At 72.8% G+C, this 111,776-nt stretch carries 108 protein-coding genes, 1 pseudogene and 1 riboswitch (2 of these 110 only partly in view); of the genes and pseudogenes, 34 read left to right on the forward strand and 75 right to left on the reverse strand.

All coding sequences use genetic code 11. From position 1 onward, the window contains the following. Positions 1 to 363 carry the beginning of a sensor histidine kinase gene (locus tag ACLJTM_RS02140; RefSeq protein ID WP_411101597.1) on the reverse strand. The gene continues 978 nt to the left of window position 1, outside the view, so the window shows 363 of its 1,341 coding nt (coding positions 1-363); it begins with the start codon at positions 361 to 363; its stop codon lies beyond the left edge, outside the window. A 252-nt stretch (positions 364 to 615) separates the two neighbouring features. Between ACLJTM_RS02140 and phoU the strand changes: the two genes are divergently transcribed. Then, positions 616 to 1,293, forward strand: coding sequence for a phosphate signaling complex protein PhoU (gene phoU / locus ACLJTM_RS02145; protein ID WP_053787880.1), 678 nt, complete (start codon positions 616 to 618; stop codon positions 1,291 to 1,293). A 124-nt stretch (positions 1,294 to 1,417) separates the two neighbouring features. Beyond that, positions 1,418 to 1,567 carry a hypothetical protein gene (locus ACLJTM_RS02150; protein WP_008743931.1) on the forward strand — a complete coding sequence of 50 codons (150 nt, stop codon included), beginning with the start codon at positions 1,418 to 1,420 and terminating at the stop codon, positions 1,565 to 1,567. 187 nt (positions 1,568 to 1,754) lie between these two features. Here the strand turns inward: ACLJTM_RS02150 and ACLJTM_RS02155 are convergent, their stop codons facing one another. Then, positions 1,755 to 2,516 carry a phosphoglyceromutase gene (locus ACLJTM_RS02155; RefSeq protein WP_411101598.1) on the reverse strand — a complete coding sequence of 254 codons (762 nt, stop codon included), beginning with the start codon at positions 2,514 to 2,516 and terminating at the stop codon, positions 1,755 to 1,757. A gap of 162 nt (positions 2,517 to 2,678) precedes the next feature. Between ACLJTM_RS02155 and ACLJTM_RS02160 the strand changes: the two genes are divergently transcribed. After that, a complete protein-coding gene (locus ACLJTM_RS02160; RefSeq protein ID WP_411101599.1) occupies positions 2,679 to 4,019 on the forward strand; it encodes an MDR family MFS transporter in 1,341 nt (446 codons plus the stop codon). Positions 4,020 to 4,136: 117 nt separating this feature from the next. Here the strand turns inward: ACLJTM_RS02160 and ACLJTM_RS02165 are convergent, their stop codons facing one another. Both ACLJTM_RS02165 and mshA read right to left on the reverse strand, forming a co-directional pair. Next, complete coding sequence (locus ACLJTM_RS02165; protein WP_411101600.1) at positions 4,137 to 4,640, reverse strand: YbjN domain-containing protein; 504 nt, start codon at positions 4,638 to 4,640, stop codon at positions 4,137 to 4,139. Further along, a complete protein-coding gene (gene mshA / locus ACLJTM_RS02170) occupies positions 4,633 to 6,015 on the reverse strand; it encodes a D-inositol-3-phosphate glycosyltransferase (protein ID WP_411101601.1) in 1,383 nt (460 codons plus the stop codon). Before mshA ends, ACLJTM_RS02165 begins: the two co-directional genes overlap by 8 nt. Positions 6,016 to 6,341: 326 nt before the next feature. Between mshA and ACLJTM_RS02175 the strand changes: the two genes are divergently transcribed. The 3 genes from ACLJTM_RS02175 (at position 6,342) to ACLJTM_RS02185 (ending at position 10,456) form a co-directional block, all read left to right on the forward strand. After that, the gene (locus tag ACLJTM_RS02175; RefSeq protein ID WP_411101602.1) at positions 6,342 to 7,160 is read left to right on the forward strand and encodes a class I SAM-dependent methyltransferase; all 819 of its coding nucleotides are present in this window, start codon (positions 6,342 to 6,344) and stop codon (positions 7,158 to 7,160) included. A 278-nt stretch (positions 7,161 to 7,438) separates the two neighbouring features. After that, positions 7,439 to 8,539 (forward strand): NlpC/P60 family protein, encoded by a 1,101-nt coding sequence (locus ACLJTM_RS02180; RefSeq protein ID WP_411101603.1) that lies wholly within the window; start codon positions 7,439 to 7,441, stop codon positions 8,537 to 8,539. A gap of 492 nt (positions 8,540 to 9,031) precedes the next feature. Beyond that, a complete protein-coding gene (locus ACLJTM_RS02185) occupies positions 9,032 to 10,456 on the forward strand; it encodes a PP2C family protein-serine/threonine phosphatase (RefSeq protein WP_411101604.1) in 1,425 nt (474 codons plus the stop codon). Between the two features lie 173 nt (positions 10,457 to 10,629). Here ACLJTM_RS02185 and ACLJTM_RS02190 read toward each other — a convergent pair whose 3' ends face one another. The 3 genes from ACLJTM_RS02190 to ACLJTM_RS02200 form a co-directional block, all read right to left on the reverse strand. Then, positions 10,630 to 10,968, reverse strand: a complete 339-nt coding sequence (locus ACLJTM_RS02190; protein WP_411101605.1) for a DUF2516 family protein — start codon at positions 10,966 to 10,968, stop codon at positions 10,630 to 10,632. 140 nt (positions 10,969 to 11,108) lie between these two features. Next, entirely contained in the window at positions 11,109 to 11,702 is a 594-nt protein-coding gene (locus ACLJTM_RS02195; RefSeq protein ID WP_411101606.1) for a hypothetical protein, read from the reverse strand. 23 nt (positions 11,703 to 11,725) lie between these two features. Then, positions 11,726 to 12,115 (reverse strand): helix-turn-helix domain-containing protein, encoded by a 390-nt coding sequence (locus tag ACLJTM_RS02200; RefSeq protein ID WP_411101607.1) that lies wholly within the window; start codon positions 12,113 to 12,115, stop codon positions 11,726 to 11,728. A 165-nt stretch (positions 12,116 to 12,280) separates the two neighbouring features. Between ACLJTM_RS02200 and ACLJTM_RS02205 the strand changes: the two genes are divergently transcribed. Both ACLJTM_RS02205 and ACLJTM_RS02210 read left to right on the forward strand, forming a co-directional pair. Continuing rightward, positions 12,281 to 13,267 (forward strand): GlxA family transcriptional regulator, encoded by a 987-nt coding sequence (locus ACLJTM_RS02205; protein WP_411101608.1) that lies wholly within the window; start codon positions 12,281 to 12,283, stop codon positions 13,265 to 13,267. 134 nt (positions 13,268 to 13,401) lie between these two features. Further along, complete coding sequence (locus tag ACLJTM_RS02210) at positions 13,402 to 14,064, forward strand: isochorismatase family protein (protein WP_411101609.1); 663 nt, start codon at positions 13,402 to 13,404, stop codon at positions 14,062 to 14,064. On the opposite strand, the gene ACLJTM_RS02215 is transcribed toward ACLJTM_RS02210, so the two are convergent. From ACLJTM_RS02215 to ACLJTM_RS02230, 4 genes are all read right to left on the reverse strand, one after another. Next, the gene (locus tag ACLJTM_RS02215) at positions 14,054 to 14,866 is read right to left on the reverse strand and encodes a putative protein N(5)-glutamine methyltransferase (protein WP_411101610.1); all 813 of its coding nucleotides are present in this window, start codon (positions 14,864 to 14,866) and stop codon (positions 14,054 to 14,056) included. The two genes, ACLJTM_RS02210 and ACLJTM_RS02215, sit on opposite strands and share 11 nt — an antisense overlap. Before the next feature lie 40 nt (positions 14,867 to 14,906). After that, positions 14,907 to 15,779, reverse strand: coding sequence for a sigma-70 family RNA polymerase sigma factor (locus tag ACLJTM_RS02220; RefSeq protein WP_411101611.1), 873 nt, complete (start codon positions 15,777 to 15,779; stop codon positions 14,907 to 14,909). Between the two features lie 133 nt (positions 15,780 to 15,912). After that, positions 15,913 to 17,160, reverse strand: coding sequence for a GNAT family N-acetyltransferase (locus ACLJTM_RS02225; RefSeq protein WP_411101612.1), 1,248 nt, complete (start codon positions 17,158 to 17,160; stop codon positions 15,913 to 15,915). A gap of 122 nt (positions 17,161 to 17,282) precedes the next feature. After that, entirely contained in the window at positions 17,283 to 17,858 is a 576-nt protein-coding gene (locus ACLJTM_RS02230; protein ID WP_411101613.1) for an AmfC protein, read from the reverse strand. Between the two features lie 136 nt (positions 17,859 to 17,994). On the opposite strand from ACLJTM_RS02230, the gene dtd reads away from it, so the two are divergent. Continuing rightward, positions 17,995 to 18,420 carry a D-aminoacyl-tRNA deacylase gene (gene dtd / locus ACLJTM_RS02235; RefSeq protein WP_411101614.1) on the forward strand — a complete coding sequence of 142 codons (426 nt, stop codon included), beginning with the start codon at positions 17,995 to 17,997 and terminating at the stop codon, positions 18,418 to 18,420. 9 nt (positions 18,421 to 18,429) lie between these two features. On the opposite strand, the gene ACLJTM_RS02240 is transcribed toward dtd, so the two are convergent. From ACLJTM_RS02240 to ACLJTM_RS02300, 13 genes are all read right to left on the reverse strand, one after another. After that, positions 18,430 to 19,395 carry a YgfZ/GcvT domain-containing protein gene (locus ACLJTM_RS02240; protein WP_411101615.1) on the reverse strand — a complete coding sequence of 322 codons (966 nt, stop codon included), beginning with the start codon at positions 19,393 to 19,395 and terminating at the stop codon, positions 18,430 to 18,432. 21 nt (positions 19,396 to 19,416) lie between these two features. Further along, positions 19,417 to 19,872: a Fur family transcriptional regulator gene (locus tag ACLJTM_RS02245; protein ID WP_411101616.1), complete on the reverse strand. Its 456-nt coding sequence runs from the start codon at positions 19,870 to 19,872 to the stop codon at positions 19,417 to 19,419. A gap of 109 nt (positions 19,873 to 19,981) precedes the next feature. Next, the gene (locus ACLJTM_RS02250; protein WP_411101617.1) at positions 19,982 to 20,554 is read right to left on the reverse strand and encodes an FABP family protein; all 573 of its coding nucleotides are present in this window, start codon (positions 20,552 to 20,554) and stop codon (positions 19,982 to 19,984) included. A 266-nt stretch (positions 20,555 to 20,820) separates the two neighbouring features. Further along, a complete protein-coding gene (locus tag ACLJTM_RS02255) occupies positions 20,821 to 21,636 on the reverse strand; it encodes a hypothetical protein (RefSeq protein WP_411101618.1) in 816 nt (271 codons plus the stop codon). Next, positions 21,633 to 22,565 (reverse strand): hypothetical protein, encoded by a 933-nt coding sequence (locus ACLJTM_RS02260; protein ID WP_411101619.1) that lies wholly within the window; start codon positions 22,563 to 22,565, stop codon positions 21,633 to 21,635. The genes ACLJTM_RS02255 and ACLJTM_RS02260 overlap by 4 nt, the downstream gene beginning before the upstream one ends. Next, positions 22,562 to 23,527: a hypothetical protein gene (locus ACLJTM_RS02265; protein WP_411101620.1), complete on the reverse strand. Its 966-nt coding sequence runs from the start codon at positions 23,525 to 23,527 to the stop codon at positions 22,562 to 22,564. Before ACLJTM_RS02265 ends, ACLJTM_RS02260 begins: the two co-directional genes overlap by 4 nt. A gap of 115 nt (positions 23,528 to 23,642) precedes the next feature. Then, positions 23,643 to 23,906: a DUF3099 domain-containing protein gene (locus ACLJTM_RS02270; RefSeq protein WP_411101621.1), complete on the reverse strand. Its 264-nt coding sequence runs from the start codon at positions 23,904 to 23,906 to the stop codon at positions 23,643 to 23,645. Positions 23,907 to 24,020: 114 nt separating this feature from the next. Next, positions 24,021 to 24,311: a DUF1416 domain-containing protein gene (locus ACLJTM_RS02275; protein ID WP_411101622.1), complete on the reverse strand. Its 291-nt coding sequence runs from the start codon at positions 24,309 to 24,311 to the stop codon at positions 24,021 to 24,023. Positions 24,312 to 24,380: 69 nt separating this feature from the next. Next, the gene (locus tag ACLJTM_RS02280) at positions 24,381 to 25,226 is read right to left on the reverse strand and encodes a sulfurtransferase (RefSeq protein WP_411101623.1); all 846 of its coding nucleotides are present in this window, start codon (positions 25,224 to 25,226) and stop codon (positions 24,381 to 24,383) included. Between the two features lie 197 nt (positions 25,227 to 25,423). After that, positions 25,424 to 25,507 (reverse strand): putative leader peptide, encoded by an 84-nt coding sequence (locus ACLJTM_RS02285; RefSeq protein WP_350206375.1) that lies wholly within the window; start codon positions 25,505 to 25,507, stop codon positions 25,424 to 25,426. Positions 25,508 to 25,668: 161 nt separating this feature from the next. After that, a complete protein-coding gene (locus tag ACLJTM_RS02290) occupies positions 25,669 to 26,385 on the reverse strand; it encodes a DUF2993 domain-containing protein (protein WP_411101624.1) in 717 nt (238 codons plus the stop codon). Between the two features lie 64 nt (positions 26,386 to 26,449). Beyond that, complete coding sequence (locus tag ACLJTM_RS02295; RefSeq protein ID WP_411101625.1) at positions 26,450 to 28,066, reverse strand: hypothetical protein; 1,617 nt, start codon at positions 28,064 to 28,066, stop codon at positions 26,450 to 26,452. 10 nt (positions 28,067 to 28,076) lie between these two features. After that, the gene (locus ACLJTM_RS02300) at positions 28,077 to 28,331 is read right to left on the reverse strand and encodes a MoaD/ThiS family protein (RefSeq protein WP_411101626.1); all 255 of its coding nucleotides are present in this window, start codon (positions 28,329 to 28,331) and stop codon (positions 28,077 to 28,079) included. A gap of 477 nt (positions 28,332 to 28,808) precedes the next feature. Between ACLJTM_RS02300 and ACLJTM_RS02305 the strand changes: the two genes are divergently transcribed. The 5 genes from ACLJTM_RS02305 (at position 28,809) to ACLJTM_RS02325 (ending at position 34,261) form a co-directional block, all read left to right on the forward strand. After that, positions 28,809 to 29,588, forward strand: coding sequence for a response regulator transcription factor (locus ACLJTM_RS02305; protein ID WP_411101627.1), 780 nt, complete (start codon positions 28,809 to 28,811; stop codon positions 29,586 to 29,588). 24 nt (positions 29,589 to 29,612) lie between these two features. Continuing rightward, on the forward strand, positions 29,613 to 30,635 hold the full coding sequence (locus ACLJTM_RS02310) for a LacI family DNA-binding transcriptional regulator (protein WP_411101628.1): 1,023 nt from the start codon (positions 29,613 to 29,615) through the stop codon (positions 30,633 to 30,635). A gap of 125 nt (positions 30,636 to 30,760) precedes the next feature. Beyond that, positions 30,761 to 31,966 carry a S1C family serine protease gene (locus ACLJTM_RS02315; RefSeq protein WP_411101629.1) on the forward strand — a complete coding sequence of 402 codons (1,206 nt, stop codon included), beginning with the start codon at positions 30,761 to 30,763 and terminating at the stop codon, positions 31,964 to 31,966. 124 nt (positions 31,967 to 32,090) lie between these two features. Next, positions 32,091 to 32,822, forward strand: coding sequence for a response regulator transcription factor (locus ACLJTM_RS02320; protein ID WP_411101630.1), 732 nt, complete (start codon positions 32,091 to 32,093; stop codon positions 32,820 to 32,822). Beyond that, on the forward strand, positions 32,819 to 34,261 hold the full coding sequence (locus ACLJTM_RS02325; RefSeq protein WP_411101631.1) for a sensor histidine kinase: 1,443 nt from the start codon (positions 32,819 to 32,821) through the stop codon (positions 34,259 to 34,261). Before ACLJTM_RS02320 ends, ACLJTM_RS02325 begins: the two co-directional genes overlap by 4 nt. Here the strand turns inward: ACLJTM_RS02325 and ACLJTM_RS02330 are convergent. Then, entirely contained in the window at positions 34,241 to 35,122 is an 882-nt protein-coding gene (locus ACLJTM_RS02330; RefSeq protein WP_411101632.1) for a phosphatidylinositol-specific phospholipase C, read from the reverse strand. The genes ACLJTM_RS02325 and ACLJTM_RS02330 overlap by 21 nt on opposite strands. 77 nt (positions 35,123 to 35,199) lie before the next feature. Next, positions 35,200 to 35,769, reverse strand: a complete 570-nt coding sequence (locus ACLJTM_RS02335; RefSeq protein ID WP_411101633.1) for a TetR/AcrR family transcriptional regulator — start codon at positions 35,767 to 35,769, stop codon at positions 35,200 to 35,202. A gap of 207 nt (positions 35,770 to 35,976) precedes the next feature. Between ACLJTM_RS02335 and ACLJTM_RS02340 the strand changes: the two genes are divergently transcribed. After that, positions 35,977 to 36,759 carry an alpha/beta fold hydrolase gene (locus tag ACLJTM_RS02340; RefSeq protein ID WP_411101634.1) on the forward strand — a complete coding sequence of 261 codons (783 nt, stop codon included), beginning with the start codon at positions 35,977 to 35,979 and terminating at the stop codon, positions 36,757 to 36,759. Positions 36,760 to 37,014: 255 nt separating this feature from the next. On the opposite strand, the gene ACLJTM_RS02345 is transcribed toward ACLJTM_RS02340, so the two are convergent. Next, positions 37,015 to 38,832 carry a bifunctional metallophosphatase/5'-nucleotidase gene (locus ACLJTM_RS02345; RefSeq protein WP_411101635.1) on the reverse strand — a complete coding sequence of 606 codons (1,818 nt, stop codon included), beginning with the start codon at positions 38,830 to 38,832 and terminating at the stop codon, positions 37,015 to 37,017. A gap of 169 nt (positions 38,833 to 39,001) precedes the next feature. On the opposite strand from ACLJTM_RS02345, the gene mshD reads away from it, so the two are divergent. Continuing rightward, complete coding sequence (gene mshD, locus ACLJTM_RS02350) at positions 39,002 to 39,928, forward strand: mycothiol synthase (RefSeq protein WP_411101636.1); 927 nt, start codon at positions 39,002 to 39,004, stop codon at positions 39,926 to 39,928. A gap of 826 nt (positions 39,929 to 40,754) precedes the next feature. Here mshD and ACLJTM_RS02355 read toward each other — a convergent pair. Together ACLJTM_RS02355 and ACLJTM_RS02360 are read right to left on the reverse strand one after the other, a co-directional pair. Further along, complete coding sequence (locus ACLJTM_RS02355; protein ID WP_411101637.1) at positions 40,755 to 42,335, reverse strand: PucR family transcriptional regulator; 1,581 nt, start codon at positions 42,333 to 42,335, stop codon at positions 40,755 to 40,757. A 128-nt stretch (positions 42,336 to 42,463) separates the two neighbouring features. After that, on the reverse strand, positions 42,464 to 44,866 hold the full coding sequence (locus ACLJTM_RS02360) for an ATP/GTP-binding protein (RefSeq protein WP_411101638.1): 2,403 nt from the start codon (positions 44,864 to 44,866) through the stop codon (positions 42,464 to 42,466). Between the two features lie 239 nt (positions 44,867 to 45,105). Here ACLJTM_RS02360 and gabT point away from each other — a divergent pair, with 239 nt between their 5' ends. Both gabT and ACLJTM_RS02370 read left to right on the forward strand, forming a co-directional pair. After that, positions 45,106 to 46,440, forward strand: coding sequence for a 4-aminobutyrate--2-oxoglutarate transaminase (gene gabT, locus ACLJTM_RS02365; protein WP_411101639.1), 1,335 nt, complete (start codon positions 45,106 to 45,108; stop codon positions 46,438 to 46,440). 679 nt (positions 46,441 to 47,119) lie between these two features. Beyond that, positions 47,120 to 47,581, forward strand: coding sequence for a phosphatase PAP2 family protein (locus ACLJTM_RS02370; protein ID WP_411101640.1), 462 nt, complete (start codon positions 47,120 to 47,122; stop codon positions 47,579 to 47,581). Here the strand turns inward: ACLJTM_RS02370 and ACLJTM_RS02375 are convergent. The 8 genes from ACLJTM_RS02375 to ACLJTM_RS02410 all read right to left on the reverse strand — a co-directional run bounded on the left by ACLJTM_RS02375 (position 47,550) and on the right by ACLJTM_RS02410 (position 57,352). After that, positions 47,550 to 49,358: a chitinase gene (locus tag ACLJTM_RS02375; protein WP_411101641.1), complete on the reverse strand. Its 1,809-nt coding sequence runs from the start codon at positions 49,356 to 49,358 to the stop codon at positions 47,550 to 47,552. The two genes, ACLJTM_RS02370 and ACLJTM_RS02375, sit on opposite strands and share 32 nt — an antisense overlap. A gap of 70 nt (positions 49,359 to 49,428) precedes the next feature. Next, positions 49,429 to 49,917, reverse strand: a complete 489-nt coding sequence (locus tag ACLJTM_RS02380) for a hypothetical protein (protein ID WP_411101642.1) — start codon at positions 49,915 to 49,917, stop codon at positions 49,429 to 49,431. Between the two features lie 162 nt (positions 49,918 to 50,079). Next, positions 50,080 to 51,498: an NAD(P)/FAD-dependent oxidoreductase gene (locus ACLJTM_RS02385; protein ID WP_411101643.1), complete on the reverse strand. Its 1,419-nt coding sequence runs from the start codon at positions 51,496 to 51,498 to the stop codon at positions 50,080 to 50,082. 25 nt (positions 51,499 to 51,523) lie between these two features. Next, positions 51,524 to 52,330 (reverse strand): ABC transporter permease, encoded by an 807-nt coding sequence (locus ACLJTM_RS02390; RefSeq protein WP_411101644.1) that lies wholly within the window; start codon positions 52,328 to 52,330, stop codon positions 51,524 to 51,526. Further along, positions 52,330 to 53,262, reverse strand: coding sequence for an ABC transporter permease (locus ACLJTM_RS02395; protein WP_411101645.1), 933 nt, complete (start codon positions 53,260 to 53,262; stop codon positions 52,330 to 52,332). Before ACLJTM_RS02395 ends, ACLJTM_RS02390 begins: the two co-directional genes overlap by 1 nt. Beyond that, positions 53,259 to 54,407, reverse strand: a complete 1,149-nt coding sequence (locus tag ACLJTM_RS02400) for an ABC transporter ATP-binding protein (protein WP_411101646.1) — start codon at positions 54,405 to 54,407, stop codon at positions 53,259 to 53,261. The genes ACLJTM_RS02395 and ACLJTM_RS02400 overlap by 4 nt, the downstream gene beginning before the upstream one ends. A gap of 116 nt (positions 54,408 to 54,523) precedes the next feature. Continuing rightward, positions 54,524 to 55,771 carry a spermidine/putrescine ABC transporter substrate-binding protein gene (locus tag ACLJTM_RS02405; protein ID WP_411101647.1) on the reverse strand — a complete coding sequence of 416 codons (1,248 nt, stop codon included), beginning with the start codon at positions 55,769 to 55,771 and terminating at the stop codon, positions 54,524 to 54,526. A 51-nt stretch (positions 55,772 to 55,822) separates the two neighbouring features. Next, on the reverse strand, positions 55,823 to 57,352 hold the full coding sequence (locus ACLJTM_RS02410) for a gamma-aminobutyraldehyde dehydrogenase (protein ID WP_411102254.1): 1,530 nt from the start codon (positions 57,350 to 57,352) through the stop codon (positions 55,823 to 55,825). Between the two features lie 194 nt (positions 57,353 to 57,546). Between ACLJTM_RS02410 and ACLJTM_RS02415 the strand changes: the two genes are divergently transcribed. After that, on the forward strand, positions 57,547 to 58,098 hold the full coding sequence (locus ACLJTM_RS02415; RefSeq protein WP_411101648.1) for an NADAR family protein: 552 nt from the start codon (positions 57,547 to 57,549) through the stop codon (positions 58,096 to 58,098). 163 nt (positions 58,099 to 58,261) lie between these two features. On the opposite strand, the gene ACLJTM_RS02420 is transcribed toward ACLJTM_RS02415, so the two are convergent. After that, positions 58,262 to 58,978: a DUF4190 domain-containing protein gene (locus ACLJTM_RS02420; protein ID WP_411101649.1), complete on the reverse strand. Its 717-nt coding sequence runs from the start codon at positions 58,976 to 58,978 to the stop codon at positions 58,262 to 58,264. Between the two features lie 107 nt (positions 58,979 to 59,085). On the opposite strand from ACLJTM_RS02420, the gene ACLJTM_RS02425 reads away from it, so the two are divergent. Both ACLJTM_RS02425 and ACLJTM_RS02430 read left to right on the forward strand, forming a co-directional pair. Continuing rightward, on the forward strand, positions 59,086 to 60,111 hold the full coding sequence (locus ACLJTM_RS02425) for an adenosine deaminase (RefSeq protein ID WP_411101650.1): 1,026 nt from the start codon (positions 59,086 to 59,088) through the stop codon (positions 60,109 to 60,111). 36 nt (positions 60,112 to 60,147) lie between these two features. Beyond that, positions 60,148 to 60,837, forward strand: coding sequence for a glycerophosphodiester phosphodiesterase (locus ACLJTM_RS02430; RefSeq protein WP_411101651.1), 690 nt, complete (start codon positions 60,148 to 60,150; stop codon positions 60,835 to 60,837). A 34-nt stretch (positions 60,838 to 60,871) separates the two neighbouring features. Here ACLJTM_RS02430 and ACLJTM_RS02435 read toward each other — a convergent pair whose 3' ends face one another. The 3 genes from ACLJTM_RS02435 to ACLJTM_RS02445 all read right to left on the reverse strand — a co-directional run bounded on the left by ACLJTM_RS02435 (position 60,872) and on the right by ACLJTM_RS02445 (position 64,187). Beyond that, a complete protein-coding gene (locus ACLJTM_RS02435; protein WP_411101652.1) occupies positions 60,872 to 61,399 on the reverse strand; it encodes a hypothetical protein in 528 nt (175 codons plus the stop codon). A gap of 77 nt (positions 61,400 to 61,476) precedes the next feature. Then, complete coding sequence (locus tag ACLJTM_RS02440; protein WP_411101653.1) at positions 61,477 to 62,655, reverse strand: ABC transporter substrate-binding protein; 1,179 nt, start codon at positions 62,653 to 62,655, stop codon at positions 61,477 to 61,479. Between the two features lie 92 nt (positions 62,656 to 62,747). Next, a complete protein-coding gene (locus ACLJTM_RS02445) occupies positions 62,748 to 64,187 on the reverse strand; it encodes a gamma-aminobutyraldehyde dehydrogenase (protein WP_411101654.1) in 1,440 nt (479 codons plus the stop codon). 169 nt (positions 64,188 to 64,356) lie between these two features. Here ACLJTM_RS02445 and ACLJTM_RS02450 point away from each other — a divergent pair, with 169 nt between their 5' ends. From ACLJTM_RS02450 to ACLJTM_RS02495, 10 genes and pseudogenes are all read left to right on the forward strand, one after another. Next, on the forward strand, positions 64,357 to 64,860 hold the full coding sequence (locus ACLJTM_RS02450; RefSeq protein WP_031144106.1) for an Lrp/AsnC family transcriptional regulator: 504 nt from the start codon (positions 64,357 to 64,359) through the stop codon (positions 64,858 to 64,860). Next, positions 64,845 to 66,224, forward strand: a complete 1,380-nt coding sequence (locus tag ACLJTM_RS02455) for an aspartate aminotransferase family protein (RefSeq protein ID WP_411101655.1) — start codon at positions 64,845 to 64,847, stop codon at positions 66,222 to 66,224. Before ACLJTM_RS02450 ends, ACLJTM_RS02455 begins: the two co-directional genes overlap by 16 nt. 299 nt (positions 66,225 to 66,523) lie before the next feature. Beyond that, positions 66,524 to 67,192 (forward strand): annotated as a pseudogene (locus ACLJTM_RS02460) (ABC transporter ATP-binding protein); the annotation flags it as partial. Continuing rightward, entirely contained in the window at positions 67,174 to 68,253 is a 1,080-nt protein-coding gene (locus tag ACLJTM_RS02465) for a hypothetical protein (RefSeq protein WP_411101656.1), read from the forward strand. The pseudogene ACLJTM_RS02460 and the gene ACLJTM_RS02465, both read left to right, overlap by 19 nt. Positions 68,254 to 68,279: 26 nt before the next feature. Beyond that, on the forward strand, positions 68,280 to 69,371 hold the full coding sequence (locus tag ACLJTM_RS02470) for an LOG family protein (RefSeq protein WP_411101657.1): 1,092 nt from the start codon (positions 68,280 to 68,282) through the stop codon (positions 69,369 to 69,371). Between the two features lie 81 nt (positions 69,372 to 69,452). After that, complete coding sequence (locus tag ACLJTM_RS02475) at positions 69,453 to 70,358, forward strand: hypothetical protein (protein WP_411101658.1); 906 nt, start codon at positions 69,453 to 69,455, stop codon at positions 70,356 to 70,358. A gap of 96 nt (positions 70,359 to 70,454) precedes the next feature. After that, positions 70,455 to 71,099, forward strand: a complete 645-nt coding sequence (locus tag ACLJTM_RS02480) for a hypothetical protein (protein ID WP_411101659.1) — start codon at positions 70,455 to 70,457, stop codon at positions 71,097 to 71,099. 131 nt (positions 71,100 to 71,230) lie between these two features. Beyond that, on the forward strand, positions 71,231 to 71,491 hold the full coding sequence (locus ACLJTM_RS02485; RefSeq protein ID WP_411101660.1) for a ferredoxin: 261 nt from the start codon (positions 71,231 to 71,233) through the stop codon (positions 71,489 to 71,491). Beyond that, entirely contained in the window at positions 71,488 to 72,894 is a 1,407-nt protein-coding gene (locus ACLJTM_RS02490; protein WP_411101661.1) for an NAD(P)/FAD-dependent oxidoreductase, read from the forward strand. The genes ACLJTM_RS02485 and ACLJTM_RS02490 overlap by 4 nt, the downstream gene beginning before the upstream one ends. A 57-nt stretch (positions 72,895 to 72,951) precedes the next feature. Next, positions 72,952 to 74,199 carry a cytochrome P450 gene (locus ACLJTM_RS02495; RefSeq protein ID WP_411101662.1) on the forward strand — a complete coding sequence of 416 codons (1,248 nt, stop codon included), beginning with the start codon at positions 72,952 to 72,954 and terminating at the stop codon, positions 74,197 to 74,199. A gap of 19 nt (positions 74,200 to 74,218) precedes the next feature. Here ACLJTM_RS02495 and ACLJTM_RS02500 read toward each other — a convergent pair whose 3' ends face one another. The 9 genes from ACLJTM_RS02500 to rpsB form a co-directional block, all read right to left on the reverse strand. Continuing rightward, a complete protein-coding gene (locus ACLJTM_RS02500) occupies positions 74,219 to 75,256 on the reverse strand; it encodes an ABC transporter ATP-binding protein (RefSeq protein WP_411101663.1) in 1,038 nt (345 codons plus the stop codon). After that, on the reverse strand, positions 75,256 to 76,872 hold the full coding sequence (locus tag ACLJTM_RS02505) for an ABC transporter permease (RefSeq protein ID WP_411102255.1): 1,617 nt from the start codon (positions 76,870 to 76,872) through the stop codon (positions 75,256 to 75,258). The genes ACLJTM_RS02500 and ACLJTM_RS02505 overlap by 1 nt, the downstream gene beginning before the upstream one ends. A 119-nt stretch (positions 76,873 to 76,991) precedes the next feature. After that, positions 76,992 to 78,101 (reverse strand): thiamine ABC transporter substrate binding subunit, encoded by a 1,110-nt coding sequence (locus ACLJTM_RS02510; protein WP_411101664.1) that lies wholly within the window; start codon positions 78,099 to 78,101, stop codon positions 76,992 to 76,994. An 86-nt stretch (positions 78,102 to 78,187) separates the two neighbouring features. Beyond that, positions 78,188 to 78,294: riboswitch (TPP riboswitch) on the reverse strand. Between the two features lie 51 nt (positions 78,295 to 78,345). After that, a complete protein-coding gene (gene rlmN / locus ACLJTM_RS02515) occupies positions 78,346 to 79,458 on the reverse strand; it encodes a 23S rRNA (adenine(2503)-C(2))-methyltransferase RlmN (protein ID WP_411101665.1) in 1,113 nt (370 codons plus the stop codon). Positions 79,459 to 79,580: 122 nt separating this feature from the next. Next, positions 79,581 to 80,657 (reverse strand): phosphatidate cytidylyltransferase, encoded by a 1,077-nt coding sequence (locus ACLJTM_RS02520; RefSeq protein ID WP_411101666.1) that lies wholly within the window; start codon positions 80,655 to 80,657, stop codon positions 79,581 to 79,583. Continuing rightward, complete coding sequence (gene frr / locus ACLJTM_RS02525) at positions 80,657 to 81,214, reverse strand: ribosome recycling factor (RefSeq protein ID WP_031144133.1); 558 nt, start codon at positions 81,212 to 81,214, stop codon at positions 80,657 to 80,659. The genes ACLJTM_RS02520 and frr overlap by 1 nt, the downstream gene beginning before the upstream one ends. 88 nt (positions 81,215 to 81,302) lie before the next feature. After that, positions 81,303 to 82,082 (reverse strand): UMP kinase, encoded by a 780-nt coding sequence (gene pyrH / locus ACLJTM_RS02530; protein ID WP_266940843.1) that lies wholly within the window; start codon positions 82,080 to 82,082, stop codon positions 81,303 to 81,305. A gap of 162 nt (positions 82,083 to 82,244) precedes the next feature. After that, positions 82,245 to 83,081: a translation elongation factor Ts gene (tsf, locus tag ACLJTM_RS02535; protein WP_411101667.1), complete on the reverse strand. Its 837-nt coding sequence runs from the start codon at positions 83,079 to 83,081 to the stop codon at positions 82,245 to 82,247. 135 nt (positions 83,082 to 83,216) lie between these two features. Beyond that, positions 83,217 to 84,140, reverse strand: coding sequence for a 30S ribosomal protein S2 (rpsB, locus tag ACLJTM_RS02540; protein ID WP_411101668.1), 924 nt, complete (start codon positions 84,138 to 84,140; stop codon positions 83,217 to 83,219). 250 nt (positions 84,141 to 84,390) lie between these two features. Between rpsB and ACLJTM_RS02545 the strand changes: the two genes are divergently transcribed. After that, the gene (locus ACLJTM_RS02545; protein WP_411101669.1) at positions 84,391 to 84,957 is read left to right on the forward strand and encodes a M23 family metallopeptidase; all 567 of its coding nucleotides are present in this window, start codon (positions 84,391 to 84,393) and stop codon (positions 84,955 to 84,957) included. 30 nt (positions 84,958 to 84,987) lie between these two features. Here ACLJTM_RS02545 and ACLJTM_RS02550 read toward each other — a convergent pair whose 3' ends face one another. From ACLJTM_RS02550 to proS, 18 genes are all read right to left on the reverse strand, one after another. Then, entirely contained in the window at positions 84,988 to 85,545 is a 558-nt protein-coding gene (locus ACLJTM_RS02550) for a TetR/AcrR family transcriptional regulator (protein WP_411102256.1), read from the reverse strand. 52 nt (positions 85,546 to 85,597) lie between these two features. Continuing rightward, positions 85,598 to 86,434, reverse strand: coding sequence for an RNA polymerase sigma factor WhiG (gene whiG, locus ACLJTM_RS02555; protein ID WP_411101670.1), 837 nt, complete (start codon positions 86,432 to 86,434; stop codon positions 85,598 to 85,600). A 209-nt stretch (positions 86,435 to 86,643) separates the two neighbouring features. Then, the gene (dprA, locus tag ACLJTM_RS02560; RefSeq protein WP_411101671.1) at positions 86,644 to 87,852 is read right to left on the reverse strand and encodes a DNA-processing protein DprA; all 1,209 of its coding nucleotides are present in this window, start codon (positions 87,850 to 87,852) and stop codon (positions 86,644 to 86,646) included. Further along, a complete protein-coding gene (locus ACLJTM_RS02565; RefSeq protein WP_411101672.1) occupies positions 87,849 to 89,471 on the reverse strand; it encodes a YifB family Mg chelatase-like AAA ATPase in 1,623 nt (540 codons plus the stop codon). The genes dprA and ACLJTM_RS02565 overlap by 4 nt, the downstream gene beginning before the upstream one ends. Next, a complete protein-coding gene (locus ACLJTM_RS02570; RefSeq protein WP_411101673.1) occupies positions 89,471 to 89,842 on the reverse strand; it encodes a YraN family protein in 372 nt (123 codons plus the stop codon). The genes ACLJTM_RS02565 and ACLJTM_RS02570 overlap by 1 nt, the downstream gene beginning before the upstream one ends. A 108-nt stretch (positions 89,843 to 89,950) precedes the next feature. Further along, complete coding sequence (locus tag ACLJTM_RS02575; RefSeq protein ID WP_005311352.1) at positions 89,951 to 90,259, reverse strand: DUF2469 domain-containing protein; 309 nt, start codon at positions 90,257 to 90,259, stop codon at positions 89,951 to 89,953. Between the two features lie 55 nt (positions 90,260 to 90,314). Continuing rightward, positions 90,315 to 90,812, reverse strand: coding sequence for an NUDIX hydrolase (locus ACLJTM_RS02580; protein WP_411101674.1), 498 nt, complete (start codon positions 90,810 to 90,812; stop codon positions 90,315 to 90,317). After that, positions 90,805 to 91,584: a signal peptidase I gene (lepB, locus tag ACLJTM_RS02585; RefSeq protein ID WP_411101675.1), complete on the reverse strand. Its 780-nt coding sequence runs from the start codon at positions 91,582 to 91,584 to the stop codon at positions 90,805 to 90,807. Before lepB (ACLJTM_RS02585) ends, ACLJTM_RS02580 begins: the two co-directional genes overlap by 8 nt. A 44-nt stretch (positions 91,585 to 91,628) precedes the next feature. Continuing rightward, positions 91,629 to 92,528, reverse strand: coding sequence for a signal peptidase I (gene lepB, locus ACLJTM_RS02590; RefSeq protein ID WP_411102257.1), 900 nt, complete (start codon positions 92,526 to 92,528; stop codon positions 91,629 to 91,631). A gap of 111 nt (positions 92,529 to 92,639) precedes the next feature. Then, on the reverse strand, positions 92,640 to 93,446 hold the full coding sequence (lepB, locus tag ACLJTM_RS02595; protein WP_411101676.1) for a signal peptidase I: 807 nt from the start codon (positions 93,444 to 93,446) through the stop codon (positions 92,640 to 92,642). A 67-nt stretch (positions 93,447 to 93,513) separates the two neighbouring features. Then, positions 93,514 to 94,314, reverse strand: a complete 801-nt coding sequence (gene lepB, locus ACLJTM_RS02600; protein WP_411101677.1) for a signal peptidase I — start codon at positions 94,312 to 94,314, stop codon at positions 93,514 to 93,516. Positions 94,315 to 94,358: 44 nt separating this feature from the next. After that, positions 94,359 to 94,709 carry a 50S ribosomal protein L19 gene (gene rplS / locus ACLJTM_RS02605; protein WP_073911044.1) on the reverse strand — a complete coding sequence of 117 codons (351 nt, stop codon included), beginning with the start codon at positions 94,707 to 94,709 and terminating at the stop codon, positions 94,359 to 94,361. A gap of 133 nt (positions 94,710 to 94,842) precedes the next feature. Further along, positions 94,843 to 95,664 carry a tRNA (guanosine(37)-N1)-methyltransferase TrmD gene (trmD, locus tag ACLJTM_RS02610; RefSeq protein ID WP_411101678.1) on the reverse strand — a complete coding sequence of 274 codons (822 nt, stop codon included), beginning with the start codon at positions 95,662 to 95,664 and terminating at the stop codon, positions 94,843 to 94,845. Next, positions 95,664 to 96,224 (reverse strand): ribosome maturation factor RimM, encoded by a 561-nt coding sequence (gene rimM / locus ACLJTM_RS02615; RefSeq protein WP_411101679.1) that lies wholly within the window; start codon positions 96,222 to 96,224, stop codon positions 95,664 to 95,666. Before rimM ends, trmD begins: the two co-directional genes overlap by 1 nt. A 159-nt stretch (positions 96,225 to 96,383) precedes the next feature. Further along, positions 96,384 to 96,623: an RNA-binding protein gene (locus tag ACLJTM_RS02620; RefSeq protein WP_007266827.1), complete on the reverse strand. Its 240-nt coding sequence runs from the start codon at positions 96,621 to 96,623 to the stop codon at positions 96,384 to 96,386. Between the two features lie 2 nt (positions 96,624 to 96,625). Further along, complete coding sequence (gene rpsP, locus ACLJTM_RS02625; RefSeq protein WP_411101680.1) at positions 96,626 to 97,063, reverse strand: 30S ribosomal protein S16; 438 nt, start codon at positions 97,061 to 97,063, stop codon at positions 96,626 to 96,628. A gap of 236 nt (positions 97,064 to 97,299) precedes the next feature. Beyond that, entirely contained in the window at positions 97,300 to 97,896 is a 597-nt protein-coding gene (locus tag ACLJTM_RS02630; protein WP_328927878.1) for a hypothetical protein, read from the reverse strand. 201 nt (positions 97,897 to 98,097) lie between these two features. After that, positions 98,098 to 99,510 carry a proline--tRNA ligase gene (gene proS / locus ACLJTM_RS02635; protein WP_411101681.1) on the reverse strand — a complete coding sequence of 471 codons (1,413 nt, stop codon included), beginning with the start codon at positions 99,508 to 99,510 and terminating at the stop codon, positions 98,098 to 98,100. 131 nt (positions 99,511 to 99,641) lie between these two features. Here proS and ACLJTM_RS02640 point away from each other — a divergent pair, with 131 nt between their 5' ends. After that, a complete protein-coding gene (locus ACLJTM_RS02640; RefSeq protein WP_411101682.1) occupies positions 99,642 to 100,364 on the forward strand; it encodes a methyltransferase type 11 in 723 nt (240 codons plus the stop codon). A 57-nt stretch (positions 100,365 to 100,421) separates the two neighbouring features. Here the strand turns inward: ACLJTM_RS02640 and ftsH are convergent, their stop codons facing one another. From ftsH to ACLJTM_RS02670, 6 genes are all read right to left on the reverse strand, one after another. Beyond that, positions 100,422 to 102,362, reverse strand: a complete 1,941-nt coding sequence (ftsH, locus tag ACLJTM_RS02645; RefSeq protein WP_411101683.1) for an ATP-dependent zinc metalloprotease FtsH — start codon at positions 102,360 to 102,362, stop codon at positions 100,422 to 100,424. 143 nt (positions 102,363 to 102,505) lie between these two features. Then, on the reverse strand, positions 102,506 to 104,080 hold the full coding sequence (gene ffh, locus ACLJTM_RS02650; protein WP_411101684.1) for a signal recognition particle protein: 1,575 nt from the start codon (positions 104,078 to 104,080) through the stop codon (positions 102,506 to 102,508). A gap of 167 nt (positions 104,081 to 104,247) precedes the next feature. Then, the gene (locus tag ACLJTM_RS02655; protein WP_411101685.1) at positions 104,248 to 106,674 is read right to left on the reverse strand and encodes a [protein-PII] uridylyltransferase; all 2,427 of its coding nucleotides are present in this window, start codon (positions 106,672 to 106,674) and stop codon (positions 104,248 to 104,250) included. A gap of 17 nt (positions 106,675 to 106,691) precedes the next feature. Beyond that, positions 106,692 to 107,030 (reverse strand): P-II family nitrogen regulator, encoded by a 339-nt coding sequence (locus ACLJTM_RS02660; RefSeq protein WP_411101686.1) that lies wholly within the window; start codon positions 107,028 to 107,030, stop codon positions 106,692 to 106,694. Then, positions 107,027 to 108,367 (reverse strand): ammonium transporter, encoded by a 1,341-nt coding sequence (locus tag ACLJTM_RS02665; protein ID WP_411101687.1) that lies wholly within the window; start codon positions 108,365 to 108,367, stop codon positions 107,027 to 107,029. Before ACLJTM_RS02665 ends, ACLJTM_RS02660 begins: the two co-directional genes overlap by 4 nt. 311 nt (positions 108,368 to 108,678) lie before the next feature. Next, entirely contained in the window at positions 108,679 to 110,169 is a 1,491-nt protein-coding gene (locus ACLJTM_RS02670) for a hypothetical protein (RefSeq protein WP_411101688.1), read from the reverse strand. Positions 110,170 to 110,577: 408 nt separating this feature from the next. On the opposite strand from ACLJTM_RS02670, the gene ACLJTM_RS02675 reads away from it, so the two are divergent. After that, positions 110,578 to 111,246, forward strand: coding sequence for a bifunctional DNA primase/polymerase (locus ACLJTM_RS02675; protein WP_411102258.1), 669 nt, complete (start codon positions 110,578 to 110,580; stop codon positions 111,244 to 111,246). A gap of 112 nt (positions 111,247 to 111,358) precedes the next feature. Here the strand turns inward: ACLJTM_RS02675 and ftsY are convergent, their stop codons facing one another. Then, positions 111,359 to 111,776: the final stretch of a signal recognition particle-docking protein FtsY gene (ftsY, locus tag ACLJTM_RS02680; protein WP_411101689.1), read on the reverse strand. 800 nt of this gene lie beyond the right edge of the window; the window shows 418 of its 1,218 coding nt (coding positions 801-1,218); its start codon lies beyond the right edge, outside the window; its stop codon occupies positions 111,359 to 111,361.

The raw sequence follows: 111,776 nt of genomic DNA on the forward strand, positions 1-111,776 counted from the left end.
GGTGCCGCGCCGGGGCAGGTCCAGCTCGACCTGCCGTATCTCCCCGTCCCGCCGGGTGTCGCGGGCCATGTGCAGCATGGGTTCCACGGCGAGCTTGCCGCCGCGGACCAGGCCGAGGGCGTACGCCGCCGAACTGGCCTTGACCACCGCGTCCCCCTCGTCCAGGACGACGGCGGAGGAGCGGAGCACGGAGAGGACGGTGTCCACGCCGGGCGGGAGCACCGCATTGATGTCGGGGCGCATGGAGCTCCGGGTGGGGCGGGCCTGGTCGCGCTCGCTCCAGCGGAACGCCAGCATCGCGATGACACCGGTGCAAAGACCGGCTATCGCTGCAGCTGCGGCGACCGCCGCGTTCACGTCCATGCATCCAGGTTAAGCAGGCGGAACGGCACTTCCACAGCCGTTCGGGTGGCAGCTCGAACAGTCGTCGCCCAGAGTTCACCCTGGCGACGGGGTTGATTCACTTGGGGTGCCGGAGTCGGACGCGTTTGCGGCCCACCGTGTCACCGTGGGGCCGCGGGCCACCCCGGCCGGGCCCCGGGCCGTACACACGGACAGCAGTCGGCAGTGCAGCACTGCAGCAGGCCGAAGCAGGTCAAGAGAGGGACACCAGACATGCGTGACGCGTACCACGAGGAACTGGACTCGATCGGAGAGGGCCTGGTCGAGATGGCACGGCTGGTCGGTTCCGCGATCGGGCGGGCCACGACGTCCATGCTCGACGCCGACCTGAAGCTCGCCGAGAGCGTCATCGCCGCGGACCAGAAGGTCGACGACCTCCAGCACGACCTGGAGGCCCGCGCCATCGCCCTGCTGGCCCGCCAGCAGCCGGTCGCCACCGACCTGCGCATCGTCGTGACCTCGCTGCGGATGAGCGCCGACCTGGAGCGCAGCGGCGACCTGGCCCAGCACGTGGCCAAGCTCGCCCGGCTGCGCTTCCCGGACACGGCCGTCCCGCGGGACCTGCACGCCACCATCCTGGAGATGGGGCAGCTGGCGCAGCGTCTGATGGCGAAGGCCGCCGAGGTCATCATCACGAAGGACGTCGACCTGGCCCTCCAACTGGAGCAGGACGACGACGAGATGGACCAGCTGCACCGCACGCTGTTCCAGCACCTGATGGACGACCGCTGGAAGCACGGCATCGAGACCGCGGTCGACGTGACCCTGCTGGGCCGCTACTACGAGCGCTTCGCGGACCACGCGGTGTCGGTGGCCAAGCGCGTGGTCTACCTGGTCACGGGCGAGCACGCGGACGAACTCCAGGCGCCCACCCAGGTCGACGGGGTCTGACCGCCCGCCGGCCGGACGGTACGAGCCCCAATGCGCCGTTGACGCGCCGGTGCGGCTGGGCATGAATGAGGCGAAGGCGGTCCGTCGTGCGACGGCCCGTACGCCGCCTGCCCGAGGAGGAACCATGCCCGATTCCCCCGTCCCCATCACCCCGGAACAGGAGCAGCAGCCCCGGCCGGAGCCGCTGCGCCTGCCGCTGCTCGCGGCCTGCGGCTGCGGCTCGGGCTGCGGCTGCGGCTGCCAGTCCGGTGCCCCCTGCCAGTGCGGCGGCTGACGCCGCCCACCCGGCCGAACGCACGGTCAGGGCCCCGGCCCGGAAACCCCCGGCCGGGGCCCTGCACATGCGCCCACCGCGCCCCCGCCACCCCCGCCGCGATGCCGCCCGGGGGACGTCCGGTACGACAACGCCTCCCCTCCGCACCGGTACCGGCGTGCAGCGGGGAGGCGCGGACGCGTGGAGGCTACTTCTTCTTGCCCTGGTTCTTGACCGCCTCGATCGCCGCCGCCGCCGCGTCCGGGTCGAGGTAGGTGCCGCCCGGCTTGAGGGGCTTGAAGTCGGCGTCCAGTTCGTAGGCCAGCGGGATGCCCGTCGGGATGTTCAGGCCGGCGATGTCGGCGTCGGAGATCCCGTCCAGGTGCTTGACCAGCGCGCGCAGGGAGTTGCCGTGCGCGGCGACCAGGACCGTGCGGCCGGCCAGCAGGTCCGGGACGATGCCGTCGTACCAGTACGGGAGCATGCGGACGACGACGTCCTTGAGGCACTCCGTCCTCGGGCGCAGCTCCGGCGGGATCGTCGCGTAGCGCGGGTCCTCGGACTGGGAGAACTCCGTACCGTCCTGGAGGGCCGGCGGCGGGGTGTCGTACGAGCGGCGCCACAGCATGAACTGCTCCTCGCCGAACTCGGCGAGGGTCTGGGCCTTGTCCTTGCCCTGCAGGGCGCCGTAGTGGCGCTCGTTCAGGCGCCAGGAGCGGTGGACGGGGATCCAGTGGCGGTCGGCTGCCTCCAGCGCCATCTGCGCGGTGCGGATCGCGCGCTTCTGGAGCGAGGTGTGCACGACGTCGGGGAGCAGGCCGGCGTCCTTGAGCAGCTCACCGCCGCGGACCGCCTCCTTCTCGCCCTTCTCGTTGAGGTTGACGTCCACCCAGCCGGTGAACAGGTTCTTCGCGTTCCACTCGCTCTCGCCGTGACGGAGGAGGATCAGCTTGTACGGTGCGTCGGCCATGCGTACGAGCCTAATGGACGGGCCGGGCCGCTCGCGCGCGGTACCAGGGGAGGCCGGGAGGGTCCCGATTGACGCCGGACGTCAATTGGGTGGCGCGCGGAAGCCCCCGCTCGTAACGTGCCAGGAGTTGTTGCGCCACTTACATCCCCGGGGGGATCCCTTATGTCCGTTGCCGCTGCCGTACGGGCTGTCCGGGAGAGCGTGTCGGGGCTGCCACGCGCGTTCTGGTGGTTGTGGGCGAGCACGCTCGTCAACCGGCTCGGGGCCTTCGTCGCCACCTTCATGACGATGTACCTCACCCTGGACCGGGGCTATTCGGCCTCGTTCGCGGGACTTGTGGTCGCCCTGCACGGCCTCGGCGGTGTGGTCTCCTCGCTCGTCGCGGGGGTGATGACCGACCGGCTGGGCCGGCGGCCGACGATGCTGGCGGCGAACGTCTCGACCGCCTTCTCGGTGGCCCTGCTCGGCTTCATGGAGCGCCCGGCGGCCATCGCGGCCGTGGCGGGGCTGGTCGGCATGACCTCGAACGCGTCCCGTCCGGCCGTCTCGGCGATGATGGCGGACATCGTGCGCCCCGAGGACCGCGTACGGGCCTTCGCGCTCAACTACTGGGCCATCAACCTCGGCTTCGCCGTCAGCGCGACCGCGGCCGGGCTGATCGCCGAGTACAGCTACCTGGCCGGCTTCCTCGGCGAGGCCGCGCTGACGCTGGTCTGCGCGGTGCTGGTGTACGCCAGGCTGCCGGAGTCCCGGCCCACCGCGGCGGCCCCCGCCGCGGGGGCGGCGGCCGGCCCGGGCGCCGGCCGGGGCGCGGGCAAGGACGCCGGTGCCGGGATCGGGCTCGGGACCGTGCTGCGGGACGGCCGGTTCATGGGGGTCGTCGGGCTGTCGTTCCTGATCTCGCTGATCTTCACCCAGGGCTCGGTGGGGCTGCCCGTCGCCATGGGCGCGGCCGGGTTCTCGCCCGCGGACTACGGGCTGGTCATCGCCGGGAACGGGCTGCTGATCGTGCTGCTCCAGATCCCGGTGACCCGGCTCATCGAGCACCGCGACCCGCAGCGGCTGCTGGTGGTGTCGGCGCTGCTGGCCGGGTACGGGTTCGCGCTGACGGCCTTCGCCGGCCCGCTGTGGGCGTACGCGCTGACGGTGTGCGTGTGGACGCTGGCCGAGATCGTGAACTCGCCGACGCAGATGGGCCTGGTCGTCCGGCTCTCCCCCGTGCACGGCCGCGGGCGCTACCAGGGGATGTACAACCTGTCCTGGTCGGTGGCCGCACTGGTCGCGCCGCTGATGGCGGGCCACCTGATCGACCGGTACGGGGCGAACTGGCTGTGGGCCGCCACCGGCGTCCTCGGTACGGTCGCGGCAGCCGGCTACTGGCTGCTGATGCGGCGGCTGCCCGCCGAGGTCCCGGCCCCGGTCGCCGGCACCGAGGCCACCGCGGCGGACGGGGCCGGGCCGCCCGTGCCCGCGCCGGTGCCGGCCGCCGTGGCCGAGGCGTAGGCCGCAGACCCCGCAGGGCTGGGGGCTGGCGGCCGGGGCCCGGTGGCGTCCGGGGCCTGGCGGCCGGGGCCCGGTGGCGTCCGGGGCCCGGTGGCCGGGGCCCGGCGTCTGCGGGCGTCAGGCGGGCCGGGTCAGGTGCTTGAAGGCGTCCAGGTTGCGCGTCGTCTCGCCGCGGGAGACGCGCCAGGCGTACTCACGGCGGATCGCGCTCGCGAAGCCCAGTTCCAGCAGGGTGTTGAAGGCCCCGTCCGCCGCCTCCAGGACCGTGCCCAGCAGGCGGTCCAGCTCCTGCGGGTTCACCACGGACAGCGGCAGGCGGCCGGTGACGTACACGTCCCCCAGGCGGTCCACGGCGTAGCTGAGCCCGTACAGCTTGAGGTTGCGCTCCAGGAGCCAGCGGTGGACGCCGGCCTCGTTCTCGTCGGGGTGGCGGATCACGAAGGCGTTCACCGACAGGGAGTGCCGGCCGATCCGCAGCGAGCAGGTCGTGGACAGCTTGCGGGTGCCGGGGAGCTGGACGACGTAGGAGCCCGGTTCGGGGCTCTCCCAGCTCAGTTCCGCCTCGGCCAGCGCGGCCTCGACGGTCTTCGACGGGTCGGCGGTGTCGTCGGTGTCAGCCATGGGGGGAGCGTACGCGACGGCGGTGATCGTGCATCGCTGCCGTGTACACGTCGGCCGTCCCGCTCGCCGCCGTGTCCCAGCCGAAGAACTGCGCGTGCCGCGCGGCCTCGGCGCCCATCCGGTCCGCGAGCCCGGGCTCGTCCACGAAGCGCCGCAGTTCCCGGGCGTAGTCCACCGGGTCGTGGCCGGGGACGAGAATCCCGGTGACCCCGTCGTCGACGGCGACCGGCAGCCCGCCGACCGCGGCGGCGAGCACCGGCGTCCCGGTGGCCTGGGCCTCGATCGCGACGAGCCCGAAGGACTCGTTGTACGAGGGCATGACCAGCACGGAGGCCGCCCGGAACCAGTCGGCGAGCCGGTCCTGCCCCACCGGCGGGTGGAAGTGCACGAGGTCGGCGATGCCCAGCTTCGCGGCGAGTTTCTGCAGCCCCTCCGGCTTGGCCAGACCACTGCCGCTGGGTCCGCCCACCACGGGCACGTGGAGCCGCGCGCGCAGCGACGGGTCGCGGTCGACCAGCTCGGCGACGGCGCGCAGCAGGATGTCGGGGGCCTTGAGCGGCTGGATCCGCCCGGCGAAGAGCGGGATCACGGCGTCCTGCGGGAGTCCGAGGCGGGCGCGGGCCGCGGCCCGCCCGTCGGCGGTGGTGAAGCGGTCGAGGTTCACACCGGGGTGGACCACGGCGACCTTGCCCGGGTCGGCGTCGTAGTGGCGGACGAGTTCGTCGGCCTCCTCGGCCGTGTTCGCGATGAGCCGGTTCGCGGCGGCCACGATCTGGGTCTCGCCGATGACGCGGGCGGCGGGCTCGGGGGTGTCGCCCTCGGCCAGCGCCGCGTTCTTGACCTTGGCCATCGTGTGCATGGCGTGGACGAGGGGGACGCCCCAGCGCTCGGCGGCGAGCCAGCCCACGTGGCCGGAGAGCCAGTAGTGGGAGTGGACGAGGTCGTAGTAGCCGGGGCGGTGGCCGGCCCAGGCCTGCATCACGCCGTGGGTGAAGGCGCACAGCTGGGCGGGCAGCTCCTCCTTGGCGAGGCCCTCGTACGGGCCCGCGTCCACGTGCCGTACGAGGACGCCGGGGGCCATCTCGACCACGGGGGCGAGGCCGCCCTGGGTGGCCCGGGTGAAGATCTCGACCTCGATGTTGATCGCGGCGAGGCGTCTGGCCAGCTCCACGATGTAGACGTTCATCCCGCCGGCGTCCCCGGTGCCGGGCTGGTGCAGCGGCGAGGTGTGCACGCTGAGCATGGCCACGCGACGGGGCTTGCGGTGGTATCCCACCGCCGGGAGGCGCAGCCGCGGCGGGTCGTGGCGGGTGCCGCGGGCGGAGGCGATCCGGCCGCTGATGCTGCCGCCGAGGCGGGACACGTACTGACTCAAGGAGCAGTCCTCTCGCTCGGCCGGCGTGGCGCGAAGAGCACACTCCGCGCCCTTCAAGGAGTGCAACCCGGACGGCGGTGCCGCGCATTCCGGGACCGGCGACTTTTTCCGCGCGCTGCCGGGATGCCGTGTGCTGCCGGGTTTTCCGTGCGTTGCCGGGATGCCGTGCGCAGCCGGGTTTTCCGTGCGTTGCCGGGATGCCGTGCGCAGCCGGGTTCTCCGTGCGCTGCCGGGATGCCGTGCGCAGCCGGGTTCTCCGTGCGCTGCCGGGATGCCGTGCGCTGCCGGCTTTTCTCCCGCATGCGCCCTCGGCTTAGGCTCGGCCCATGTCCTCGCGCAGTACCCCGCCCGCCAGCCGCCCCGGTCGTCCCGTGGGCACGGTGACCCGCGGGACGACGAACCCGAACCGGCTGCGCCGGATGGACCGCTGGATCGCGGCGGTGCACGGGCCCGCGCTGCGCCGCGCGCAGGCGCCGGTCGCGGTGGACCTCGGGTACGGGGCCGCCCCCTGGACCGCGGTGGAGCTGCTGGGCCGGCTGCAGGAGGCGGCTCCGCGGGTCCGGGTGGTCGGCATCGAGATCGATCCGGCGCGGGTGGCGGCGGCGAAGCCGTACGAGCGGGACGGGCTGGGCTTCCGGCACGGCGGTTTCGAGGTGCCCCTGGACGGCGGGGCGCGCCCGTCGCTGATCCGCGCCGCGAACGTGCTGCGCCAGTACGACGAGGACCAGGTCGCCGAGGTGTGGGCGCGGCTGTGCGCGCGGCTGGACCGGGACGGGCTGCTGGTGGAGGGGACCTGCGACGAGATCGGCCGGCGGCACGTGTGGGTGGCGCTGGGACCGGAGGGGGCGCGCACGGTGACCTTCGCGACCCGGCTGGGCTCCCTGGAGCGCCCCTCGGACCTGGCGGAGCGGCTGCCGAAGGCGCTGATCCACCGGAACGTGCCGGGCGAGCCGGTGCACGCCTTCCTGCGCGATGCCGACCGGGCGTGGGCGGCGGCGGCCCCGTACGCCTCGTACGGAGCCCGGCAGCGCTGGATCCGGACGGCGCGGGACCTGTCCGCCGACTGGCCGCTGGCGGACGGGCCCGGGCGGTGGCGGCAGGGGGAACTGACGGTGCGCTGGGAGGCGTTGCGCCCGGTGGGGTGACGGGCCGGCTCCGGGGAAGCGGAGCGCAGGGACGGGCGTCGAGCCGTCGGGGACGGGCGTCCAGCCGTCGGGGACGGGCGTAGAGCCGTCGGGGAGGTCGGGGCAGGCGGTGCAGGGCGGGGACCGGGGGCGGCTCCGACCGGGCGCTCAAGATCGCCACGTTGTCCACAAGGGTGTTGGAATTCCCCGGCACATGGCACCATCCCGAAGGCAGTAACAAGTTACTGATGAATAGTCAGATCTCCTGACGGGTCTGACTCCTGGTGCCTGGGGGAACCATGCGGAGCGTAGGGCGACGGCGGGGCGCGAGCGCCTTCACTCTGGTGTGTGCGCTGGCGGTACTGACGGCCCCGGGCCTCGCCGCGGGCACCTCGTACGCGGCGCCGGCTCCCGAGCCCTCGCCTTCCACCACTCCGGCACCGGCGCCGGCGCCGGCACCCGGCGCGAAGTCGCTGGAGCAGGTCCGCAAGGAGATAGAGGGCCTCTACCGCCAGGCGGGCACGGCCACCGACGCGTACAACCTCGCGGCGGGCGAGGCGAAGGCGCAGTCCGACAAGATCGTCGAGATCGCCCGTCAGGTCGTCTCCGGCCAGGAGCGGATCAAGACCCTGAAGGCCCGGGCGGGCGCCGCGGCCCGCGCCCAGTACCGCTCGGGCGGACTGCCCCCGGGTGCGCAGCTGGCACTGAGCGAGAGCCCAAGCAAGTACCTCGAAGGGGCGGACCGGCTGCGCCAGGGCGAGAAGGCCGCATCGGACCTGCTCTCCGAACTGGACCGCACGCAGAGCGACTTGGAGAAGTACGCGCAGGACGCGAGCACCGAGTGGGAGAAGCTGGAGGCCAACCGGCTGAAGCAGGAGGCCTCGAAGAAGGAGGTCGAGGCCAAGATCAAGGCCGCGGAGGAGCTGGAGAGCAAGCTGGAGGCCGAGGAGAAGGCCCGGCTGATCCAGCTGGAACAGGACGCCCAGTACAAGGCGCAGACCGCCTGGCTGTCGACGGGCGCGATGAAGGACGTGAACGGGCGGGCGACGGACGCGGGCAAGAGCGCCGTCCGGTACGCCACCGCGCAGATCGGCAAGCCGTACGTGTGGGGCGCCGAGGGCCCCGGCTCGTTCGACTGCTCGGGCCTGACCTCCCAGGCCTGGCGGGCGGCGGGCAAGGGCATTCCGCGGACCTCGCAGGAGCAGTTGCGGCTGCTGCCGAAGGTCGCACTGAAGGACATGCGCCCGGGCGACCTGATCATCTACTTCGACGACGCGAGCCACGTCGGGATGTACGTGGGCGACGGCGCGATGGTGCACGCCCCGCGCCCCGGCCGGAACGTGACCATGGCCGGTGCGGGCTCCATGCCCATCAAGGCCGTCGTCCGGCCGGACGCGTAACCGCGCCGCCGGTGACACCCGTGTCGGCCGTGGCACCCGTGTCGCCCGTTCCCGTGTCGGCCGTGGCAGCCGCGCCCGTGTCCCCGCCGTGGCACCCGCACCCGTGGCACTCGCACCCGTGTCGGCCGTCACCGCGGTGACCGCCGTCACGGCTGCGACGGTGGGGGCGGGAGTGACGGTTGTCATGGTGGTGACGGCAGTGACGGGTGGGCCTGCGGGGAAGCTGACGGACGAGGGCGCCAGGGATCGTCCCGGGGATTGCCCCGGGAATCGGTCGTCGGAGGCAACCGGGCGGCCCGTCCCGGCGTCTCGCTCACCGGGCCGCACCGCGGCCCCCGCCGTGACATTGGTCATCCGGTCAGGGCGTTTTTCCCCCGCGATAACGGCATATGCCGAACCCCGCGCCCGGATCGGCATTCCGCTCCCGGGGCAGGGACCGCTAGGGTCGCCCGGACGAGCGCACCCTCGGGGGGAGGGAAGGAACCGGAGACGATGCCCGCACCCGTACCGCGGCAGAGGGAGACCCCTGTCTCGGAGAGCGCTCAGGCCGTCCTGCAGACCGCCGAGCACCCCGCTGCCCACCCGCCTGCCCAGCAGACCGCCGCACACCCGTCCGAGCACCCGGCCGCCCCGCCGGTGGTGACCGACCGCCCGGGCGGACCGCCGCCCGCCCCCGCACTCCCGCGGGGCATCCCCCAGCCGACGGCGCATGCCACCCCGCTGACCCTGCTGGTCATCGCGGACGACCCCGCGGGCGACCTCACCGTCCCCGAGATACTCGACGCCGACGGCCACCGCATCCGGCTGCGCACCGCGCGCAACCTCACCGAGGCCGCCCGGCTGCTGACCCCCGACGTGCACTGCATCCTGCTGGACCTCTCGCTCCCGTACCCGGCCCCGCGGACGACGGGCTCGGCCACTCCCCCGGCCGGCACCCCGCTCGACCAGCTGGCCACCCTCCGCCAGGTCCTGCGCCTCGCGCCCCGCCACGCCGTGCTCGTCCTCGCCTGCGAGGCCGACGCCGAGCGCGCCGCCGAGGCCGTCCGGGTCGGTGCCCAGGACTTCCTCTTCCGGGACGAGCTGGACGGCCGGCTGCTCAGCCGCACCATCCGGTACGCGGTGGAGAGAAAACGGGCGGACATCGCCCAGTACAAGCTTGCAGAATCGAAACTGCGGGCCCAGGAGAACGCCCGGCTGGAACGCGGGCTGCTCCCCACCCCGCTGCTGGAGGGCTCGGACCTGCGCTTCGCCGCGCGCTACCGCCCGGGCCGCAGCCGCGCCCTGCTCGGCGGCGACTTCTACGACACCGTCCGCACCCCCGACGGCACCGTCCACGCCATGATCGGCGACGTCTGCGGCCACGGCCCCGACGAGGCGGCCCTGGGCGTCGAGCTCCGGATCGCCTGGCGCGCCCTGACGCTCGCCGGACTGTGCGGCGACGACCTGCTGGCCACCCTCCAGGAGGTCCTGGAGGTGGAGCGGCCCTGCGAGGAGATCTTCGCGACGCTATGCACGGTGGACATCTCCCCCGACGGCCGCCGGGCGGGCCTGTGCCTGGCCGGCCATCCCGCCCCGCTGATCTCCCGGCCGGGCGGCCCGGCGCGGCTGCTCCCGTACGAGAACAGCGGCCCGGCCCTCGGGCTCCTGCCGCGGGCCCGCTGGCCGCGCCGCCAGGTCGAACTCGGCGGCACCTGGAGCCTGATGCTCTACACCGACGGTCTGATCGAGGGCCGCATCGGCGAGGGCAAGGAGCGGCTCGGGCAGGACGGGATGGTGGAGATGATCAACCGCCACCTGGACCGGGGGCTGAGCGGGGAGAGCCTGCTGGAGGCCTCGGTGACCGAGGCCCGCCGCCTCAACGGCGGCGAACTCACCGACGACGTGGCCGTGGTCCTGCTCTCCCGCGCCGAGGGCTGAGGGCCACGGGCCGAGCGGCACCGGCCGGGGCGTAGCGGGCCCGAGCGCACAGGGCCCGAGCGCACGGGGCCGGAGCGTACGGGCCACGGGGAACGGGCCGACGGGAACGGGTCGACAGGGGCGGCGCAGGCGTACCGGCCGGGGGACGGGTGGGCCGCCACCGCCCGCCGGGGTCAGCGTCCGCCGTTGTACGGACCGTACGGCCCGTCGCTGCTGCTGCCGCCGCGGCGCCTGCCGCCGCCGGACACCTGCTTGAGGGCCGGGCGCACGTCGACGAAGAACACGATGGTGGCGACCAGTCCGGCGATCTGCAGGAAGAGCATCCCCAGGAAGAAGTCGACGAGGACGGTGATGCCGAGGATGACCAGCCAGAAGGTCTTCGTCTGCTTGCCCGCCGCCCGGTACGCGTCCTCGCGGGCCACGAGGGCGAGGACGAAGGCCACGAACGCGAGCGCCAGCATGGCGAGCCCGATCAGCGGGACCACCCCTCGATCGAATCCGTCCATCAACATCGCTTCGACCGCCTTCTCGTACTCCGCACGCCCGGGGCGTCTGACTCGCGTCCGACCCCACGCTACCGGCCCGGACCCCTTCGCGAACTACAACGGGCCGGACACCCCGCAGGTGCCCGGCCCCTCGCAGGTCATGCGGTTCAGCTCTCGTCGCCCGCGGTGACGGCGGCCTTCTTGGCCGGGGCCTTGCGCGCGGCGGTCCGGCGGGCTGCGGGCTTGTCCTCGTCGGCCGCCCCGCCGGCGGCCTCGGCGGCCGTCTGCGACTGCGGACCGGCCTGCGCCGGGGTCTTCGGCGCCGGCTCGGGCTCCACGGCCACGGCAATGTCGACGATCTCCTCGGAGACCTCGCCGCGCCAGCCGCGTACGGTCTGCTCGCCGTGCTCGGCGACCTTGTCGTAGGTCTCCTTGGCGCGCACGGCGTACTCGGCGGCCACGCCGACACCGCGCAGTGCCAGGTCCTGCGCAGCCTCCCCGAGCTTCTTCGGGTCGATCGCGCCCAGCACCTCGGCGACCTTGGCGGTGACCGCCTCCTGCGCCTCCTTGGCCTTGCCCTGCACGACCTTCGGGTCCGTGTTCTTCACGGCCTCGATGCGCGCGGGGGCCTCGGCGCGCAGCTGCTCGATGAGCCCCGGCACCTTCCGCGCCTGCTGCACGGCCAGGTCGGCCGTGCCCGCGGCGAAGTAGAGGGGAGTCGGGTCGGTGAGGGTCTTCTTCAGGTCATCGGCGATGGCCATGCGGTGGTCCTCCCGGATCAGGTTCAGTCGGTCTGCGGCGGCACCGCATCGGCGGTCGGGGGAGCGTCGAGCGCGTTCTCCTTGCGGAACGACTCGTAGATCTGGAGCAGCACCTGCTTCTGCCGCTCGTTGATGGACGGGTCGGCGAGGATGACGGCGCGCGTCTCCACTTCGTCCCGGTCCCGCTCGTCGAGCATTCCGGCCTGCACGTACAGCGTCTCCGCGGAGATGCGCAGTGCCTTGGCCAGCTGCTGCAGGATGTCCGCGGACGGCTTGCGCAGCCCGCGCTCGATCTGGCTCAGGTACGGATTCGACACCCCTGCCGCATCGGCGAGCTGCCGCAGCGAGAGCTGGGCCTGCCGCCGCTGCTCGCGGAGGTATTCGCCGAGGTTTCCGACGTTGAGCGATGCCATGCGCCGATCCTGCCGCACGCTGCTAACTTTTGCAAGCACACTGCTTGCAGCAGCTCCCATCGCCGTGTCGGCCGCGCCCGGGCCCGCGTATCGCCGCTCCCCGGTGGCCGGATGTGACACGGAGCCGTCATTGCCGTCACGGTGCGCGGCCGGGACCATGGACGCATGCCCCCTCCCCACCGCGTCGTCGTCGCGGTCTTCCCGGACGTCGACCTGCTCGACGTCACCGGCCCGGCCGAGGTCTTCGCCCTCGCCAACCGGGTGACCGGGGGCCGCGCGGGGTACGAGGTCCGGCTCGCCGGGCCCGGGAGGGAGCCGGTCGTCACCTCCGCCGGGGTGCGGCTGCTGCCGGACCTGTCCTTCGGCGAGGTGGGTGCCTCGGTGGACACCCTGCTGGTGCCCGGCGCCGTCGACATCGGGCCGGACGGGCCGGTGGCCCGGGTCGACCGCGAGGTCGTGGAGTGGGTGCGGGCCACGGCCCCGCACGCGCGCCGGATCGCCTCCGTGTGCGTGGGCGCGCACCTGCTCGCCGCCGCCGGGCTGCTGGACGGCCGGCGGGCGACCACCCACTGGTCGACCGCGGCCCAGCTCGCGGCCGAGCACCCGGAGGTACGGGTCGACGCCGATCCGATCTTCGTCCGCTCCGGCCGGGTGTGGACCGGGGCGGGCATCAGCACCTGCATGGACCTGGCGCTCGCCCTGGTCGCCGAGGACCACGGCGAGGCGGCGGCCCTGGCCGTGGCCCGGCAGCTGGTGATGTACCTGAGGCGGCAGGGCGGCCAGAGCCAGTTCAGCGTGCCGCTCAGCCGGCCGCCGGCCGCCCGCAGGGACATCGACGCCCTGCGCACCTTCATCACCGAGCACCTCGACGAGGACCTGTCGGCGGCGGCGCTCGCCGGGCGCATGTGCCTGAGCGAGCGCCACTTCGCCCGGGTCTTCCGCCAGGAGACCGGCACCAGTCCGGCCGCCTATGTGGAAGCCGCCCGCGTCGAGGCGGCCCGGAGGCTGCTGGAGACCACCGACGACCCGCTGGAGCAGGTCGCGGCGGCCGCCGGACTCGGCTCGGTGGAGACGCTGCACCGCGCCTTCCGCAAGCAGATCAACGCGACCCCGGCCTCCTACCGGCGCCGCTTCCGCACCGCCCTCGCCTGAACCGCACGTACCCGCACGTACCCGCGAGCCGTTCCCGTGCCCACCGCCGGGACGCCCTCCGCGCTGCCCTCGCACACCGGCCCACGGCCGTCCGCGCCCTGTGTCTCCCCGAACCAGAGAAGGAAGTCCCCGCCATGAACGCCTCCCCGAACACCCCCGTGCACCTCCCCACGGACACCCCTGCGAACGCCCCCGCGAACGCCTCCGCGAGCCTGCGCGAGGTCATCGGCCTCGACGGGACACTGCCCCGGCTCGCCGACAGCGCACTGGTCCTGATCGACTTCCAGAACACCTACCGCTCCGGCGTCATGGCCCTCGAAGGCGCCGAGCCCGCCCTCGCCGCGGGGGCCCGCCTGCTCGCCGCCGCCCGGGCGGCCGGCGCACCGGTCGTGCACGTGGTCAACGACGGGGGCGAGGGCAGCCCGTACGACATCCGAGCCGAGATCGGCGCGATCAGCCCCGAAGTGGCGCCCCTCGAAGGCGAACCCGTCGTGGTCAAGCAGTTCCCCGACGCCTTCCACGCCACCGGCCTGGAGAAGACCCTGCGCGACCTGGGCGCCGGACCGGACCTCGTGCTGGCCGGGTTCATGACCCACATGTGCGTCACCTTCACCGCCCAGGGGGCCTTCCGGCTCGGCTACCGGCCCACCGTCGTCGCCGAGGCGACCGCCACCCGCGCACTGGCCGCGCCCGACGGCACCGCCGTGCCCGCCGCCGTCCTGCAGACGGCGGCGCTGACCACGGTCACCGACCTGTTCGGCACCGTGGCCCCCACCGTCGGGCACCTCACCCGCTGACGCCCCCGGCGCCCCCGGCACTCCCCGCGCCCCCCCTGCCCCCCGCGTCCGCGACCACCACCGTCGCGTACTGCTCCGGGGAACTCAGCACCCGGACCGCGAAACCCGCCGAGGCCAGGGCCGAGGCGGTCACCGGGGACTGCCGGGCGCTCGTCTCGATCAGCAGGTGCCCGCCCGGCGCCAGCCAGCCGAGGGCGCCCGCCGCGACCCTGCGGTGGACGTCCAGGCCGTCCGCGCCGCCGTCCAGCGAGACCAGCGGCTCGTGGTCGCGGGCCTCCGCGGGCATGAGCCCGATCTCCCCGGTCGGCACGTACGGGGCGTTCACCACCAGGACGTCGACCCGGCCGCGCAGCGAAGCGGGAAGCGCCCCGTACAGGTCGCCCTGCCACACGGAGCCCCGGTACGGGGCCACGTTGCGCCGCGCGTACCCCAGCGCCACCGGGTCGATGTCCGCCGCGTGCAGCTCCACCCCGCCCGGCACCTGCGCCGCCACGGCCGCGCCCAGCGCGCCCACCCCGCAGCACAGGTCGAGCACCACCGCGCCGGGCCGGGCCAGCGCCGCCGCCTGCTCCACCAGGAACTCGGTGCGGCGGCGCGGCACGAAGGCGCCGGCGCCGACCTCCATGCGCAGCCCGCAGAACCCCGCCCAGCCCACGACGTGCTCCAGCGGCTCACCGGCCACCCGGCGGGCCAGCAGCTCCGCGAGGTGGCCGTCGTCGCGGGCGGCGCCGACCAGCAGGTCGGCCTCCTCCTCGGCGAACACGCAGCCTGCCGTGCGCAGGGATTCCACGAGTGATCTCAAACGGCTCAGTCCTCAGGATTCGGTCGTCGTCGCAGGTGTCTCAGTCCAGCACGGTGACGTCCACGCGCTCCAGACGCTCCGGATCCGCCAGGATGTCGATCGCGACGATACGGCCGCCGCTGACCGTGAAGCCCATGACCCCGACGGCCTTCCCGCCCGGGGTGATGGTGACGAGCCCGGGCGCCCCGTTGACCAGTGCCGGGCGGGCGTACGGCGCCAGCCGCTGGAAGGTGAGGGCCTGCCGGGCCACCGCGCCCGCGCCCAGGGCCATGTCGGACAGGTCCACGCGCAGCACCACCTCGGGGTCGAGGACCGCGATCAGCCCCTCGAAGCTGCCGCCCCGGGCCGCCGTGAGGAAGGCCCCGACGATCTCCTTCTGCCGGCCCGTGTCCGCGTCCGGGGTCGGCGCCCCGCCCTGCACCCGGCGGCGCGCCCGGCTCGCCAGCTGCCGCGCCGCCGCCGGGGTCCGCTCCACGATGGGCGCGATCTCGTCGAAGGGCACCCCGAACATGTCGTGCAGGACGAACGACAGCCGCTCCGCGGGCGCCAGTTGCTCCAGGACGACCAGCAGGGCGAGCCCGACCGAGTCCGCGAGGAGCACCTCCTGCTCCGGGTCCAGCCCGTCCGGCGGACTCAGGAGCGGCTCCGGGAAGCCCGCCGGGCCGTCAAGGGACTCCTCGCGGCGCGCCTTGCGCGAGCGCAGCTGGTCCAGGCAGACGCGGGCGACGACCGTGGTCAGCCAGCCGCCCAGGTTCTCGACGGCGCTGGTGTCCGAGCGGTCGAGCCGGAACCAGGCCTCCTGGACGGCGTCCTCCGCCTCGGACAGCGACCCGAGCATCCGGTACGCCACCGCCCGCAGGTGCCCGCGCTTCTCCTCGAACCGCGCCGCCAAGTATTCGCTGTCGCCGGTCATCCCGCGCTCCCCTCGTCCCGTCCGTACGCCGATCCTCCGCGGCGCCGATGCACCCGCAGCTCCACCTGCACCACCCTGACGCACCGGGGCCCGCCGATGTGACAGGAACCGGGACAGGAAGCACAGACGCAGGTCAGAAGACGTCCGGGCACCACGGCCGGCGCGCGGTGCGCAGGACGGCATCGGCCCGTGCAGCGGCCCCCGGCCGCTCCTCGGCCACCCGCCCGAGCGCGGCCAGCCGCACCGCGGACGCATCCCCGAGGTAGAGGGAACCCAGCGCGGCCACGTCCAGCCGGAGGTCCGGTGCCTGCGTGGTGCGCTCGCAGGCGCCGGCGCCCGCGTCCAGCCGGTACCGGCCCCCGGCCGGGCCCGCGGGATCGGCCACGTCCAGGACGAGCACCCCCGGCACGGCGTAGGTCCGGGCGCGCAGCGCCGCCGCCACGTCCAGCAGCCGCACCCACAGGAAGTCCGCGGCCGCCAGCGGCCTGGCGGAGCGCGGGTCGGGCAGCAGCCCGGTGACGAGGTCGTCGGGGGCGCGCAGGCCGGTGCGGACCTTCAGCACCCAGTCGATGGAGCACAGGAAGTGCCACAGGGCCCGCTGCGCGTCCGGGGTCACCGCGACCAGGTCCTTGACCTGCACGGTGTTCAGCGGGACCTTCGCGTCCGTCCAGTGGTCGTCGGCCACGTACGAGACCAGCCCGGCGACCTCGCCCGCCGCGGTCCGGTAGACGGCGTGGAACCTGTCCCGGTAGGGCCGGTACGAGACCTGCTCCAGCCCGGTCGCCAGCTCCCACCAGTGCGCGCCCCGGTCCACCGCCCCCGGCACGGCCGCCCGGAACCGCTCGTGCAGCCCCGGCCCGACCCGCCGCACCTCGGCCTCGTCGGCCATGTCGATCCGCCCGCCGTCCGCGGGCGCCGACCACCGCCGGCCCAGGCCGGTGCGCGGTACGTCGATCTCCCACTCGGCGGCGTGCGCGGCAGGCCCGAAGCCGTACCGTCCGTAGATCGGGTACTCGGCAGCGATCAGCGTCGACAGCACGTCCCCGCGGTCGCGGGCCGCGGCCAGTTCGGCGGCCATCATCCGTGTCAGCAGGCCCCGGCGGCGGTGGGTGGGAGCCACGGCGACGTTGGAGACGGCACTGGCGGGCACGGCTGCGCCGCCCGGCACGGTCAGCTGCTGGGCGAAGGAGCGGAAGGTGGCCACGCAGCGGCCGGTGTCCCGGTCGAAGCCGCCCTGGAGCCGGCTGAGGTCGCCGTACTCGGCGGCGCGCTGGGCGACGTCGGAGGGGGTGATCCCGGCCGGACTGAGGAACCCGGTGTTCAAGGCCCTCATCCAGTCGGCGAGTTCGGATGCGGCGATCGGCCGGACGTCAGCACTCATGACGGGCCACGCTAATCGGCGCGGCGGCCGCCGTCGCCCGGATTTTCACCCCGCCCACGCCCCCGCCCCGCCCATCCAACCGCGCCCGTCCCGCCCGTCCGCCGCGCTCAGGCCGGCAGGGCTCAGGCCAGCAGGTCGTCGACCTGCGCCTCGCCCTCGCGGTAGCGGCGGGTGATCTCCGCGCTGCACTCGTCGGCGGTGCGCTGGAGCTGCTGGCGGCGCCGCGAGACCTGCTGCTCGTACCGCACCAGCCGGGCCATGCCCTCGTACAGCTCGTCGTCGGTGCGGGCGCCCAGGTCCGACAGTTCCACGTCGGAGAGCATCTCCGCGGCCAGCACCCGGTACTCCTCGCTGTGCGGGGTACCGAGCGTGACGTGCCGGGCGGAGGCGCTGCGGCGGGAGGGGGCGTCCGCGAGGATCTCCGACAGCCGGTCCACCACCGGGGACTCGGGGTCGCTGCGCCGCGCGAGCTCGGCGCGCAGGATGTCGATGCGGCCCTGGAGCAGCCGCCGCACATAGCTCAGGTCGGCCTCGTCGCGCTGGGCGTCGCGGCGCAGCGCGCGCAGCTCCGGCAGGCCGAGGGCGCTGGTCGCCGGCCCCGGGTCCTGCGAACCGGGGGTGCGCTGCGCGGGCGGTCGTACCGCGGCCGTCGGCACGGAAGCGGGTGAAGCAGGTACGGAGGTACCAGAAGTATTCATGCGAACGAGTCCGTCCCCTCGACCGGTGCGGCGCACCCGCACCGCCTGCGTGCATGGTGCCACTCTCCGTGGGCACCGTGCAGTCCCCGTCCACCCGATCGGCCCCGGACGGGTGCACGCCTGGTACACAGGTGGTATGCGAGCAGTGGTGCAGAGGGTGGACGGCGCGGCCGTGGTCGTCGCGGGCGAGACGGTGGGCGAGATCACCGGCGAGGGACTGTGCGTCCTGGTGGGGGTGACCCATGACGACACCCCGGAGAAGGCGGCGGTCCTGGCGCGCAAGCTCTGGTCCGTGCGCATCCTGGAGGCGGAGAAGTCCTGCAGCGACGTGGACGCCCCACTGCTGGTGATCTCCCAGTTCACGCTCTACGGAGACGCCCGCAAGGGCCGCCGCCCCACGTGGAACGCGGCCGCGCCCGGCCCGGTCGCCGAGCCGCTGGTCGACGAGGTCGTGGCGCAGCTGCGGGCGCTGGGCGCGACGGTGGCGACGGGCCGGTTCGGCGCGGACATGCGGGTCTCGCTGACCAACCACGGCCCGTTCACCCTCGTCATCGACGTCTGACCGGCGGACCTACGGGGCCACCACGACCTCCTGCGCGGCGGCCGTGCCGCCGGCCAGCAGCGGCGCGTCCACCGGAACGTTCCTCTTGACCAGCGCCAGCGCGATCGGGCCCAGTTCGTGGTGGCGCACGGCCGTGGTCACGAAGCCGAGCTGGCGGCCCTCCTCGCCGTCCGCGGCGAGCCGCACCGGCGTCCCGTGCGCCGGGAGCAGCACCTCGGAGCCGTCCAGGTGCAGGAAGACCAGCCGGCGCGGGGGCTTCCCCAGGTTGTGGACGCGGGCCACCGTCTCCTGGCCGCGGTAGCAGCCCTTCTGGAGGTGAACTGCCGTGCCGATCCAGCCCAGTTCGTGCGGGATGGTGCGGTGGTCGGTCTCCAGGCCGAGGCGCGGCCGGTGCGCCTCGACGCGCAGGGCCTCGTACGCGAGGAGCCCCGCGGCCGGGCCGTGCGCGGCGGCGAAGGACTCCAGCTCGGTGCGGGGCAGGAAGACGTCCCGGCCGTACGCGGTCTCCCGTACGGCGTGCTTCCCGGCGACCTCGGCGATCGAGCCGGCCGGCAGGTGCACGACCGCGAACTCCCCGGTGCGGTCGGCGGTTTCGACGCGGTAAAAGAACTTCATGGACTCCAGGTAGGCGAGTAGCGCCTCCTGGGTACCGGGCTCCACGTGCGCCCAGGTGGTCTCGCCGTCGTCGACGAGGTAGAGCGCGTGCTCGATGTGGCCGTTGGCGGAGAGGATCAGCGCTTCGGTGGCCTGCCCGGCCGGCAGCTCCGTGAGGTGCTGGGTCAGCAGCAGGTGCAGCCAGCTCAGCCGCTCGGGGCCGGTGACGGTGACGACCCCGCGGTGCGAGAGGTCGACGAAACCGCGGCCGTCGGCGAGGGCGCGCTGTTCGCCGTACAGCTCTCCGTAGTGGGCGGCGACGCCCTCGTCGCGGCCTTCGGCCTGCACGGCGCCGGGGAGGTGGAGCAAAGGGCTGGTCATGGCACCCAGCCTACGACCCGGTCATGCCTGCCCGGCACGGTCCTTGGCGGCGCACTTCCGGCAGAGCCCGAAGATCGCGAAGTGCTTCATGTCGGTCTCGAAGCCGAAGGCGGCGCGGAGCTTCGCGGTGAACTCGGCGGCGACGTCCACGTCCGCCTCGATCACCTCGGAGCACGAGCGGCAGACCAGGTGGATGTGGTGGTGCCGGTCGGCGAGGTGGTAGGTGGGGGCGCCGTGCCCGAGGTGGGCGTGCGAGACGAGCCCGAGCTCCTCCAGGAGCTCCAGCGTCCGGTACACGGTGGAGATGTTGACCCCGGAGGCGGTCTTGCGCACGTGGACGAGGATCTCGTCCGGGGAGGCGTGCTCCAGCGCGTCCACTGCTTCCAGGACAAGCTGGCGCTGCGGAGTCAGCCGGTATCCGCGCTGCCGCAGGTCGGTCTTCCAGTCGGTTCCCTCGGTGCTGTCGGTGCTCACCACCCGGCCAGTGTAAGCGCGCGAAGGGGACCGCGGGCGGGCCCGCGGTCCCCTTCTTCCGTGCTGCTTCCTTCGTGCTGCCCTTGTGCCGGGCGGCGGCCTGCCGGGTCCGTCAGCGGAAGAAGGCGATGCCGTCGTCCGGCATGTCCGGGAGGTTGCGCGCCATCTCGGCGACCTCCTCGGGCGTGACGACCTTCTTCAGCTGGGCCGACATGTACGGGCGCAGCTCCACGTCCGGGGTGGCCTTCTCGCCGACCCACATCAGGTCGCTCTTCACGTACCCGTAGAGCCGCTTGCCGCCGCTGTACGGGCCGGAGGCCGCGGTCCGCGCGACCGCATCCGTCACCACGTCGATCTGGGGCTTCTGGTCGGCCAGCTCGCCGTACCAGACCTCGACGACGCCCTGGTCGCGGACCATGACGATCTCGACCTTGCGGTCCTTGTCGATGCGCCAGTAGCCCGACTCGGACTCCAGCGGCCGCACCTTATTGCCGTCGGCGTCGAGGACCCAGGTGTGGGAGGTGTATTCCAGGAAGTCCCGCCCGTCGTGGGTGAAGACGACTTCCTGGCCGAAGTTGCACTTTTCCTCACCCGGGAAGTCGAAGACGCCCGCGCCCTCCCAGTTGCCGAGGAGGAAGGCGAGGGGGACGAGGCCCGGGTTCAGGTCGGACGGGATCTGGATCATGAGTGGCTCAGGCGATCTGTGGGAGGGGTTCCGGGGCGGTCTGCCGAGCCGGGGCTCAGCGCTGACCCTGGTACAGCTTCTTGACGGCCAGGCCGGTGAAGGCCAGGACGCCGACGCAGACCAGGACCAGCAGGGAGGTGAAGACTGCCTCAAGCACGGGGTGCTCCTCGGAGGATTCGGTGCGGTGGACGGGCCGGTCCCCAAGCCTACTGGCCCGGGGAGCGGCCCACTCTTCGAGGTCGGCGGTACCGCGCCGCCCCCGCGGGTCAGTCCAGCAGCTGCTTCTGCAGGATCGCCGTCTGGTGCAGGGGGACGGAGGCCACCTTGCCCTTGCGGTGCTGGATGATCACGGCCTGGACATCACCGGACCGGATGCATCCGAGGGCGGTCTGCTCGTCCCCGACGGGGTCGCCCTCCTTGTAGAGCGAGATGCTGTCGCCCTCCATCGACTGGGAACTCCGGGCCTTCGTCCAGTCGACGTCCAGCGGCAGATTGTGGACACCGTTCAGACTGCGCTGCCCCGTGCAGAGGTTCGCGGCGGCCACGAATCCGGAAGAGGAGAAGCGCACCAGGTAGACACGGGTCACCGTGCCGTCCGGCATGGTCCAGCCGCGGGCCGCGATCTCGCGCGGGCCGTCGGTGAGGAAGTGCTTCTTGAGGGTCTCGCGCGCCTCGGCCTCGTACTCCTCCAGGAAGGTGTCCGCGGTCACCTTCGAGTCCTTCTCCAGCTTGAGCGCCGCATCGGGCTTCGAGCCCTCGGGCGCGGGCAGCAGCAGCTGGGTCAGGCCCGCGTAGTGGATGCCGCCCGGATTGTCCTCGGCGGAGGGCAGCGCCGCACCGGCCGGCAGGGCGGGCAGGGCCAGGGGCGGGTAGACCCAGCGGCCGTCGTCCTCGGTGGCCAGGCCCGGGATCTCGGTGCGCTCGGGCTGCGCGATCCCGTACGCGACGCCCGCGCCGGTCCCGGCGAAGACCACCAGGGCGGTGGTCCAGCGCAGGAGGGCGAACAGCTTGCGCCGGTCCTTGGGGGCGGTCGGGGCCGCGGGCGGCTCCGCGGAGGGCCCGCTGGTGTTCTGCTCGGTCACACGGACTCCCCGGGGGACTTCAGGTGGCTCAGCTGGTTCTTGAAGAAGGCGACGGCATCGGCCGGGGCGAAGCCGGGCTTGGGTCCGTACGCGCGGAAGTTGACCATCACGTCGCCCTCGACGGCCACGCAGTAAACGGAGTCGATCTTCTCCTTCTTCTCCTCGCCGACCGCCAGCAGCGAGCACTTGGCGTCCGGGAAGCCGTCCACCTTCGGAGCGTCGCGGCCGTCACCGGTGAGGCCTAGGAGCTTCTTGGAGACCTCCGAGAACGACCCGAGGGCCTGCGGGTCCGCCTGCATGACGCGGACCTCCGCGATCATCTCGCCGGAGACCTGGGCGTAACTCCGCCCCGCCAGGCCCTTGAGCTTGAGCTCGGCCAGCATGTCGTCGCGCTTCTTGCGCTCCGAGCGGGAAAGGCCGTTGCGGGCCTCCTTGAAGCCCTCGACCGCCTTCTCCCCCGACAGGTGGAAGTTGTTGCCGTCGGCGCCGAGGTCGGGGCCGTACACGTAGCCGCCGGGAAGCGGGAGCAGCCTGCCCGTGAGAGCGTTCGCCGGCACCTCCGCGGGATCGTCGGGCGTCTTGACGCGCTCGCCGACGGGGACCCAGTAGGCGGTCGGCGCGGTGCGGTCGGCGTCCTCCATGGCCGCGGCGGCCCAGATCCCGCCGCCGGCGAGGACGGCTGCGGCCACTCCCGCCGCGACGAGCGTGAGGGCCTTGCGGCGGGACCGGCGCGGAGGCTCCACCGGGGCCGGTGCCCCGGACCCGGTCCCGGTCCCGGTCGCCGCCACGGCTGCGGGCACGGATGCAGCGGGCGCGGCGGGCGCGGGCGCGGGCACGGATGCCGCGGGCGCGGCGGGCGCGGGTACGGGCGCGGCGGGCGCGGGCGCGGCGGGCGCCGCCGGGGTGTCGTGGTGCTGGGGCTCGGTCACAGTCGCTCCAGCTGCTTCGTGGCCAGATCGATGACGTCGCTCTCGGCGATCTTGCCGCGGTTGTCGTGGTAGAAGAGGTCCACGACGATGTCGCCGCGGCGGATGAGAGCCCGCGCTTCGCGGGTCGGGTAGTAGCCCGGCTCCTCGTCGAGTTCCGCATCCACCCACACGTGCCCGAGGGTGTCGGGTACGCCCGGTACGGCCACGCCGTCATTGCCCGCGAACTCCTTCTCGGGCATGTAGCCGGACTGCTCCCGCAGGTAGTCGTCCGCACCCTCGAAGTCGGCGAACTGCAGCAGACGGACCTCCACGACGACGCGGTCGTCCTGCGTCCACGTCGCCATTGCCATCCTCCGGAAGCCGCTCTTCGTCAGGCTCCGCAGGGCGAGGTCCGGGCGCTCGAAGGTGGTCGCGAGGGAGTCCGGGGTGTCGTACCCGACGCCCTGGAGCTTCGCCCCGCTCGGCGCCTCGATCAGGAGTCTGGTGAGGTCGTCGTCCGACTTGTGCCAGCGGTTGGCGTTGATCGTCCGGTGCGTCGTGGCGTCGTCCGGCGCGATCGGCTTCGGCGCCGCCACGTCCTGCTGGGCCAGGGGCGGCAGCGGGGTGGGGTCGCGGTCGTACTGGACCGCGTAACCGGTGACCGTACCGGCCAGGACGCCGAGTACGGCCGCGGCGGCGATCAGCAGCGGCGTCCGGGCCCGGCTGCGACGGCGGGCCGCGGGGGCAGGCACGTCGGCAGGCACATCGGCGGGCACGGCGGCGGGTTCGGCGGCGGGTTCGGCAGCGGGTGCTGCGGTGTCCGCATCGGCCGTCGCGGGCTCGGGGGCCGGGGGCTGCCCGGGCTCGGGCGTCGGTTCCGGGCCGGGTGCGGGCCCGGCAGCGGCGGGCAGGTCCGGAGTGTCCGAGTCCCGGCCGCTCTCCCCCTCTTTCCGCTGATCGGCGGTGGTCTGTTCGGGTTGCAAAGGAGGTCCCCCCACAGGACGTCAGGCGCGGGTTGGATTACCCGCGTGCATCCATGACCAGCCCTGGAGAGGAGCGGTTGTACGGAAGTCGATCACGTTTCCGCATCGAGGGGTTTCAGTCCTCGTGACGTCGTTTTCCGTCCAGTTCGTCCCACCACTCGTCGGACGTGCGGTCCCCCGAGGGATCGTCCCACCAGCGGTCCTCGGGGCCGCGCCGGTTCGCGATCATCGCCGCGACCGGGGGGATGACCATGGCGACCACGCACAGGGCCACGGCCGCCTCCACCGAGAAGAGGCGCACGAAGGACCAGGCGGAGACGAAGAGGACCAGGCATCCGCCCATGAGCAGGAAGTAGGCGCGCCGGCGCCGGGCGTACATGACTCCAGCGTAGGGCGGATCCGGACGGCGCGAAGGGCCGCACCTCGTTCCAGTGGCGTCCAACCCCCGGAGGTGCGGCCCTTCGGCCGGTCATCGGTGCACGGGCACGGTCGGTCAGACCGCGATCGCCACGTCCGTCACGCCGCCCGCCTCGGCGACCACGACGGCGCGCTCGCCCTGGGCACCGGGGACGAGCGCCCGCAGCGTCCAGGAGCCGGTGGCGGCGTAGAAGCGGAACTGGCCGGTCGCCGAGGTCGGGACCTCGGCGGTGAACTCACCGGTCGAGTCCAGCAGCCGGACGTAGCCGGACACCGGCTCGCCGTTCTTGGTCACCTGGCCCTGGATGGCGGTCTCACCGGGCTTCAGCGTCGCGAGGTCGGGCCCGCCGATCTGTGCTCCACACATGTTCTCTGTCCTGTCCTAGAGAGGTCGTACGTCCACGGGCCCTGCGTGCCCGGCAGGGTCGCCTTGTGCTTACTTGTTGGGGCCGAGCTCGATCGGCACGCCGACCAGCGAGCCGTACTCGGTCCACGAGCCGTCGTAGTTCTTGACGTTCTCCTGGCCCAGGAGCTCGTGCAGCACGAACCAGGTGAGCGCGGAGCGCTCACCGATGCGGCAGTAGGCGATGGTGTCCTTCGCCAGGTCGACCTGCTCGGCCTCGTAGAGGGCCGTCAGCTCTTCGTCCGACTTGAAGGTGCCGTCGTCGTTGGCGTTCTTCGACCACGGGATGTTGCGGGCGCTCGGCACGTGGCCGGGGCGCTGCGACTGCTCCTGCGGGAGGTGCGCCGGGGCGAGCAGCTTGCCGGAGAACTCGTCGGGCGAGCGCACGTCGACCAGGTTCAGGCTGCCGATCGCGGCCACGACGTCGTCGCGGAAGGCGCGGATCGAGGCGTCCTGCGGCTTGGCCTTGTAGGTGGTCGCCGGACGGTTGGGGACCTCCTTGCCGTCGACGAGGTCGCGGGAGTCGAGCTCCCACTTCTTGCGGCCGCCGTCGAGGAGCTTGACGTCCTGGTGGCCGTAGAGCTTGAAGTACCAGTAGGCGTACGAGGCGAACCAGTTGTTGTTGCCGCCGTAGAGGACGACCGTGTCGTCGTTGGCGATGCCCTTGGCGGAGAGGAGCTTCTCGAAGCCCTCCTGGTCCACGAAGTCGCGGCGCACCGGGTCCTGGAGGTCGCTCTTCCAGTCGATCCGGACGGCGTTGGTGATGTGGTTCTTGTCGTAGGCGGACGTGTCCTCGTCCACCTCGACGATGACGACCTTCGGGTCGTTCAGGTGGGCCTCGACCCAGTCGGCGTCTACGAGGACGTCGCTGCGGCTCATGGTGTTCTCCTCCGGGGCAGTGTGCGGCGGGGCGGTGCTGGTGAGGCTGCGGACCTGCTGGCTGCGGGTGCGGCGTGCGTGCGGCCGGGTGCGCCCGTGGGCCCTGCGCGGGGAGGCGGCAGGCAACCGTGGGCGGTGCGGTCACGCGGAAGGGGCGAAGGGGCTGTCGTCCGGCTGGTGGAGCGGATCGCTCAAGGTCACATGGATCGACAGAGCATGGCGGCGACGCGACACAGGTCTACTGCCCGCCGCTTCGTGAGGTCCGCCTGCTGATGCTTCATAGGGATGGATCGTAGGGACGAATCAGCCGCCCTGTCACCGGTGTGTCATATTTCGAGACAGGATCGTCCGCATACTGGGACGAGAAAGCCCCGGGCGGTCATCCGACCACTCCCGGGGCCTGTCCTGCGGTCCGTTCATCTGAGGATCGGACCGCGTCGTCTCACGATCCGGCCAGCGCCACGTCCGAGCCGCCCAGCGTGAGGTGCACACCCGCCTCGTCCGAGGTCAGAGCGGTCAGCCGCAGGCCCGCCGGCAGGCCGTCGTCCAGGCGGCGGTCGAAGTCGGTCTTCCTGCGGACCACCTTCTCGACCCCGGGGACGCCGTCGCCCGGCACGGAGTCCGCGCGCACCCGGACGATCTTCCCTTCCTTGCCGTCCCCGGCGTCCTGGAGGCTGATGGTCGACACCACGCTGTGCGTCAGGGACTTGCCGAGCACCTCGACGCTCGCGGTGACCTTGACCTTGTCGGGCGCGCCGCCGTAGCTGAGGGTCGCACCCGTCTGCGAGGCCGCGGTCAGGTCCGCCCAGGTGATGAGCGCCTCACCCTCGGCCCGCCTGGCGGTGCCCCCGGTGTAGTCCCCGTTGAGCTTGACGTCGTGGAAACGCGCGTCCAGCTCCGTCAGCCGCAGCTTGCGGCCGTCGGCGGTGGCGTCCACACCCTTGAGCGCGATGTCTACTCGCTCCAGGTCGTGGCTGAGCGCCTGGGTCAGGAACGGGAAGCCGTGGATGTCCACCGAGGTGCTCCCGGACAGGCCCTGGCGGGCCTGTATCCGATCGGCCAGCCGGCCCTCGGCATAGCCGACCGCCCACCGGTCCACCCCTGCGAGCAGCGCCCCCAGGACCACTGCGACGATCACCACGACACGCAGGAAACGCACGTGTCCACCCCCCTGCTTGTCGGTACGTGCGTTCTAGTTGACCATGGCCGCCGTCAAACGGCCGTCAGCCCACCACCCGCCCGATCAGGTAGACGGCCGGCGCGGCCGCCGCCAGCGGCAGCGCGACCCCGGCGGTCATGTGCACGAACTTGGACGGGTAGTCGTACGCCGCCACGCGCAGCCCGACCAGCGCGCACACGCCCGCCGCCAGGCCGAGCAGCGCCCCGCCGCCCGCTCCGACGGTCAGCCCGCCCACCGCGATGCCCACGCCGGCGGCCGAGGCCAGCGAGACGCCGACCGAGGGCCCGGCGGGCAGCGGCAGCGCCCGGGCGAAGACGGCCGCGGCGACGGCCGCGCCGCCGACGGTGACGGCCTCGGTGCCGGCCGCCAGATATCCCGTGCAGACGATGGCGAGGGCGGCCGAGGCCACCGAGGCCATCAGCCCGTACATCCGCTCGTCCGGGTCGGCGTGGCTGCGCAACTGGAGGACCAGCGTGAGCAGCACCCAGGCGCCGAGGGTGCCGACGATGGCGCCGGGGCCGTACGCGGGCTCCACCGCGAGCACGGCCGCGTCGGCGACCAGGGCGCCCAGGAAGGCGAGGGCGATGCCCTGGCGGGCCGGCCACATGCCGTTGAGCCGGAACCAGCCGGCCGCGGTGAGGCCCTGGAGGACGATCAGCGGCGCGAGCAGGGCGTACGGGCCGAGGGCGGCGGCTCCGGCCAGCAGGACGCCGAGGGCGGCCGTCAGCAGGGCCGGCTGCGGACCCGGGTCGATGATCGGCGACAGGCCCTCGGCGCGGGCCTGGGCCGGGTCGACGGCGCGCACGGTGTTCCCGCCGAGGGTGGGCGGGGAGTACGCGGGTGCCTCGCCCGGCGCCTCGCCCGGTGCCTCGCCCGGCGTCGCGGCGGCCTCCGGGCCGGGGCCGGGGTACGGGGGCAGGTAGGCGGTCTCCTCGGCCGGGACCTGGCGGGGGACCTGCTCCGGGTCCGCGGCCGCGGACCCGGGCGCCGGGTACCCGCCCGGCCCCGCCGCGGCGGTGTCCGGCCAGGGCGTCCCGCCGTGGGACCAGTCCTGGGCCGGGGGCTGCTGCGGCTGCTGCGCCGGGGCCTCGTCACGGAACCAGCCGTCCGGGGCAGCGCCCTGCTGCTGTGCGGGTGCGGGGTACGGCGCGGCGGGAGCCGGGTGCTCCTGGTAGGGCGGGAGGTAGGCCGTTTCGGGCTGCCGGGACCAGTCCGGGGCGGGGGCCTGCGGCTGCTGCGGCTGCTGCGGCTGCTGCCACTGCGCTGCGGGCTCCTCGCGGAACCAGCCGTCCGGGGCGGCGCCCTCCTGCTGTCCGGGGCCGGGGTAGGGCGGCAGGTACGCGGTCTCCTCGGCCGGTGCCGGAGTCGGGGCCGGGGCCTCGTCGCGGAACCAGCCCTCGGGCGCCACCGGCTGCCCCGGCACCGCGCCCAGCGGCGGGTGCTGCGGCTGGTAGCCGGTGTCCCAGGTGTCGGATTGCCAGGTCTGGGTCCCGTACGGATCGTGCTCCGGCTCCGGCTGCGGGTACGGCTGGTGCTGGTCCTGGTCCTGGTGCTGCGCCTGGTGTTGGTTCTGGTGCTGCTCCTGGTGCTCTTGCTGCTCCTGGTGCAGTTGCCGGCGGTACTGCTGCTGTCGCTGCTGCTGTTCCTCAGGGGTGCTCATCGGTTTCCGCTCACCCGCCCGCGAACGGCGGGAGCACCTCGACGGTGCCCCCCTCGGTCAGCTGGACGGCATCGTGCGGGCGCTTGCCCACGGGCTCTTCGTTCACGAGGAAGGAGCAGCGCAGCAGGACCCGGGTCAGCTCCCCGGGGTGGCGTTCCCGCACGGCGTCGAGCGCCTCGGCCAGCGTCTGCGCCGAGTACGGCTCCTCCGCCGTCTTGGCCGCGGCCTTGGCCGCCGCCCAGTAGCGGATGGTTCCGGTTGCCACTGCAGCTCCTATCGTCGGCTCTCTACCGTCGGCCTCCATGATGACCCCTCGCCGCCCCCGCCCCGGCGTGCACCCGCGCGCCCCGGGTGCGCCCGGCAGGCCCCCCGGGGGGCCGCCCATCCGGTGAAACCGGGACATACGCGGGCCGGGTGCGTGGCGGGCACCACAGAAGTGGAACCGTTCACGGCCTCGGCCCCGCAGCGGGAGGTGGGCTATTCTGCTGGCGAGAGGATCCGGGCAATGTTGCCCCCGGGTCCTTTTGTGCTTTCGGCACGTTGAACGACCCGGGAACAGTGGTGTCCGTCCGGCCTCAGGGCGCGGGACCGCACGGACGCCGTACGGGACGACGCACCACCGGGCACCACGACGCACCACGTACGAAGCAGCACGTCCTCGACGGGACCGAGGAGGAACCGACGTGATGGACCAGCGAAACGTGCCAGACCGACCGACCGGAACGGGACGGGGTGGTCGGGCATGAGCTCCCTGCTCCTCCTGACGAACGCCCTGCAGCCGTCCACCGAGGTACTGCCCGCCCTGGGCCTGCTCCTGCACACCGTCCGGGTCGCCCCGGCCGAGGGCCCCGCCCTCGTGGACACCCCCGGCGCCGACGTGATCCTCGTCGACGGACGCCGCGACCTGCCGCAGGTGCGGTCGCTGTGCCAGCTGCTGCGCTCCACCGGGCCGGGCTGCCCGCTGGTCCTCGTCGTCACCGAGGGCGGCCTGGCGGCCGTCACCGCGGACTGGGGCATCGACGACGTCCTCCTCGACACCGCCGGACCCGCCGAGGTCGAGGCCCGGCTGCGGCTGGCCACCGGCCGCCGGCAGCTGGGGGCCGACGACTCGCCGATGGAGATCCGCAACGGCGACCTCTCGGTGGACGAGGCCACGTACTCCGCCAAGCTCAAGGGGCGGGTGCTCGACCTCACCTTCAAGGAGTTCGAGCTGCTCAAGTACCTCGCGCAGCACCCCGGCCGGGTCTTCACCCGCGCCCAGCTGCTCCAGGAGGTGTGGGGCTACGACTACTTCGGCGGCACCCGGACGGTGGACGTGCACGTCCGGCGGCTGCGGGCGAAACTCGGCCCCGAGCACGAATCGCTGATCGGCACCGTCCGCAACGTCGGCTACCGCTTCGTCACGCCGGAGAAGGTCGAGCGGGCCGCCGCCGAGGCCGCCGCGCAGGCCGCCGCGGCCGTCACCCGGTCGGCGGAAGAGGCCGCCGGAATCCACTCCGCAGGACGCCCTGCCCAGAGGTAGGTCACCCCGCGTAGACTGCCGCGCGTGGCCAAGGTGACGCGGGATGACGTGGCGCGACTTGCGGGTACCTCTACCGCCGTCGTGAGCTACGTCATCAACAACGGACCCCGGCCGGTCGCCCCGGCCACGCGCGAGCGTGTCCTCGCCGCGATCAAGGACCTGGGCTACCGCCCGGACCGGGTCGCCCAGGCGATGGCGTCCCGGCGCACCGACCTCATAGGCATGATCGTCCCGGACGCCCGGCAGCCGTTCTTCGCGGAGATGGCGCACGCCGTGGAACAGGCCGCGGCCGAGCGCGGGAAGATGGTGCTGGTCGGCAACTCCGACTACCGCGACGAGCGCGAGGTCCACTACCTGCGGGCCTTCCTCGGCATGCGGGTCTCCGGTCTGATCCTGGTCAGCCAGGGCATGAGCGAGCGGGCCGCCTCCGAGATCGAGGCCTGGGACGCGCGGATCGTGCTGCTGCACGAGCGCCCCGAGGCCATCGACGACGTCGCGGTGATCACCGACGACATCGGCGGCGCACAGCTCGCCACCCGGCACCTGCTGGAGCACGGGCACGCGTACGTGGCCTGCATCGGCGGGGTCGAGAACACCCCGTCGGTCGGCGACCCGGTGGCGGACCACGTCGAGGGCTGGCGGCGGGCCATGCTGGAGGCCGGGCGCTCGGTGGAGGGCAGGCTCTTCGAGGCCCCGTACAACCGCTACGACGCCTACACCGTGGCCCTGGAGGTGCTGTCGGGGCCGGACCGGCCGCCGGCGATCTTCTGCGCCACGGACGACCAGGCCATCGGCGTCCTGCGGGCCGCGCGCGAGCTGCGGATCGACGTGCCCGGGGAGCTGGCGGTGGCCGGCTTCGACGACGTCAAGGAGGCGGCCCTCACGGACCCGCCGCTGACCACCATCGCCTCCGACCGGCCGGCCATGGCCCGCGCGGCGGTCGACCTCGTCCTGGACGACGGCCTGCGCATCGCCGGCTCGCGCCGCGAGCGCCTCAAACAGTTCCCGTCGGCCCTGGTGGTCCGCCGCAGCTGCGGCTGCCGCTAGTGCGGTGACCGGGCCGTCGCCCGGGACCGGGCCGGGCCCGGCCTTATTCCGGGCATACACGGTTCTGTCGGGCTTCTCAGCCCGGACTCAGGAAGCTCTCATCATCCGCGGCCACAGTCGTATCCATGACCGACAGCTTCCGCCGCGAAGGCGAGTACCCGCAGGAGAGCCCGAACCGGCCCGCGCCCTTCGGCGAGGGCCGGCAGCGGGGCGGTGAACGGCCGGCCCAGGACGTCGGCGCCGGCGCGTACCCGCCGCCGCCCGCGTACCCGCCCGCCGCACCCGGCTGGCACGAGGCGCACCAGCCCCCGGTCATCCGGGGCGAGACCCTCCCGGCCGGCGCGGGGAGCGGCGGGCCGGCCGGACCCGGCCCCGCCCACGCCGCGGCCCCCGCACCCCGCGCCAAGCGGCCGGTCGCGCTGCTGGCGGCGGTGGCCCTCGCGGCGGCCGTGGTCGGCGGCGGCACCGCAGCCGCCGTCCAGCAGTTCACCGGCACCCACCAGGCCGGCGGCGGGGGCGTCAGCGGCACCAACGTCTCCCAGTCCGGCCACGGCACCGTCTCCGGCGTCGCCGAGCAGGTCAGCCCCTCCGTGGTCCGCATCGACACCTCCACCTCGTCCGGGCAGGGCACCGGCTCCGGAATCGTGCTGAGCGCCGACGGCGAGATCGTCACCAACAACCACGTCGTGGACGGGGCCTCCCGGATCCAGGTGACCCTGAGCGACGGCAAGAAGTACCCGGCCAAGACCGTCGGCACCGACCCCGACAAGGACCTCGCCCTGATCAGGCTCCAGGGGGCGAGCGGCCTGCGGCCCGCCACGCTCGGGGACTCCGGCAGCGTGAAGGTCGGCGACGAAGTCGTCGCCATCGGCTCCCCCGACCGCCTCACCGGCACGGTCACCAGCGGCATCGTCTCCGCCCTGGAGCGCGAGGTGAGCGTACCGAAGTCGGAACAGCAGTCCCCGCAGAGCGGGCAGCAGGACGGCAGCGGCTGGCCGTTCTCGTACGGGGGCCGGCAGTTCAACGGGAACACCGGCTCGGACACCACCTCGTACAAGGCCATCCAGACGGACGCCTCCCTGAACCCCGGCAACTCCGGCGGCGCCCTCGTCAACCTCAACGGCGAGATCATCGGGATGCCCTCGGCGATCTACTCCCCCTCCAGCAACGGCTCCACCGCCGGCAGCGTCGGCCTCGGCTTCGCCATCCCCGTCGACACGATCAAGGCCGATCTGGACTCCCTGCGCAAGGGCGGCCCCGGCGGCGCCGGCAGCGGCTCCTCGGCCGAGGACGGCCGCTCGGGCGGCAACGGCCTCACCACCGGCTTCTGACACAGGCCCCGGCTCCGCCCGGTCCGGCGCCGCCCGCGTGCGACGCTGGGAGGACTCCGCGGGAGGCGCCCGGCGCCCCGCGGCACACGGCCCGGACGATCACCACCACCCTGGGGGAGCACCCATGAACGCCGAAGGCGACCAGCAGCGCGTACTCGTCGTCGACGACGAGCCGGCCGTGCGCGAGGCCCTGCGCCGCAGCCTCGCCTTCGAGGGGTATGCCGTCGAGACCGCCGTGGACGGGCTCGACGCCCTCGACAAGGCCGACGCGTACGGCCCCGACCTGCTGGTCCTGGACATCCAGATGCCCCGCATGGACGGACTGACGGCAGCCCGCAGACTGCGCGCCACCGGCAGCGTCACCCCGATCCTGATGCTCACCGCCCGCGACACCGTCGGCGACCGCGTCACCGGCCTCGACGCGGGCGCCGACGACTACCTCGTCAAGCCCTTCGAGCTGGACGAGCTCTTCGCCCGCGTCCGCGCCCTGCTGCGCCGCAGCGCGTATGCCGCCCCCCAGCCCGGCCGGGAGGGGCCGCAGGACGTCCTGGCCTTCGGCGACCTGCGGATGGACCTCGCCACGCGCGAGGTCACCCGGTCCGGACGGCCGGTGGAGCTGACCCGGACCGAGTTCACGCTGCTGGAGATGTTCCTCGCGCACCCCCGCCAGGTCCTGACCCGCGAGCAGATCCTCAAGACCGTGTGGGGCTTCGACTTCGAGCCCAGCTCCAACTCCCTGGACGTGTACGTGATGTACCTGCGCCGCAAGACCGAGGCGGGCGGCGAGCCCCGGCTCGTCCACACCGTGCGCGGAGTGGGCTACGTCCTGCGGGCCGGCGAGAGCGGGCCCGAGTGAGTCCCGCCGCCAGATTCCGCGCGCTGCCGCTGCGCTCCCGCCTGGCCCTGCTCGTCACGGTCGCGGTGGCGCTCGCCGTGGCGGCCGTGGCCGCGGTGTCCTGGGTGATGGTGCGCACCCAGCTCCGCGACCAGCTGGACAGCTCCCTCATGGCGACCAACCCGAACCCGCAGGTGGGCCGGGTGCTGGACGGCCGCCAGTGCGCGACGCGGCCGCCCGAGGGGCAGCAGGACATCGCCGGGAAGCTGAACGCGTCGGTGCAGATCGTCACCGCGCAGGGCGAGCACTGCTGGGTGAGCGGGTCGGCGACGCTGCCCGTCACCTCCGTGGACAAGGAGATCGCCGCCGGCAAGCGCGGGGCCGCCCTCCAGGACGTGACGACGGCCGACGGCACCGACATGCGCGTCTACACGATGCCGGCGCAGGCGGTGCCCGGCGGACCCGTCTTCGGCATCTCCATCGCCAAACCCCTCGCAGACATCGACAAGCCGCTGTCGACCCTGGCCTGGGTGCTGCTCCTGGTCAGCGGCGTCGGCGTGGTGGGCGCGGGCGCGGCCGGCCTGTGGGTGGCCCGGGCCGGACTGCGGCCGGTGGACGAACTCACCGGCGCCGTCGAGCACATCGCCCGCACCGAGGACCTGACCGTGCGGATCCCCGACCGGGGCGACGACGAGATCGCCCGCCTGTCGCGGTCCTTCAACTCGATGACCGCCGCCCTGGCCTCCTCCCAGGAGCGGCAGGCCCAGCTGATCGCGGACGCCGGCCACGAGCTGCGCACCCCGCTCACCTCACTGCGCACCAACATCGAGCTGCTGGCCCGCAGCGAGGACACCGGCCGGGCCATCCCGGCGAAGGACCGCAGGGAGCTGCTGGACTCGGTCACGGCGCAGATGACGGAGCTGGCCTCGCTGATCGGAGACCTCCAGGAGCTGTCCCGGCCGGACGCCTCCCCGCACGGGCCGCTCGGGGTGGTCGCCCTGCACGAGATCACCGGGACCGCACTGTCCCGGGCCCGGCTGCGCGGTCCGGAGCTGCGCTTCACCTGCGACCTGCAGCCCTGGTACGTACGGGGCGAGGCGGCGGCGCTGGAGCGGGCCGTGGTCAACGTGCTCGACAACGCGGTGAAGTTCAGCCCGCCGGACGGCGAGGTCGAGGTGACGCTGCGGGCCGGCGAGCTGACCGTACGGGACCACGGGCCCGGCATCCCGGCGGAGGACCTGCCGCACGTCTTCGAGCGGTTCTGGCGGTCCTCCTCGGCCCGCGCCCTGCCCGGCAGCGGGCTGGGCCTGTCGATCGTGGCGCGTACGGCGGCCCGGTCCGGCGGCAGCGCCGAGCTGCGGCCGGCGGCGGGCGGCGGCCCGGGCACGGAGGCGGTGCTCCGCATCCCGGGAGCGCCGGCCCCGCCGCCGGCCGGCCCGTCAGTTGTGCCGGATCAGTGAGGCGACCAGCCCGGAGCGGGTGTTCGGGAAGTCCATCGGGACGATGCCGAGGCCGGTCCGGCCGGCCAGCTCCCCGCCGTCGACGAAGGAGTGCACCTGCGGGTTGAGGCGGTCGGAGTTCCAGCGGGGCGGCATGTAGGCCGCGGTGCTGACGTAGTTGACGAACAGCTTGCCGGGCTGCTGGACGGCCTTGCGGAAGTGGTTCTCGATCCGGCCGCGCTTGGCGAACGGCTCGGTGTTGTAGTCGTCCTGGATGTCGAAGACGGTGCCGTCGCCGTAGCGCAGTCCGGGCAGGCCGCCGTTGTCGGCGAGGAGCACCACCTTGCCGCGGGCCTGCCCGAGGGAGGGCAGGGTGTCGGCGATGCGGAAGAGCGGGCGCCAGCCGCGCTGGTCGAGGTAGTCGTCGAAGACCGCGCGGAACGCGGCGTCGCTCTCGCCGGAGTACTCCTGCTTGACCCGCATCAGGACGGTCTCCGAGGGGTGCGCGGCGAGGAAGTTCCCGCAGGCGACGAGGACGTCACCGAACATCAGGTCCTGGAAGAAGGCCGCGTGGTGGATGGCGAACGAGCCGCCCGTGACCCGGCAGCGGACGTCGAGGAAGCGGATGCCCGAGTCGAGCTGCTGGGCGATCGAGGTGTTCTGGCAGGCGACGTAGAGGCCGCCCTTGGTGGCGCCGGAGTCGTGGGTGCCCGGGATGGTCATCCGCTGGAGGGCGGTGGAGTCGGCCAGGCCCGCCATCCAGTCCTGGGTGCCGAGCGCCCGGGCCGCTGCCGGGGCGGCTGCGCCCAGCCCGACGGCGGCCGTCGCCGCCAGTGCCCCCGCCCCCGTGAGGAACGCCCTCCGGTCCAGTGCCATGCCCATGCCCGCCCCTTCGCCGACCCAGTGGTGGGACCGGATTATGGCGTGCGGGACCCGCGTTTACTACCCGTCGGTAGGTCCTACTTCTCCAGCAACTCGGCGAGCCCGCGCAGCCCTTGGGCGATCTCGTGACCGGTGGGCGCATGGTCGGGGTCGGTCAGCACCTGCACCATCACCCCGCTCAGCAGGGCGATGTGCACCGAGCCGAGGGACCGTACGTCCTCCTGCGCCACGTCCTCCTCCGCCTCCCCGCGCAGCTGGGCCGCCACCATCCGCCGGGACTGGCGCTGCCCTTCGGCCAGGACCGCCAGCAGCTCGGGCGAGGACTGGGCGTGCACGAAGGCCTCCACGGAGGCGGTCCACAGCCAGCGCATCTCGGCGAAGTCCCGGATCTTGCGGTCCCAGGTGTCGGCGAACCGCTCCGCGGCCGAAGCGCCCTGCCCGGCGAGCCGGCCGGACCCGGCGGCCCACTCGTCCATGGCGGCGAACAGCGCCTGGTTCAGCAGGGCCTCGCGCGAGCCGAAGTGGTAGCCGATCGCGGCCATGCTCACCTGCGCCGCGGAGGCGATGTCGCGCACGGTGGTGCGCAGGTACCCCTTCTCCTCCAGGCAGCGACGCGCCCCGGCCAGCAGGTCCTCACGATTTCCCATGCCGGGATGGTAGCCCCGGCCGTTTTGCGCAACCGCCCAAGACAAACGTATTGCGCGCCCGCCCAACTGATGGCAGGCTGAGGACACGGGAAACACCGCACGGACACCCCGCAAGGGGACCACCGCACGGCACCCGCACGGGGCAACACCGCACGGACACCCGGCGGACACCCGCACGGGCACCACTACACGGGGGAGACCAGCACCATGCGCCACGACATGACCATCGACGGCCGCGTCCTGTCCTACCTGGACTTCGGGGGCCCCGGCCGCCCGCTGCTCGCCCTGCACGGCGGCCTCTCCGAAGGCGCCCACTACGCCGGACTGGCCACCGCCCTCGGCGACGACTGGCGGGTCATCGCCCCCGACCAGCGCGGCCACGGCGACTCCGACCGCGCCGCCGAGTACAGCCGCGAGGGCTACGTCGGCGACCTCGTCGCCCTGCTCGACCACCTCGGCCGGCAGGACCCGCTGCCCGTCCTCGGCTTCTCCCTCGGCGGACTCAACGCCTACCACCTGGCCGCGGCCCGCCCCGACCTCGTCTCCGCGCTGATCAACGTCGACGGCCCGGTCGAACGCCCCTCCGGCAAGGGCCCCAACCTCTTCGACTTCGTCGCCCGCCTCCCCTACACCGCCCCCACCCGCGAGGAACTCCTCGCGGCGTGCGGCCCCATGGGCGAGGGCTTGGCAGCCGGCCTGCGGCCGCTTCCCGACGGCAGCGGCTGGCGGCTGCCCTTCCACCCGCAGGACACCCTGGCCACCGTCGACTCCGGCTCCGGCGAGCACTGGGACGTCTGGACCGCGAGCCGCTGCCCCGCCCTGCTGATCCACGGCCTGCGCAGCCAGGCCCTGCCGCAGCGGCAGGCCGACGCGATGGTCGCCCGGCGACCCGGGACCTCGTACGTCGGCCTGGACACCGAGCACTACGTCCCCTTCCAGGACCCGAAGGGCTTCCACGACGCCGTGGCCGCCTTCCTCCAGACCCTCTGAGCGCCCTGCCGGGGGCCCGTCGCCGGGGGGGCGCACGCGCCGGGGGTGCTCCGGGGAGGGGTGCTACGGGGGGGGCACGCGCCCGGTGGGGCCGCGGGGGGCGGGGGTGCCCGCGCCGGAGGGGCGGGGGGCACGCGCCCGGTGGGGCCACAGGGGGCACGCGCCGGAGGGGCGGGGGGCCACCCGGCCCCCCGCCCCTCCGCCCCTCCGCCCCTCCGGGCACCTACCGCGCGGGGACCGGCGCCCCCGCCCGCGTCACTTGACGACGGTGATGCGGTTCGCCGCCGGCACCGCGATCGGCGCCTGCTCCGAGGAGTTGTTCGTCAGGTAGGCGTTGAAGCAGTCCAGGTCGGACGCGCCCACCAGCTTGTTCTTGTGCTCCTTCAGGACGGTGAACCCGTCGCCGCCGCCCGCGAGGAACTCGTTCATCGCGACCCGGTAGGTCTTCGCCGGGTCGATGGCCACACCGCCCAGCCGCACCGAGTCCACGACGACGCGCTCCGCGCCGCTCCTCGTCATGTCCAGGGTGTACGTGAAGCCCTTCGACACCTGGAGGATCTTCGGGTTCGTCCCGTTGACCGGCCCGCTGACCTGCTGCTGGAGCGCCGTCACCAGCTGCGCGCCGGTCAGGTCCACGATGTTCATCATGTTGGTGAAGGGCTGGACCGTGAAGGACTCGCCGTACGTCACCACCCCGTCGCCTTCCGCACCCGAGGCCTTGTAGGCGAGGTCCGAGCGGATGCCGCCCGGGTTCATCAGGGCCAGCTGCGCGCCGCCCTTGTCGGCCGGGGCCAGCGCCTCCAGCTGCGCGTCGGCGATCAGGTCGCCCAGCGGCTTCTCCAGCGCCTCGGAGCCGCGGCCGGGGATGTCGGCGGCGATGAAGCCCTGCGGACGGTTGGCGATCGGGGCCGCCAGGGCGTTCCAGCGCTGGATCAGACCGGTCATGTCCGCGGCCTTGGGCTGGTCACGGGTCACGACCTTGTTCACCGGCTTCGGCGAGGCCACCGGCGTCCGCACGATGTCCTTGGTCTGCCGGTCGTAGGTGAGCGTGGTGTCCGTGTACAGGCGGCCGATCGACGCGGCCGAGGTGACCGTGCGCGGGTTGCCCGCCGGGTCCGGGATGGTGCACGCGTACGCCTGGTGCGTGTGGCCCGTCACCAGCGCGTCGACCTTGGCGTCCACGTTCTTGGCGATGTCCACGATGGCACCGGAGATGCCGGCCCCCGCACCCGGGGCGTCGCAGTCGTAGTTGTACGCGCCGTTCGCGGGCAGACCGCCCTCGTGGATCAGCGCGACGATCGACTTGACGCCCTGCTTGTTCAGCTCGGCGGCGTACTTGTTGATCGTCTCGACCTCGTCGCCGAACTTCAGGCCCTTGACGCCCTCGGCGGTGACGACGTCCGGAGTGCCCTCCAGGGTGACGCCGATGAAACCGATCTTCACGTCCCCCTTCTTCCAGATGAAGGTGGGCGACATCATCGGACGCTTGGTCTTCTCGTCCGTGACGTTCGCGGCCAGGTACGGGAACTCGGCGCCCGTGAAGGTCTTGCCGTACTCGAAGCAGCCCTCCACGGGGTGGCAGCCGCCGTACGCCATGCGGCGCAGCTCGGTGCGGCCCTCGTCGAACTCGTGGTTGCCGACACTGGAGACGTCCAGGTCCAGGTTGTTCAGCGCCTCGATGGTCGGCTCGTCGTGGAAGAGCCCCGACAGCATCGGGCTGCCGCCGATCATGTCGCCGGCGGCCGCCGTGACGGAGAACTCGTGGCCCTTGCGGGCCTCGCGCAGGCTGGTCGCGAGGTACTCGACCCCGCCCGCCGGTATGGCCTTGGTGGTGCCGTCCGCCTGACGCTCGGTCACGGAGCCCGAGGAGCCCTGCGGGGGTTCGAGGGTGCCGTGCAAGTCGTTGAACGACAGCATCTGCACATCGACGGTGCGGCTCTTGCCGGCACCGCCGCCACTCGCGGCCCCGGCCGGCAGTGCGGCGGCGACCATCGCCCCGGCTCCGGTCGTGACGGCGAGGGCGGCGAGGGTCAACCGGCGGGCTCGGCGGTGCCGTTGTGGCGTCGCTGACATTTAATCCCCTTTGTGGACAGCGATACAGCGTGGGAGGTCCGCCGCAGCCTATGGTCAACGCGCGTAGCACGACAGGGGGTAACGGGTATCGAGGTGGTTACGTGCAGAAGACGGACCGACGCCGGTCCCGCACTCCGCCCCGCGCCCGCCGCGGTCGTACGCTCGTCCCATGACTGACGCAGCAGCGGCCCCGGAGCCGGGACGCCGGATCGACACCCTTGACGAACTGACCGAGGACCAGGCCGCGGCCGTCCTCACCCTGATCGGGGAGGCGGCGCGTACGGACGGCACCACCGCCGTGTCCGAGCAGGGACGGCTCCAGCTGCGGGGCGGACCGCGTGAGGGAATCCGGCACTTCCTGCTCACCGTCGGCGACCGGCTCGTGGGATACGGGCAACTGGAGGACACCGACCCGGTGGAGGCCCCCGCCGCCGAGTTCGTCGTCCACCCGGCGCTGCGCGGACGCGGCCACGGGCGGGCCCTGGGCACCGCCCTGCTGGCCGCCTCCGGCAAGCGGATCCGGGTATGGGCCCACGGCGGCAAATCGGCCGCCCGACACCTCGCCCAGGTCCTCGGCCTCGCCCTCTTCCGCGAGCTGCGGCAGCTGCGCCGCCCGCTGGCCGCCGGGGACCCGCTGCCCGAGCCGGCGCTGCCGGCCGGAGTGACCGTACGGACCTTCGTGCCCGGCACCGACGACGCCGGCTGGCTCGCGGCGAACGCGGCCGCCTTCGCCCACCACCCCGAACAGGGCTCGCTGACCCAGCGCGACCTGGACGACCGGATCGCCCAACCGTGGTTCGACGCCAAGGGCTTCTTCCTCGCCGAGCGGGACGGGGAGATCGTCGGCTTCCACTGGACCAAGGTCCACGCGGAGCAGGCGCTCGGCGAGGTGTACGTGGTCGGCGTACGGCCCGGCGCCCAGGGCGGCGGCCTCGGCAAGGCCCTCACCGCCATCGGGCTGCGCCACCTGGCGGCGCAGGGCCTGCCCCACGCGATGCTCTACGTCGACGCCGACAACCCGGCGGCCCTCGCCGTCTACGAAGCCCTCGGCTTCACCACCCACGAGGTGGACCTGATGTACCGCACGGAAAGCTGACCCCACCCGCAGGGGCTCCGCCGAAGCCGAGGCGGCCGCGGCGGCCGAGCCTGTGCCTTGGCGGCCGTGCCTGGGCCTTGGCAGCCGTGCCTGGGCCTTGGCGGCCGGGCCTGGGCCTTGGCGGCCGGGCCTGGGCTGCGCCCGGGCTCTCGCCTCAAACGCCGGCTGGGCTTGGTGCGTCGGCCGTGGCCTTGGCGGCCGTGCCTGGGCTGCGCCCGGGCTGTCGCCTCAAGCGCCGGCTGGGCTGATGGGGGCTGGGCGGGGGCTTCGGATTTTTGGGGTTGGGGTGGTGGGGGTTGGTCGGTGGGGGTCGGGGTGCGGCGCCCCTCCGGGGTGTCCTCCTCGGCTCGCGCACTGAGCCTGACCCCACGCCGTCAGGGCGGTTGCGCGCTCGTCCTGCGGGAACACCCCTGCACGGCTCCACACCCCTGGCCCGTCAACGCCCGAGCGGTGGGGTGGGGACGTGCAGGAGGGTTCCCGCAGGACGAGCGCGCAACCCCGGACCAACCCCTCGCAGCCAGAGCTCAGTGCGCGAGCCGAGGAGGACCCTCCGGAGGGGCACCGCCCCACCACCCCCGACCCGGCCCCCCAAGCCCCGCCGGCGCTTGAGGCGAAAGCCCCGGGCGCAGCCAGGCCCGAACAGGCAGGACGCCGCCCCGCAAAACCAGCCTCGCCGGCGCTTGAGGCGAAAGGCTGGGGCACAGCCAGGCCCGAGCGGGCAGGGCCCCGGGCAGCCACGTCAGCCCCGCCGGCGTTTGAGGCGAAGAGCCCCGGCGGAGCCCGGGCTGCGGCCCCGGCGGCGGCGTCCCGGCGGCGGGCCGGAGGGTCAGGGCGGGGTGGGGGTGGTTTTCAGGGCGAGCCAAAGCTCCATGCGGACGTCCGGGTCGTCGAGGGAGCGGCCCAGGATCTCCTCGACCCGCTTCATCCGGTAGCGCAGGGTGTGCCGGTGCACCCCCAGGTCGGCGGCAGCCGCATCCCACTGCCCGTGGCGCGACAGCCAGGCCTGGAGGGACGCCACCAGGTCGCCCCGCCCCACCGCGTCGTGCTCGCGCAGCGCCCGCAGGGTCCCGTCCGCGAAGGCCCGTACGGCCTCGTCGGCCAGCAGCGGCAGCACCGAGCCGGCCGCCATCTCCTCGTGCTCCACCAGCGCCCGGCCCCGGCGCCGGGCCACGGCCAGCGCCTGGTCGGCCTGTTTCATGGCCGCCGCCACGCCCGCCGGCCCGGCGGGGGCCGACAGCCCGACGACCAGTTCGTCCGGTTCCGGCCCGGCCGCCTCCCGCCCCCGGCGGGACTCCAGCGCCTCCGCGTGGTCCGCGCAGGCGTGCACGGCGGAGCCCCCGTCGGCGGCCAGCACCAGCAGCCGGCCCTCCTCGGGCACCACCAGCAGCGCCTCACCGGTGCGGGCGGCCGCGGACTCCACCGCGTCGGCCAGCAGCGCCAGCCCCTCGGGCCGGGCGGTGCCCGGCAGCGCCGGTTCGGCCGCGATCAGCCGGAAGGGGGCCTCCAGCAGGGCCCCGTACAGGTCGCCGGCCACGGTCCGGGCGTGCTCGGCCTCCCCGGCCAGCAGCATGCGCAGCACGGCCGCGCCCAGCCGGGACTCGGCGTCGTTGAGGGAGCGGGAGCGTTCGGTGGTGAGGGTGAGCAGCGCCACCGCGGAGTGCACGGCGTACCGCTCGGCGGTGCCCAGCGGTGCTGCGGTGCCGACGGCGAGCGCGCCCCGCGCCCGGCGGCCGGTGCCCAGGGACTGGAGTTCGACCCGGTCGTCGGATCCGCCGACCACGGCGCTCGCGGGGGCGGGCCGCTCCCGCAGCCGCTCCACGTCGGGGGTCAGCCGCGCGGCGCGCCGCGCGGCCCAGTCGGGGGCTGCGGCGACGACGGCGCCGGAGGTGTCGTAGAGGGCGGCCCAGCCGTGGACGTGGGCGGCCAGCCGGGCCAGCAGTTCGGCGGGCCCGTCGGCGGACAGGGCGGCCCGGGTCAGGTCCCGCTGTGCCTCGAACCCGGCGGTGACCGCCCGGTACTGGTCGGCGGCGAGTGCCGCGGAGACGGCCTTGCTGATCGCGAGGAAGGGGGTCCGGCGCGGCACTTCCAGCAGCGGCAGGTCCTCGGCCCGTGCGGCGTCGACGAGGGCTTCGGGTACGGCCTCGTAGTTGACGCCGACTGCGAAGCCGATGCCGACGACTCCCGCGGCGGCGAGGCGGCGTACGTAGCGGCCCATCTCCTCGGGGTCCTCGGCGTCCAGCTTCATGGCGGTGACCAGGAGGAGTTCGCCGCCCTCCATGTACGGGACGGGGTCGGCGAGCTCGCTGACGTGGGCCCAGCGCACGGGGGTGTCGAGGCGGCCTTCCCCCGCCCGGACGCTGAGTTTGAGCGCCGAGTGCTGGACGAGTGAGGCGAGGGTGAGCGGCATCGGTTACCAGGGGCCTTCGCGGGAGGGGGCGGCGGGAGCAACGGCGTGCGCATTGTGCCGTGTCGTATGAATGGCTTCCTTGATTCTGCCACCCCGTACGGGTCCCGGCCGCCGGGGTCCGCTGCCGATCAGGCCGCCCCGGTGAGCCTGACCAGCAGCGGAGCGGCCCGTTCCCCGCGTACGGAGGTCAGCGAGAGCACCGCGTACCCGGGCGGTACGGCGTGCGCGAGGTCGGAGGCGGACCAGCGCTCGCGCTCCACCTGCCGCACGGTCACCGCGTCGGTGGTCACCGCCTTGCCCGTGACGAGCTTGCGGAAGGCGTGGATCGCGCGGGTCAGCGGCTGGTCGGCGAAGACGGTCCGGTGGGTGACGTCCCGGGTCTCCACCCATTCGGTTCCCCAGGCCTCGGCGAAGCGCTTGCCGTCCCAGGTGGTGACGCCCGAGAAGGCCATCCGGCAGCCGACGGCCCCGAGGAGCGGGGTGCGCAGCGCCTCCGGTACGTCGTCCAGGGTGCGCAGCGTCAGCAGGACGCCGGCGTTGGCCGAGCGCAGCCGCTGGACGCCGCGGACGGTCTCGGGCGTGAGGGTGTGGGAGGCGTCGTCGAGGGCGAGCAGCGCGAAGAGGGAGCGGTCGGTGCGGGCCGCGGCGGCGGCGTTGAACTGGGCGAGGAGCAGCCGGGCCAGCATCCGGGAGGCGTCGGCGTGGCCGCGTTCGGGGAGGTCGATGCGGACCCGGATGGGGTGTTCCAGGGCGCGCAGCGAGAAGGGCCTGCCCTGGCCGGTGGTGTCGAAGAACCCGGCGAAGGCGGGCCGGTCGAGCAGGGCCACCCGGTCGGCGAGGGCCGGGCCCGGGTCGGCGGGGGCGCCGTGCTGGCGTTCGCGGGCGTCGAGTTCGCGGAGCATGGGGAGCTGTCCGGCGTCCTCCAGGGCGCTGCGCAGCGCGGCGAGGGCGGGCGGCACCTGGTCGAGCAGTTCGCGCAGCTCGGGCACGGCGGGGAACCGGCCGTACGCGGTCCGGAACGGTCCGAGCAGCTGCGCGAGGGCGGTTGCGGCCCGGCGGACGTCGAGGCCGGGGACGTCGCCGACGAAGGCCTCGGCGAGCAGGGTGGCGGCCTCGTCGGGGTCGGTGGCGCCGCCGTAGAGGTCGAGATCGTAGACGGAGGCGGGGTCGCCGACGCGGACCACGACGTCGTACGCCGCGTCGGGTCCGAGCGGGGCCCCGGCCGCGCCGACGGCGACGACGGCGGCCTGTCCGGCGAGGGCCTGGAGCGCCAGCGACTCGACCACGGGCCGCACCAGTCGGTGGGTCTTGCCGCTGCCGGAGGGGCCGACGGCCAGCAGGGAGGTGCCGAGGACGCCGGGGTCGAGGGCGAGGGCGGTGCCGCGGCGGGCGTACGGGTTCTGCACGCCGTCCTCGACGGTGCCCAGCAGCACCTGCCGGGCCAGCAGGTCGTGCCGGGCGGCCCGTGCGGGGAGGTTCCGGGCCCCGGAGGGGTGCCCGCAGGCGGCGGCGCCCTTGTCGCGGACGGCGTCGGCGAAGGCCCGGGCGCGGGAGGGGTCGGCCTGTACGGACTCCCAGGCGCGGCGGATGCGGGCGTAGTCCACGTCGTTCATCCGCCCGGCGGCTGCCTCCCCCTCCAACCGCGCGGCAGCCTCCCCCAACCCGGCCTCCCGCACCTGCGGCCACCGCACGGGGTCGTCGGGTGCGACCTCGGGGGTCCGCTGCGGACGGCCTGTTCCGGCCGCGGTCGACGGCCTGTCGGGCGTCGGCGCCGCGGCGGCGGGCAAGGACGTCGGCCGCAGCCGCCGCAGCAGCCGGCTGGCGCCGCCCAGCCATGCAAACGCCGCCACGAGAACGGCGTCGATCACGGTCCGGGCCGTGGTCATGAGCTCGCGGTTGGCTTTCGCATCGCCCCCCGGGCCGAGGTCGAAGTCGAGGAATGCCTCGACCAATTGCCTGAGGGGCAACTGGTAGTTGTGGACGAGCAGCAGCGTGACGTAGGCGAGCGGCACGACCGCGAGGGCCTGCACCAAGGGGCCCCGGGCCACGACCAGGCGGCTCCAGGCGGTCTTCCAGCTGCCGAGCCGGCCGAATCCGTAGAGAAGAGCAGCGACGAACAGCAGCTCGTAGATCGGTTTGGCCTGCACTCCGCCGGTGTCTCGGACCGGTTCACCGTTCCCGGACCACCAGCTGTGCGGGGTGAAGAGCTTGAGGGGCGCGTCCCAGAACGGGATGTACGTATTGCGCATCAAGGACCAGACCAGGACACAGGCCAGGAACGAGATGACGGCGCCGCTGGCGAGGGCCCGGTCCGGGGTCTGTGGGGCCTCCACCTGGGCGCGTGGAGTGTGCCCGAACCTCCAGACACCCGGTTCGGCCTCCGGCCTGGGGGTTCGGGCCCAAGCTGACAGTGCGCCCCCCTCACCCGGTGCGTGGGCGGGTTTCGGGGGGATCGGGGGGTGGGGGGGTGGGGTGGGGTTCGGGATGCGGCCCCGGGTGGTGCGGCCGTCGTGCGTGCCCTCGGTGTCCATGAAACCCCTGCCCCCTGACCGTGCCGTGCGCTGCGGCGCTCAATCTAGTGCCCGGTACCCGGCCCGTGGCACGTACCGCGGCACTGTCCACAAGACACGCGCCCGCTGCCTCCTATGGCCGTCACGGACAAGGACACGCGGGCACCACTCCCGAACGGAGCATGCAGGACCACCGCCCCCGGGCCTAGCCTGCGGACAAAGACACAAGTGCGTCCGAAAACACCCCCCAGGAGCCCCCTATGACCGCTGTCCCGCAGGAGCGCCGCATCGTCACCGCGATCCCCGGCCCCAAGTCGCAGGAGCTGCAGGCCCGCCGTCTGTCGACGGTCGCCGGCGGCGTGGGCTCCGTGCTCCCCGTCTTCACGGCCCGTGCGGGCGGCGGCATCATCGAGGACGTCGACGGCAACCGCCTGATCGACTTCGGTTCCGGCATCGCCGTGACCTCGGTCGGCGCCTCCGCCGAGGCCGTCGTGCGCCGCGCCTCCGCGCAGCTCGCCGACTTCACCCACACCTGTTTCATGGTCACCCCGTACGAGGGCTACGTGGAGGTCTGCGAGGCCCTCGCCGAGCTGACCCCGGGTGACCACGCCAAGAAGTCGGCCCTGTTCAACTCGGGCGCCGAGGCCGTCGAGAACGCCGTCAAGATCGCCCGTTCGTACACCAAGCGTCAGGCCGTCGTCGTCTTCGACCACGGCTACCACGGCCGTACGAACCTGACCATGGCGCTGACCTCGAAGAACATGCCGTACAAGCAGGGCTTCGGTCCGTTCGCCCCCGAGGTCTACCGCGTCCCGGTCGCCTACGGCTACCGCTGGCCCACCGGCGCCGAGAACTGCGGTCCCGAGGCCGCCGCCCAGGCGATCGACCAGATCAGCAAGCAGATCGGCGCCGAGAACGTCGCCGCGATCATCATCGAGCCGGTCCTCGGCGAGGGCGGCTTCATCGAGCCGGCCAAGGGCTTCCTCCCGGCGCTGGTGAAGTTCGCCAACGACAACGGCATCGTCTTCGTCGCGGACGAGATCCAGTCCGGCTTCTGCCGCACCGGTCAGTGGTTCGCGTGTGAGGACGAGGGCATCGTCCCCGACCTGATCACCACCGCCAAGGGCATCGCGGGCGGTCTGCCGCTCGCCGCGGTGACCGGTCGCGCCGAGATGATGGACGCGGTCCACGGCGGCGGCCTGGGCGGCACCTACGGCGGCAACCCGGTGGCGTGCGCCGGTGCGCTCGGCTCCATCGAGACCATGAAGGAGCTCGACCTCAACGCCGCGGCGAAGAAGATCGAGTCCGTCATGAAGACCCGCCTGACGGCCATGCAGGAGAAGTACGACATCATCGGCGACATCCGCGGCCGCGGTGCCATGATCGCGATCGAGCTGGTCAAGGACCCGGTCTCCAAGACCCCGTTCCCGGAGGCGGCGGGCGCCCTGGCGAAGGCCTGCCACGCCGAGGGCGTGCTCGTCCTCACCTGCGGCACCTACGGCAACGTGCTCCGCTTCCTGCCGCCGATCGTGATCGGCGAGGACCTGCTGAACGAGGGCTTGGACGTCATCGAGGCCGCGTTCGCGGCCCTCTGATCGCCTCGTTCGCGGCACTCCGATCGCCTCGTTCGCGGCTCTACGGTCGCCGGATTCGCGGCCCTCTGATCGCTTCGTTCACGGCTCTACGGTCGCCGAATTCGCGGCTCTCCGATCGCCGTGTTCACGGTCTCCGATCGCCGCGTTCGCGGCCCTCTGATCGCCGTGTTCGCGGCCCCCTGATCGTCGCGTTCACGGCCGTCTGATCGAACGGCGCGAACATCCGCACGCCGACGCGCGCCCGGTACCGCCGGTAACCGTCGGGCACTGTGAAGAAGGTGTGGGGGGCCGATGGCGGGAGAGCGATCCTGCTGTCGGTCCCCCGTTCGCTGCCGTACGGTTTCTGCAGATGAGTGAGACACCCCGCTCCCGGGTGACCGGGGGCGATTCCAGTACCGGGCTTCCCCAGCGCCGCACTGGGCATGCGTTCGCGCACACTCCTCACCGATCGGACGGTCGTCGGCCCCAAACCCCCCGGGGCGGACGGCGACCCGATCCGGGCGGCCGTCCCGGAACCATCCCCCCTGTTCCGGGACGGCCGGCCACTGTCCTGCGGGCGACTGTCCTGCGGGCCGCCCTCCTGCCGGCGCTGTGCGCGCTCCTCCTCGCGCTGGCCACCTGGCAGGTCCTCGTCTCGGGACCCCTGCTGGCGCCCGACGAGCGGCTGAGCCGCGCGCTGGTGCGCACGGTCCCCGACGCCGTCACCGAGCGCCTCGCCGACCTCGGCAACATCCCGGTCGCCGTGCCGGTGCTGCTCCTGTGCGCGCTGTACGCGGCCCGGCGCGGGAACCGGCGGGGCGCCCTGGCCGCGGTCTCGGCGATGGCCGTGGTGCCGGCCCTGGTCGTCCCGCTCAAGGAGTGGACCGCCCGGCCGGGCCCGCTGGAGCCCTGGGCTGCCGGCTACTACCCGTCGGGGCACACGGCGACCGCGGCCGTCGCCTATGTCGGTGCGGCCCTGCTCCTCTCCCCGTACACCCGCCGCGGCTGGCCGATGGCCGCCGCCCTCCTGCTGGTGGGGGCGACGGCCGCCGGTCTCGTCCTGCGGGGTTTCCACTGGCCGCTGGACGTGGTGGCCAGCCTGCTGCTGTGCGCGCCGCTGCTGCTGGCGGTCAGCCGAAATACGCGTCGAAGTTCCGGCTGAACTCCCAGCCTCCGAAGCGGTCCCAGTTGATGGACCAGGTCATCAGGCCGCGCAGCGCGGGCCAGGTGCCGTGGGTCTGGTAGCTGCCGCAGTTCGTCTTCCTGGTGAGGCAGTCCAGGGCTTTGCCGACCTCGGCGGGCGGGGTGTGGCCGTTGCCCGCGTTGGCCGTGGCGGGGAGGCCGACGGCGACCTGGTCGGGGCGCAGCGGCGGGAAGACGCGGGCGGTGTTGCCGGCGACGGGGAAGCCGGTGAGCAGCATGTCGGTCATGGCGATGTGGAAGTCGGCGCCGCCCATGGAGTGGTACTGGTTGTCCAGGCCCATGATCGGGCCGGAGTTGTAGTCCTGGACGTGCAGCAGGGTGAGGTCGTCGCGCAGGGCGTGGATGACCGGCAGGTAGGCGCCGGCCCGCGGGTCCTGGCCGCCCCAGGGGCCGGAGCCGTAGAACTGGTAGCCGAGCTGGACGAAGAAGGTCTCCGGGGCCATGGTCAGGACGAAGTCCGGCCCGTACTTGGCCTTCAGGGTCTTCACGGCCGCGATCAGGTTGACGACCACGGGGGTGGTGGGGGCGCGGAAGTCGGTGTCCCCGGTCGCCAGGGAGAGGGAGTGGCCCTCGAAGTCGATGTCCAGGCCGTTGAGCCCGTACTCGTCGATGATCTTGCTGACGGACGAGACGAAGGTGTCGCGGGCGGCCGTGGTGGCCAGCTGGACCTGGCCGTTCTGGCCGCCGATCGAGATCAGCACCTTCTTGCCGGCGGCCTGTTTGGCCTTGATCGCCGCCTTGAACTCGGCCGGGGTCTCGACCCCGGGGCATTCGGCGACCGGGCACAGCTGGAAGCGGATGTCGCCGGAGGTCACGGACGTCGGTTCGCCGAAGGCCAGGTTGACGACGTCCCAGGAGGCGGGCACGTCGGCCATCCGGAGGTAGCCGGAGCCGTTGGCGAAGCTGGCGTGGAGGTAGCCGACCAGGGCGTGCGCGGGCAGGCCGCCGCCGGGGTTGCCGGGGTCGCCCCCGCCGGTGGTGGTCGCGGACACCGCTGCGCTCTTCGGGGACTCGCCCGCCGCGTTCACCGCGCTGACCTGGAAGGCGTACGTGGTGGCGGCGGCGAGGCCGGTGACCGTGGCCGAGGTGCCGGTGACGGCCAGGGGCGCGGCGCCGGCGCGGTGGACCTTGTACGAGGTGGCGCCCGCGGCCGCCGCCCAGGACAGGTTGACGCTGCCGGCCGTGGCGCCGGAGGCGGTCAGGCCGGTGGGGGCGGCCGGGGGCTGGGGCTGGCCGGGGCCGCCGGGGTCGGGGCCGACGAGGGTGAGGTCGTCGGTGAAGTGGGCGGGCTGCCCGTACCAGCCGTGGGTGTAGACGGTCACCGAGGTGGTGGCGGGACCGGTGCGGAAACCGGTCGTCAGCTGCTTCCAGGCGCCGGGGGTCTGGGTCCACGTCGACACGTCGGTGGTGCCGGTGCCGGAGGCGCCGAGGTAGACGTAGGCGCCCTGGACCCAGGCGGCGAGGGTGTAGGCGGAGTCCGGCTTGACCGTGACGTTCTGGGAGCAGCGGGCGTGGTCCTGGCCGGCCGGGGTGGCCTTGAGAGCGGAACTGCCGCCGTGGACGGGGGTGGTGACGGTGGTGGCGCCGACGCCCGAGCAGGTCCAGCCGTCGAGGCCGGTTTCGAAGCCGCCGTTGCGGACGAGGTCGGCGTCCGCCGCGGCCGCGGGCGGGCCCGCGGCGAGGAATCCGGCCGCCGCGAGGGCGGCGGCCGTAAGGAGGGACCAGGCTCTGCGCACAACTGCCTCCGGGGCATGGGGGGATGGAGGGGGTCAGCGGCGCCCAAGATGGTCCAGACCAATGCCCTTGTCAAGGCTTCCGGCCTTCCTCGGCCAGCACCCGCGCGGCCGCCTCGTGCATCGCGAGCTCCAGCACGGCCGGGTCGGTGAGCGTTCCCGCACCGTCCGGGAGCACCAGCCAGCGCACCCCGCCGGTGGCCCGCCCGGGGTACGGGACCACGATCCAGGTCCCGCGCCCGGCCCCCCGTACGCCCGTGCCGATCCAGCGGGAGGCCGTGCCCGGGGGTACGAAGAAGCCCAGCCGGCCGAACACGGTGCGGCTCCGCCGCCTGACGCCGAAGTCGGCGAGCACCGGGCCGGGCCGGTCGACGAGCAGGTGCAGTACCTCCAGGGCGGCCTGGCCCAGCTCCCCGGGCAGGATCAGCACGTCCCAGCGCCGGCCGGCGGGCAGCAGGGCGACCCCGAGGGGGTTGTGCTCCCATGCGCGCCGGCAGGCCCCGGGGTCCGGTGCCGCCGATACCAGCCATTCCACTGCCGCTTTGGCCTCCGGGTCGGTCATCGCCCGGCCTCCGTTCGTCTCGTGCGGTGAGGGTCCTCACCGGGAGAGAGCGGGGCCGGGCGCGACCATGACGCGGGTTCGGCTCATCCGTGGTGGTGAAACGGGTCACACGGCGGTCCCCGGTGCGCCGGGCGCACGGACCGCGATCAGCGGATGAACCGATCAGCTGTCGAAGCCGAGTCCGAGGCGGTCCAGCGTGCGGAGCCACAGGTTGCGGTGCCCGCCGCTGCGGTCGGCGCGGGCCAGCGACCACTTGGTGAGGGTGATCCCGGTCCAGGCGAACGGCTCGGGCGGGAAGGGCATCGGCTTGGAGCGCACCATCTCCAGCCGGGTGCGCTCGGTGTCGAGCCCGTCGAGCAGGTCCAGCATCACCTCCGCGCCGAAGCGGGTGGCGCCCACGCCGAGGCCGGTGTAGCCGGCCGCATAGGCCGTCCTCCCGGCGTGCGCGGTGCCGAAGAAGGCCGAGAACCGCGAGCAGGTGTCGATCGCGCCGCCCCAGGCGTGGCTGAACTTCACGCCTTCCAGCTGCGGGAACGCGGTGAAGAAGTGCTCCGCGAGCGTGAGGTAGGTCTCGGGGCGGTGGTCGTACTCGGAGTCGAGCCGGCCCCGGTAGGGGTAGATCGCGTCGTAGCCGCCCCACAGGATGCGGTGGTCGGGGGTGATCCGGAAGTAGTGGAACTGATTGGCGCTGTCGCCGAGGCCCTGCCGGTTCTTCCAGCCGATCGCGGCGCGCTGCTCCGCGGTCAGCGGCTCGGTCATCAGCGCGTAGTCGTAGACCGGCACGGTCAACGGGCGGATGCGGCGCACCAGCGAGGGGAAGATGTTGGTGCCCAGCGCGACCCGCCGGGCGAAGACCGTGCCGTACGGGGTCCGGACGGCCATCCCGTCGCCCGCCCGGGCCAGCTTCAGCCCGCGGGTGTTCTCGTAGATCCGCACCCCGAGGTCCAGGCAGGCCTGCTTGAGGCCCCAGGCCAGCTTCGCCGGGTTGAGCATGGCGACGCCCTCGCGGTCCCACAGGCCCGCCAGGAAGGTCGGCGAGTCGACCTCGGCGCGCACCGCCTCGCCGTCCAGCCACTCCGAGCCGTCGGCGAGGCCCAGGCGCAGTGCCTCCTCGTGCAGTGCGCGCAGTTCCTCGACCTGGTGGGGTTCGGTGGCGACGTCGATCTCACCGGTGCGTTCGAAGTCGCAGTCGATCCCGTAGCGGGCGACGGCCTCCTCGATGGCGTCGAGGTTGCGGGCGCCCATCTCCTCCAGCCGGGCGAGCTCCTGCGGCCAGCGGGCCAGTCCGTTGGCCAGCCCGTGGGTGAGGGAGGCGGCGCAGAAGCCGCCGTTGCGGCCGGAGGCGGCCCAGCCCGCCTCCTTGCCCTCGATCAGTACGACGTCCCGCCCGGGGTCGCGCTCCTTGGCGAGGAGCGCGGTCCACAGTCCGCTGTAGCCGGCGCCGACGACCAGCAGGTCGCACCGCTCGTCGGTGGTGAGCGCCGGCTGCGCGGCGGGCCGGCCGGGGTCGTCCAGCCAGTACGGGACCGGCTTCGCCTCGGAAAGGGATCGTGCGGCACTACGCATGGCGACTGGGGCCATGTCTTCCAACTCCCTACGGAACTGACTACTTCGGCTGTGCCTTCTTGCGGCGGTTGCCGACCGTCTGGCCGGCGAGGACCACCAGCACCGCGATGACGAACATCGCCGTGCCGATGACGTTGATCTGGACGGGCGTGCCGCGCTGCGCCGAACCCCACACGAACATGGGGAAGGTGACGGTGTTGCCCGAGTTGAAGTTGGTGATGATGAAGTCGTCGAACGAGAGCGCGAAGGAGAGCAGCGCTCCCGCCGCGATGCCCGGGGCCGCGATCGGCAGGGTGACGCGCAGGAAGGTCTGCACCGGTCCGGCGTAGAGGTCGCGGGCAGCCTCCTCCAGCCGCGGGTCCATGGACAGGACCCGCGCCTTGACGGCGGCGACGACGAAGCTGAGGCAGAACATGACGTGGGCGATGAGGATCGTCCAGAAGCCCAGCCGGACGCCCATGTTGAGGAAGAGCGCGAGCAGTGAGGCGGCCATCACGATCTCGGGCATGGCCATGGGCAGGAAGATCAGCGAGTTGACGGTCCCGCGGCCCCGGAAGCGGTAGCGGACCATCGCGAAGGCCATGGCGGTGCCGAGGACGGTCGCGGCCAGGGTGGCCCACAGGGCGATCTGGAGGGAGAGCGACAGCGAGCCGCACAGGTCGGCGACTCCGCAGGGGTCCTTCCAGGCGTCCAGCGAGAACTCCTGCCAGGCGTAGTTGAAGCGCCCGGTGGGGTTGTTGAAGGAGAAGACGGTCACGACGACGTTCGGCAGGATCATGTAGGCGAGCGTGCCGAGGCCCGCGATGACGACCAGATTGCGCCGGAGCCAGGTGAGGGGTGTGCGCATCAGACCAGGTCCTCCGTCCCCGCTCGGCGGATGTAGATGGTCACCATGATCAGCACGATGGCCATGAGGATGAAGGACAGCGCGGCCGCTGTCGGGTAGTCGAGGATCCGCAGGTACTGCGACTGGATGACGTTGCCGATCATCCGGGTGTCCGTGGAGCCCAGCAGTTCGGCGTTCACGTAGTCGCCGCTGGCCGGGATGAAGGTGAGCAGGGTCCCGGAGACCACGCCCGGCATCGACAGCGGGAAGGTGACCTTCCGGAACACCGTGGCGGGGCGGGCGTACAGGTCCCCGGCCGCCTCGTGCAGGCGGGTGTCGATGCGCTCCAGCGAGGAGTACAGCGGCAGGATCATGAAGGGCAGGAAGTTGTACGTCAGGCCGCAGACGACCGCGAGCGGCGTGGCCAGCACCCGGTCGCCCTGGGTCATGCCCAGCCAGCTCGTGACGTCGAGGAAGCCGATGCTGTTGAGGGCCCCGACCACCGGCCCGCCGTCCGCCAGGATCGTCTTCCAGGCGAGCGTGCGGATCAGGAAGCTGGTGAAGAACGGTGCGATCACCAGGACGAGCAGCAGGTTGCGCCAGCGGCCCGCCTTGAAGGCGATCAGGTAGGCCAGCGGGTACCCCAGGAGCAGGCACAGCGCGGTGGCGGTGCCCGCGTACAGCAGGGAGCGCAGGAACTGCGGGTAGTACTCGGTGAAGGCGTCCCAGTAGGTCTGGACGTGCCAGGTGACCCGGAAGCCCTCTTCCAGGGACCCGGTCTGCACCGAGGTGGAGGCCTGGTAGACCATCGGCAGGACGAAGAAGACCAGCAGCCACAGGATGCCGGGCAGCAGCAGCCAGTACGGGACGAGCCGCTTGCGCAGGGCCGGGCGGTGCGCCACGGGTTCGGCGGCGGGGGCGGGCGCCCGGTGCGGCGCGGTGGTCGCGCTCACGCGGACTCCTCGACCGTCTCCAGGCCCGCGTCGATGGCCTGGGCGGCGTCCAGTCCGAAGCTGTGCTCCGGATTCCAGTGCAGGACCACCTCGGCGCCGGGCACCAGCCGGGTGTCCCGCTCGATGTTCTGCGCGTACACCTCCAGGCCGGGGCCGACCGGGCTGTCGACGACGTACTGGGTGGAGACGCCGATGAAGGAGGAGGCGGCGATCCGGCCCGCGACCTTGTTGCGGCCCGGTGCGACGGTGTGCACCTCGTCGGCGTGGACCAGCGAGATCTTCTCGGGGCGCACCCCGACCAGCAGCTTCCCGCCGGTGGAGGGCGTGGTGGCACAGCGGGCCGCGGGCAGCCGCAGCGTCGTGCCGGAGGCGGAGACCGCCACCTCGGGGCCGGCGGACTCCACCGTGGCCTCGATGAGGTTGGAGGTGCCGAGGAAGTTCGCGACGAAGGTGGTGCCCGGGTTCTCGTACAGCTCGGCGGGGGCGCCCAGCTGCTCGACGCGGCCGCCGTTCATCACGGCGACCGTGTCGGCCATGGTCATGGCCTCCTCCTGGTCGTGCGTGACGTGCACGAAGGTGATGCCGACCTCGGTCTGGATCCGCTTGAGTTCCAGCTGCATCTGGCGGCGCAGCTTGAGGTCGAGGGCGCCGAGCGGCTCGTCGAGGAGGAGTACCTGGGGGTGGTTGATCAGGGCGCGGGCGACGGCCACGCGCTGCTGCTGGCCGCCGGAGAGCTGGTGCGGCTTGCGCTGGGCGAACTGCCCGAGCTGGACCAGCTCCAGCATGTCGTCGACCTGCTTCTTGACGGATTTTATGCCTCGGCGGCGCAGCCCGAAGGCGACGTTCTCGTAGATGTTCAGGTGCGGGAAGAGGGCGTAGCTCTGGAAGACCGTGTTGACCGGGCGCTTGTACGGCGGCAGGTCGGTGACCTCCCGGTCGCCGAGGTGGACCGTGCCGGTGGAGGGCTCCTCCAGGCCGGCGATCATGCGCAGGGTGGTGGTCTTCCCACAGCCCGAGGCGCCGAGCAGGGCGAAGAAGGAGCCCTGGGGAATGGTCAGGTCCAGCGGGTGCACCGCGGTGAAGGTGCCGTAGTGCTTGCTGATCCCGGCGAGGCGGACGTCGCCGCCCGCGGTCTTGTCAGTCATGGGTGGGTCCCGGGGTTGGTTGGGGGGAGGGGTCGGGGACTCGCCTCGGCCGGCCGCGGGGCGGGAGCCGCCGGGCGGGGGGCCGGCTGGCGCGGTGGACCTTTCCGGTCACCGCACTAGGCGCCGATGAGCTTGGCGAACTTCTCCTCGTACGCCGTCTCTTCCTCGCTGCTCAGCGAGCGGAAGGCGCGGGCCTTGGCGGCCATGGCCTTGTCCGGGACGATCAGCGGGTTGTCGGCCAGCTCGGGGTCGATCTTCGCCAGCTCCTCCTTGACGCCGTCCACCGGGCACACGTAGCTGATGAAGGCGGCCAGTCGGGCCGCGACCGCGGGCTCGTAGTAGTAGTCGACGAGCTTCTCCGCGTTGGCCTTGTGCCGGGCGTTGACGGGGACCAGCAGGTTGTCGCTGGAGGTGATGTAGCCGGCTGCCGGAATGGCGTACTGGATGTCCGGGTTGCCGGCCTGGAGCTGGATGACGTCGCCCGCCCAGGCGAGGCACGCGGCGAGGTCGCCCTTGTCGAGGTCCGCCGTGTAGTCGTTGCCGGTGAAGCGGCGGATCTGCCGGGTGTCGACGCCCTTCTGGAGCCGGCCGATGGCGCCGTCGAAGTCCGCGGTGGTGAACTTCGCCGGGTCCTTGCCCTGGTCGAGCAGGGTCATGCCGACGCTGTCGCGCATCTCGGTGAGGAAGCCGACCCGGCCCTTGAGGGTGGGGTCGTCGAGCATCTGGGTGACCGAGTCGACCTTCTTCCCGCCGGTGGCCTTGGTGTTGTAGGCGATGACGGTGTCGATGCCGGTCCAGGGGTAGCTGTACGAGCGGCCCGGGTCCCAGTCGGGGGTGCGGAACTGCGGGATCAGGTTGGCGTAGGCGTGCGGCAGCTGCGAGGGGTCCAACTTCTGCGCCCAGCCGAGGCGGATGATCCGGGCGGCGAGCCAGTCGGTGACGACGATCAGGTCGCGGCCGGTGTCCTGGCCGGCCGCGAGCTGCGGGCGGATCTTGCCGAAGAACTCGACGTTGTCGTTGATGTCCTCCGTGTACGTGACCTTGATGCCGGTCCGCCGGGTGAACTCCTCCAGCGTGGGCCGGGACTTCTCGTCCTCACCGGTGTCCATGTACTCGGTCCAGTTCGAGAAGTTGATCTCCTTCTCCTGGTCCGAGTGGTCGTCGGAGGCCGCCGCTGCCTGCTCCCGCTTGGCGGGCGGGATCCCGCAGGCGGTGAGGGAGTACAGGCCCCCGACGGTGAGCGCTCCGACTCCGGAGGCGCGCAGCAGCGACCGGCGCGTGAGGGCGCCGCGTCCGCCGGTGAGGCTGCGCCGTATCGCGGCGGCTTGCGCCGCCGAGAGGCGGTCGGGCTCGAACTGCTCCATGCGCGTTGCCCTTTCGGGATGGGTGCGTGCCGCTGGTCCGGCGGCTGGTGGCTATCTGTCCCCGAAGACGGTGCGGTGCCAGTCCTTGGCGGCGACCGCGGTGTTGTCGTACATCACGTGCTTGACCTGCGTGTACTCCTCGAAGGAGTAGGCGCTCATGTCCTTTCCGAAGCCACTGGCCTTGTAGCCGCCGTGCGGCATCTCACTGATGATCGGGATGTGGTCGTTGACCCAGACGCAGCCCGCCTTGATCTCGCGGGTGGCGCGGCCCGCCCGGTAGACGTCGCGGCTCCAGGCCGATGCGGCGAGTCCGTAGGGGGTGTCGTTGGCCAGGGCGATGCCCTCGTCGTCGGTGTCGAAGGGCAGCACGACGAGGACCGGGCCGAAGATCTCGGACTGGACGACCTCGCTGTCCTGGGCGGCTCCGGTGATGAGGGTGGGCCGGTAGTACGCGCCGCCGGCGAGGCCCTCCTCGCCCTCCCCGTCGCCCGGCGCCCCGCCGCCGGTGACCACGGTGGCGTAACCGCGGGCGCGCTCGACGAAGCCGGCGACCCGGTCGCGCTGGGCGTGGGAGACGAGCGGGCCGAGGTCCGTGGCGGGGGCGAACGGGTCGCCCAGGCGCACGGTCTCCATCAGTTCGGCGACCCGGGCGACGAAGGCGTCGTGCAGGGGGCGCTGGACGTAGGCACGGGTCGCGGCGGTGCAGTCCTGACCGGTGTTGATCAGTGAGCCGGCCACGGCGCCGTGCGCGGCGGCCTCCAGGTCGGCGTCGTCGAAGACCAGGAAGGGTGCCTTTCCGCCGAGCTCCAGGTGGAGGCGCTTGACGGTGGCGGTGGCGATCTCGGCGACCCGCTTGCCGACGGCGGTGGAGCCCGTGAAGGAGGTCATGACCACGTCCGGGTGGCCGACCAGGTGCTCGCCCGCCTCGCGGCCCGCACCGTTCACGATGTTGATCACGCCGTCGGGCAGGCCCGCCTCCTTGGCCGCCTGGGCGAACATCAGGGAGGTCAGCGGGGTCGGCTCGGCGGGCTTGAGGACGATGGTGTTGCCCGCGGCGATGGCCGGGAGGATCTTCCAGGCGGCCATCTGGAGGGGGTAGTTCCAGGGGGCGATGGAGCCGACGACCCCGAGGGCCTCGCGGCGTACGTAGGAGGTGTGGTCGCCGGAGTACTCGCCGGCGGCCTGCCCCTGGAGGTGACGCGCGGCCCCCGCGAAGAAGGCGGTGTTGTCGATGGTGCCCGGTACGTCGAATTCGGTGGTCAGCTTCAGCGGCTTGCCGCACTGGAGGGACTCGGCGTACGCGAAGTCCTCCGCCTGCTCGGCCAGTACCTCGGCCAGCCGGTGCAGGGCGTCCGATCGCTCGCCGGGGGTGGCGCCGGACCAGCCGGGGAAGGCCCGGGCGGCGGCCGCGACGGCCTCGTCCACGTCGGCGGTGCTCGCGAGTCGGTAGGTGAGCACCTCGTCGCCGGTGGCCGGGTCGACCACGGTGTGTGACCGCCCGGAGGTGCCGGGCCGCAGCTGCCCGTCGATGTACTGTGCGCCGCCCGCGAAGCGGTCCTTGACCTGGAAGCGGTTGCCCATCACGCTCTCACGCTCTCCGTAGCTACAGTTCGAGCTACAGCTCGAATTGAGTGCCGATCCTGACAGAGGAGGTGCCCTCGGCCAAGTGATTCCGTTGTTGCCTTTTGATTACGCGACGGAATCGGTCGACCATGTGTCGAGGCGCGCCCGAAATCCCGTACGAAGTGTCTGTGGCGACTGCCAGACTCGCGTGCATGGAGACGATCGATGAGCTGATCAAGCAGGTCAGCAGCGGTGAACGGGTGAAGTACCTGCCGTTCTGGGGCCACCGTCCGAGGCCCGACGGCACGCTCGGACCGAGCTGCCTGAGCCAGTGGTGGCCGTCCGAGTTCACCGTGGGTGACGTCCGGTACGCCACCGCGGAGCACTGGATGATGGCCGGGAAGGCCCGCCTCTTCAGGGACCCGGAGGCCGAGCGCACCGTCCTCGCGGCCACCACGCCGGCGGCCGCCAAGAAGGCCGGGCGGCTGGTGCGCGGCTTCGACGACGCGACCTGGGAGCGGGAGCGGTTCGCCCTGGTCGTCGAGGGCAGCGTGCACAAGTTCGGCTCGGATCCGGCCCTGCGCTCGTACCTGCTGTCCACCGGGGACCGGGTGCTGGTGGAGGCCAGTCCCATGGACCGCATCTGGGGCATCGGGCTGGCCGCGGACGACGAGCGCGCCCTGGACCCGGCCCGCTGGCGCGGGCTGAACCTGCTGGGCTTCGCGCTGATGGAGGCCCGGCAGCGGCTGCGCGCCGCGGGGTGACCCCCGGCTTCGGCAGCGCCTGCACCGCGCGGGCGGCGCGGGTGCGCGCCGCGGGCACGGCCGGGCCCTGACCGTCCGCGGCGGGCGGGCGGACCACCGCCGCCGGGGCGGTGGTCCGCGCGTTCCGTCCGGGGCCGGTCAGGGCGCCGGAGCCCGGGAGGGGTCAGACCCGTTCGTGGACCTGGGAGTTGGAGTACGGGTCGTCCTCGAACCCGGGGTCGTCGTACACCCCGTCCAGCCAGATCCCGGTCACCATGAGCGTCGTCATCACGGCGCCCAGCAGGATGCCCACCGAACCGGTGATCAGACCGGCCAGCGCCATCCCGCCGTTGTCGGCCTCGCCGCGGCTCGCCCTGCCCCGGCCGAGCACGCCGTAGACGACGGCCCCGATGCCGAGCGGGATCGCCAGGAACGCCGTGAAGCAGCCGAAGACGACGACCACGGCGAGGATGCCCAGGACCAGGGCGGTGATCCCGAAGCCGTTGTTCATCGGGCGGCCGCCGTAGGGGTACCCGGTGGGACCCGCATATCCGGGGTAGCCCGCGTACCCCGGGTGGCCGGGCCGGCCCGGGCCGCCGGGGTGCCCCGCGTCACCGGGGTAGCCCGCGTCACCGGGGTAGCCGTACCCCGCCTGGGCGGGCGGCGGGCCGGGGTACCCGTAGCCTCCGGGGTCCGGCTGGGCCGGGTATCCGTAGGCGGGCGGCGGGCCCGGTATCCGCGGCCCCGCGGGATCCTCCCCGGGTATCCCGGCGAGGGTCGGGTGGTCGTGCACGGACGGCGGACCCGACACGCCCGGCGTGCCCCCCGCCTTGCCCGGGTTCACCGCGGGACTCCCGGGCGGTGCCCACGGGTCTCGCGACTCGGGACTGTTGTCGGTCATGCGGCCCCCTCTCGTCCAGCCATGCTAAGCGCTGGCACCGACGGCCCCGGGGCTGCCTACGATGAGGCCGGACCAACCGCACCTGCACCACCTCGGAGGCACCCCCCATGACCGACCTGCACCCCTTCATCGCGGGGCTGCCCAAGGCGGAACTGCACGTCCACCACGTCGGCTCCGCCTCCCCCCGGATCGTCGCCGAACTCGCCTCCCGGCACCCCGACTCGAAGGTCCCCACCGACCCCGAGGCACTGGCCGACTACTTCACCTTCACCGACTTCGCCCACTTCATCGAGCTCTACCTCTCGGTCGTGGACCTGGTCCGCACCCCCGAGGACGTCCGCCACCTCACCTTCGAGGTCGCCCGGGACATGGCCCGGCAGAACATCCGCTACGCCGAGCTGACCGTCACCCCGTACTCCTCCACCCGCCGCGGCATCGACGAGAACGCCTTCATGGCCGCCATCGAGGACGCCCGCAAGGCGGCCGAGAGCGAGTTCGGCGTCATCCTGCGCTGGTGCTTCGACATCCCCGGCGAGGCCGGCCTGGAGGCCGCCGAGGAGACCACCCGCCTCGCGGTCGAGCTGCGCCCCGAGGGCCTGGTCTCCTTCGGTCTCGGCGGCCCCGAGATCGGCGTGCCCCGCCCGCAGTTCAAGCCGTACTTCGACCGGGCACGCGCCGCCGGACTGCACAGCGTGCCGCACGCCGGCGAGACCACCGGCCCGGAGACCGTGTGGGACTCCATCCGCGAGCTGGGCGCCGAGCGCATCGGCCACGGCACCAGCTCCCCGCAGGACCCGGAACTCCTCGCCTACCTGGCCGAGCACCGCATCGCGCTGGAGGTCTGCCCGACCTCCAACATCGCCACGCGCGCGGTGGCCGACCTCGACCTGCACCCGCTCAAGGAGATGTACGACGCGGGCGTGCTCGTCACCATCAACAGCGACGACCCGCCGATGTTCGGCTCCGACCTCAACAACGAGTACGCGGTGGCGGCCCGACTGCTGGACCTCGACGAACTCGGCCTCGCCCGGCTCGCCAAGAACGCCGTCGAGGCCTCCTTCCTCGACGACACCGGCAAGGCCAGGCTCGCCGCGGAGATCGACGCGTACACCGCCGAATGGCTCTCGCGCTGACCTCCCGCCGGACCGCGTGCCCCTGAGAATGGGGGCATGCGCACTCTGACTGCCGTCGGCCACCGCGGCGATCCCTACCGTGTCCGCGAGAACACCCTGCCCTCGATCCGCTCCGCGTTCGCCCGCGGGGCGGACGCGGTCGAGATCGACGTACGGCTGACCCGCGACGGGGTGCCGGTCCTGCTCCACGACGCGACGCTCCAGCGGCTGTGGGGCCACGACGTGCGGCTCGACGAGATGTCGGCCGCGCAGCTCAAGGAGCTGACGCAGGGCGCCGTCCCGACCCTGCGGGACGCCCTGCTCACGGCGGGGGCGGGCCGGCTGATGCTGGACCTGCCCGGCGCCACGGCGGAGGCGGTGCGGACCGTGGTCGGGCAGGTCCGTGAATGCGGGGCCCGGGAGCGGACCTACTACTGCGCCGGTCCGCGCACCATGCTGGCGGTGCGCGCCGCCGACCCGGGTGCGGAGATCGCGCTGACCTGGACCACGCTGTCGCCGCCGCGCCGGGTGCTGATCGACGCCGTGGCGCCGCGCTGGCTCAACTACCGCTTCGGGCTGGTCGACCGGGAGCTGGCGGACGCCCTGCACCGGGACGGTCTGCTGGTGTCGGCCTGGACGGCGGACACCCGGCGCACGATGCGCAGGCTGGTGCGGGCCGGGGTCGACTCGGTCACCACGAACCGGGTGGACGCGCTGACCGCCGTACGGGCCGAACTCGGACGGTGACACCGGACCCGGCCGCACTGCCGCCGGGCGGCGGTCAGGCGGCGGCTGCGGGCCGGGGTCCGGTGACCGGGCCGGCGCCGGTCCCGCTCCCGGCCTCCGGCTCGGGCAGGGCCTCCAGGCGTTTGACCATGCGGCGCAGGACCAGCAGCGGGATGACCCCGAAGACGCCGAACGCCATGTCGATGAGGCTCCAGCCGAAGGGGATCCCGCGGATCGGGCCGCAGATCAGGGCCAGCGGGACGATGCCCGCGCAGGCGATCATGCCGGCTTCGACGATCCAGATGTTGCGGACGGGGTCGCGGTACACCCCGAGGAAGAAGACGGCGATGCAGAGGTGCGCGAAGGCGAGCCAGTCGGTGCCGTAGAGGAGGAAGGGGTACTGGGCGTCGGCTTGGTCCAGGCCGTCCCCGACCCGGCGCAGCCATCCGTTGTCGATGACGGAATTGGCCCAGTGAATTTCGCTGACCAGCGGAAAGGCGGTGAGTCCGCTGATCACGAGGCAGACGAGGAACAGGACCAGCCAGGCACGGATCCGCCGCTGAAGGGCGCTTCTCTCGCTCATGGCAGCAGCGTACGCTCATTTCTGAACACGTTCAGCCAATTTCCTGAACGAGTTCAATTCTGCCGACCGGGGCGTGCTCAGAGCCCGACGATCGCGTTCCACCGCCGGGCCAGGGAGCGGCGCTCCGCGGCGGAGACGTCCCGCGCCACGGCGAGGCGTGCGCGCATGGCACCGTCGGGGAACACCAGCGGGTGCTCCGCCAGTTCGGCCCGCTCCCGGACGCCGGATCCGGCCAGCACCTCGCGGGCGGCCGGGACCGGGCAGACGTAGTTGACGGCAACCGCCAGCTCCGCGGCCACCTCCGGCCGGTAGTAGTGGTCGACCAGCGCCTCGGCATTGGCCTTGTGCCGGGCCAGGTTGGGCACGAGCAGGCTCTCCGACCAGAGTTCGGCCCCCTCCTCCGGGACGACGAACTCGATGTCCGGGTTGTCGGCCTGGAGTTGGACGGCGTCGCCCGAATAGGCCTGGCAGGCCAGTACGTCGCCCTTGCTCAGGTCGGAGGTGTAGTCGTTGCCGGTGAAGCGGCGGATGTGCCGGCGGCGCACCGCCTCCTCGACCTGGTCGCACATCCGGTGGAAGTCGGACTCCGTCCAGCGGGTGACGTCCACGCCGTTGCCCTGCATCAGCAGGGCGAAGGACTCGTCGAGCCCGGAGAAGAGCGTGACCCTGCCCGCGAGTTCGGGCCGCCACAGGTCCGCAACCGACCTGATCTCCCGGCCCAGGGCCCGGCGGTTGTACGCGATGCCGGTGATCCCGGACTGCCAGGGGACGGTGTGCAGCCGGCCCTCGTCGAAGGCGGGCGAGCGCAGTTGCGGATCCAGGTGGCGGCTCACGTGGGACTGCGCCGAGCGGTCCATCTTCTGCGCCCAGCCCAGGTGGACGAAGCGGGCGGCCATCCAGTCGCTGACCACGACCAGGTCGTGGCCCGTCTCCTGGCGGTTCATCAGGGCCGGGCTGATCTTGCCGAAGAACTCGTCGTTGTCGTTGATCTCCTCGGTGTACCGGACCTCGATGCCGGTCTGCTCCGAGAAGGACTCCAGCGTCGGACGGCGCTCCTCGTCGTCCTCGCCGGTGTCGATGTACAGCGGCCAGTTGGAGAAGGTGACGGTCCGGTCCTGCTCGGACCTGTCGGCCCCCGCGCGCCGTTCCTCGGGGACGTGGGCTGCGGGCACCCCGCAGCCGGCGAGGGCGGCCGACAGGCCCGCGGCACCGAGGCCGCGCAGTGCGGCGCGACGGGAGAAGGCGAGTTCAGGCATGCGCTCAGCCTCGGGGAACGCGAAGGGGCGGGCAATAGACATGGTGTCTACTGCCCGCCCCGTCAACGCTGTGCTGTGACCGGTGCGGACGGTCAGCCGTCGAGCGAGGTCATCACGTGCTTGATGCGCGTGTAGTCCTCGAAGCCGTACGCGGAGAGGTCCTTGCCGTAACCGGACTTCTTGAACCCGCCGTGCGGCATCTCGGCGACGAGCGGGATGTGGGTGTTGATCCACACGCAGCCGAAGTCGAGGTTCTTGGACATCCGCATCGCGCGGCCGTGGTCCTTGGTCCACACGGAGGAGGCGAGGGCGAACTCGACGCCGTTCGCGTACTCCAGGGCCTGGGCCTCGTCCGTGAAGGACTGGACGGTGATGACCGGGCCGAAGACCTCGTTCTGGATGATCTCGTCGTCCTGCCGGAGGCCGGAGACCACGGTCGGGGCGTAGAAGTAGCCCTTCTCGCCGACCTGGTGGCCGCCCGCTTCGACCTTGGCGTGTGCGGGGAGCCGCTCGATGAAGCCCGCGACCTGCTTGAGCTGGTTCGGGTTGTTCAGCGGGCCGTAGAGCACGTCCTCGTCGTCCGGCCGGCCCGTCTTCGTCTCGGCGGCGGCCTTGGCGAGGGCGGAGACGAACTCGTCGTGGACCGACTCGTGGACCAGGACGCGGGTCGCGGCGGTGCAGTCCTGGCCGGCGTTGAAGTAGCCGGCGACCGCGATGTCCTCGACGGCCTTGGCGAGGTCGGCGTCCTGGAAGACCACGACCGGGGCCTTGCCGCCGAGCTCCAGGTGGACGCGCTTGACGTCCTTGGAGGCGCTCTCGGCGACCTGCATGCCCGCCCGCACCGAGCCGGTGATGGAGGCCATGGCCGGGGTGGAGTGCTCCACCATGGCCCTGCCGGTCTCGCGGTCGCCGCAGACGACGTTGAAGACGCCCTTGGGCAGCACCGAGTCGATGATCTCCGCCATCAGGACGGTGGAGGCGGGGGTGGTGTCCGAGGGCTTGAGCACCACGGTGTTGCCCGCGGCGATGGCCGGGGCGAACTTCCACACGGCCATCATCATCGGGTAGTTCCACGGCGCGACCTGGGCACAGACGCCGACCGGCTCGCGGCGGACGATCGAGGTCATCCCCTCCATGTACTCGCCGGCCGAGCGGCCTTCGAGCAGGCGGGCGGCGCCCGCGAAGAAGCGGATCTGGTCCACCATCGGCGGCAGCTCCTCGCTGGCCGTGAGGCCCAGCGGCTTGCCGGTGTTCTCCGACTCGGCGGCGACCAGCTCCTCCGCGCGCGACTCGAAGGCGTCCGCGATCTTCAGCAGGGCCTTCTGGCGCTCCGCGGGGGTGGTGTCGCGCCAGCCCGGGAAGGCGGCCGCGGCCGCGGCCATGGCGGCGTCGACATCGGCCTGGCCCGAGAGCGGGGCCGTGGCGTACGCCTCGCCGGTGGCGGGGTTGACCACCTCGGTGGTGCGCCCGTCAGCGGCGTCCTTGAACTCCCCGCCGATGTAGTTGCGCAGACGACGCAGTTCGGTGGTCACTCCAGCCACACTCCTGATCACATGTCCAATGGTTGAGACGACTCCCCAGCCTAGCTCGTTCGCGGACGCTTTCGACAGGGCCGACAGCCACGAACTACGAAATCAGTGAGATCGGAGGTCCCAAACAACGAATTTCATCGCTTCCGTCTTGCGGAACAGACGACTCCTCGTGCACAGTGAGGTCGTGGTCAGTCGAAGCGCAGATTCCAGGAACAGACAACCGTCCCCTTCGGTCGATGCTGTGTCCCTGGCGATCATCGAGCAACTGCAGGAGGACGGACGCCGTCCCTACGCAGCGATCGGCAAGGCGGTCGGCCTGTCGGAAGCCGCCGTGCGCCAGCGCGTGCAGAAGCTGCTCGACCAGGGCGTCATGCAGATCGTCGCCGTCACCGACCCCCTCACCGTGGGCCTGCGACGCCAGGCCATGGTCGGGATCAACGTCGAGGGAGACCTCGACCCGGTGGCGGACGCACTCACCGCCATGGCCGAGTGCGAGTACGTGGTGATGACCGCCGGATCGTTCGACCTGATGGTGGAGATCGTCTGCGAGGACGACGACCACCTGCTCGAGACGATCAACAAGAAGATCCGCACGCTCCCCGGCGTGCGATCAACCGAAAGCTTCGTTTACCTGAAGCTGAAGAAGCAGACCTACATGTGGGGAACCAGATAACCGTGAGCCAGGACCTCTCCAAGACCGCGTACGACCACCTGTGGATGCACTTCACCCGCATGTCGTCCTACGAGAACTCCCCCGTCCCCACCATCGTCCGGGGCGAGGGCACCTACATCTGGGACGACAAGGGCAAGCGCTACCTGGACGGCCTCGCGGGCCTGTTCGTGGTCAACGCCGGTCACGGCCGCAAGGAACTGGCCGAGGTCGCCTACAAGCAGGCGCAGGAACTCGCGTTCTTCCCCATCTGGTCGTACGCGCACCCCAAGGCCGTCGAGCTCGCCGAGCGCCTCGCCCACTACGCCCCCGGCGACCTGAACAAGGTCTTCTTCACCACCGGCGGCGGCGAGGCGGTCGAGACCGCCTGGAAGCTCGCGAAGCAGTACTTCAAGCTGCAGGGCAAGCACACCAAGTACAAGGTCATCTCGCGTGCGGTCGCCTACCACGGCACCCCGCAGGGCGCGCTGTCCATCACGGGCCTGCCGGCCCTCAAGGCCCCCTTCGAGCCGCTGGTCCCCGGCGCGCACAAGGTGCCGAACACCAACATCTACCGCGCCCCGATCTACGGCGACGACCCCGAGGCCTACGGCCGCTGGTGCGCCGACCAGATCGAGCAGGAGATCCTCTTCGAGGGCGCCGACACCGTCGCGGCCGTCTTCCTGGAGCCGGTGCAGAACGCCGGCGGCTGCTTCCCGCCGCCGCCCGGGTACTTCCAGCGCGTCCGCGAGATCTGCGACGAGTACGACGTGCTCCTCGTCTCCGACGAGACGATCTGCGCGTTCGGCCGCCTCGGCACGATGTTCGCCTGTGACAAGTTCGACTACGTGCCGGACATGATCACCTGTGCCAAGGGCATGACCTCGGGCTACTCCCCGATCGGTGCCTGCATCATCTCGGACCGCCTGGCGGAGCCCTTCTACAAGGGCGACAACACCTTCCTGCACGGCTACACCTTCGGCGGGCACCCGGTGTCCTCCGCGGTGGCGCTGGCCAACCTCGACATCTTCGACAAGGAAGGCCTGAACCAGCACGTGCTGGACCAGGAGGGCAACTTCTTCACCACCCTGAAGAAGCTGCACGACCTGCCGATCGTCGGCGACGTCCGCGGCAACGGTTTCTTCTACGGCATCGAGCTCGTCAAGGACAAGGCCACCAAGGAGTCCTTCACGGACGAGGAGACGGAGCGCGTGCTCTACGGCTTCCTCTCCAAGGCGCTGTTCGAGAACGGCCTGTACTGCCGCGCCGACGACCGTGGTGACCCGGTCATCCAGCTGGCCCCGCCGCTGATCGCGGACCAGGGCACCTTCGACGAGATCGAAGGCATCCTGCGCTCGGTGCTCACCGAGGCGTGGACCAAGCTCTAAAGAGCCCCGGACCAGGCTGCACCAGGTCCGACCACACGGCCCGGATCCCCCGTTCGAGTGAGAACGCGGGGTCCGGGCCGCGTGCTGTCGGCATTCAAGCGGTTCATCTCTTTACATCTCATTGCGGCGCCAGTGACCGAACCGGTTCCGCTTCGTTCCCCCGGACGGAGGTGTACGCCATGGTGGCTCCCCCTGACAGCCCGCCCGACAGCGACGTCCTGTGGGCCCGGTCGCTGCACTACTCCCACGGGGTGTCCCCCCGGACGAAGTCCGGAGTGACCCCCGGCCTCATCGGGGTCTCCGTCGGAGTCCGCCAGGGCGAGATCCTGGCGGTGACCGGCCCGCGCGGCAGCGGCAAGACCACCTTGCTGCGCTGCCTGTCCGGACAGCTCACCCCCGAGCAGGGCGAGGTCTGGTTCAACAGCGTCCCCGTGCACACCATGGGCGCCGCCGCCCGCGAGGGGCTGCGCCGGGACCGGTTCGGCTGGATCGGCCCCGAGCCGCAGCTGCTGCCCGAACTGAAGGTGTGGGAGAACGCCGCCCTCCCGCTGCTGGTCTCCGGCGCCTCCCACCGCGCCGCCAAGCAGGCCGCCTGCGCCTGGTTGGACCGCCTGGACATCGGCGCCCTCGCCCGCAAGCGGCCCGCCGCCCTGAACCGGGCCGAGTGCCAGCGCGTGGCTCTGGCCCGGGCCCTGGTCAGCACCCCCGCGGTGGTCTTCGCCGACGAGCCCACGGCCCCGCTGCACCGCGCCGAGCGCGCCCGGCTGCTGCGCACGCTGACCACCGCGGCCCGCTCCCACTCCATCACCGTGGTGCTGGCCACCCACGACGAGGAGAGCGCCGCCGCGGCAGACCGCCACCTGGCGCTGCTCGACGGCAGACCCGCCGCGGCGGCCGCCGCGGTGGACCCGGGGCCCGCCGGGCCCGAGACCACGGAGGACCAGGACGCGTGCTCGCTCTCCGCCTAGCCCGCGGCTCCCGCCCGCTGGTCCAGCTGCGCCGCCTCCTCGTGGCCGCCGCCTCGGCCGGCACGGGATTCCTGCTGCTGTACGTGCTCGCGGACGCCCTGGACCGGCCCGCCGGATCGTTCCCCCGGCTGCTGTGGGCCCTGGTCCCGCTGGCCGCCACCGTGCACTTCGCCGTCGTCGTGGCCCGGACCGACCCGGCCACCCGGCCCCGGGAGGGCCTGGACGCCGTCGGGCTGGGACCGGTGCGCCTCACCCTGGCCGCGACCCTCTCCACCGCCGTCGCCTGCACCCTGGGCAGCGCCCTGGCCCTGGCCGTCTTCCTGCACCTGCGCGGGGACCTGGCCGGGCTGCCCTTCGACGCCGCCGGTGCCCGCCTGCTCCATGCCGAGCTGCCGCTGCCCCTGGCCGCCGCGCTCACCCTGCTGGCGCTGGTCCCGCTGGCCGCCTCGGCCGCCACCGCGCTGGCGCTGCGGCCGGGCGAGCGCAGCCCGCTCCCCCCGCAGACCGCGCTGCCCTGGGGCATCGCCCTGACCGCTTGCGGGCTGGCCGTCGAGGCCTACTCCGGCCGGGACGGCGCCGGCATCCTGACCGGCTGGGCCCTGACCGCGGTCGGCCTCGCCCTGGCCGGCCCGGGCCTGGCCTACGCCTGCGGGACGCTGGTCCAGGCCGTGCGCCCCGGGGCCCTGCGGCTGCTCGCCGGACGGGCCCTCCAGCAGGAGGCGCCCCGGCTGGGCCCACCGCTGGGCGTGCTGTGCGCGATCGGCGCCGGCGCGCTGAGCGCCCTGCTGCTGCGCGACCGGGGCGGGCTGCCGGTGCCCCTGGGTCCGCTGTCCGGGCCGGCCCTCGCGCTGGTCGCGGGGTGCGCCGCCGCGACCCTTCTCACATCCGCGGCGGCGTCCCGCCAGTCCCGGGCCGCCGAGCGGACGGCTCTGCTGGACCTCGGCGCACCCGCCAAGGTCCTGCGGTCCGCGGCGAGTTTGCGGGCCTCGGCACTGATCGCCGTGTGCGTGCCCGTCAGCTGGGGTGTGGCGCAGCTGACGTCCCTGGCTCTGACCCGCTGACCCGGACAGCCCTTAGTGTGGGCCGAATGGTCAACGCAGACATCGAGATCGAGACGCTCGCCGAGTTCGACCGGGTCGCGGCCCGCGGCTCGCTGAGCGGCTACCGGATCCAGTCGGTCAACCTGCTGGAGCGGACCTTCGCGCTGCTGTCCGCCGATACGTCGGCGGCGGTCTTCCTGGGCTGCGCGATGGAGCCCGACGCCTCGGTGAAGGTCCGCGCGGACGGCGCCCTGGTCTTCCCGCCGGTGCCGGACCTGCCCTTCAACCCGTACCGCGGTCTGCTCTACACCCCCGAGGAGCTCTTCTCCGGGCTGCCCGACGGGTACGAGGCCACCCCGGACGCCCTGGCGTACGCCTGGTTCCAGGAGACCGGGTCCGACGGTGACGTCTTCTCCTCGATGCTGCGCTCCGTCCACGACGACGCCGTCTCCGACGCCCTCGACGAGCACCTGGCGGGTGCCCGGGTCGTGGGCGTGATGGGCGGCCACGCCATGTCCCGCGGCGGCGCGGACTACCACGGGGCGGCCGAGCTGGGCCGGACCCTGGCCCGGTCCGGGCTGACGGTGGCCACCGGCGGCGGACCCGGCGCGATGGAGGCCGCGAACCTCGGCGCCTACCTGGCCCCCGCGCCGGACGAGGCCCTCCCCGAGGCGCTGGAACTGCTCGCCAAGGCCCCCTCCTTCCTGCCGTCCGTCTCCGACTGGGCGCGGGCCGCCTTCGCCGTCCGGGAGCGCTGGCCCGCCGGCGGGGAGTCGGTGGGCATCCCGACCTGGTTCTACGGCCACGAGCCGCCCAACGCCTTCGCCTCGCACATCGCCAAGTACTTCGCCAACGCCACCCGGGAGGACGGCCTGCTGGCCCGGTCCACCGCGGGCGTGGTCTTCCTGCCGGGGGCCGCGGGCACGGTGCAGGAGGTCTTCGACAACGCGACCCCCAACTACTACGGGTCGCGCGGCCAGGCGACGCCGATGGTGCTCGTCGACCGGACCCACTGGACCGAGCACCTGCCGGTGTGGCCGCTGCTGCAGGCATTGGCCCGCGGCCGTGCGATGGAGTCCCGGATCGCGCTCGTCGACTCGGTCGAGGAGGTTCCGGCGGTCCTCGCCGAAATGCGTTGACCCCGGGAGGCAACTTCCCCGGCGATTCCCACGTCTGCCAGAGGTACCGCACACCCTGCTCGGACGTGAACGGAGCCCCCCGTGCTCATAGGCCTGCTGACCGCTGTCGCGGCGTCCATCTGCTACGGCACGGGATCCGTCCTGCAAGCCGTGGGATCGCGCCGCGCGGCCCGGATGTCCCCGGCGTCCGCCGGGGTGACCGCCCACGGCGGCCCCAATCTGTCGTCCACCGCGAAAGCGGCGATGACCTGGGAATTCATCGTCGGGACGATCCTGGACTTCGTGGGCTTCGGCCTGGGCGCGCTCGCCGCGCGGATGCTCCCCCTCTTCCTCTCGCAGACCGTGATCAGCGCCAACCTGGTGATCACGGCGGTGCTGAGCGTGCGGATGCTCGGCATCCGCCTCACCCGCAAGGAGTGGGCCTCCATCGGGGTGGTCTGCACGGCGCTGGTGCTGCTGGCGACCGCCGCGGGCCACGAGGGCGGCCACCACGCGCCGATGGCCACGCACTGGTGGCTGTTCGCGGTGACCCTGCTGATCATCGTGGGCGGCACCGTCGCCGTACGCCTCCTCGGCGGCCGCGCCGCGATCCTGGCGGGTCTGCTGTCCGGCCTGGCCTTCGGTGCGCTGGGGGTAGGGGTGCGCATCCTGAACGGGATCGAGCCCTTCGACCTGGGCGCCCTGCTCGCCGACCCGGCGCTCTACGCGATCCTGCTGGCGGGCTTCGGCGGCATGTACCTGCACACCGTCGCCCTGCAGATCGGCTCGGTGAACGGCGCCACCGCGGCCCTGGTGGTCGGTGAGACCGTGCTCCCCGGTGCGATCGGCGTCCTGTGGCTCGGCGACGCGTCCCGGCCGGGCCTGGCCTGGCTGGCCGTGCTCGGCTTCGTCCTGGCGGTGGCCGGGGCGGTGGCCGTCGCCTGGTTCGGCAACCACGAGGGCGCCGAGGAGGAGACCGCGGCGGCGGTCCCGGCGCCCGTGGGGTGAGGCCCCGGCCGGCCGGGGCCTCACCCGGTCGGCCGTCCCCGGTGGTGGCGCGGGCGCGGCTGCCGCTTGCTGGAGCGGGGGAGAGAGCGAGGGGCCATGGAGCCCACGACCGACCGGATGAAGACGCCCCGCGCCGCCGGAATGGCCGGGATCGCCTTCGCCGTGCTGCTCGGGGCGGCGATCGTCCTCATGCGGATCGCCGTACCGGCGGGTGACGCCGCGGACGCCCCCGTCGCTGCGGACCACCGCTGGGCGGTGCAGGTGGCCCTGGAGATCGTGCCGTTCGCCGGCATCTTCTTCCTCTGGTTCATGGGGGCCCTGCGCGCCCACACGGGCGAGGCCGAGGACCGCTTCGTCGCCACCGTGTTTCTCGGCAGCGGCTTCGCCTTCGTGGCCACCCTGTTCGCCGCCGCGGCGGCGGCCGGGACCGTACTGGACGAGGGCACGCCCTCCGACTTCGGGCGCCACTACGCGTACACCCTGCTCGCGACCTATGCCATGCGCATGGCCGCCGTCTTCGTGCTGGCGACCTCCACCATCGGGCGGATGCTCGGGGTCTTCCCCCGGCCGCTGGCCGTGCTGGGGACCCTGATCGGCCTGGTCCTGATCGTCGTGGGCTCGGGCGTGCCCTGGTCCGAACTGCTCTTCCCGCTCTGGGCCCTGGTCGTCAGCCTGTACATCCTGCGTGCCCGGCGCGGCACCGCGCGAACCGGCCGCCCCGACCGGCCGGACCCACTCTGAGCTGCGCGTTCACGGTCCGGCAGGCGGCCGCCCGGCCTCGCGTGCATGCTGGTGGAACGGGAGGGCCCGGGTGTTTCCGGGGGTTGTCCGGGGGTGACGGGGATACCGGCCGAGGGAAGGGCAGATCCGTCATGAGGCTTGTCGTCGACCTCAACCGCTGTCAGGGATATGCCCAGTGCGCGTTCCTCGCCCCCGACGTGTTCGCCATGCACGGCGACGAGTCGTTGCTCTACAACCCGCAGGCCGATCCCGAGCAGCGCGAGAACGTCCTGCGCGCCGTGGCCGCCTGTCCCGTCGGCGCCATCCTGCTGGAACTCACCGACGCCGACATGGCTGCGGCCCCCCGGCCGTCCGCGACGGGCGCCGGCGCCGCCTCCGGAGGCGCGCCGTGACCGGTGAAGGTGCACGTGACGGCAGTCTGGAACAGCTCAAGCGCGACGGCCGCATCGTCGTCGTCGGGGCGTCTCTGGCCGGCCTGCGGGCCGCCGAGACCCTGCGTGCGAAGGGCTTCGCCGGTTCGCTCACGATGATCGGCGACGAGCCGTACGAACCGTACGACCGGCCTCCGCTGTCCAAGCAGGTCCTGCTCGGCAAGGCGGTCGCCGACCACACGGCGCTCCCCCGCCGCCGGGCCATCGACGCCGACTGGCGCCTCGGCGTGCCGGCCACCGGCCTGGACATGGCCGCCCGCCGGGTCCGGCTCGGCAACGGGGACGAGGTCGGGTACGACCGGCTGCTGATCGCGACCGGGGTCCGCGCGCGGCCGTGGCCGCACGAGGACGAGGCCGCCCTCGAAGGCGTCTTCGTCCTGCGCACCCGCGACGACGGCGAAGGGCTGCAGCGGGCCCTGGCCGCCGGACCGCGCCGGGTGCTCGTCATCGGGGCCGGTTTCACCGGCTCCGAGATCGCCTCGGCCTGCCGGGAACGCGGCCTGGACGTCACCGTCGCCGAACGGGGCGACGCCCCGCTGGTCGGGGCGCTGGGCGGGGTCATCGGCGAGGTCGCCGCGGAGATGCACCGGGAGCACGGGGTGGACCTGCGCACCGGGGTGATGGTGACCGGGCTGGAGGGCGACTCCTCCGGGCGGGTCCGCGCCGCCCACCTCTCCGACGGGTCCACCGTCGAGGCCGACGTGGTGGTCGTCTCCCTGGGTGCCCAGCGCAACACCGAGTGGCTCGCCGGGTCGGGCCTGGGCGCCGGCCCCCGGGGCATCGCCTGCGACGCGGGCTGCCGGGCCTTCGACGTACGGGGCATCGTCACCGACGACATCTACGTCGCGGGGGACGTGGCCCGTTCCCCGCACGCCCTGTTCGGCTACCAGTTCCTTTCGCTGGAGCACTGGGGCAATGCCGTCGCCCAGGCCGACACCGCGGCGCACAACATGCTCAGCGAGAGCTCGGAGCGCCGCCCCCACCTGTGGGTCCCGGCCTTCTGGTCCTCCCAGTTCGGAGTGAACATCAAGTCGGTCGGCGTGCCGCCGATGGGCACCGAGGTCCTCATCACGCAGGGCTCGCGCGCCGAGCGCCGGTTCGCGGCCGTGTACGGGTACCAGGGACGGGTGATCGCCGCCGTCACCTTCGACCAGTGCCGGTGGCTGCCGTTCTACGAGCAGCAGATCGAGACGACCGCGCCGTTCCCGCCGCCGTTCTCCACGGTGGACCGCAGGCCGGAGGGGAACAAGCCGCTGCCGGCTGACTTCCCCGACCCCTCGGTGCCGACCCACGGGCCGACCATCACGCTCAGCGGCTACTCGCCGGCCGACCGGAAGATGACCTTCACCCCCGCGCGCCACTGACCGCGCCGCGGCCCCTCGCGAGCGCACCGCGCCCTGCCCGGACCACGAGGACCCGTCATGACACCAGACATCCTGCGGGAGATCATCGACTACGCGAACCGCGCCGACCCCTACCCGCTGTACGAGGAGCTCCGCAAGACCCCGGTCTTCCACGACGGGAACGGCGGCCCGTACGTCGTCAGCACGTACTACGAGATCCAGAGCCTGCTGCACGACCCCCGGATCAGCTCCGACGCCCGGAACCTGAAGTCGACCTCGCAGGACCCGCTCGGGCAGTCCGAGGAGGAGGGCACCGCGCTGCCCCCGTCGTTCCTGAAGCTCGACCCTCCCGACCACGACCGGCTGCGGCGGATGACGAACCGCCCGTTCGGCCCCCCGCACGCCCCGCACCGGGTGCACGACATGCTGGGCGAGCTCACCGGCCTGGTCGGCGAACTCGTCGACGGCATCGCGCGCACCGGGAACCTGGACCGGATCGACCTGGTCGACCAGTTCGCGTACCCCTTCCCCGTCACGGTCATCTGCCGGCTGCTCGGGGTGCCCCACGAGGACGAGCCGCGCTTCCACCTCTGGGCGGAGAAGCTCGCCGCCAGCCTGGACCCGGACCCCGACGCCGACCCCGCGCTGCACGGCAAGGGCGCCATGGACGCGCGCATGGAGCTGGGCATGTACCTGGCCGGGCTGATCGAGCAGCGCCGCAAGGACCCCGGCGACGACATGCTGTCCCAGCTGGCGACGGCGGACGGCCCGGACGGCTCGATGACCACCATGGAGGTGCTCAGCACGGCCGCGCTGCTGCTGATCGCGGGGCACGAGACCACGGTCAACCTGATCACCAACGGCATGCTGACCCTGCTGCGCCACCCGGACGTCCTGGGGCGGCTGCGCGAGGACCCGGAGCTGTCCGTGCCGATCGTGGAGGAGCTGCTGCGGTACGAGCCGCCGGTGCAGCTGCTGCCGCAGCGCAGCACCCTCTCCGACATCGAGGTCGCCGGTGTCACCATCCCCAAGGGCGCCTCCCTGTGGCTGATGCTGGCCTCCGGGAACCGGGATCCGAACCGCTTCGAGAACCCGGAGCGCTTCGACCCGGACCGCGGGGACATCCAGCACCTGGGCCTCGGCAGCGGCATCCACAGCTGCTTCGGCGCCCCGCTGGCCCGGCAGGAGGCGCAGCTGGCCCTCAGCGAGCTGGCCCGCCGCCTGGAGAACCCGCGGCTGCTAAAGGACCCGCCCGAGTACCGCAAGAACGCGGTCCTGCGCGGCCCCCGCCACCTGCTGGTCTCCTGCGAGGGCATCCGCTCCTAGTGCGGTGACCGGAAGAGGTTCACCGGCCGGCCGCGGGCTCCGCCGGCAGGACGACCACCTCGGCCGGTTCGAAGGCCACCGCGACCCGGTCGCCCGGGGACGGCGCCCCGGCCAGGGCGCACTCCGCCTCCAGCTGCGGCCCCGCCTCGGGCCGCAGCCGGAGCGCGACGTGCGTACCGCGGAAGGTGCGCGACTCCACGACGCAGCGCAGCCCGTCCCCGGCGAGCAGCACCCCGGCGGGGCGGACCAGCAGGGTGCGCGGCCCGTCCGGAACCGAGCCGGGGACCGGGACCATGCCCCACGGGGTGTCCGCGGAGCCGCCCGACACCATGGCCGGGACCACGTTGTCGAAGCCGAGGAAGCGGGCCACGAACTCCGAAGCCGGGCGCTGCCAGACCTCCAGCGGGCTGCCGGCCTGCGCGATGCGGCCGTCCCGCATGACCACCACCCGGTCGGCCAGCGCGAAGGCCTCCCCCTGGTCGTGGGTGACGGCCAGCACGGTGGTGCCCAGCCGGGAGAAGAGTGCGCGCAGCTCCACCACGAGCCGCTCCCGCAGCCCGCGGTCCAACTGGCCCAGCGGCTCGTCCAGCATCAGGACGCGGGGCGAGGGCGCCAGCGCCCGGGCCAGGGCCACCCGCTGCTGCTCGCCGCCCGACAGCGAGGCCACCGCCCGGCCCTGGGCTCCGGGCAGGCCGACCAGGTCGAGCAGGCCGGCGACCTGCGCCTCGTACGAGGCCCGGCGGGCGCCCCGCATGCGCAGCCCGAAGGAGACGTTCGCGCCGACGTCCCGGTGCGGGAACAGCTGGTGGTCCTGGAACATCAAGCCGACGCCCCTGCGGTGCACGGGCACCCCGGCCTGGTCGGCGCCGCCCAGCAGGACCCGGCCGCCGGACACCTGCTGGAGCCCGGCGACCACGCGCAGCAGCGTCGACTTGCCGCTGCCGCTCGGCCCGAGCACGCACACCGTCTCGTGCTCGGCCACCGCGAGGTCGACGGCGTCCACGACGGCGCGCTCACCGAAGCGGACCGACACCCCTTCCAACTGGAGCAGGGTCATCAGAACTCTCCGGAGGTCTTGTCGGGGCGCAGCCGCTCCAGTGCCAGCAGGGACACCGCGCAGACCAGCATCAGGATCGTGCTCAGGGCCATCGCCTGCCCGTAGTTCAGCTCGCCGGCCCGGCCCAGCAGCCGCGCCACCGCCACGGGCAGCGTCGGCCGGTCGGGCCGGGCGATGAAGACGGTCGCCCCGAACTCGCCCAGCGAGACCGCGAAGGCGAATCCGGCGGCGATCAGCAGGGCCCGCCGCACGAGCGGCAGGTCCACCTCGCGCCAGGCCCGCAGCGGGGACGCGCCGAGTACGGCGGCCGCCTCCCGCAGCCGCCCGTCCACGGCCCGCAGCACCGGCAGCATGGTCCGTACGACGAAGGGCACCCCCACCAGGGCCTGCGCCAGCGGCACCAGGATCCACGAGGTCCGCAGGTCCAGCGGCGGCTCGTCGAGGGTGATCAGGAAGCCGAAGCCGACCGTCACGGCGGACACCCCGAGCGGGAGCATCAGCAGCGCGTCGAAGCCGCGTACGAAGCGGCCGCCGCGCCGGGTCAGCGCCGCGGCGGCGAGCCCGCCGATGACGAGCGCGATCGCGGTGGCGGCCAGGGCGTACTGCAGGGAGTTCCAGACGGCCTCCAGCGGGGGCACCAGGAAGGTGCCGCCGCCGGCCCCGGCGTCCTGGAGGGCCCGGTAGAAGCCGAGGCCGTATCCGCCGGGAGCGTCGAAGGACCGTTCCACGAGGACGGCCAGCGGCGCCACGATCAGCAGCGCCACGGTCAGCAGCACCCCGCCGAGCAGGAGGTGCTGCCCCCGGCCGCGGGGCGGGTGCGCGGTGCGGGCGGGGTCCGTCAGCCGCAGCGCCGTCTCCCGCTTGCGCACGGTCCAGGCGTGCACGGCGAGGACCCCGCCGACGGCCGCGAACTGCACCATCGTCAGGACGGCCGCGGTGGGCAGGTCCAGGAGCTGCGCGGTCTGGCGGTAGACCTCCACCTCAAGCGTGGAGTACGCGGGCCCGCCGAGGATCTGGACGACGCCGAAGGAGGTGAAGGTGAACAGGAACACCATCAGCGAGGCGGCGGCCACCGCCGGCCCCAGGGCGGGCAGCGTCACCCGCCGCCAGGCGGCGAACCGCCCCGCGCCCAGTACCCGGGCGGCTTCCTCCTGGCGGGGGTCCAGCTGCGCCCAGAGGCCGCCGACGGTACGGACGACGACCGCGTAGTTGAAGAAGACGTGGGCGAGCAGGATCGCCCAGACGGTGGTGTCCAGGCGGACGCCCCACCGTTCGTCCAGCAGGCCGCCCCGGCCGACCAGTGCGAGGAAGGCGCTGCCGACGACCACGGTCGGCAGCACGAAGGGCACGGTGACCAGGGCGCGCAGGAACTGCTTGCCGGGGAACTCCAGGCGCGCGAAGGCGTACGCGGCGGGCAGCGCGACGAGCAGGGTGAGCGCCGTGGAGGCCAGGGCCTGCCAGGTGGTGAACCACAGGACGTCGGCGATGTCGGGGCGGGCCGGCACCTCGCCGATGCGGCCGAACTGCCAGCCGTCGTCCGTCTTCAGCCCGCGGCCGACGATGGAGACGACGGGCCAGCCGAAGAACAGGCCGAAGAAGGCGAGGGGCACCGCCATCAGCGCGAGCCGCACCGCGACCGCCCTGCCCCCTTCGCCGCGCCCAGGGCCGGCCCCCGAGCCGGCGCCCGGGCCGGGTACGGCGCCCCCCGGCGCCGTACCCGCCTGCGCGGTCCCGCCTACTTCACGACGAGCGAGGTCCATGCCTTGACCCACTGCTCACGGTTCTTGGCGATGGTCTCGGGAGCCACGTTCTCGGGCTTGTCGACCACCACGCCGTGCTTCGTGAACAGCTCCGGCAGCAAGGCGTCCTTCGTCACCGGGTTCACGAACATCTGCAGCGGCATGTCCTCCTGGAACTTCTTGCTGATCAGGAAGTCCAGGAGCGCCTTGCCGCCCGCCTCGTTCCCGGCGCCCTTGAGCAGGCCCGCGAACTCGATCTGGCGGAAGCAGGTGCCGGTGGCCACGCCCGTCGGCGCCTCGGCCGGCTGCGGCTCCCCGTAGAGCACCTCCACCGGCGGGCTGCTGGCGTAGGAGACCACCAGCGGCCGGTCGGCCTTGGCCTTCCTGCCGCCCGCGGAGCCGGAGAACCGCTCGTTGTAGGCCTGCTCCCAGCCGTCGACGACCTCGACCCCGTTGGCCTGGAGCTTGCTCCACCAGTCCTTCCAGCCTCCCCCGGAGGCCTCCCCGTCGCCGTACTTGCCGACGGAGGCGAGCAGGAAGCCGAGGCCCGGCGAGGAGGTCGCGGCGTTCTCGGTGACCAGCAGGTTCTTGTACTCCGGCTTGACCAGGTCGTCCAGCGTCTGCGGCGGGGCGAGCTTCTTCTCGGCGAAGTAGGCCTTGTCGTAGTTCACGCAGATGTCACCGGAGTCGACCGGGGTGACCCGGTGCTCCTTGTCCAGCTGGAACTCCGGCTTGACCTGGTCCAGGCCCTTGGCCTCGTACGGCGTGAAGATGCCGTTGTCGAGAGCGCGGGAGAGCAGGGTGTTGTCGACGCCGAAGAACACGTCCCCGCGCGGGGAGCCCTTGGTGAGGATCTCCTGGTTGAGCGCGGCTCCCGCGTCGCCGGACTTCAGCACCTTGACGGTGTAGCCGCTCTGCTGCTCGAACTCCTTCAGGACCGCTTCGGTCACGTTGAAGGAGTCGTGCGAGACGAGGGTGACCGTCGTGGACTTCGGGGCGTCGCCCCCGGCCTGCGAGGCGTCCTCGGCCTTGCCGCAGGCGCTGAGCGTGGTGACGCCCAGCGCGGCGGCGAGCGCAGCGCCCGCGATCTTCTTGGTGGTGCTCACTGGTGAATTCCTCCTGGGATGTCCAGGAGAAGACGCGGCCCTGCCCGGCGCTCTCTGCGAGCGGACGCCGGGCAGGGCGCAACAGCTTGAGTGAATGACCGAACTTCCTACCCCGAATGACCGGGGCGAGGTTCAGAGGGTCTGCGGTGACGGACCGCACTCTCAGCGCTGTGGCGCTCCCCTGTCGGAATATGAAATTGGTTCGGCCACAGGGTACCCCCGCGGCCGAATACCGATCACCGCACTAGCGCTCCGAGGCCGCGAGCTGGCCGCACGCGCCGTCGATCTCCTGGCCGCGGGTGTCCCGTACGGTCACGGGCACCCCGTGCCGGGCGATGGCCTCGACGAAGGCCTTCTCGTCCTCGGGCCGCGAGGCGGTCCACTTCGAGCCGGGCGTCGGGTTCAGCGGGATCAGATTGACGTGCACGCGCTTGCCCTTGAGCAGCTTGCCGAGCAGGTCGCCGCGCCAGGCCTGGTCGTTGATGTCGCGGATCAGCGCGTACTCGATGGAGATCCGTCGGCCGGACTTCTCCGCGTACTCCCAGGCCGCACCGAGGACCTCGCGGACGTTCCACCGCGTGTTCACGGGCACCAGGGTGTCGCGCAGCTCGTCGTCGGGCGCGTGCAGCGAGACCGCGAGGCGGCACTTGAAGCCCTCGTCGGCGAACCGCAGCATGGCCGGCACCAGGCCGACGGTGGAGACGGTGATGCCGCGCTGCGACAGGCCCAGGCCGTCGGGCTCCGGGTCGGTGAGGCGGCGGATGGCGCCGACGACGCGGTTGTAGTTGGCGAGCGGCTCGCCCATGCCCATGAAGACGATGTTCGACAGGCGGGCCGGACCGCCGGGGACCTCGCCGTCGCGCAGGGCGCGCATGCCGTCGACGATCTGGTGGACGATCTCGGCGGTGGACAGGTTGCGGTCCAGGCCGGCCTGGCCGGTGGCGCAGAACGGGCAGTTCATGCCGCAGCCGGCCTGCGAGGAGATGCACATGGTGACCCGGTCGGGGTAGCGCATCAGCACGGACTCGACGAGCGTGCCGTCGTGCAGTTTCCACAGGGTCTTGCGGGTGGTGTCGTCGTCGCAGCTGATGTGCCGGATGACGTTCATCAGGTCCGGCAGGAGCTCCTCGCGGAGCTTCTCGCGGGAGGCCGCGGGGATGTCCGTCCACTCGGCCGGGTCGTGCGCGTAGCGCGCGAAGTAGTGCTGGGAGAGCTGCTTGGCCCGGAACGGCTTCTCACCGATCGCGGCGACCGCCTCGCGGCGCTCCTCGGGAGTGAGGTCGGCGAGGTGCCGGGGAGGCTTCTTGGCTCCGCGCGGGGCGACGAAGGTGAGCTCTCCCGGAACAGGGCGGGCCATGGCAGGTACTCCTTGTAAGACGAAAGGCGCGCCGCAGAAGCAGCGCGCCTTCCAAGAGTAACCGCCCGGCGTGTCACGCCGCCTTTTCGCAGGTCAGCCGGTACAGGTCGGCCGGACGCAGGTCAGCCGGTGCCCACGAAGGCCGCCAGCAGCAGCCACACCACGGGGGCCGTCGGCAGGAGCGAGTCGAGCCGGTCCATGATGCCGCCGTGGCCCGGCAGCAGGGTGCCCATGTCCTTGATGCCCAGGTCGCGCTTGATCATCGACTCGCCGAGGTCGCCCAGCGTGGCGCTGACCGCAACCGCGAGACCCAGCAGGAGGCCCTGCCACCAGGCGCCGCCGTCGATGAGGAACTCCATGCACAGCGCGCCCGCCACCATGGCGAAGGCCACCGCGCCCAGCAGGCCCTCGCGGGTCTTGCCGGGGCTGATGCGGGGCGCGAGCTTGTGCCGGCCCCAGCGCCAGCCCACGGCGTAGGCCCCGGTGTCGCTGACCACGGTCAGGACCAGGAAGGTGACCACGCGCTGCGGACCGTCGTCGGCGGTGAGCAGCATCGCCACGAAGGTCGCCAGGAAGGGGACGTAGAACGCCGCGAAGACGCCGGCCGTGACGTCCTTGAGGTAGTTCTCGGGCGGTTCGGTCATCCGCCAGACCAGGACCGCCAGCGCGGTCAGGGCCATCGCCACCCAGGCGCCCTCGGCCCCGCGGACGTACCCGGCGATGATCATGGCCGCGCCGCCGACCGCGAGCGGCACCAGCGGGGCCTTGATGCCCTTTTTCTCGTGGAGTCGGGAGGTCAGCTCCCACAGGCCCACGACGACCGCGACGACGACAACGCCGACGAAGACGGCCTTGACGACGAACAGGGACGCGAAGATCACCGCGCCGAGGCCGACGCCCACCCCTATGGCGGCCCGCAGGTCCCGCCCGGCGCGCTTCTTCGGCGGCGGGGGCGAGGCGTCCTGCGGCTGCGGGGCATGCGGAGGCGGGGGGCTGGGCATGGGCTCCTGCGGCGGCGTCTCGGCGCGGAAGAGGGGGCCGCGGTCTGCGGCGGCCCCCCGATCGCGTGCTTCCCGGTCGTCGAAGTCACGGCCGGCGGCATCGGGCACGATGGGCATGGGCCGAGTGTGCGGGCCCACCTGCGCATCGTATGCGGGACCCGCCGGAACCGGCTCCGGCTGCCAGGAAGAGTCGTTCATCAGACTTCGAGGAGCTCGGCTTCCTTGTGCTTCAGGAGCTCGTCCACCTGCGCGACGTACTTCGCGGTGGTGTCGTCGAGCTCCTTCTCGGCGCGGCGCACCTCGTCCTCGCCGGCCTCCTTGTCCTTGACCAGCTTGTCGAGGGCGTCCTTGGCCTTGCGGCGCACGGCGCGGATGGAGACCTTGGAGTCCTCGGCCTTGGTGCGGGCGACCTTGATGTACTCCTTGCGGCGGTCCTGCGTCAGCTCGGGGAAGGTCACCCGGATGATGCTGCCGTCGTTGCTCGGGTTGACCCCGAGGTCGGAGTCGCGGATGGCCTGCTCGATGTTGCGCAGGGCGCTCTTGTCGAACGGGGTCACGATCGCCATGCGCGGCTCGGGCACCGAGAAGGAGGCGAGCTGGTTGATGGGCGTGATGGCGCCGTAGTAGTCCGCCACGATCTTGTTGAACATCGCCGGGTGCGCACGACCGGTGCGAATCGCGGCGAAGTCTTCCTTGGCGACGACGACGGCCTTTTCCATCTTCTCCTCGGCCTCGAGGAGGATCTCTTCGGTCACCACGTGCTCCTGCATGTCTTGAATGGATGGTTCGGGCGGGCGGGCGGGACGGGCCGAGCCGGGCGGGTTCGGTCCGGCAGCAAACTGCTCAGGCCCGGGTTCCCTGGTCGCTGACGAGCGTGCCGATCTTCTCACCCTTGACGGCGCGCGCGATATTGCCCTCCGCGAGCAGCTCGAAGACGAGGATCGGCAGCTTGTTGTCGCGGCACAGGGTGATGGCGGTGGCGTCGGCGACCTTGAGGTCGCGGGAGAGCACCTCGCCGTACTCCAGCGCGTCGAACTTCACCGCGTCCGGGTTCTTCTTCGGGTCGGAGTCGTAGACCCCGTCGACGCCGTTCTTGCCCATGAGCAGGGCCTCGGCGTCGATTTCCAGGGCGCGCTGGGCGGCCGTGGTGTCGGTGGAGAAGTACGGCATGCCCATGCCGGCGCCGAAGATGACGACGCGGCCCTTCTCCAGGTGCCGCACGGCGCGCAGCGGGATGTACGGCTCCGCGACCTGGCCCATGGTGATGGCGGTCTGCACGCGGGAGTCGATGCCCTCCTTCTCCAGGAAGTCCTGGAGGGCGAGGCAGTTCATCACGGTGCCGAGCATGCCCATGTAGTCGGACCGGGCCCGGTCCATGCCGCGCTGCTGGAGCTCGGCGCCGCGGAAGAAGTTGCCGCCGCCGATCACGATGGCGATCTCCGCGCCGTCGCGGACCACCGCGGCGATCTCACGCGCGATGGCGTGCACGACGTCGGGGTCGACGCCGAGCCCTCCGCCACCGGAGAAGGCCTCGCCCGACAGCTTCAGCATGAAGCGGCGGCCCTTCTTGTCCTGGTCGCTCTTGTCGTCGGAAGCGGTGTGGGGGTCCACGCCCTGATTCATGGAGATCTCCTCGTGCACATACGAAGAAGGCCATTGCCGGTGGGTCCTCGCGGTTCCCTCTGCGGCAATGGCCTCCTCGTCAGATCTGCGGTCGCCTCGCGCAAGCGCGGACGACTGCTTCAGACCCTACCGGGGTCCGGTGTCCGTCGCGTACGGACGGACTCAGATGCCGACCTTGATGCGCGAGAAGCGCTTCAGGGTGACACCGGCCTCGTCCAGGACCTTCTGGACGGACTTCTTGTTGTCCAGCGCGTACGGCTGGCCGAGGAGGGTGGCCTCCTTGAAGAAGCCGTTGACGCGACCCTCGACGATCTTCGCGATGGCAGCCTCGGGCTTGCCCTCCGCGCGGGTGACCTCTTCGGCGATGCGACGCTCGGACTCGACCTTCTCGGCCGGGACGTCGTCCGCGGAGAGCCACTGCGGGGCGAAGGCGGCGATGTGCTGCGCGACGCCGCGGGCGACGTCCGCGTTCTCCTTGTCGAGCTCGATCAGGACGCCGATCTGGAACGGCAGGTCGGGCATCGTGCGGTGCATGTACGAAGCCACGTAACCGCCGGTGAACTGCGCGAAGCGGTCCAGGACGATCTTCTCGCCGAGGTTGGCGTTGGCCTCGTCGACGAAAGCGGTGACGGTCTTGCCGGGCTCGATCTCGGACGCGAGCAGCGCCTCGAGGTCGGCCGGGGAGGTGGCGGCCACGTGGGCGGCCAGCTGGTTGGCGACGGCCAGGAACTTCTCGCCCTTGGCGACGAAGTCCGTCTCGCACTTCAGCTCGACGAGGACACCGGAGGTGTTGTCGTCGGCGATGAGGGAGACGACGGCACCGTTCTCGGCAGAACGGCCTTCGCGCTTGGCGACGCCCTTCTGACCCTTGATACGGAGGGCCTCCTGGGCCTTCTCGACGTCGCCGTCGGCGTCAACGAGCGCGTTCTTGCAGTCCAGCATGCCGGCGCCGGTGAGCTCGCGGAGCTTCTTGACGTCAGCGGCGGTGTAGTTCGCCATGAGTCTGTGATTCTCTCTCGAAGTCGTAGATCTACGGGTGAACGGCGGAGGCGCCGCGCTCGTGGCGCGGCTCCCCCGCCGTCATCGTCCGTGCTGGGAGTGCCCGGCGGGTGAACGCCGGACGCTCTCAGTGGGTCAGGCCTGCTCGGCGTCGGCGGCCGGAGCCTCGACAGCCTCGGCGGCCGGGGTCTCGGCGGCGGGGGCCTCGGCCTCGGCGGCCGGAGCCTCGACGGTCTCGGCGGCGGCCTCGGCCGGAGCGGCCTCGGCGTCGTCGGCCTTCTTGTCACCCTCGAGCAGGTCGCGCTCCCACTCGGCGAGCGGCTCGGCGGCGGCCTTCTCGCCCGGCTTCGAGTCGCCGGTCGCAGCGCCGGAGCGGGCGATGAGGCCCTCGGCGACGGCGTCGGCGATCACGCGGGTGAGCAGGGTGACGGAGCGGATCGCGTCGTCGTTGCCCGGGATCTTGTAGTCGACCTCGTCGGGGTCGCAGTTGGTGTCGAGGATCGCGACGACCGGGATGTGGAGCTTGCGCGCCTCACCGACGGCGATGTGCTCCTTCTTGGTGTCGACGATCCAGACGGCGCTGGGGACCTTCGACATCTCGCGGATACCACCGAGGGTCTTCTCCAGCTTGGTCTTCTCGCGGGAGAGGACCAGGAGCTCCTTCTTGGTGAGACCCGAGGCGGCGACGTCCTCGAAGTCGATCGCCTCAAGCTCCTTCAGACGCTGGAGGCGCTTGTAGACGGTGGAGAAGTTGGTGAGCATGCCACCCAGCCAGCGCTGGTTGACGTACGGCATGCCGACGCGCGTCGCCTGCTCGGCGATGGCCTCCTGCGCCTGCTTCTTGGTACCGACGAACATGATGGAGCCGCCGTGCGCGACGGTCTCCTTCACGAACTCGTAGGCGCGGTCGATGTACGACAGCGACTGCAGGAGGTCGATGATGTAGATGCCGTTGCGCTCCGTGAAGATGAAGCGCTTCATCTTCGGGTTCCAACGGCGGGTCTGGTGACCGAAGTGGACGCCGCTTTCCAGCAGCTCCCGCATCGTGACGACGGCCATGGCCATCTCCTTGTTTTCTCGGTTTGGTTCCTGACGCCCCGCCGCGGCCTGCCCCCATGAAGGGGACCGAGAGACGCTGTCACCTGGCCCTTTCGGGCTGGTGCTGGGGCGTGCGAAGTCGACCCGGTGACCCGGATCGCCACAAGAAGTGTACGGGACCGGCGGGTATGCCGGGTGACGTACTTGTCCACATCGGGCCGGCCCTCCACAGGCTCCGGCGCGGGGGTCGCGGGCCCGGGACCCTGGGCCCATGACGACACTGCTGATCAGCCTGTTCCTGCTGCTGGCCCAGGCGGCGCCGCCGGGCGCGGCCACGGCGGGGGCCGCGCCCGAGCCCGCGGCGGTGGCCAGGGCCGAGCCCCCGGCGGGGGCCGTGGCCGAACCGGCACCGGTGGCGGGGCCGGGGAAGGGCCGGCCGCTGCCCGCGCCGCTGGCCGTGGTCCGCTGGTGGGACCCGCCCCCGACCCCCTACGCCGCCGGCCACCGGGGGGTGGACCTGGCCGCCCCGGTGGGCGCGGAGCTGCGCGCGGTCGGCGCGGGGCGGGTGCACCACGCCGGACCCGTGGCCGGGCGCGGGGTGCTCTCGCTGACCCTGGCGGGCGGGCTGCGCACGACCTACGAACCGGTCCGCCCGCTGGTCGCCGAGGGGGAGCAGGTCACGGCGGGCCAGGTGGTGGCGGTCCTCACGGAGGGCTCCCACTGCCCGGGCCCGTGCCTGCACTGGGGCCTGCTGGCGGGCGAGGTCTACCTCAACCCGCTCACGCTCCTGCCGCCGGCGGCTCCCCGGCTCCTGCCGGTCCCGCCGGCGGAGGGCTGAGGCGAGGGGGCCGGCAGGAGCCGCGGGGCGTCAGCCCCGGACTCCCCGCAGGGCCATCGCCACCGCGGCCTCCGTCACCACGGCCGGGTCCTCGGCGGCGCCGAGCTCGATCCGGCGGACGGCCGCGTCGACGACGCCCTGGAGCAGCATCGCGGCCAGCCTCGGCTCGGCCTGGCCGAGCGCGCCCAGCGCCTCGACGATCATCGCCACCAGGCCGCCGTGGGCCGCGCGGATCTTCTCCCGCGCGCCCGCGTCCAGCTCGCCGGCGGAGATCGCCACGACCGCCCGGTGGCGGCGGTCCCCGACCAGGCCCAGCTGGCTGCGCACGTAGGCCTCGATCTTGGCCTCGGGTGTGGGGGCCCGCTCCATCACCGCCTCGATCTCGGCGGCCCAGACGGGGAAGTCCACCGCGCACAGCTCTTCGACCACGGCCGCACGGGAGCGGAAGTACTCGTAGACGGAGGAGCGGGCCAGCCCGGTCCGCTCCGCGAGGGCGGGGAAGGTCAGCGCCTCCGTCCCGCCTTCGGACAACAGGGAGCGCGCGGCGTCCAAGAGGGCGCCGCGCTGCATCGACCGGTGCTCGGCCACGGAGGCCGCTCGAATCCTGGGCACACGTCCACTCTACGGAGCCGCCGCAAGCTCAGCGCCCGACATCCGCCAGCTTGGCGCGCAGTTGGAGGACCGACTTGGTGTGGATCTGGCTGACCCGGCTCTCGGTGACACCCAGGACGTTGCCGATCTCGGCGAGCGTGAGGCCCTCGTAGTAGTAGAGGGTCACCACCGTCTTCTCCCGGTCGGGCAGGGTGTTGATGGCCCGTGCCAGCAGCCGCCGCAGCTCCCGGTCCTCCGCCACCTCCACCGGGTCGTCCGCGGCGGTGTCCTCCAGGGTGTCCATCAGCGACAGGCGGTCGCCGCCCTCTCCGCCGACGTGCAGCAGCTCTTCCAGGGCGACCACGTTGGCGAGGGACAACTGGCTGAAAACGGCATGGAGGTCGTCCACGCCGATGCCCATCTCCCCTGCGACCTCGGACTCCGAGGGGGTGCGCCGCAGCTGGGCCTCCAGTGTGGCGTAGGCGCGCTCCACGGCCCGCGCCTTCTGCCGGACCGAGCGCGGGATCCAGTCCAGCGCCCGCAGCTCGTCGATCATCGCGCCGCGGATGCGGGTGATGGCGTACGTCTCGAACTTGATGGACCGCTCGATGTCGAACTTCTCGATGGCGTCGATGAGCCCGAAGACCCCGGAGGAGACGAAGTCGGCCTGCTCCACGTTGGGCGGCAGGCCCACGCTGACCCGGCCCGCCACGTACTTGACCAGGGGTGAGTAGTGCAGGATCAGCTGCTCCCGCAACCGCTCGTCACCCGAGTCCTTGTACGAGCGCCACAGCACCTCCAGGGACGAGGGCGCGGTGGTCCGCACGCTGCCGCGGGCAGCGGGGGGCACCGCAGCGCGGTCGGACCCTGAGGTGTGCTGGGGCATGCTTCGCCTTTGCCGGAGCGGGATTCCTTGGGAGCGTAGCGTGACGGAAGTGTCGCGGTGCGCGAAGAGTACGGGATCTCGCGGGGGCGCAGGAGCGTCCCGACTCGCGCGGGCGACCCGGGACCGGCGCCTGGCGCTCGGTCCCGGCGACTGCCACCGGGAAGACCGCGTCTCTCATCGGTTTCACTCTTTCACCGGAACGCCCCAGGTCAACCACCGCCTCGCCGGGACGCGCCGGCATCTGTGCCGCCGTCAGGCGCCCGTCTGCCCAACAGCCAGCCGTCGCCCTGCCGTTCGACGAACCCCAGAGAGTGAAGTTCGTACAGTCTGCCGATGACTTCATCGGTGCCGGTGCCGGAGGCAAGTGCCACCGCCCCGACGTCCGCCGGGCGTCCGGCCGGGAGCGCCTCCAGGACGCGGGCGGTCTGCGGAGCCAGGAGGTCGCGCGCGAGCACCGGTCCGCGCCGCTCGGGCGTCAGCTCGCCCATGTCGCCCACGAGTTCGACCACGTCCGCCGCGTCGGTGACGAGGGTGGCCGCCCCGCCCCGCAGCAGTTCGTGCACGCCGGCCGACAGCCCGCTGGTGGCGGGGCCCGGGACGCCCATGGTGAAGCGCCCGAGGTCCTGGGCCCGGCGGGCGGTGACCAGGGAGCCGCTGCGGTGGGCCGCCTCCACCACGACCGTGCCCCGGGTCAGGGCGGCGATGACCCGGTTGCGCTGGACGAACCGGCTCGGCGTCGGGTGGCTGGCGGGCGGCAGCTCCCCCAGCACGAGCCCCTGCCGCGCGATCCGGTCGAGGAGCCCGGTGTGTCCGCGCGGGTAGGCGACGTCCGCTCCGCAGGCCAGTACCGCCACGGTGGCGCCGCCGGCGGCCAGCGCCCCGCGGTGGGCGGCCCCGTCGATGCCGTAGGCCGCGCCGGAGACCACGACCCAGCCGCGCTCGGCCAGCCCGGCGGCGAGAGTCTGCGCCATGTGGGCCCCGTACGGGGTGCAGGCGCGGGCCCCGACCAGGGCCACCGAACGCAGCGCCCAGGCCCGCAGGTCCGCCGGCCCGCGTACCCACAGCCCGACCGGGCGGGCGTCCCCCAGGTCGTCGAGCTGGCTCGGCCACTGCGCCGAGCCGGGCACGACGAACCGGATGCCGGCCGCGGCCGCCTCGGCGAGGTCCCGCACGGGGTCGGCCCGGGCCGCCCGCCTGCGGTACCCGGCCAGCCGCTCGGCGCCCACCCCGCCCGGCTGCCCCCGCTCCCCCTCGGGCCCGGTCAGCAGCCGCACCAGCTCCACGCCTCCGAACTCCCGCAGCCAGCGCCCGCCGTGGCGGTCCCCGGGCTCCAGGACCCGGGTCAGCGCCGCCCGCGCCACCGCCTCCGGCTCGGCCACCGGCTCGGCCACCGCCTCGGCTTCGGCCTCCGGGGTCACGTCCCCTCCCCCCTCAGGAGCGGGGCCCCGCGGGCGATGCCGGTGCGCAGTTCCAGCGCCACGGCCACGTCCAGGGGCCCCGGCCGCGCCCGGCCTGCCAGGTCGGCCACCGTCCAGGCCACCCGCAGGACCCGGTCCAGGCCCCGCGCGGTGAGCAGGCCCCGCTCCAGGTCCCGTTCGGCCGGGGCCAGCGCTCCGGGCAGGGGCTCCCAGCGAGTGCGCAGCTCCCGCCCGGGGACTTCGCTGTTGATCCGCCAGGGGGAGCCTTCGAAGCGGTGGGCCGCGCGCGCCCGTGCCTCGGCGACCCGGGCTGCGACGGTGGCGCTGTCCTCCCCGCGCCCGGCGTTGCCGAGCAGGTCGGAGCGGCTCACCGGCTCCACTTCGATGCGCAGGTCCACCCGGTCCAGCAGCGGGCCGGACAGCCTGGCCTGGTAGCGCCTGACCGCCGAGGGCGGGCAGTCGCAGCCCGCCCCGTGCAGGGTGTGCCGCCCGCAGGGGCAGGGGTTGGCCGCCAGGGCGAGCAGGAAGCGGGCGGGCAGCCGCATCACCCCGGCGGCCCGGGCCACCACGATCTGGCCCGATTCGAGGGGCTGCCGCAGGGCGTCGAGCACCTGGGGCCGGAATTCGGGCGCCTCGTCGAGGAACAGCACGCCCTTGTGCGCCAGTGAGACGGCGCCGGGCCTCGGCAGTCCGCTGCCGCCCCCGACCAGGGCCTGCATCGTGGCGGAATGGTGCGGGGCGCAGTAGGGCGGCACGGTGACCAGGGGCTCCCCCGGCGGGAGGATGCCCGCGACCGAGTGGACGGCGGTCACCTCCAGCGACTCCTGCCGGGTGAGCGGCGGCATGATGCCGGGCAACCGCTCGGCCAGCAGGGTCTTGCCCGCACCCGGTGGGCCGCTGAGCAGGATGTGGTGGCCTCCGGCCGCGGCGATCTCCAGACCGCGCCGGGCGACGTGCTGGCCGGCGACCTCGGCGAAGTCGGGTCCGTCCCATCCCCCGGTCCCGCCGGCCCGTCCGGTGCCCAGGCCGGTGCCCGGGAGGAGCAGGCCCGCCGGCAGGGGGGCGGGGCGGCCGGGCGGCTCGGGGGCTTCCTCCTCCGGCACCTCCGCGTCCGTCAGGACGGCGATCAGCTGGCGCAGGCTGCGCACGCCCAGCACCCCGACCTCGGGCACCAGCGCGGCCTCGGCGGCGCACTGCTGCGGCACCACCACCTGCCGGTACCCGGCCTCCGCGGCGGCGAGCACCGCCGGCAGGATGCCCCGGACCGGCCGCACCCGGCCGTCGAGCCCCAGCTCCCCGACGAGCACGAGTTCGGCGATCACGGCGGGGTCGACCACCTCGGCGGCGCCCAGCACCGCCGCCGCCACGGCCAGGTCGAAACCGGCGCCGGACTTCGGTACGGACGCGGGGCTGAGGCCGACCGTCAGCTTCTTCTGCGGCCAGGCCGCGCCGGAGTTGACCACGGCGGCCCGCACCCGGTCCCGGCTCTCGACAAGGGTCTTGTCGGGCAGCCCCACCAGGGTGAAGGCGGCGACCCCCGGCTCCAGGTCGGCCTGGACCTCGACGACCACCCCCTCGACGCCCACCAGGGCCACCGAGCAGGCACGCGCGAACCCCATCAGGCCACCCCCCTGACGTGCTCCACCACGGGCGCGCCGCGGCGGGGCAGCACCACGCCGACGAGGTCGATGCGCACCCCGCCGGCGGGCGGTCCTCCGTGGTCGGCGAGCCAGCGCCCGGCGAGCCGGCGCAGCCGCTCGGCCTTGCCGGGCCGCACGGCGGCCATCGGGTGCTCGAAGGCGCCTTCCCGCCGGGTCTTGACCTCGCACACGACGAGGGCGTCTCCGTCCCGGGCGACGATGTCGATCTCCCCGCTGCGGCACCGCCAGTTCCGGGCGATCACGCTCATCCCGGCCTCGGTCAGCCGCCGGGCGGCGAGCTCCTCGCCGTACCGTCCCAATGCCTGCTGTGCCACGCCCTTCGCGTTCATCCGGCACCACCTCCGGCACCGACGATCGCGCACCCCCGCCCACCCTGTGGATCTTGGTGGACAACCCTGGCGTTGTGGACAACCCCGTCACCCGTACGGGGGGCGGCCTCAGCTGCCGGGCAGTTCGAGGTCGCTCTTGTTGAGCTCCTCGATGTTCACGTCCTTGAAGGTCAGTACGCGGACCTGCTTCACGAAGCGGGCCGGCCGGTACATGTCCCAGACCCAGGCGTCGGCCATGGAGACCTCGAAGAAGACCTCCCCCTGGACCGAGTGCACCTGCATCTCGTAGTCGTTGGTGAGGTAGAACCGACGTTCGGTCTCGATCACGTACTTGAACAGCCCGACGACGTCGCGGTACTCCCGATAGAGCTTCAGCTCCATCTCGGTCTCGTACTTTTCGAGGTCCTCGGCACTCATGGCATGTTCCCCTTCAGCCGTGCGTCCCCCTATTGTGCGCCAGGCCCCTGCTCCCCTAGACGATTTCCGGGGCCAAGGCCACCGGCGTACCCGGAGGGCCGTCGTCGAGCAGCGTGCGCAGCAGCTCGGCGAGTCTGGTCGGGTACACCGTCTCACGGGCCGCCAGAAGTTCCTCGGAGGTCCACCACCTGGCTCCGGCGACGCTGCGCCGCTCCAGCTCGGTGAGGCCGCTCATCTCGGTGGCCGTCCGGTCGGTACGGGCGAGGAAGTACCACTCGTCCTGCTCCCAGCGCCGCCCGTCGAAGGGGAAGGAGCAGCGCCGGTGCCACAGCACCGGCCCCAGCTCCACCTCGGTGATGCCGGTCTCCTCGGCGAGTTCCCGCAGCGCGGCCTGCTCGCGGGTCTCCTCGCCCTCCAGTCCGCCGCCGGGGGTGAACCACCAGGTGACCGCCGGGTCGGCGGGCTCGAAGCCGTGGAGCAGCAGGATCCGGTCCGCGGGATCCAGCAGGATCACCCGGGACACCCGGCGGACCTCCGTCGGCAGCTCAGGCATCGGCCCGCTCCCGGCGCCTCCCGCGCCCGAGGACCCGTACCAGCGGCCCGTACGCGGCGCCCAGGACCACCAGGACGGCGCCGGCCGCCACCGCCGCCAGCTGGAGCCGGAGCGGCCCGGGCTGCGAGGTCCCGCCGGGCAGGGCGGCGTACGTCCGGGGCCGCTCCAGCATCTTCATCGAGGGCCACGCCAGGGCGTCGACCCGGGCGTCGACGGCCGTCCGGGGCACGGTCCCCTGGCCGGCCTCCTCCAGGTGCGCACGGGAGTCCAGGGAGGCGGCCCGCCGGTCGCCCAGCAGGAAGAGGTTCCCCTCGGGCACCGTCACCTCGAAGGGGGTGCCGGGCGCCGGGGGCTCGCCGGGCGGGGTGGCCAGGCCGGTGCCCGGCTGGGTGGCGTCGATGTAGGGCTCGTCCAGGGGGACCCCGTTCACCGTGAGCGGGCCGCCGGCGCCGGCGCTCCTGACGGTGTCGCCGCCGATGCCGACGACCCGCTTGACCATGGGCGAATCGCTCCACTGCTCGTCGGTGAAGACGACCACGTCGCCGCGGTGCACCTCGTCGCCGTCGATGCGCTGCGCCAGGACCCGGTCGCCGGGGCGCACGGTGGGCATCATCGAGTCGGTCGGCACGGTGTAGGGCTGGTAGAGCAGCGCTCCCCACACGAAGCCGCCGAGGAAGAGTGCGAAGCCGACGGCCACGACGAGCCCGGACAGCACGCTGCCGAGACCGCCGTGGCCGTCCTTGTTCCTGCGTATTGCCTGTGTTCCGCCCATACCAGCGCCCCCACACCTCGGAGATCGTCGACCTGGGCGGCACCCTACCCGGCGGTACGCCCGCTGGTCAGCCTGCGTCGCCGCCACAGGACGACCGGCACTGCGCCGGTGAGCCCGAGGGCGGCGGGACCGAGGCCGGCCGGCGCCAGACCGGCGGCGTCGAGGCCGAGGGCGCTCGCCGCGGCCTGGTTGCCGATGCCCGGCTGGTCGAAGGTGTCCGGGACCGGCAGGGTGGCCCAGCGGTTGATCGGCCAGGCCACGACCACGGCGCGTCCGACGACCTTGTCGACCGGGACGAAGCCGCCGGTGGAGTCCTGCATGTGGTAGCGGGAGTCCTGGGAGTTCTGGCGGTGGTCGCCCATCACCCAGATCTTCCCCTTGGGCACGGTGAGGGGACCGAAGGGGGCGTCGTCGCACGCCGTGTTGCCGGGGTAGATGTACGGCTCGTCGAGCTCCTTGCCGTTGACGACGACCGGTCCCCCCTTCTTGCACTCGACCGTGTCCCCGCCGATGGCGATGGTCCGCTTGATCAGGTCCTTCTCATCGGCCGAGGGCATCAGGCCGATCTTGCTGAGGACCTTCTGCGCGAGGTTCGGGTCGGGGGTCGGCTCCCCGGACAGCCAGTTCGCCGGGTCGTGGAAGACGACCACCTCGCCCCGCTCCGGCTCGGAGCCGAACCACGGGGTCAGCTTGTCGACCAGCACCCGGTCGCCCCGCTGCAGCGTGTTCTGCATCGAGTCGGACGGGATCGAGAACGCCTGGACCAGGAAGGTCTTGATCAGCAGGGCCAGCAGCAGGGCGATGCCGATGAGGAGCGGCAGCTCCTTCCAGAACGATCGGTGCGGGCGCGCCGCGGCGCCTTCGTCCTCGGCCTCGCGGTCTACGGCGTCCTCGTCCGGCCGGTCCTCGCCCTCGTCGCGTCCGGATCGTGCGCCTACCGCCACATCCCCCACATCCACTCCTCAATCGAGATCGCCGCCCGCGCCGAACGGACGCGGGCCCTCCCCTCCCTTAACGAGCGGGAGTTCCCTAAGGCGCGGGAGACCCGGGACACACTATGCGAACGGCGTGCCCCGACCGCGCCGGCGCCGCCCGCGCGCCTGCCCGTGCGCCCCGCGCCGCCCTTCACGCCGTGCCTGGTCGGGCACCATGCGGAAGGTGTCGGGGTTCTCCAGCCGGCGCCAGTGGTCGTAGGGCCAGGCGATCACGACGGCCTCGCCCACGACCTCGTCCTCGTCGATCGTGCCCTCGAAGGGCTCGTCGAGGTGGTAACGGGAGTCGGCGGAGTTCGCCCGGTGGTCGCCCATGACGAACAGTCGGCCGGCGGGCACCTTCACCTCGAAGCGGATCTCGGAGGGGGCGTTGCCCGGGTTCACGTACGGCTCGTCGAGCGGCGCGCCGTTGACGGTGACCCGGCCCTTGGCGTCGCAGCACGTGACGGTGTCCCCGCCCACGCCGATGACCCGCTTGATCAGGTCCTGCTCGTCCGCGGAGGGCAGCAGGCCGATGAACGTCAGCGCCTGCTTGACCTGCTTGACGCCGACGGGGTCCGGGGCCGGGCGGGCGGCCTCGCCCTTCAGCCAGCCGCCGGGGTCCTGGAACACGACGACGTCGCCGCGCTCGACCGGGGAGCCGAACCACGGCGTCAGCTTGTCCACCAGGACGCGGTCGCCGATGCGGATGGTCTGCTCCATCGAGCCCGACGGGATGAAGAAGGCCTGCACCAGGAACGTCTTGAGGATCAGGGCTATGCACAGGGCCACGCCCACCAGCAGGGGGATCTCCCCTGCCCGCCGGGTGCGGCGGCGCCGTCGTACCCGGCGGGCGGTCCGGCGCCGCTCGGCGCGGCCGCCTTCCGCCACGGGGACCGGCTCCGGCTCCGGTTCCGGTTCGGGCTCCGGGTCCCGGGTGCCCCGCGGCCGGCCGCGGCTACCCATGTCCGCCGCCGGTCGAGCCCCAGCGCGAGAGCGGCCAGCCGATCCAGTCGGCCCGCCCGATCACCTTCTCCACCGGCACCATCCCCCCGCCCGGTTCCCCCAGGTGGTCCCGGGAGTCCCGGGACTGGGAACGATGATCACCCATGACCCACAGGGTCCCAAGCGGTACGACGATACGGAAGGGCACCTTCGAGGGAGCGTCGCCGGGGTGGAGGTACGGCTCGTCCAGCGCGACGCCGTTGACCTCGATCCGGCCGGTCGCATCGCAGCACACCACGTCGTCGCCGCCCACACCCACGACCCGCTTCACGAAGTCGGTGTCGGAGGGCTCCGCCAGCCCCAGCGCGGAGGCCGCGCCGTGCAGGGCGTCGCCGACCGGGTTGCCGCGCGCGGGCTCCTGCACGAAGGAGCCGGCCCCGTCGAAGACCACCAGGTCGCCGCGGCGCGGCTGCTCGCCGGAGCCGTAGGCCAGCTTGTTGACCAGCACCCGGTCCCCGACCTGGAGGGTGGGCTCCATCGAGCGGCTGGGGATCAGGAAGGGCTGCAGCACGAAGTTGCTGAACAGCAGAAGCCCGACGGTGCAGAGCACGCCGAGCAGTCCGGCCCGCCGCAGGGTCAGCGGCCGTCGGCGGCCGGCCCCGCGGCTGCGGCGCGGGAACCCGGGACGCAGGGATCCAGGACGCAGGGATCCGGGACGCAGGAACCCAGGACGCGGGAACGCAGAACGCGGCCGCTCCTCCCCCTCGTCGGGGGAAGAGTGGCCGCGCTGCGGGTGAGGTGCTTCGGTGTCCATCGGGGGCGAGCCTATCCGGCCGTCCCCGGACCCCGGAGGGGACCTCAGTTGTCGCGCTTCTCCTTGATCTTCGCGGCCTTGCCGCGGAGCTCACGGAGGTAGTACAGCTTGGCGCGGCGGACGTCACCGCGGGTGACGAGCTCGATCTTCTCGAAGATCGGGGAGTGCACCGGGAAGGTACGCTCCACGCCGACGCTGAAGGAGACCTTGCGGACCGTGAAGGTCTCGGAGACGCCGGCGCCCTGACGGCGGATGACGACACCCTTGAACTGCTGGATACGGGAGCGGTTGCCCTCGATCACGCGGACGTGCACGTTGATCGTGTCACCCGGGCGGAAGGCCGGGACGTCCGAGCGGAGCGCGGCGGCGTTGACGCCATCGAGCAGGTGAGACATGTTCTTCGTCTGCTTTCTTCGCACGACGCCACAGGTCGCCGGTGCGGGTTTCCGGAGAGAATTCGGGAGCTGCGACACCCGGCGGACGACGGTCCCCCTGTGGCAGGGGCGCCCGCGAGCACACAGCAGCCGCCTATTCTTCCACGGCCTGCGGCCTGCGCCAAAATCGGCCGTCGGCGGAGGGCTTCCAGCCCAGCACGGACAGCATCTCGCGGTCCTTCTTGTCGAAGGCCGAGGCCTCGCAGCGCTCGATCAGGTCCGGGCGGTGCAGCGCGGTCCGGCGGAAGGCCTCGTCCCGGCGCCAGCGGGCGATCTTCCCGTGATGCCCGCTCAGCAGCACCTCGGGGATGTCGCGGCCGCGCCACAGCGGCGGCTTCGTGTAGACCGGGCCCTCCAGCAGGTTGGCCATCTCGCCGGGGGCGAAGGAGTCGTCGCGGTGGGACTCGGCGTTGCCGAGCACCCCGGGCAGCAGCCGGGCCACGGCCTCGGTGACGACCAGGACGGCCGCCTCGCCGCCCGCCAGGACGTAGTCCCCGATGGAGACCTCGTACACCGGCATGCGCGTGGCGTACTCGTCGATGACGCGGCGGTCGATGCCCTCGTACCGGGCCGGGGTGAAGACCAGCCACGGGCGTTCGGACAGTTCGACCGCGAGCTCCTGGGTGAAGGGCCGGCCGCTGGGCGTCGGGACGACCAGGACGGGAGCGCCCGCGCCCGCCTCGTACCCGTCGGCCAGCACGGCGTCCAGGGCCTCGCCCCAGGGCTCGGTCTTCATGACCATGCCGGGGCCGCCACCGTAGGGGGTGTCGTCGACCGTGTTGTGCCGGTCGTACGTCCACTCCCGCAGGTCGTGGACGCGGACGTCGAGCCGGCCGCGGGCGCGGGCCTTGCCGACGAGGGAGACGTTCAGCGGTTCCAGGTACTCGGGGAAGATCGTGACGACGTCGAGACGCATCAGGCGTCGTCCCCGGATTCCTCGTCGCGGGCCGAGACGACGACCGCCTCGCGCTCGTCGATCAGCCCGGGCGGCGGGGTGATGACGCAGCGCTGCTCCTCCAGGTCGATCTCGGCGACGATCTCCGCCACGAAGGGGACCATCACCTCCGTCCCGTCCGGCCGCTCCACGATGAAGAGGTCCTGCGAGGGCAGGTGGGAGATCTCGGTGATGCGGCCGATCGCGGTGCCGTCGGCGAGGACCACGTCCAGGTCCATCAGCTGGTGGTCGTAGAACTCGTCGGGCTCCTCGGGCAGCTCCGCCGGGTCCACCTCGGCGATCAGCAGGATGTTGCGCAGCGCCTCGGCACCGGTGCGGTCCTTGACCCCGGCGAAGCGCAGCAGCAGCCTCCCGCTGTGCACCCGGCCCGTCTCGATGGTCAGCGGTCCCGCCGCGGCGGGGTCGGTGCGGAGCACGGCGCCCGGACCGAGCCGCAGTTCCGGCTCGTCCGTGCGCACCTCGACGGTGACCTCACCCTTGATGCCGTGGGCGCGGCCGACCCGCGCGACTACCAGCTCCACTGTGTCTCTCCTTCGTGCGGCCGTTCTGCCGCCGCTCGCGCGGAGGCACCTCTCCGTCGCGGCTCCTGCTTCCATGGTGGCTCCGCCCGGGGGCGGAAACGACTCGGGCCGGGGTGGGCGAAGAACGCCCTCCCCGGCCCGTGCCGGTGTTTCAACTTCTCAGCGGACCTGGTCCACGTCGACGAGGTCGACGCGGATGCCCCGGCCGCCGATGGCGCCCACGACGGTACGCAGAGCACGTGCGGTGCGGCCGTTGCGGCCGATCACCTTGCCGAGGTCGTCCGGGTGGACCCGGACCTCGAGCACCTGTCCGCGGCGCAGGTTGCGCGAGGCGACCTGCACGTCGTCGGGGTTGTCCACAATGCCCTTCACGAGGTGCTCAAGAGCCTCCTCGAGCATGCTCAGGCCTCGGTCGACTCGGCGGTGGCCTCAGCCTCGTCCGCCTTCTTGTCGGCCTTCTTCGCCTTCTGCGTGATGGCCTCGCCCTTGGCGTCGCCACCCTCGAGGGCCTTGGCGAACTCGTCGAAGGAGCGGCGCTTGCTCTCCTTCGTCTCCGGCTGGAGCAGCGGCGCGGGGGCGGGGAGGCCCTTGTGGGCCTGCCAGTCACCGGTCAGCTTGAGGATGGCGAGCACGGCCTCGGTGGGCTGGGCGCCGACCGACAGCCAGTACTGCGCACGCTCGGCGTCGACCTCGATGCGCGACGGGTTGTACGTCGGGTGGTAGATACCGATCTCTTCGATCGCGCGACCGTCCCGGCGGGTGCGGGCGTCGGCGACGACGATGCGGTAGTGCGGCTGGCGAATCTTGCCGAGGCGCTTGAGCTTGATCTTGACTGCCACTGGAGTGGTGTCTCCTGAACTTGACGTGGTGGGGCACATGAGATGCCACGTGGGGTTGCGGTACTCGGGTGCCCGATGGACGCGTCAGCCGGAGGAGAGAGGGGTCCTATGCGACTGTCGAGTACAGCTAGCCATTGTGCCATACGCCCGCGGCGCGCTCGGCCGGGCGGGTGGACCTGCGTCCCGCTCGGCCGAGCCCCCGGGCGGGCCCCCGTCCGGGGGCGGGCCCGGCGGGGTCAGGAGGCCGCCGCGATGGCCACCTCGGGGATGCGGAAGGGCTTCATGCAGCCCCCGCACACGATGGGCGCCTGGGCCAGTACGGAGGGGACCACCCGTACGTTGCGCCCGCAGTCGCAGACCGCCTTCACGCGCACGCCGCCCCCGGAGGAGCCGTGCCGGGCGGCCGGCCCGCGGAAGCTGCGCTTGGTGTCGGCGGCGGTGGCGGCCGTGTGCGCCTTCAGGGCGCGCTGCAGCCGCTCCATGGTGGGCCGGTAGCGCCTCTTGGCCTCGGGGTTGAGCGTGACCAGGGAGAAGCCGCTGCTGGCGTGCGGCTCCTCGGAGTGGTCCAGTCCCATCTCCTCGGCGATCGCCAGGAATCTGCGGTTGTGGTAGCGGCCTGCGCGCGAGGTGTCGCGGACTCCGCGCGCGGCGGCGATGCCGTGGACTGCCTCGTGCAGCAGTCGCTCGAAGGAGAGCTCGGCGCCGCAGGCGGACGAGGACTCTCCGATCAGGGACTCGGGCGCGGCAAGGTCAGGCAGCTCGGGGTGGTACCGCTGAATATCGGCCCACGCCTGCGCCAGCTCTGCGGCGAGAACAGGGGGTGTCGTGCTCACGTCGTGACAACGAGCCGGGGTGCCCCGGTGTTCCGATTCCGGGCCATTCCAAATTTTTTGCACGTACCAGTCAGTTCAGCCTCATGCGTCCGGACGAGGACGGGTGCGCCGATGTCAGGAGGAGTCGGTACGTAACGCGTACGGATCAGGGCCACGTCCCGGCGTGCGGCTCCTGCCGCGCGCCGGGGCGGGGTCCTCCGCTCAGTAGGAGCGCGCGACGATCGCGACGGTGCCGGGGGCGTCGTCGGCCTCCGGAACGGAACCGTCCGCGGCGAGCAGGCACCGCACGGAGACGGCCTGCTCGGCCAGCTTGGCCTCGCCTTCGGGGCCGAGGTCGGCCCACGGGATGCGCGCCCAGCCGCCGGCGACGGCGGCCTCGGCGGCCTCCCCGATGGTCGCGACGTCGCTCGTGCGGGCCTCGCGGCGCTCGCGGGACTCGCGCAGCAGCTGCGCCTGGTCCTCGTCGAGGACCGTGGGCAGCAGGCCGGCGAGGGCGTCGATCCGGACGGGGGTCTTGCCGCCCGGGATGCGGCGGGCCAGCATCGCGGTGCCGGCCTCCAGGTCGCGGGGGCCGATCTCGATGCGGACCGGTACGCCCTTGAGCTCCCAGTCCACGGCGCGGCGGCCGAAGGGGGTGTCGACCCGGTCGTCGACCTGCACGCGGATGCCCGCGGCCTTGAGCTGCGCGCCCAGTTCGCGGACCTTCGCGACGGCCTCGTCGCCCTTGATCGCCATGACGACGACCTGGACGTGCGCGAGGCGCGGCGGGACCCGCAGGCCGTTGTCGTCGCCGTGCGACATGATCAGGCCGCCGACCATGCGGGTGGAGACGCCCCACGAGGTCTGCCAGACCAGCTCCTGGCGGCCTTCCTTCGACAGGTACTGCGTGTTGAAGGCCTTGGCGAAGTTGGTGCCGAGCTCGTGGCTCGTCCCCAGCTGGAGGGCCTTGCCGTCGCCCATCATGCCCTCGAGCGTGAGGGTGTTGACGGCCCCGGCGAAGCGCTCCTTGGCGGTCTTGCGGCCGAGCACCACGTCGATGCCGAGCACGTTCGTCATGAAGTCGCCGTAGACGTCGCGGTGGATCCGTGCGGCGTACTCGCGGGCGTCCTCGTAGGTGGCGTGGGCGGTGTGGCCCTCCTGCCAGAGGAACTCGCTCGTACGGAGGAACACCCTCGGACGCATCTCCCAGCGGACCACGTTCGCCCACTGGTTGATGAGCAGCGGCAGGTCGCGGTAGCTCTGCACCCACTTGGAGAAGTAGTCGTTGACGATCGTCTCGGAGGTGGGCCGGACCACGACCGGTTCTTCCAGCTCCTTGCCACCGCCGTGCGTGACGACCGCCAGCTCGGGGGCGAAGCCCTCGACGTGCTCCGCTTCCCGCGTCAGGTACGACTGCGGGATGAACAGCGGGAAGTAGGCGTTCTGGGCGCCCGCTTCCTTGATGCGCGCGTCCATCTCCTGCTGCATCCGCTCCCACAGGCCGTAGCCGTACGGCCGGATGACCATGGTGCCGCGGACCGGACCGTTGTCGGCCAGCTCGGCCTTGTTGATCAGATCCTGGTACCAGCGGGGGAAATCCTCCGCCTGGGGGGTGAGAACGGGAGCCTTTGCCATGGCGCGAATGGTACGGCGCGGGGCACTCGATGCGTGAATCGGGTGGCGCGCTCCTCTGGACGCGGGGGCGAATGGGGAGTTCCCTGGCAACGGGGGCAAGGGGGCGACACGGAATCAGGAGCGCTCTTTCGATGACACCGATGCCGACGGCGACGCTCGTCGCCCGGGACTGGGCGGAGATCCAGGAACGGATGCTGGTACCGCTGTACGAAGCGGTCTACGACCGACTGGAGGTCGGGCCGGGCGACCGGCTGCTCGGCCTCGACTGCGGGGCGGGGCTGCCCCTGCTGCTCGCGGCCGGGCGGGGAGCCGCGGCCACGGGCGTGGAGGCGGACCCGGCCCGCCGGGCCCTGGCCCGTGAACGGCTGCTGGAGGTGCTGGCGGAGCCGCCCGCCGAGGACCGGGCGTACGACGCCCTGTTCGCCTTCGCGCCCGCTCCCGCGGCCCTGGCCGCGGCGCTGCCCGCGGTGCGCCGCGGCGGGGCCGTGGTGCTGGCCGACTGGGGTCCGGTGGAGCGCTGCACGGTGCCCGCAGTGCTGGGCGGCGGGCCGGTGCCGCGGGACCTCGACGCGGCCGTGGAGGGCGCCGGGCTGCGCCCGGACGGATCAGGGCGGGTGTTCTGCCCGTTCGGGTACGCGGACGTGGACAGCGCGGTCCGCGGGCTGCTGTCGACGGGGCTGTACTCCGGCGCGAGTGCGGCCTCCGCGGGCGCGGGCGGCGCGGGGTCCTTCGGGACGGCCGACGCGGCGCTGGCGGAGAAGGAGCTGGCGGAGGCGCTTCACCCGTACGAGCGGGCCGACGGCGCGGTGTGGCTGCCGAACGTCTTCCGGTACGTCATCGCCCGGGTGCCGTAGCGGCGGGCGCGCGCCGGGCCGGGCCCCGTAGGGGACCCGGCGGCGCGCGCCGGGCGCTCAGTCCTGCGCGGGGTGGCCCTTGGCCGGCCGGTGGATCCCCGCGGCGGCGTAGGCGGCCGCCTCGTCCAGGGTCTCGGCGGCGAGGAGGGCCTCGGCCAGGTCGTCGAGCTGCGGGCGGTGTTCGCGCAGGAGGCGGCAGGCCTCCTCGTAGCACTCGTCCACCACTCGGCGCATCTCGCGGTCCACGGTGTCCAGGGTGGCGGGGGCGGCGGACAGGCCGTAGGGGCTCTGCCCGTCGGACGGGACGGCGGTGAGGCGGCCGACGCGTTCGCTCATGCCCCAGCGGGCGACCATGCCGCGGGCGAGGCCGGTGACCTGTTCGAGGTCGCTCTCCGAGCCCGTGGTGACCACGTCGTAGACCACCTGTTCGGCGGCCATGCCGCCCAGCGCTCCGACGATGCGGGCGCGCAGGTAGGGCTCGGTGTAGGCGTACCGGTCGGCGTCCGGGGCGGAGAGGGTGACGCCGAGGGCCCGGCCGCGGGGGACGATGGTGATCTTGCGGACGGGGTCGGTGCCGGGCTGGAGCATGCCCAGCAGGGCGTGGCCGCTCTCGTGGTAGGCGGTGCGGCGGCGCTCCTCCTCCGGCATGACCAGGGAGCGTTCCGCGCCGAGCTGGACCTTCTCCAGGGCGTCGGAGAGGTCGGCGGCGGTGACCGCGGGCTGTCCGCGCCTGACGGCCAGCAGGGCGGCCTCGTTGGCCAGGTTGGCCAGTTCCGCGCCGGTCATCCCGGGGGTGGTGCGGGCCACCTGGGCCAGGTCCACGTCGCCGGCGAGGGGGATCTCGCGGGTGTGGATGCGCAGGATCGCCTCGCGGCCGGTCCGGTCGGGCGGGGAGACGACCACGGTGCGGTCGAAGCGGCCGGGCCGGGTCAGCGCCGGGTCCAGGACGTCGGCGCGGTTGGTGGCGGCCAGCACGATCACGCCCTCCGAACCGGTGAACCCGTCCATCTCGGTCAGGATCTGGTTCAGGGTCTGCTCGCGTTCGTCGTGGCCGCCCATGCCCGCGCCCGCGCCCCGGGCCCGGCCGATGGTGTCGATCTCGTCGATGAAGATGATCGCGGGGGCCACCTTGCGCGCCTCGGTGAACAGTTCGCGGACCCGGGAGGCGCCGACGCCGACGATCATCTCGATGAACTCGGAGGCGGAGGCGGAGAAGAAGGGGACCCCGGCCTCGCCCGCGACCGCCCGCGCGAGCAGGGTCTTGCCGGTGCCGGGCGGCCCGGACAGCAGGACGCCCCGGGGCATCCGGGCGCCCATGCGCCGGTACTGCTGCGGGTTCTTCAGGAAGTCCACGACGTCGTTGAGCTCGCCCTCGACCTCGTCGATGCCGGCCACGTCCTCGAAGGTCGTGCGCGGGGCGCCCTCCTGGAGCTCCACCGGTTTGGGCGGTGCCTTGCGGCCCAAGCCGCCCATGCCGCCCGCCGCGGCGCCCATCCGGCGGGCGACGACCACCCACAGCAGGACGAGCAGCAGCATCGGGGCGAGGGAGAGCAGCAGGTTGGCCAGGAAGCTGCGCTGGACGACGACCGGGGAAGCGGTCACCGTGACGTTCTGCCGGGTGAGGTTCGCCCACAGGTCGTCGTCGGCGAAGGCCGGGCGCTGGGTGACGAATTTGGTGTAGTCGTCCTTGTCCCCGTCGGGCAGCTTGCGGGACTCCTTCAGCTGGCCCTGGATGGCGTCGCCCTTGGAGTAGATCTTCGAGACGTTGCCGTTGGCGACCTGCTTGCTGAACTCGGTGTACGAGATGGTCGGCTCGTCGCCCTCGTTGAAGAAGGACAGCACCAGGTTGGTGAGCACGAACACGATCGCGGCCGCCAGGATCAGCCCCCGCCAGCCGCCCGGCATCCGCCTCTTCGGTGCGGGGGCGGGCGGCGCCCCCTCGGAGCGCCAGGGCGAGTCCGCCCGGTCGCGGGGCGGTACGGGCGTGGGACTGGGCACGGGGCGCCTCCTTCTGCCGTCCTCCCGGCCGACCATAAGCGACAAATGCGCCCCTTGCCCCCGCAGACGAGGACGGGCCCCGGCCGCGCGACCACGTGGTCGCCTCCCCCGGCCGGGGCCCGTCCTGCGCGTCTGCGCGGGTCCTACTTCATGAACTTCTTGAACTCGTCCGGCAGGTCGAAGTCCTGGCCGCCCTGGCCGCCGCCGGCCGGGAGCCCGAAGGGGTTGCCGCCCGCGGGCGGCTCGACCGCCTGCGGGCCCTGCTCGCGGCGCGCGGCGGCTGCCGCCTCTTCTTCCCTGCGCTTCATGGGGTTGCCGCTCTTGCGCTTGCCCTTGGCCTGCTTGACCTGCTTCTTCTGCCGGCCGGGGCCGCCGCCCATCCCGGGGATGCCGGGCATGCCGGGCATGCCGCCGCCCTGGGCCATGCGGGACATCATCTTGCGGGCGTCGAAGAAGCGCTCGACGAGCGACTTGACGGCGCTGACCTCGGTGCCGGAGCCCTTGGCGATCCGGGCCCGGCGCGAGCCGTTGATGATCGTCGGGTCCTGGCGCTCGGCCGGGGTCATCGACTTGATGATCGCGGCGGTGCGGTCCACGTCGCGCTCGTCGATGTTGTTGATCTGGTCCTTGATCTGCCCCATGCCCGGGAGCATGCCGAGCAGCTTGGAGATGGAGCCCATCTTGCGGACCTGCTCCATCTGGGCCAGGAAGTCGTCGAGCGTGAACTCCTTGGGGCCCTTGGCGAGCTTGGCCGCCATCTTCTCGGCCTCGGCCTGCGAGAAGGTCTTCTCGGCCTGCTCGATGAGGGTGAGCATGTCACCCATGTCGAGGATCCGGCCCGCCATGCGGTCCGGGTGGAAGGCGTCGAACTCGTCGAGCTTCTCGCCGTTCGAGGCGAACATGATCTGCTTGCCGGTGACGTGCGCGATGGAGAGCGCGGCGCCGCCGCGGGCATCGCCGTCGAGCTTGGAGAGCACCACGCCGTCGAAGCCGACGCCGTCGCGGAAAGCCTCCGCGGTGTTGACCGCGTCCTGGCCGATCATGGCGTCGACGACGAAGAGGATCTCGTCGGGGCTGACGGCGTCGCGGATGTCCGCGGCCTGCTGCATCAGCTCCTGGTCGATGCCGAGGCGGCCGGCGGTGTCGACGATCACGATGTCGAACTGCTTGGTGCGCGCGTACTCGACGGAGTCCTTCGCGACCTGGACCGGGTCGCCGACGCCGTTGCCCGGCTGGGGCGCGTAGACCGCGACGCCCGCACGCTCGGCGACGACGGACAGCTGGTTGACCGCGTTGGGGCGCTGGAGGTCGCAGGCGACGAGCAGCGGGGCGTGGCCCTGGCCCTTCAGCCACAGGCCGAGCTTTCCGGCGAGGGTGGTCTTGCCGGCGCCCTGGAGACCCGCGAGCATGATCACGGTGGGCGCGGTCTTGGCGAAGCGCAGGCGCCGGGTCTCGCCGCCCAGGATGGTGACGAGCTCGTCGTTGACGATCTTCAGGACCTGCTGGCCGGGGTTCAGCGCCTTGCTGACCTCCTCGCCGCGGGCCCTTTCCTTGACGTTGGCGATGAAGGACCGGACGACCGGGAGGGCGACATCGGCCTCGAGGAGGGCGATACGGATTTCCCGGGCCGCTGCGTCGATGTCAGCCTCGGACAGCCGGCCTTTGCCGCGCAGGCCCTTGAAGGTATTCGCCAAGCGGTCGGAGAGCGTATCGAACACGGTGGTCGCGATTCCTCGGGTCGGGGGCGTGGTGGTCGTCCCCCAGGGTATCGGGCCGCGCCGCCGGCACGACCCCGCGGGCGGCTTTCCCTTCCGGGGCGCAGGAGGAGACGGCCCGGGCGCGGGGACGGGGCCGGGGAGGCAGGGCCCGGACCGCCGCTCCCGGGCTAGCCGAGGGCCGCCTGGACGGATTCCGCCAGGGCCGCGGCCGGGGCGGGCTCCAGCGGTTTGCCCTCCGGGGTGGTGACGTACAGCGTGTCCACCGCGTTCGCGCCCAGCGTCGAGACGTGGGCGCTGCGGACCCGGACGCCCCCGGCTTCCAGGGCCCGCCCGATGCGGTGCAGCAGCCCCACGGCGTCGGGGGCGCGGACCTCCAGGACGGTGGCGACCGAGGAGACGGCCGGGACCACCGCGACCCGCGGCGGCGGGGGGACCACCCCGCGGCGCCGCGGATAGGCGGCCTCGCGTTCCGCCAGCCTCGCCGGGACGTCCAGCGTGCCGTCCAGGGCCCGGACCAGGTCGGTGCGCAGCCGCGCGGCCTCAGGCAGCGCCCCGTACTCCGCGGCCACCCGCCAGCGCAGCACCAGCACCTCGCCGAGCCGGTCCGGGAGCTCCAGGGAGCGCAGTTCGGCCGCGCGTACGGTGAGCCGGTGCAGGGCCAGGACCCCGGCGGCCGCCGGGAGCACCCCCGGCTGGTCGGGGACGGCCACGACGAGCTCCGCCCCGACCGCGTCCTCCTCCTCGCGGGCGTGCAGCGCCAGGACCGGCTCGCGGGTGCGCAGGGCCTCCACCGCGAGGCGCTCCTGCTCCGTGGTGGGGATCTCCGGTTCGGCGGCCGCCGGGGCGGCGCCCTGGAGGACGGCTGCGACCCGCGCGACCAGGTCGGCGACGAGGGAGGCCCGCCAGGCGCTCCAGGCGGCCGGGCCGGTGGCGAGGGCATCGGCCTCGGTCAGGGCGTGCAGGACCTCCAGCGTGCCGGCGGACCCCACGGCCTCGGCGACCGCACCGACGGTGGCGGGGTCGTCCAGATCGCGCCGGGTCGCGGTGTCGATCAGCAGCAGGTGGTGGCGGACGAGGGTGCCGAGGACGGCGGCGTCCTGCGCGTCGAAGCCCACCCGGACGGCGACGTCCCGGGCGATGGTCTCGCCGGCCACCGAGTGGTCCCCTGGCCAGCCCTTGCCGATGTCGTGGAGCAGCGCGGCCATCAGCAGCAGGTCGGGCCGGCCCACCCGGCGGGTGAGCACCGAGGCCCGTACGGCCGTCTCGACCAGGTGCCGGTCGACCGTCCAGGTGTGGACGGGGTTGCGCTGCGGGCGGCAGCGGACCCGTTCCCAGTCGGGCAGCAGGCGGGTGACCAGGCCTTCGGCCTCCATCGCCTCCCACACCGCGACGGTGGGCTCCCCCGCGCCCAGCAGCGTCAGCAGCTGCTCGCGCGCCTCGGCCGGCCAGGGCACCGGCAGCGGCCTGCTCTGCGCCGCGAGCCGGCGCAGGGCGTGCAGCGAGACGGGCAGTCCCGCCTGGGCGGCGGCGGCGCCGAGCCGCAGCGCCAGCACGGGATCGCGGTCCGGGCGGGCGGCCAGCGCCAGTACGGCTTCCCCGTCGGACTCCACGACCCCCTCGGCCAGCGGCGCCCGCTCCCCGGCGGGGGCGCCCCGGCCGCCCAGCAGCCCGCGCAGCCTCGGCCGGGTGCTGCGGGCCCGCAGGACCCGGCCGACCTCCCGCCAGGTCACGTCCCCCGCGTACGCGACGACCCGGGCGGCCTCGTACACCTCGCGCAGCAGCGCGTCCGCGTCGAGCAGCCCGAGCTGCGCCGCGACCTGGTCCTGCTCCTGGAGGGCGAGCCGGTCGGTGGCGCGGCCCGTGACCAGGTGCAGGGCGTCCCGGGCGTCCAGCAGCCGGCGCCGGGCCTCGGCGAGCCCTTCGCGTGGGGCGTCGGCGAGCCAGGACGCGGCCACGGCGCGCAGGGCGGTGGCGTCCCGGAGCCCGCCCCGGGCCTCCTTGAGGTCGGGTTCCAGCAGGAAGCGCAGCTCACCCGACCGCTCGGCCCGCTCCCGGCACAGGGAGTGCAGCTCCGGGAGCCGTTTGGCGGCCTGGTTGCGCCAGTCGGCGAGGACCGAGGTGCGCAGTCCGGCGAGGAGCCCGGCGTCCCCGGCGACGGCCCGGGCGTCCAGCAGGCCGAGGTGCACCTTCAAATCCTCGGCGGCGGTCTTGCGGGCCTCGGCGGGGGTCCGTACCGAGTGGTCGAGGGCGAGGCCCAGGTCCCACACGGGGTACCAGAGCCGGTCGGCCAGCGCGGCGAGGGCCCGCGGCTCGGCCTTGCCGTCGTGCAGCAGGACCAGGTCGAGGTCGCTGCGCGGGGAGAGTTCGGCCCGGCCGTAGCCGCCGACGGCCACCAGGGCGGCGCCGCGCACCCCGGTCTCCCGTACGGCGGTCCGGAACAGCGCGGTCAGCCAGTCGTCGGTCAGCCCGGCCAGGGCGGAACGCCGCGAAGGCCCGGACTGCGGCTCCTCCTGGAGGAGCCGCAGCCGGGCCGCGGCGTAACCGCCGGGTCCCGAGTCGGCCGTGTGGTCCGTGTTCTCTTCGACGCTCGTCACCCGGGAGCTCCCGTCACCTAGAGCGCGTCAGCGCCGCGCTCGCCTGTGCGGACCCGGACCACCGAGTCCACGGGGACGCTCCACACCTTGCCGTCGCCGATCTTGCCGGTGCTGGCGACGCGCACGATGAGCTCGATCAGTTCCTCGGCCTCGCTGTCGTCGACGAGCACCTCGATGCGGATCTTCGGTACGAGGTCCACCTGGTACTCGGCGCCGCGGTAGACCTCGGTGTGGCCGCGCTGGCGGCCGTAGCCGCTGGCCTCGGAGACGGTCAGCCCCTGGACCCCGAAGGCCTGGAGGGCCTCCTTGATCTCGTCCAGTTTGTGCGGCTTGACGATCGCGGTGATCAGCTTCATGCGTCAACCTTCTTGCTCGCGGCGGGGGCGGGGGCGGCGGTGCTGCGCGGGGCGGTGCCGCCGCCGGCTCCGCTGAAGTCGTAGGCGGTCTCGGCGTGCTCGGCCTGGTCGATGCCGGCGACCTCGACGTCCTCGGTGACCCGCATCCCGATCGTCTTGTCGAGGAGGAAGGCGAGGACCGCGGACACCACGAGAGAGTAGGCGAGGACCGCGAAGACGCCGACGGCCTGCTTGCCGAGCTGTTCCAGGCCGCCGCCGTAGAAGAGGCCGGCCACGTCGGACTGGACTCCGCCGGTGGCGAAGAGCCCGACGAGCAGGGAGCCCGCGACACCGCCGACGAGGTGCACGCCGACCACGTCGAGGGAGTCGTCGAAGCCGAACCTGTACTTCAGGCCCACCGCCATGGCGCAGAGCACGCCGGCGATGGCGCCGACGGCGATCGCGCCGAGCGGGCTGACGGCTCCGCCCGCGGGGGTGATGGCGACGAGGCCCGCGACGGCGCCGGAGGCGGCGCCGAGGGTGGTGAAGGAGCCGTGGCGCAGCTTCTCGTAGCCGAGCCAGGCCAGCATGGCGGCGGCGGTGGCCACCTGGGTGTTGACGAACATGACCGCGCCGACGCCGTCGTCGTTGCCGAGCCAGGAGCCCGCGTTGAAGCCGAACCAGCCGAACCAGAGCAGGCCGGCGCCGAGCATCACCAGGGGGAGGCTGTGCGGGCGCATCGGGTCCTTCTTGAAGCCGACGCGCTTGCCGATGACGAGGATCACGCCGAGGGCGGCGGCGCCCGCGTTGATGTGGACGGCGGTGCCGCCGGCGAAGTCGATGACGCCGAGCTCGAAGAGCCAGCCGCCGGCGCCCCAGACCCAGTGGGCGACGGGGAAGTAGACGACGGTCACCCACAGGGCGGTGAACAAGGCCCAGGAGCCGAACTTGACGCGGTCGGCCAGCGCACCGCTGATCAGGGCGGGGGTGATGACGGCGAACATCAGCTGGAAGACGGCGAAGACGTAGACCGGGATGGTGTAGCCGTCCCAGAGCTCGGTGATCCCGATGCCGCTGAGGCCGACGTAGTCGGAGTTCCAGCCGATGAGGGAGCCGGAGTCGGTGCCGAAGGCGAGGCTGAAGCCGTAGAGGACCCACAGGATCGTGACGATCCCGAGGCTGATGAAGCTCATCATCAGCATGTTGAGGCTGCTCTTGACGCGGACCATGCCTCCGTAGAAGAAGGCGAGTCCCGGGGTCATCAGCATGACCAGGGCGGAGCAGATGAGCATGAACCCGGTGTTCGCGGCAGACAGCGTCGGGGCGTCTGCTGCGAGGGTCGTGATGGCTGATGCCATCGGCGTCTCCTCGTCGTCGGTACGTTCGCGTGCGGGCGATCGTGAAAACCTGAGCGGCGGTACGGGGTGTCCGGCCGGGCGGGGGAGCTGGCCGGTTAGTGACCCCGAGATTCGCGCAGGCCGGTTTCCGGCGGCGCCGCTGGGTGTTTCGTGCCGATGACGAAGAGGTCGTGCGTGTTACGCGTCCATGAACGGGCGGCGGGGGGAGAGCCGGCCGCGGCAGTACCCGGACGTCCTGGCTGGGGGAGCCTGATCGGGCTTCACGGGGTGACTGCCGCGGCCGGGGCCTGAGGGGGCGGCCGCCCGGGTCGTCAGACGGCCGCCGCGGCTTCGGGGAGCCGCGAGGCGAGGTGGTCGGTGAGCCGGACCACCTCGGCGACGCCGCCGTACTCACGGGCGGCGGAGTCCACGGTCTTGCGCAGCCGGGTGTTCACCCGTTCGGAGCGCACCTTTCCCGCCACGTCGAGGGCGCGGTCGACGAGGACGGCGGCCTGCTCGGGCTCGCGTTGGAGCAGGTGGACGGTGGCCATGCCGATCAGGTTGAGGGCGTAGGAGCGCTGGTGCTCCTCGTCCTTCTCGAAGAGCTGGACGGCCCGTTCCATGACGGGTTCGGCGAGGGAGGCGTACATGGGGCTGCGGCCCGCCACGTAGGCCAGGTCGCGGTACGAGTGCGAGTTCTCCCCGTTCAGCTCGGCCTCGGAGAAGAAGCGGATCCAGTCGGGTTCGGGCTCTCCTCCGAAGGCGACGTCGCCGAAGGTGTCCTCGGCCATCCGCACGGCCCTCTTGCAGCGGCTGGGCTGCCCCATGTTGGCGTACGCGCGGGCCTCCATCGCATACAGCATGGCCTGGGTGCGGGGGCCGGCGCAGTCGCGGCTGCCGTACTGGGCGAGGTGCACGAGTTCCAGGGCGTCCTCGGGGCGGCCGAGGTGGATCATCTGGCGGCTCATGCCGGAGAGGATGTACGAGCCGAGCGGCTTGTCCCCGGCCTCCTTCGCGGCGTGCAGGGCGAGGACGAAGTACTTCTGCGCGGTGGGGTGCAGCCCGATGTCGTAGCTCATCCAGCCGGCCAGTTCGGCGAGTTCCGCGGCGACCTTGAACAGCCGCTTCATGACCGGCGCGGGGTGGCTCTCCTGGAGCAGGTCGGTGACCTCGTGCAGCTGGCCCACGACCGCTTTGCGGCGCAGTCCGCCGCCGCATTGGGCGTCCCACTGGCGGAACATCACGGTGGTGGCATCGAGGAGGTCGAGTTCCGGTTCGGAGAGCCTGGGCGGGCGGTGGCCGCCGAGGGCGCCCGCCGGCCCCGCCTCCCGCGGTCCCGGGTCGGCGGCCGGGACGGGGACGAGCCAGCGCTGCATGGGCTCGATGAGGGCGGGGCCGGCGGAGAGGGCGAGCGAGGTCCCGAGGAAGCCGCGGCGGGCCAGCATCAGGTCGCTGCGGGAGAACTCGCCGAGCAGTTCCACGGTCTGCGGGCCGGCCCAGGGCAGGTCGACGCCCGAGACGGAGGGGGTCTGGTGGGCGGTGCGCAGCCCGAGCTGCTCGATGGCGACGACGGAGCCGAAGCGCTCGGAGAACAGCTCGGAGAGGATCCGCGGGACGGGCTCGCGCGGCTGCTCGCCGTCCAGCCAGCGGCGTACCCGGGAGGTGTCGGTGCTGATGTGGTGGGCGCCCATCTGGCGGGCCCGGCGGTTGACCTGGCGGGCGAGTTCGCCCTTGGACCAACCGCTGCGCACGAACCACGAGGTCAGCGACTCGTTCCGGTCGGCTGACTCCTCACCCGTTCCGCTTGCGCCGCTGCCGCTCACTGGAACGCCCCCATCCGCTCAGCCTCTTCACACGGAACCCTGGCGGGGACGGCGGGTGCCGCCACGGACCTTCACAAGTCCTTCACTCATTGCCTCCGGCATACCCACGCTCGGGTCCGCCTTCGGGGCTCGTGCAACCGAAAGTAATCCTACGATCACCCCCACGGCGAGGTCGATTCCACAAACGCCACCATTCGCCACCCCTTTGAATGAACTCGCCACCGGCCAGGCGCGATTCACTTGACACGAGGCGAGAACGGACCGGTTGGACTGGAGTGCACCCGGGGCGCGCGCGGCGAGGAGTGCGCCGGGCGGCCCTCGGGGGACGCCCCGCAGGCACGCTCCGGCAGCAGGTCCGGCCGGCGTCGTAACCACCGGCACGTCCGACCCGTTGGAGGGGGCATGGGCATGGGCTTCACGATCGGCGGCAGCCGCGGCACCAGGGAGTTCCGTTCCGGCGTCCGGCGCCGCGGGCGGACCTCGGAGTGCACGGCGGTGGCGGAGTACACCGGACTGTGGGGCTGGGACGTGGTGCCGGGCGCCCGGGCCGCGGGACCCGGCCGCGACTGCTCCTGCGGGGACCCGGGGTGTACCGCGCCGGGGGCGCACCCGCTGGCCTTCGCCCCCACGGTCAAGGCCGGCGCCACCCTGGACGAGGTGACCGAGGCCTGGGGCGGCTACCCGGGCGCCGCGGTCCTGCTGCCGGCGGGCCACTCCTTCGACGTCATCGAGGTCTCCGAGGAGGTCGGACGGCGCGCGCTCGTCCGGCTGGAGCGGATGGGGCTGCCGCTGGGCCCGGTCACCGGGACCCCCGACGGCCGGGCCCAGTTCTTCGTGGCCCCCGGTGCGGCGGCCGGGCTGCCACACCTGCTGTACCGGATGGGCTGGGACGACGCCGACCTCGACCTGCGGGCCCTGGGGCTGGGGGCCTTCGTCACCGCCCCGCCCTCCGACCGGGCCGGCCGCGGCCCCGTCCGCTGGCTGCGCCCCCCGGGCCTGGACTGCGCCGGCGGCCCGCCCGAGGCCCGGCTGCTGCTGGGCACCCTGGCCTACCTCTGCCACCGCTTCCGCCACTGAGCGTCCCGCCGGATCGTGCCCGGTACGCGTACGGCCCGCTCCCCCCGGCCGGGGGGAGCGGGCCGTACGTACGCCCGGGGGCCGTGCTTCACTCGCCGGTTCAGTCGCCGGTTCAGTCGCCGATCAGGGCGTCCACGAACGCCTCCGGCTCGAAGGGGGCCAGGTCGTCGGGGCCCTCGCCCAGACCGATCAGCTTGACCGGGACGCCCAGCTCGCGCTGGACGGCGACGACGATGCCGCCCTTGGCGGTGCCGTCGAGCTTGGTCAGCACGATGCCGGTGATGTCCACCACCTCGGCGAAGACGCGGGCCTGCGTCAGTCCGTTCTGGCCGGTGGTGGCGTCGAGGACCAGCAGGATCTCGTCCAGCGGACCGTGCTTCTCCACGACGCGCTTGACCTTGCCGAGCTCGTCCATCAGGCCGGTCTTGGTGTGCAGGCGTCCCGCGGTGTCGATGAGCACCACGTCGGCGCCCTCGGCGATGCCCTCCTTGACCGCGTCGTAGGCGATCGAGGCGGGGTCGCCGCCCTCG

The organism is Streptomyces sp. cmx-4-9, assembly GCF_046548835.1.
Classification (GTDB): Bacteria; Actinomycetota; Actinomycetes; order Streptomycetales; family Streptomycetaceae; genus Streptomyces.

Coding starts and splice junctions, on each gene's coding strand:
- pyrH (WP_266940843.1), bottom strand. CDS start 82,082: ATGAATCAGGGCGTGGACCCCCACACCGCTTCCGACGACAAGAGCGAC.
- ACLJTM_RS02305 (WP_411101627.1), top strand. CDS start 28,809: ATGAGCTCCCTGCTCCTCCTGACGAACGCCCTGCAGCCGTCCACCGAG.
- ACLJTM_RS02580 (WP_411101674.1), bottom strand. CDS start 90,812: ATGCCTGAGCTGCCGACGGAGGTCCGCCGGGTGTCCCGGGTGATCCTG.
- ACLJTM_RS02275 (WP_411101622.1), bottom strand. CDS start 24,311: ATGTGTGGAGCACAGATCGGCGGGCCCGACCTCGCGACGCTGAAGCCC.
- ACLJTM_RS02165 (WP_411101600.1), bottom strand. CDS start 4,640: ATGGCTGACACCGACGACACCGCCGACCCGTCGAAGACCGTCGAGGCC.
- phoU (WP_053787880.1), top strand. CDS start 616: ATGCGTGACGCGTACCACGAGGAACTGGACTCGATCGGAGAGGGCCTG.
- ACLJTM_RS02320 (WP_411101630.1), top strand. CDS start 32,091: ATGAACGCCGAAGGCGACCAGCAGCGCGTACTCGTCGTCGACGACGAG.
- proS (WP_411101681.1), bottom strand. CDS start 99,510: ATGGCAAAGGCTCCCGTTCTCACCCCCCAGGCGGAGGATTTCCCCCGC.
- ACLJTM_RS02470 (WP_411101657.1), top strand. CDS start 68,280: ATGGTCAACGCAGACATCGAGATCGAGACGCTCGCCGAGTTCGACCGG.
- ACLJTM_RS02415 (WP_411101648.1), top strand. CDS start 57,547: ATGGAGACGATCGATGAGCTGATCAAGCAGGTCAGCAGCGGTGAACGG.
- ACLJTM_RS02570 (WP_411101673.1), bottom strand. CDS start 89,842: ATGAACGCGAAGGGCGTGGCACAGCAGGCATTGGGACGGTACGGCGAG.
- trmD (WP_411101678.1), bottom strand. CDS start 95,664: ATGCGTCTCGACGTCGTCACGATCTTCCCCGAGTACCTGGAACCGCTG.
- ACLJTM_RS02295 (WP_411101625.1), bottom strand. CDS start 28,066: ATGAGCACCCCTGAGGAACAGCAGCAGCGACAGCAGCAGTACCGCCGG.
- rlmN (WP_411101665.1), bottom strand. CDS start 79,458: ATGGCCCGCCCTGTTCCGGGAGAGCTCACCTTCGTCGCCCCGCGCGGA.
- ACLJTM_RS02405 (WP_411101647.1), bottom strand. CDS start 55,771: ATGGAGCAGTTCGAGCCCGACCGCCTCTCGGCGGCGCAAGCCGCCGCG.
- ACLJTM_RS02565 (WP_411101672.1), bottom strand. CDS start 89,471: ATGGGGTTCGCGCGTGCCTGCTCGGTGGCCCTGGTGGGCGTCGAGGGG.
- ACLJTM_RS02675 (WP_411102258.1), top strand. CDS start 110,578: ATGGGCTTCACGATCGGCGGCAGCCGCGGCACCAGGGAGTTCCGTTCC.
- ACLJTM_RS02155 (WP_411101598.1), bottom strand. CDS start 2,516: ATGGCCGACGCACCGTACAAGCTGATCCTCCTCCGTCACGGCGAGAGC.
- ACLJTM_RS02225 (WP_411101612.1), bottom strand. CDS start 17,160: ATGAGTGCTGACGTCCGGCCGATCGCCGCATCCGAACTCGCCGACTGG.
- lepB (WP_411101677.1), bottom strand. CDS start 94,314: ATGGACACCGAAGCACCTCACCCGCAGCGCGGCCACTCTTCCCCCGAC.
- ACLJTM_RS02340 (WP_411101634.1), top strand. CDS start 35,977: ATGCGCCACGACATGACCATCGACGGCCGCGTCCTGTCCTACCTGGAC.
- ACLJTM_RS02390 (WP_411101644.1), bottom strand. CDS start 52,330: ATGCGCACACCCCTCACCTGGCTCCGGCGCAATCTGGTCGTCATCGCG.
- ACLJTM_RS02195 (WP_411101606.1), bottom strand. CDS start 11,702: ATGGCCATCGCCGATGACCTGAAGAAGACCCTCACCGACCCGACTCCC.
- ACLJTM_RS02175 (WP_411101602.1), top strand. CDS start 6,342: ATGTCCTCGCGCAGTACCCCGCCCGCCAGCCGCCCCGGTCGTCCCGTG.
- ACLJTM_RS02505 (WP_411102255.1), bottom strand. CDS start 76,872: ATGGCGGTGCCCCTCGCCTTCTTCGGCCTGTTCTTCGGCTGGCCCGTC.
- ACLJTM_RS02205 (WP_411101608.1), top strand. CDS start 12,281: ATGCCCCCTCCCCACCGCGTCGTCGTCGCGGTCTTCCCGGACGTCGAC.
- ACLJTM_RS02200 (WP_411101607.1), bottom strand. CDS start 12,115: ATGGCATCGCTCAACGTCGGAAACCTCGGCGAATACCTCCGCGAGCAG.
- ACLJTM_RS02620 (WP_007266827.1), bottom strand. CDS start 96,623: ATGCTCGAGGAGGCTCTTGAGCACCTCGTGAAGGGCATTGTGGACAAC.
- whiG (WP_411101670.1), bottom strand. CDS start 86,434: ATGCCCCAGCACACCTCAGGGTCCGACCGCGCTGCGGTGCCCCCCGCT.
- ACLJTM_RS02330 (WP_411101632.1), bottom strand. CDS start 35,122: ATGGGCATGGCACTGGACCGGAGGGCGTTCCTCACGGGGGCGGGGGCA.
- rplS (WP_073911044.1), bottom strand. CDS start 94,709: ATGTCTCACCTGCTCGATGGCGTCAACGCCGCCGCGCTCCGCTCGGAC.
- gabT (WP_411101639.1), top strand. CDS start 45,106: ATGACCGCTGTCCCGCAGGAGCGCCGCATCGTCACCGCGATCCCCGGC.
- ACLJTM_RS02285 (WP_350206375.1), bottom strand. CDS start 25,507: ATGAAGCATCAGCAGGCGGACCTCACGAAGCGGCGGGCAGTAGACCTG.
- ACLJTM_RS02250 (WP_411101617.1), bottom strand. CDS start 20,554: ATGATCCAGATCCCGTCCGACCTGAACCCGGGCCTCGTCCCCCTCGCC.
- ACLJTM_RS02345 (WP_411101635.1), bottom strand. CDS start 38,832: ATGTCAGCGACGCCACAACGGCACCGCCGAGCCCGCCGGTTGACCCTC.
- ACLJTM_RS02500 (WP_411101663.1), bottom strand. CDS start 75,256: ATGACCCTGCTCCAGTTGGAAGGGGTGTCGGTCCGCTTCGGTGAGCGC.
- ACLJTM_RS02160 (WP_411101599.1), top strand. CDS start 2,679: ATGTCCGTTGCCGCTGCCGTACGGGCTGTCCGGGAGAGCGTGTCGGGG.
- ACLJTM_RS02420 (WP_411101649.1), bottom strand. CDS start 58,978: ATGACCGACAACAGTCCCGAGTCGCGAGACCCGTGGGCACCGCCCGGG.
- ACLJTM_RS02480 (WP_411101659.1), top strand. CDS start 70,455: ATGGAGCCCACGACCGACCGGATGAAGACGCCCCGCGCCGCCGGAATG.
- ACLJTM_RS02575 (WP_005311352.1), bottom strand. CDS start 90,259: ATGAGTGCCGAGGACCTCGAAAAGTACGAGACCGAGATGGAGCTGAAG.
- tsf (WP_411101667.1), bottom strand. CDS start 83,081: ATGGCGAACTACACCGCCGCTGACGTCAAGAAGCTCCGCGAGCTCACC.
- ACLJTM_RS02270 (WP_411101621.1), bottom strand. CDS start 23,906: ATGTACGCCCGGCGCCGGCGCGCCTACTTCCTGCTCATGGGCGGATGC.
- ACLJTM_RS02185 (WP_411101604.1), top strand. CDS start 9,032: ATGCCCGCACCCGTACCGCGGCAGAGGGAGACCCCTGTCTCGGAGAGC.
- ACLJTM_RS02435 (WP_411101652.1), bottom strand. CDS start 61,399: ATGAGCGAGAGAAGCGCCCTTCAGCGGCGGATCCGTGCCTGGCTGGTC.
- ACLJTM_RS02400 (WP_411101646.1), bottom strand. CDS start 54,407: ATGACTGACAAGACCGCGGGCGGCGACGTCCGCCTCGCCGGGATCAGC.
- ACLJTM_RS02425 (WP_411101650.1), top strand. CDS start 59,086: ATGACCGACCTGCACCCCTTCATCGCGGGGCTGCCCAAGGCGGAACTG.
- ACLJTM_RS02410 (WP_411102254.1), bottom strand. CDS start 57,352: ATGGGCAACCGCTTCCAGGTCAAGGACCGCTTCGCGGGCGGCGCACAG.
- ACLJTM_RS02315 (WP_411101629.1), top strand. CDS start 30,761: ATGACCGACAGCTTCCGCCGCGAAGGCGAGTACCCGCAGGAGAGCCCG.
- ACLJTM_RS02220 (WP_411101611.1), bottom strand. CDS start 15,779: ATGACCGGCGACAGCGAATACTTGGCGGCGCGGTTCGAGGAGAAGCGC.
- ACLJTM_RS02190 (WP_411101605.1), bottom strand. CDS start 10,968: ATGTTGATGGACGGATTCGATCGAGGGGTGGTCCCGCTGATCGGGCTC.
- ACLJTM_RS02640 (WP_411101682.1), top strand. CDS start 99,642: ATGACACCGATGCCGACGGCGACGCTCGTCGCCCGGGACTGGGCGGAG.
- ACLJTM_RS02430 (WP_411101651.1), top strand. CDS start 60,148: ATGCGCACTCTGACTGCCGTCGGCCACCGCGGCGATCCCTACCGTGTC.
- ACLJTM_RS02380 (WP_411101642.1), bottom strand. CDS start 49,917: ATGACCGACCCGGAGGCCAAAGCGGCAGTGGAATGGCTGGTATCGGCG.
- ACLJTM_RS02665 (WP_411101687.1), bottom strand. CDS start 108,367: ATGGCATCAGCCATCACGACCCTCGCAGCAGACGCCCCGACGCTGTCT.
- ACLJTM_RS02210 (WP_411101609.1), top strand. CDS start 13,402: ATGAACGCCTCCCCGAACACCCCCGTGCACCTCCCCACGGACACCCCT.
- ACLJTM_RS02150 (WP_008743931.1), top strand. CDS start 1,418: ATGCCCGATTCCCCCGTCCCCATCACCCCGGAACAGGAGCAGCAGCCC.
- ACLJTM_RS02230 (WP_411101613.1), bottom strand. CDS start 17,858: ATGAATACTTCTGGTACCTCCGTACCTGCTTCACCCGCTTCCGTGCCG.
- ACLJTM_RS02180 (WP_411101603.1), top strand. CDS start 7,439: ATGCGGAGCGTAGGGCGACGGCGGGGCGCGAGCGCCTTCACTCTGGTG.
- ACLJTM_RS02440 (WP_411101653.1), bottom strand. CDS start 62,655: ATGCCTGAACTCGCCTTCTCCCGTCGCGCCGCACTGCGCGGCCTCGGT.
- ACLJTM_RS02660 (WP_411101686.1), bottom strand. CDS start 107,030: ATGAAGCTGATCACCGCGATCGTCAAGCCGCACAAACTGGACGAGATC.
- mshD (WP_411101636.1), top strand. CDS start 39,002: ATGACTGACGCAGCAGCGGCCCCGGAGCCGGGACGCCGGATCGACACC.
- lepB (WP_411101675.1), bottom strand. CDS start 91,584: ATGGGCGGAACACAGGCAATACGCAGGAACAAGGACGGCCACGGCGGT.
- ACLJTM_RS02355 (WP_411101637.1), bottom strand. CDS start 42,335: ATGCCGCTCACCCTCGCCTCACTCGTCCAGCACTCGGCGCTCAAACTC.
- ACLJTM_RS02360 (WP_411101638.1), bottom strand. CDS start 44,866: ATGGACACCGAGGGCACGCACGACGGCCGCACCACCCGGGGCCGCATC.
- ACLJTM_RS02240 (WP_411101615.1), bottom strand. CDS start 19,395: ATGACCAGCCCTTTGCTCCACCTCCCCGGCGCCGTGCAGGCCGAAGGC.
- ACLJTM_RS02495 (WP_411101662.1), top strand. CDS start 72,952: ATGACACCAGACATCCTGCGGGAGATCATCGACTACGCGAACCGCGCC.
- rpsB (WP_411101668.1), bottom strand. CDS start 84,140: ATGGCCGTCGTCACGATGCGGGAGCTGCTGGAAAGCGGCGTCCACTTC.
- ACLJTM_RS02485 (WP_411101660.1), top strand. CDS start 71,231: ATGAGGCTTGTCGTCGACCTCAACCGCTGTCAGGGATATGCCCAGTGC.
- ACLJTM_RS02520 (WP_411101666.1), bottom strand. CDS start 80,657: ATGAACGACTCTTCCTGGCAGCCGGAGCCGGTTCCGGCGGGTCCCGCA.
- ACLJTM_RS02385 (WP_411101643.1), bottom strand. CDS start 51,498: ATGGCCCCAGTCGCCATGCGTAGTGCCGCACGATCCCTTTCCGAGGCG.
- ACLJTM_RS02545 (WP_411101669.1), top strand. CDS start 84,391: ATGACGACACTGCTGATCAGCCTGTTCCTGCTGCTGGCCCAGGCGGCG.
- ACLJTM_RS02335 (WP_411101633.1), bottom strand. CDS start 35,769: ATGGGAAATCGTGAGGACCTGCTGGCCGGGGCGCGTCGCTGCCTGGAG.
- dtd (WP_411101614.1), top strand. CDS start 17,995: ATGCGAGCAGTGGTGCAGAGGGTGGACGGCGCGGCCGTGGTCGTCGCG.
- ACLJTM_RS02280 (WP_411101623.1), bottom strand. CDS start 25,226: ATGAGCCGCAGCGACGTCCTCGTAGACGCCGACTGGGTCGAGGCCCAC.